Here is a 115,343-nt window from a genome sequence, read left to right as displayed (position 1 = left end):
CAGGATGAAGGACCAGCCGTTCGGCAGCGTCCGGTCGAGGGTGTCGGAGAAGGCGCCCTGGGTGTTCTCGCCGATCCGCGTGGGTGCGGGCGTACGTCCCATGAGGGCCTGGGTGAACGTCTCGCCCGCGCTCACGGTGAGCCGCCCGGTCAGCACCGCCACCGGCCCCGAATACACCGGGCGATCGCCGTGCGGCCGGACCCGGATCCGCCGGCCGGGGGTGAACTGCCCGGGATCGTCCGGGTCGTTGCGGGCGTGCTTGGTGTACGCGATGTAAGGGCGGTCGGTCAGCCGGGAGGCGAGCCGGACGCCCAGCCGGTCCGAACCGCCCCCGTTGAAGCGCAGATCGATGACCAGGCCGCGCAGCCGTTCCGGTCCCTCGGTGCGCTGCTCGGTGAGGACGGAGTCGAGAGCCTTGTCGAGTTCGGCGGCGGCGCTCGCGTAGTCGCCCTTGTCGGTGAAGCCGGCGAAGCGGGTGATGCGGAGGTAGCCGATGCGGCCGGGCAGATCGGCGTAGGACAGGGCGCCCTGCGCCCAGCGGCGCTGCTCGGCTCCCACGCTCTCGGCGGTCGCTTTGTCGATCCGCGCGATGGATTCGGCGGTGGGGAACTCGGTGTCCTGCCGGTGCCCCGCGTATCGCCGGTCCTTGCCGGCGATGAGACCCGTGTGGGTGTCGTGGAGCGGCTCGATCATGTCCCGGAGGATCGCGAAGAGTTGATCGTCCGTCGTACCGGCGGTGACCCGGGGGCGGTAGCGGTCACGGACGGCGTTCCAGTCGATGCCCTTCGCCGCGAAGAAGGGGTAGTTCTCGGCGTACGTCCGCCAGAAGACGTCGAAGACGGCCCGCGGGTCGTCGGCGGGCTCGCGCTCGCATGTGCGCGGGACGCCCGGGAGGCGGTGCAGGACCCGGTCGCCCACGCTGCTCGCGATGCGGAGGCGGGCGGTGCGGCCGCCGGGCTCGGGTGTCACCGTCACGCGGTCGTAGTCCGAGTCCTCCCCGGGTGCGAACTCCGCGCCGCCGTCGGGGCCGACCGGGCCGGACCGTGTGGCGGTGAGCGCGCCCGGAAGGCAACTCCCGCGCGTGGTCTCGTAACTGCGGAGCCGGCGGCCCTCGACGGCCACGATGGTGCCGTAGCCGTCCGTACGCCAGACGCCCTGCACCGAGGCGCGGGCGGGGCGTTCGGGCGGAACCGCGTCGGCCGTGCCGGCCGTGCCGGCCGTGCCGGCCGCGCCGGCGGCTCCGCCGCAGGCGGTCGCGGCGGCGGTGGTGGCCAAGACGGTCACGGTGGCGAGAGCCAGCGCGGTGACGGTCGTACGGCGGTGGCGGCGGGCGTCGGTGGTCATGAATGTCTCCCTGGGGTGCGGGGTGCGGCGTGCGGGGTGCGGGATGCGGGGTGAACGGGCGGTCGGGTGTGGCCGGGTGTCGCCGAGGTGCGCCGTGAGGTGTGCCCCGGTGGTCCGGGGTGTGCGTCGTGAGGCCGTGCCGGAGCGTGTGGTGAGAGGCCGGGACGTGTGGTGGGAGGTGGGCGGCGGTCGGCCCGCCCGGAGCGTCGTGTTCGCGGCGGCGCCGCAGTGCCACAGCCGCTCCCGGGGTCGACACTGCCGCGAAAAGCGACAAAGAGACCGAGCCGGTCAGCAGGCCCGCCGCCGTGATGTCCACCGCGTCGCTGGCGATCAGCCGCTGTACGAATGGTTGCAGCCCGTTCGTTGCCGTGACCGAGAGCATCGTCGGGAGCGCTGCTCACCACGTCCGCGGCGAGCAGTAGGCGACCGCTGTTCCGGCGAACACCGGCCGGTGCGCGCGCATCGATGCCCGCGCGAGTGAAGCGCCCATCCTCCACAACCTCCGTGACTCTTACGGGTGTTCGGCTCTCACCGCCCTGTCCGGGCGGTGGCTCCAGCGTCGTGCCCGGGGCGCGGCCGGGGCCATGGAGTGATCACCCGGGCCGGGGTGGGGGTGTCCCCAGGGCGGGCGGCGCGGGCAGAGGCCCAGCGGTACGTGCGCGAACCGCACGCGCGCCCTACGGGACCCCCTCTCGGGTAGGGCGTCGCGCGGTGCCCTCCTAACCTCGTAAGGTCGTGTCCGTGTTGGAGGAGATGCGGATACGGTCGCTCGGGGTCATCGACGACGCCGTCGTGGAGCTGTCACCCGGCTTCACTGCGGTGACCGGTGAGACCGGCGCCGGCAAGACCATGGTCGTCACCAGCCTCGGCCTGCTCCTCGGCGGGCGAGCCGACCCCGGCCTGGTACGGATCGGGTCGAAGGCGGCAGTCGTCGAGGGGCGGATCACCCTGCCCCGGGACGCCGCGGCCGCGGTGCGCGCGGAGGAGGCGGGCGCCGAACTGGACGACGGCGCACTGCTCATCAGCCGCACGGTCTCCGCCGAGGGGAGATCCCGGGCACATCTGGGCGGGCGGTCCGTGCCGGTGGGGCTCCTCGCCGAACTCGCCGACGACCTGGTGGCCGTGCACGGCCAGACCGACCAGCAGGGGCTGCTGAAGGCGGCGCGGCAGCGGCAGGCCCTCGACCGCTATGCGGGCGAGGCCGTTGCGACGCCCCTGGAGAAGTACGGGGCCGCGTACCGGCGACTGCGGGCGGCCGCCGCCGAACTGGACGAACTGACGACGCGCGCCCGCGAGCGGGCGCAGGAGGCGGACCTGCTGCGGTTCGGCCTCGAGGAGATCGCGGCCGCGGAGCCCCGGCCCGGCGAGGACACCGAACTCGCCGCGGAGGCGGAGCGGCTCGGCCATGCCGAGGCCCTCGCCTCGGCAGCCACCGCCGCGCACCAAGGGCTCGCAGGCAACCCGGAGGACCCGGAGGGCGTGGACGCGGCCACCCTGGTCGGGGGCGCGCACCGCGCCCTGGAGACCGTACGCACCCACGATCCGGCACTGGCCGCGCTGGCCGACCGGCTCGGCGAGATCGGCATCCTGCTCTCGGACGTGGCCGGAGAGCTGGCGGGTTACGCCGACGACCTCGACGCCGACCCGCTGCGCCTGGCCGCCGTGGAGGAGCGCCGCGCCGCGCTCACGCAACTGACCCGCAAGTACGGGGAGGACATCGCCGGGGTCCTCGCCTGGTCCGAGCAGAGCGCGGCCCGGCTCGCCGAGCTGGAGGGCGACGACGACAGGATCGATGAACTCACGGCGGAGCACGACGGGCTGCGGGCCGAACTGTCCGGCCTTGCCCAGGCGTTGACGGATGCTCGGAGGGAGTCGGCGCAGCGGTTCGCCGACGCGGTCACTGCGGAACTCGCCGAGCTGGCCATGCCGCACGCGCGCGTGACCATCGACATCCGCCACACCGAGGACGCGGCCGGGATCGAGGTCGACGGGCGGACCGTCGGGTTCGGGCCGACGGGCGTCGACGAGGTCGAACTGCTCCTCGCCCCGCACCCGGGTGCGCAGCCGCGGGCCATCGCCAAGGGTGCCTCGGGCGGTGAGCTGTCGCGGGTGATGCTCGCGGTGGAGGTCGTCTTCGCCGGGTCCGAGCCTGTGCCGACCTATCTCTTCGACGAGGTGGACGCGGGCGTGGGCGGCAAGGCCGCGGTCGAGGTCGGCAGGCGTCTGGCACGGCTGGCCAAGTCCGCCCAGGTGGTGGTCGTGACGCATCTGCCGCAGGTGGCGGCGTTCGCGGACCGGCATCTGGTGGTCGAGAAGACCGACGACGGCTCGGTGACGCGCAGCGGCGTGAAGGCCATGGAGGGCGAGGACCGGGTCCGCGAACTGTCGCGCATGCTGGCGGGCCAGGAGGATTCCGAGCTGGCGCGCGCACACGCGGAGGAACTGCTCGAAGCCGCCCGCGCGGCGGCCGACCGTATGGCGGCGGACCGCCTGGCGGGGGAGGCGGCGCCGCGGTAGGGGCAGCCGCTCGGTCTCGGCCCGGCGATGGGGCGCCGCGCGTCTTGGCCTGGCGATGGGGTGCCGTGCGGCGAACGGTTCTTGACCTCACGTCAGGACCGGCGGCCCGAGGCCATGCCGTGACGGTACTGGCGGCGGCTGCAAGTGGAAGTGGCGCCCGTGCGGGATCAACTCGTCGTATGGAAGCGGCTGTTGGTGCCGACCTGCTTGCTGTCACGCAGGTGTGCGCGGTGTGTGTGCGGCGTGCGCGGACGCTCAGGGGGCCCAACGGGAGACGCTGAGGGGTATGACGCCGCGCTGCGCCCGGACGTGGGCGCCCGGCCGTTCCGCCGTACTCGCTGTGCCCGCCGTGCCCGACGCCGTTCCCGGCAGCCGGTGTTCCGTATCCGGATGCCGGGAGCGGAGCGCCCTCCGCCCACGCCCTCCACACCCGGCCGCTTCGCCGCCTCACCGCGCAACCCCCGATGCGGGACCCCCAGCCTGCGGGAATTCCTCAACCTGCCCTGCTGGAAGGGGTGATGAGGAACTAGGGTGACGGGCGATTCACCAGGTGAGGGGAGCAAGGCGATGGTGGCGGAGCCGGACGGCGGAATGCGGGGGCGGGCCGCGGCCCTGCTCGCCGCGGCTGGGGCGGCCCGTGCGGCCTACGCCGCGATGCGGCGCAAGTCCCCCGGCGGCACCGAGCTGTGGGAGCGCCGCAATCACTCCGGCCGCCTGGTCGACCTCCACGCCGGCCCCGCCGTCACCTTCGGAACAGCCCTCGCGGTCACCACCGCCCCCACCCTCCCCGTACGGGCCCGGGCCGCCGCCGCACTGGCCGTGCTCGCCGCCGGCGCTTGCGGCGCGTACGACGACATGGCGGGCCGCGGTGACCGCCGCCGCGGATTCCGGGCCCACCTCGAAGCCCTGCGCGAGGGCGAGATCACCTCGGGGACCGTCAAGCTCTTCGGGATCGGGGCCACCGGCCTTCTCGCCGGGGCACTGCTGAAACGGCGGCCCGCCGACCGCATCCTCGCCGGAGTCGTCATCGCGGGCAGCGCGCATCTGGCCAACCTCCTCGACGTACGCCCCGGCCGGGCCGCCAAGGCCGTGCTCGCCGCGGCGGCTCCCGGCCTGCTGCTCGGCGGGGCGGCCGGGGTTCTGTCCGCCGCGCCCGTCGGCGCCGTGGCCGCCGTCCTCTGCGACGACCTCGGCGAACGCACCATGCTCGGCGACACGGGAGCGCACGCCCTGGGCGCCGGGCTCGGTCTTGCGGTCGTGGCGGGCAACGGCCGTACGGGGCTGGTCCTGCACGCCGCGGCGGTCGTCGGAGCGGCGATCGTCGGCGAGGCCGTCGGAACCGGCGCTGCCTGGCGGAGGTTCGCACCACTGCGGGCCTGGGACGACCTGGGCCGCCGCCCCGAACCTGCCTCCGTCTTCTCGCGCGGCGTCACGCCCGTACGGCCCACGGGCGGGCGTGGCCGCTGACCGGCCTGCCGGGTTCGTATCCCGGTGCGCTCGCACCGGGCGCCGCGCCGCGGTGGCGAACGCACCGGCCGGGCGAACCCGGTGCCGGTCGTAGTCCGGGCAGTTCGTACGCCGGGTTGTCGTACAGGGATCGTCGTACCCCGGTCGGGTGACCGCCCCGGCGCGCGCCGGGCCGCAGTGCGCAGAATCCGCTGAGCATCCCTGCCCGCCCGGGGGCCGGTGCTGGCATGCTGGGGGCGCGCCATGCGCCACCGCCCCATCCCGTCCCACTCGTCAACCCGCCGTACCGCCCGAACCGCCTCGCGTACGACCCCGATCAGGAGCTTCACCGCGTGAGCAGCACACCGGTCCCGCCGCTGGGGCAGCCGCCCCTGCACGCGGTCCAGGTGCTGGGGCGGGGGAGTTCGGGCAGCGGGGCGCATGTGCACTCGCTGGCAGCGGGACTTGTCGCCCGGGGCGTACAGGTCTCGGTATGCGCCCCGTACGCGGCCCAGCGCGCCTACGACTTCACCGGTGCCGGGGCCCGGTTCATCCCTGCCGAGGCGCGTACGGACCCGGCCGCGCTCGCCGTGCTGCGGGCGGTCTGCGCGGACGCCGACCTCGTACACGCCCACGGGCCGCGCTCCGCAGTACGGTCCTCCCTGGCCCTCGGCTGCGCCCGCACGCCTCTGGTCGTCACCTGGCACACCGCGATCCACGCCGAGGGCGCGCGGGCCCATCTCGTACGTCTGACGGAGCGCCGGGCCGCGCGGGCCGCGACCGTTGTGCTCGGAGCGTGCTCGGAACTGGTGGAGCGCGCCAGGGAGCGCGGAGCGCGCGATGCCCGCCTCGCGCCGGTCGCCGTTCCCGCGCCCCTGCGGAAGCCCTCACCCGACGGCGCGGACGAGGCCGGCGACGACGACCGCCGGAGCACCAAGGCGCGCGCCGAACTGGGTGCGGTGGGACGGCCGTTGCTGCTAACCGTCGGCCGGCTCGAAGCCTGGCAGGGGCACGAACCGCTCCTGGACGCCGCCCGCGCGTGGCGCCGTCTGGAGCCGCAGCCGCTGCTCGTCCTGGCGGGTGAGGGCCCCGAACGCATCTGGCTGCAGCGGCGCATCGACCGGGAGGACCTGCCCGTACGGCTGCTGGGCCGCCACGAGGACGTGACCGCGCTGCTGGGCGCGGCCGATGTCGCCGTGCTGCCCAGCCGGTGGGAGGCGCGGTCCCTCTTCGCGCAGGAGGCGCTGCGCGCCGGGGTGCCGCTGGTGGCCACCGCGGTCGGTGGCGTGCCGGAACTGGTGGGGACGGCGGCCGAACTCGTCCCGTACGGTGAGCCCGCCGCGCTCGCGAACACCGTCGCACGACTGCTCGCCGACCCGCGCCGGCGCGCCGAACTGGCCCTGGCGGGACCGGAACAGGCAGCGACGTGGCCGACGGAGGACGACACCGTGGCACAGGTACTGAGCGTCTACGACGAACTCGACGCCCGCTGCCGGTCCGCCTCGCAGCGCTGACCGGGGTATGACGACCGGCCGTCAGCCTCCTCCGGCCCCCTCCGCTCCCTCCGCCGACCCGGCCCCGGAAGCGGCCGTCACGCCCCCGTCCTGGTCCTTGCCCCCGGCCGCCGCCTCTGCGTCCTGGTCCTCGTCCCCGGCCGCTTCCGTCCTGGTCCGGGCTTCCGTCCCGGTCCGCGCTCCGGGAAGTGCCGTACGCAGCAGGTCCAGCAGCGCCCGCGCCGCCGGGCCCGTGGGCCCGCTCGCCCGCCAGGCCAGGGCGATCCGGCCGCGCGGCCGCGGCTCGGTGAGCAACATGGTCCGCAGTCCGGAGGCCAATGCCGCATCCGGCGGCAGAGCCGGGACCACGGCGACGCCCAACCCCCGCGCGGCGAGCTGGGTCAGCAGTGCCGGTGAGGCCGCCTCGAAGGCGATCCGCGGCCGGAAGCCCGCCTGCGCGCACGCGTGATCGAGGACGCCGCGCAGCCCGGATCCGCGAGGGAGACTGATCAGGGGGCGGTCGCGGAGCGCCGTCAACGGAACGCTTGTACGGCCCGGTTCCTCCAGGAGCGGATCGCCGGGGGCGACGGCGGCGACCAGGGGTTCGTCGACCACGATCCGCAGTGCGATGCCCGGCGGGGGGCCCTCGTCCACCAACCCGGCCAGAGCGATGTCGAGTTCACCGCGTTGCACCGCCGTGAGCATCCGCTCCGAGGTGTCCTCGCTGAGGGCGATCTCGACGTGCGGATGGTCCCGATGGAAACCGGCCAGGACGGTGGCGATGTCGAACTCATGGGCGGCGGCGCCCGAGACGAGCCCGATCCCGACCCGGCCGCGCAGCAGCCCGGTGAACGCATCCACCGTCTCCCGTACCCCCTCGACCGCGGCGATCGCGGCCCGCGCGTACGGCAGGACGGCCTCGCCCACCTCCGTCGGGGTCACCGACCGGCCGGAGCGGTCGAGGAGCGGCTGGCCGAGTTCCCGTTCCAGCTGCCGGATCCGGGCGCTCAGGCCCGGCTGGGCCAGGTGCAGACGGGCTGCGGCACGGGTGAAGCCGGCCTCCTCCACCACAGCGACGAAGTACTGCAGTTGACGAAGCTCCATAACCGATGATGCTAGCCAGCAGAAGAACTGTCTCTTGGACTATGGCCCTCGCCGTCGACACCCTTGAGTCATGGGGAACTTGACGACATACCGCCCGTCCACGCAGGACATCAAGGCCGCAATCGTCGCGGAGCGCGGGGAGTTGGCGGACCTGCTCGACGAACTGCCGTTGGAGGCATGGGATGCGCCGAGCCTGTGCGGGGGGTGGCGGGTGCGCGAAGTCGCGGCCCACATGACCCTGGGGTTCCGGTACTCGCGTCTGGAGGTGGCGGCCCAACTCCTCAAGGCACGCGGCAGTCTGCACCGGATGACCGACCGGTGCGCCCGGCGGGACGTGGAGCGCCACTCGACGGAGCGGCTCGCCGCGTTTCTCCGCGAGAACGCGCACCACCCCTGGACGCCCCCGGTCGGTGGGCAGGCGGCGGCGCTCGGCCACGATGTCGTCCACGGCCTGGACATCACGGTCGCCCTGGACCACGCCCGCCGGATTCCCGAGGACCGCGTACGCATCCTGCTGACCACGGTCACCCCGCGCACCTGCCGGTTTTTCGGAGCCGACCTGAGAGGCGTCCAACTCCGGGCCGATGACCTGGACTGGTCCTTCGGCAGCGGACCCACCGTGTCCGGCGCCGCCCAGGACCTGCTGCTCGTCGCCTACGGCCGGAAGCTTCCGCCGGGGCGTCTGTGCGGCGAGGCGAGCGGACGCTTCGAAACGGCCACCGCCTGACGCGCACGGCCCCCGCGCTTCCGCACCCCGCGCTTCCGCACCCCGCGCTTCCGCGTTTCGCGAACCGGCCGCGCACCCCGCGCCTCGGCCCCGCGCCGCAGTGTCCATGGGCGCCGCCCTCCACCCCAGTCAGGGAGCGTGACGGCGGGCCTGCAGCGCGAGGTTGAGGGTCAGAACCGCCTGCGGGTCGTCGAGATCGGTGATCAGCAGATGCGAGATGCGGGCCAGACGGTCGTACAGGGTCTGGCGGTTGAGGTGGAGTTCGCGCGCCGTCTCCGCCTTGTTCCCCGCGTGGGCGAGATACGCCTCCAGCGTGGGAAGGAGCGGCGGGCGGGCCGTACGGTCGTGGGCGATCAGCGGGCCGATCGCCCGGTCCACGAAGGCCGCCAGATCGGGGTGGTCGCGCAGACGCCACAGCAGCAGATCGATGTCGAGGCGGCGCGCGTCGTACCACGGCCTCGGCGGCAGCCCCTGTGCGGCTGTCGCCGCCTCCGCCGCGTGCCGCAGGCCCGGGCCCGCGTTCGCCCAGTCGCCCGCGACGCCCACGACGACCGCGGGCGGCAGGACTCCGGCGCGTTCGAGCCCGGCCCGTTCGATGCCGGCGCGCAGGGCGGCGGCGACCCGGTCGGCGGCGGCGGACCGCTCGGACTCCGAGCGCAGGCCGAGCAGCAGCGGAACCCGGCCCTCCACCGGCCGTACGCCCATCAGCACCGGTAGTCCGACCGTGCTCAGCTCCTCCTGCACCGCGCGGACGAGCACCGCCCAGTCGCCGGGCGGGATGAGTTCGGCCGGCAGCCGCATGACGACCGGCAGCAACAGCCCGCCGGACGGCCGGAATCCGAGGACGCGCGCCTGGGCGGGAGCGTCCTCGGCCGCGGTACGGCCCTCGGCGAGATCGGTGAGGAAGTCGCCGCGGCCGCGCGCCGCGAGCTCGTCCTCCTGCCGGGCCTGCATCAGGACGACCGCGAGCAGCCCGGCCGTACGCTCCGCGGCGATCCGGTGCACCGGGGCGAGCGGGCGGTCGACGGGGAGGATCACCAGCCGGGCGCGTACGGCGCCGGGGCCGGGTCCGCCGCCCGGGATGTCGACCGTGACGCCGCCGGCGGGGAGTTCGGCCGAACGGCCGGAACGCTGCCGACGCATGCCGTCCCACACCTGCACCGGATCGGCGGCGGCACCATCGGGAGCCGGCCCGCCGGCGGCACCGGCCGCGTACAGCAACTGCCCGTCCGGGGTCTCCAGGAACACCGGGTTGCCCGCGAACTCCGCGAGCAGCCGCAGCACATCCGGTGCACCGCCGCCGCGCAGCAGCAGCTCCGTGCAACGCCGGTGCACCTCCTCCGCGCTGCGCAGCATCGCGTAGTGCCCGTTGACGATCTCGGTGTGGATCTCCTCGGTGACGGTCACGAACGGGACTTGGCGGTGCAGTTGTACGAGGGGCAGATCGCAGGAGCGCGCGGTGTCCACGAGGGCGGCGGGCAACTCCGTGAAGCGGCCGCCCAGCTCGACGACGAGCGCCGCGATGCCGCGCTCGGCCAGCTTGCGGATGAACGTGCGCTGGTCGGCCGGGCGCGCACCGAGCCCGAGGCCGGTGGTCAGGAGCAGCTCGCCGCCCTTGAGGAGGGAGGCGATGTCGGGCACCTCGCCCGCGTGGACCCAGCGGACCGGCCGGTCGAGGCGGTCCTCCGACGCGACGACCTCGGGGAGGCCGCGACGGAGAGCGGGCAGTTCGAGTGCCCGCCGTACCGTGATCCCGGCCTGAGCTTCCATGACGCGGACGCTACCCCGCGTGCGTGGGCCGCGCACAATCCCGGGAGGGACGGGCCGGGGCCGGCGGGCGGACGACAGGACCGGACGGGAGTGCGCGCCGCGACCCGAACCGCCCGACGGACCTCTTGCCCCTACCCGCGCCCCGGATGCCGAGCTCTTCCCGGAGCCTTCCCCCAGCCCTTCCCGGACCCGAGTCCCGTGCCCCCTCAGCCCCGGATCCCGTACTCCGCGTCCGCCGGAGTCCGTCGCCCCAGGAGCCTCCGACCCCGGACGGTGTCCGCTGGTCGGGGCATCCCGGCGGTAGCAGGTGGGGGAGAACCGCACGGCGGAGGGTCGGCTCGTATGCGACGCGCGCGGCGCACTCCGGCGACTCCGACAACGCAGCGAGGTGCCGTTTCCGAGCGCGAGCGGGACGCCCCTTCCGTCCCTTCGACGACAGACCCTAGGCCGAGGCGCGGATCACCAGCCGCGCCGGGGTGATCACCGGCGTGAGCGGCTCGCCCTCCGACGGCGCACCCTCCGACGGTGCGCCCTCCGCCTCCGACGCGGTACGGGCCGTCCCCTCCGCCGTCGGACCCCCCGTCCCTTCCGGGCCGCCGGCAGGCGCCACGCCCAGGCGCCGCAGCAGCAGGGCGGCCATCATGCGCCCCATCTCCTCGACGTCCTGGTGGACGGTGGTGAGCGGCGGCTCGGCCCAGGCCGCGGGCTCCATGTCGTCGTAGCCGACGACGGCCACGTCCTTCGGCACCTGCCGTCCCGCCGCCCGCAGGGCGCGCAGCGCGCCCGTCGCCATGAGGTCGGAGCCCGCGAACACCGCGTCCAGATCGGGGGTGTTGACCAGCAGTTCGTTCATGGCGTGCTCGCCGCCCTCCGCCGTGAAGTCACCGCGGGCCAGCAGCGCGGGGTCCGGCCGCGAGACGCCGAGGGCTTCGCAGTAGCCGTCGAGCCGGTCGGTCGCCGAGGTCTGGTCGAGGGGGCCGGTGATGACGGCGATGCGCCGACGGCCCTGGGCAAGGAGGTACTCCACGGCCTGGCGGGCCCCGCCGCGGTTGTCGTTGTCGACATAGAGCAGCCCGCTTTCGCCGTCCGCCTCCGCCCAGCCGGGACGGCCGCCGAAGACCGTGGGCAGCCCGGAGGAGGCGGCCATCGACGGCAGCGGGTCGTCGCTGTGCAGGGAGAACATCAGGGCGCCGTCGACATGGCCGCCGGAGAGATAGCGGCCGATCCGCGGGTAGTCCCGCGGGTGCTCGACGAGCAGGAGCAGGAGCTGGGTGTCGTTCGCCGACAGTTCGCGACTGATGCCGCGGAGCTGCTGGGCGAAGAAGGGGTCGGAGAACACGCGCCGCTCGGGCTCGGCGATGACCACCGCCACCGCCCCCGTACGCCGGGTGACCAGACTTCGGGCCGCGCTGTTGGGGACATAGCCGAGATCGGCCACGGAGCGTTGCACCTTCTCGCGCACCGCGTCACGTACGCCCGCACTGCCGTTGACCACACGCGACACGGTGGCGCGGGAAACCCCGGCGTGTGCGGCGACGGCTTCCAGCGTGGGGCGGGGTTCGGGCACGGTCAACTCCTTGTTCTTCGCGGAGGCTTGACGCTACCGCCTCTTGTCGGCAATGTGCTGGGTCAGGGACGTGAGAGCGCTCTCTTCCACCATGCTCTCACCTTCTCCCACGCCCATCTCCTCCCGTCCCCCCACCACGAAGAGGAGCGAGAAGAACATGCCTACCAGCAAGCACCGCGCAGACGCGCCCCCGCTGAGCCGCCGCAGGCTTCTCGGGCTCGCCGCCGGAGCCGCCGGCGGGATCGGAGCCGGCCTCGCCGTCGGATCCGCCCGCGCCTCGGATGCCCCCGCGCGAAGGGCACGCCCCGCCGCCCGCACGGGCACGCGTGCGGCCGCGGGCCTGCCGCTCACCGTCTCCAACAGGACAGGGGAATTCGCCAATACGTCGATATGGCTCTACATCGTCGGCAACGACGGGCAGCAGCAGGTCCGGGTCACCCCCGACGGCGAGCTGAAGCCCGTCGCCCTCTCCGACAACGGCTCCGACGGCTTCACCGACTACGCCATCCCGCTCGCCGGCTCCGGCGACACCACCCTCACGCTCCCGCCCCTCTCCGGCCGGATCTACGCGGCACTCGGCGACAAGTTGAAGGTCAAGGCCGTCGAGGACGGGGACGGCAAGGCCGCGCTCGCCTACCCGGCGGGCTGGGTGGAGTCCGACCCCAACCACCCCGTGCTGCACGACTGCGCCGAGTTCACTTACAACGACCGCGGCATGTTCTGCAACACCACCATGGTCGACATGTTCAGCGTCCCCATGGCCATCCACCTCACGGGGGCCAAGGACCAGACGACCGGCACCCTCAAGGACGGCGGCCGGGAAAGGATCTTCTCCGACGTCGCCGCCCAGGACGCCTTCTCCCGGCTCGTCATCGACGACCGCCGCGTGATCGCACCCGGTCACGGGCTGGACGCCGGGCTGTTCGCGGAGGACCACTTCGCGTCGTACATCGACGAGGTGTGGAACACGTACGCGTCCAAGGACCTCACCGTCACCACCAACGCCGGGACCTTCACCGGCAGGGTCAGCGGCGGAAGGCTGTCCTTCACCGGACCCGGCTCGGTGTCCTTCGGCAAGCCGTCGACGCGGGATGTGCTCTTCTGCGACGGCGCGCTGGCCGCACCGAACGACCCCGAGGGGATCGTGGGTCCCGTGGCAGCGATCCTCGGTGCCGCGTTCAACCGCACCACGCTGCACGAGCGGCTCGCCCAGCCGGCCACCGACCCCGCCGGTTTCTACGGGACGGACGCGGCCCACCACTACGCCAAGGCGATGCACGGGGCGTCGGAGGACGGCAAGGCGTACGGCTTCGCCTTCGACGACGTGGCGGGATTCGCCTCGTACATCGAGGACGGCGCCCCCGCGAGCATGACGCTCACGCTGACGCCGTTCTGAGCCGTTCCCCGGTCGCTCACCTCGCCGTCGTGACGGGAGCCGCGAAGACCGCTCCTCCCGCCACGGCGGCGGACGGCGACAGCACGCCGGACGGGCTCAGCCCCCGTACGCGCCCGAGGCCGTCAGCCGCAGCGCCGTGTCGATCAACGGCACATGGCTGAACGCCTGCGGGAAGTTCCCGACCTGGCGCTGCAGCCGCGGGTCCCACTCCTCAGCGAGCAGCCCCAGGTCGTTGCGCAGCGACAGCAGCTTCTCGAAGAGCTTCCGGGCCTCGTCCACCCGGCCGATCATGGCCAGGTCGTCCGCGAGCCAGAACGAGCAGGCGAGGAAGGCGCCTTCGTCGCCTTCCAGACCGTCCACGCCCTTCTCGTCGCCCTGCGTCGGATAGCGCAGCAGGAAGCCGTCCTCGGTGCCCAGTTCGCGCTGGATCGCCTCGATGGTGCCGATGACGCGCTTGTCGTCCGGCGGCAGGAAGCCCATCTGCGGGATGAGCAGCAGCGAGGCGTCCAGCTCCTTGGAGCCGTAGTACTGCGTGAAGGTGTTGCGCTCCTTGTCGTAACCCTTCTCGCACACCGTGCGGTGGATCTCGTCGCGCAGCTCGCGCCACCGCTCCAGCGGCCCGTCCACCTCGCCGGACTCGATGAGCTTCACCGTGCGGTCCACGGCGACCCAGGCCATGACCTTGGAGTGGACGAAGTGGCGTCGGGGGCCGCGGACCTCCCAGATGCCCTCGTCCGGCTCGTTCCAGTGATCCTCGAGGTACTTGATCAGCTTGAGCTGGAGCAGGGAGGCGTAGTCGTTGCGCGCCAGGCCGGTCATGTGGGCCAGGTGCAGGGCCTCGGTGACCTCTCCGTAGACATCGAGCTGAAGCTGTCCCGCCGCGCCGTTGCCGACCCGGACCGGCCGGGAGTTCTCGTAGCCGGGAAGCCAGTGCAGCTCGGTCTCGCCCAGCTCCCGCTCGCCCGCGATCCCGTACATGATCTGCAGGTTCTCCGGGTCCCCCGCGACCGCGCGGAGCAGCCACTCGCGCCAGGCGCGCGCCTCGTCGCGGTAGCCGGTGCGCAGCAGCGACGACAGGGTGATCGCGGCGTCGCGGAGCCAGGTGAAGCGGTAGTCCCAGTTGCGGCTGCCGCCGATGTCCTCGGGCAGCGAGGTGGTGGGCGCCGCGACGATGCCGCCGGTCGGCCCGTACGTCAGCGCCTTGAGCGTGATCAGCGAGCGGACCACCGCGTCCCGGTACGGGCCGTGGTAGGTGCACTGCTCGACCCACTCGCGCCAGAAGTCCTCGGTCGCCTCCAGCGACGCCTCGGGCTCGGGCAGCTGGGGCGGCTCCTTGTGCGAAGGCTGCCAGCTGATGGTGAAGGCGATCCGCTCGCCGGGGGAGACGGTGAAGTCCGAGAATGTGGTGAGGTCCTCGCCGCGGGTCTCGATGGGGGTGTCCAGCCAGACCGAGTCCGGGCCGGCGACCGCCACGGTCCGCCCGTCGATCTTGTGCACCCAGGGTGTGACCCAGCCGTACGAGAAGCGCATCTTCAGCGCCGACCGCATCGGCACCCGACCGCTGACGCCTTCCACGATCCGGATCAGCTGCGGTGCCCCGTCACGCGGCGGCATGAAGTCGATCACCCTCACCGTGCCGCGCGGGGTGTCCCACTCGGACTCCAGTACAAGGGAGTCGCCCTGGTAGCGGCGGCGGTCCGCGGCGGGGGGCTCGGTGCCCTCCTTGTGCGCCGGGCCGAGTCTCCAGAATCCGTGCTCGTCCGTGCCGAGCAGACCCGCAAAGATCGAATGCGAGTCGAAGCGCGGGAGGCACAGCCAGTCGGCCGTGCCGTCCCTGCAGACCAGGGCAGCGGTCTGCATGTCTCCGATGAGAGCGTAATCCTCGATACGCCCGGCCACGTGCATCTCCAGTCGAACGGCTGGGCGCCCCTCAGGGCGTCTTGCGGTCAGGGGAACTTTGACGAGCTCATGTTCCGGGGGGTGGGCGGGGGTGGTGCCGTACCGGCTCGCTCGCTGATGTGTCCGAGCAGGATACGACGCGCGGTAGTGATCTGTGCGACCGTCCCGGCAAGCTCCCTGAGCCTGTCGGGTGAGCCACCTCCGGTGCCGGTTCGGAGCCCGGTCCCGTAACGGAACCGCAGGTCCGCCCCGTAACGGAACCACGGGTCGATCCCGTACCGGAACCGCGGGTCGATCCCGCACCGCAGGATGCCGGTGCCGAACCCGACCGGGCGCCGCACCAAACCCTGCCCGGCCCCGAAAGCCGGGGCGGACTGGCCTGAAGCGGTCTCCCGCTGTCGCTGATACCCTGGTAGCCCGTGGACCGGTGGGGCCCACCCCTGGTGAAGGCACCCCCGAACCGCAGCGACGGCATCCCCTCGGAACCACTCCGGACCAGGGTACGGCCGGCCCGCACTTCACGACGCGACCACGGGAGCCCCCTCTTGGCACTGCCGCCCAAATCCATGACGACCAGGCACCTCTTCGTCACGGGGGGTGTCGCCTCATCGCTCGGCAAGGGGCTCACCGCCTCCAGCCTGGGTGCGCTGCTCAAGGCGCGGGGCCTGCGGGTCACCATGCAGAAACTGGACCCGTACCTCAACGTCGATCCTGGCACGATGAACCCGTTCCAGCACGGTGAGGTATTTGTCACCAACGACGGTGCCGAGACGGACCTGGACGTCGGGCACTACGAGCGCTTCCTCGATGTCGACCTCGACGGCTCGGCGAACGTCACCACCGGGCAGGTCTACTCGACGGTGATCGCCAAGGAGCGGCGCGGCGAGTACCTGGGCGACACCGTGCAGGTCATCCCGCACATCACCAACGAGATCAAGCACCGCATCCGCCGGATGGCGACCGACGACGTGGACGTCGTCATCACCGAGGTCGGAGGCACGGTCGGCGACATCGAGTCGCTGCCCTTCCTGGAGGCCGTGCGGCAGGTCCGCCACGAGGTGGGCCGGGACAACGTGTTCTTCGTCCATGTCTCCCTCCTCCCGTACATCGGGCCGTCCGGCGAGCTGAAGACCAAGCCGACCCAGCACTCCGTCGCTGCGCTGCGCAACATCGGTATCCAGCCGGATGCCATTGTCCTGCGCGCGGACCGGGAAGTTCCCCAGTCCATCAAGCGCAAGATCTCCCTTATGTGCGACGTCGACGAGGCCGCCGTGGTTGCCGCGATCGACGCGAAATCGATCTACGACATCCCGAAGGTGCTCCACGGCGAGGGCCTGGACGCGTACGTGGTGCGCCGGCTCGACCTGCCCTTCCGCGACGTCGACTGGACCCAGTGGGACGACCTGCTGCGCCGCGTCCACGAGCCCGAGCACGACATCACCCTGGCTCTGGTCGGCAAGTACATCGACCTGCCCGACGCCTACCTTTCGGTGACCGAGGCGCTGCGCGCGGGCGGGTTCGCCAACAACGCCCGCGTCAAGATCAAGTGGGTGACCTCGGACGACTGCCGGACGCCTGCCGGAGTCAAGCAGCAACTGGCCGACGTCGACGCGATCTGCATCCCCGGAGGCTTCGGCGAGCGCGGCGTCGACGGCAAGGTTTCGGCCATCACCTTCGCCCGCGAGAACAAGATCCCGCTGCTGGGCCTCTGCCTGGGCCTCCAGTGCATCGTCGTCGAGGCGGCGCGGAACCTGGCCGGCATCACGGACGCCAACTCCACCGAGTTCGACGCCTCCACCGCCCACCCCGTGATCTCCACCATGGCGGAGCAGCTCGACATCGTCGCGGGCGAGGGCGACATGGGCGGCACCATGCGCCTGGGCATGTACCCGGCCAAGCTGGCCGAGGGCTCCATCGTCCGCGAGGTCTACGGTGACCAGCCGTACGTGGAGGAGCGCCACCGCCACCGCTACGAGGTCAACAACGCCTACCGCGCCGAACTCGAGAAGAACGGCGTGGTCTTCTCCGGCACCTCGCCCGACAACAAGCTGGTGGAGTACGTGGAGTACCCGCGCGACGTCCACCCCTACCTCGTCGGCACCCAGGCGCACCCCGAGCTGCGCTCCCGCCCCACCCGGCCGCACCCGCTCTTCGCGGGCCTGGTGAAGGCGGCCGTCGAGCGGCAGCAGGCAGCGCGCCAGCGGAGCACAAAGGTCTGACCGATACGGTGGGCAGGGGTACGGGCCACGCACGTTCCGTACCCCCGCACCATCGTTCCCCGGGAGGTCTCCCAGCTCATGGGCCAGCACAGCGAGCGCTTGCGCGACACGGCGGAGGAGTGGCGGATCGTCGACACCGCCACCCCGTTCACCGGCAACAAGACCAGCGTCCGTACGGACCGCGTCAGCATGCCGGACGGCACGGTCGTCAATCGCGACTACCAGGTCCACCCGGGCTCGGTGGCGGCCCTCGCCCTCGACGACGCAGGCCGGGTGCTCGTGCTGCGCCAGTACCGCCACCCGGTGCGCCAGAAGCTCTGGGAGATCCCCGCGGGGCTGCTCGACGTCCCCGGCGAGAACCCGCTCCACGCGGCTCAGCGCGAGCTGTACGAGGAGGCGCACGTCAAGGCCGAGGACTGGCGGGTCCTCACCGACGTCTACACCACGCCCGGCGGCTGCGACGAGGCCGTGCGGATCTTCCTCGCCCGGAATCTGTCCGAGGCCGAGGGCGAGCGCTTCGACGTCTCCGAGGAAGAGGCGGACATGGAGCACGCCCGGGTTCCGCTCCAGGACCTCGTACGCGGGGTGCTGGCGGGCGATCTGCACAACAACTGCCTTGTCGTGGGCGTTCTCTCGCTGGCCGCGGCCCTCGCGGGGGACGGCATCGACGCGCTGCGCCCGGCCGACGCGCCGTGGCCGGCCCGTCCGTTCGAGGCGTAGCCGCTCCCCTCCGGCGAGGCCGGTCCGCGGCCCCCCCCGCGCCGGCGCCTGCCGCAGCCCCGTGCCCCGCCGCAATCCCGTGTCCGGTCGTAGTCCCTGCGCCGGCCGCGGTCCCCGTGCCCGGCCGGGCCGCCGCCGCTCGGCAGTCGCCCGGCCCGCCGGCTGCGGTCGCGATGATCCGATGCGGTGATCTTCGGGCGCCTCAACCGCCCTGCCCCGCACGGCCCGTCGCGCATTCTGAACTACGCTCGGATCCTTCCCGTCCGCAGCCGCGGCGGGCCGGTGCGCGGGCACGGGGCGGCTCTGAAGACCCCGGCCGCGCCGGGGACACCCCGCCCCGAAGGCAGGGGAAGGGAGCGTGGCCGTGGCGGACCAGGCACTGGATCCGGGCGGGCGCGCGCAGAAGTCCCGGGGCCGGACCCCCGGCGGCGGCGCTGCACGACCGGCCGCCCCAGGCTTCCGCGGCCGGATCCGCGAGCTGAAGGCGCTGCGCGAGGACATCGCCCAGGCCGGGCTCGACACCCTCTCCGGACGCAAGTCCGCCCGCGCGCGCGTGCTGCTCATCGCCGGCGGGCCGGGCTCGGGACGGACCGCGCTCGCCGAGGAGTTCGCCCGGCAGGTGGCGGACGACTATCCCGACGGTGTGCTGCGTGCCCGGCTCACCCGGCCCGGCGGACGGCCCGTCCCCACGGCCCGTACCGCCCGCGACCTCCTCGCCGCGCTCGGCACCTCCGGCGCTCCCGGCTCGGACGAGGAGGATCTCGCGGAGGCGTTGCGGGAAGCCCTGGCCGGGCGGCGGTTCGTGCTGCTGCTCGACGACGCCGGGGACCCCGAGCAGGTGCATCCGCTGATTCCCGACGAGCACGACTGCCTGGTCCTCGCCACCTCCGAGGGGCCTCTGACCGGGGTGCCGGACGTACGGCCGTGCGCGCTCGGCGGCCTCGACGCCGACGCCGCCGTCGAAGTCCTCGCCCATCACGCCGGTGGCCGGACCCGGTTCACCGTCGACCCGGTCGCCGCCCGCTCACTCGTCGAGGAGTGCGCGGGCCAGCCCGCGGCCCTGGTCCTCGCGGGCGGCTGGCTCGCCTCGCGGCCCAAGGCCTCGGTCGCCGATCTGGCCCAGCGGCTGCGCGACATGCCGCTGGGGGAGGAGCACGCCCAAGGACGTCGCGCCCTGGCCCGCGCCTTCCGCCTCGTGTACGAGGAGCTGCCCCCGCCCGCGGCCCGGATGCTGCGCCTGCTGGTGCTGGCCCCCGCGGGCTGCGTCGACGCGCACATCGCCTCCGCGCTGGCCGGGTGCTCGGTGACCGCCGCGCAGGGCACCCTCGATCTCTTCGCGGCGCAGGGGCTGCTGCGCTGCGCCGAAGGACCGCGGCACGGTCTGCCGGAGTACGGCGTACCGGGCTGTCTCGCCCCGTTCCTCCGGGCGCTGCTCCAGGACCGGGACAAGCCCTCCGAGGTGCTGCTGGCCCGCGCCCGGATGCTGGAGCGGACCGTACGGCAGCTCCAGTCCTGCCGGGCGACCGCCGAGCCCGTGGACTCGCCCGCCCGCAAGCGGCTGGCCGGGCTGCCCAAGGCGCTGCGCTTCCCCACCGAGGAAGCGGCCGCGGAGTGGCTCGACTCGCGGCTCCCGGTGCTGCTGGCCGCCGCCGTGCTCGCGGTCGAGGACGGTGAACTGGACACCCAGGCACGGCGGCTGGTCTCCGCGCTCGTACGAGCCCTGATCGCGCACCGGGGCGAGGAGGGCGCGGCCCCCGAGCTCTACCCCCTGCACGAGCTGGTGCTGGGGGTCGCCGAGCGGCGGGGCCTGAAGGTGGAGCAGGCCGCCGCGCTCCTCAATCTGGCCGATCTGGACACCGAGGCGGGCCGCGCACGCGCCGCCCTGGCCCGCTACCGGAGCGCCCTGGACGCCGCACGGGCCGCCGGGGACCCGCTGCTCACCGTGCGCGCCCTGGAGTCCCTGGGTGGCACGTACCAGGAGCTGGAGGACTGGGAGCGGGCCGCGGACTGGTACGGCCGGGCCCTGTCCGTACGGCTCGCGCGCAACGAACCGGCCGAGCAGGCGCGTCTCTACGGACGGTTGGGTGCGGTGCACTGCTACGCCGGGAGCTGGGGCGAGGCGATGCGGAACTGGCGCGCGGCGGCGGCCGGCTACCGCCGGCTGCGCGACGACCGGGGCCACGCGCGGGCGCTGGGCGAGATGGCGCGGGTGCAGGAGTACGCGGGCCGGCCCGACGAGTCGCTGCGCACCTGCGAGGACGCCTTGTCATGCGCGATGCGAGCCGGGGACCGCCGGCTCCAGGCCGCGCTGCAGATGCGCATGGCGGACACCCTGGACCGCCTCGGCGACCCGGCGGCTGCCCGGATACGGCGTGGTGCTGCAGACAGGCTGCTCAGCGACACGCCGGGAGTTGCCTGCGAAATCCGTGGCGGTCTGCCAAAAGATTAATGCTTTGAAAGGCTAGACAGCGCGACGTCCTTCAATAGACTGGTTGCGCCGCACCGCGTGGCGGTGACATCCCGTATGCAGTCGCATGCTGGGGTTTGTACACAATCCCCCATTCAAGGACCGTGATCGACGTGAAGGTCGGCATCCCCCGCGAGGTCAAGAACAACGAGTTCCGGGTGGCCATCACCCCCGCCGGCGTGCTCGAGCTCGTCCGCAATGGCCACGAGGTCTTCGTGGAGCAGGGCGCCGGCCTGGGCTCCTCCATCCCGGACGAGGAGTACGTCTCCGCCGGGGCGAACATCCTCCCGACCGCCGACGAGGTCTGGGCCACTGCCGACCTGCTGCTCAAGGTGAAGGAGCCCATCGCGGAGGAGTACCACCGCCTGCGCAAGGACCAGACGCTCTTCACCTACCTGCACCTGGCCGCCTCCCGTGCGTGCACGGACGCCCTGCTGGAGTCCGGCACCACCTCCATCGCCTACGAGACGGTGGAGACCGCGAACCGCGCGCTGCCGCTGCTCGCCCCGATGTCCGAGGTCGCGGGCCGCATCGCCCCGCAGGTCGGTGCGTACCACCTGATGCGCTCGGCCGGCGGCCGCGGTGTGCTGCCCGGCGGTGTCCCGGGCGTCGCCCCGGCCAAGGCCGTCGTCATCGGCGGCGGCGTCTCCGGCTGGGAGGCCGCGCAGATCGCCATCGGAATGGGCTTCCGCGTCACCCTGCTCGACAAGAACATCAACCGGCTGCGCGAGGCCGACAAGATCTTCGGCGCCAAGGTGCAGACGATCGTCTCCAACGCCCTGGAGCTGGAGAAGGCGGTCCTCGACGCCGACCTCGTCATCGGCGCGGTGCTCATCCCGGGTGCAAAGGCGCCGAAGCTCGTCACCAACGAGCTGGTGTCCCGGATGAAGCCGGGAAGTGTGCTTGTCGACATTGCGATCGACCAGGGCGGCTGCTTCGAGGACTCGCGTCCCACCACGCACGCCGAGCCGACCTTCCAGGTCCACAACTCCGTGTTCTACTGCGTCGCCAACATGCCGGGCGCGGTGCCCAACACCTCGACGTACGCGCTGACCAACGCGACGCTGCCGTACATCGTCGAGCTGGCCAACCGCGGCTGGGTGGAGGCGCTGCGCCGCGACGCCGCGCTCGCCAAGGGTCTCAACACCCATGACGGGCAGGTCGTCTACGGCCCCGTGGCCGAGGCGCACGGCCTGCAGTCGGTGGAGCTGAGCTCGCTCCTCGGCTGAGTTTTCGGGGAGTCACCCGACAGGGTGTCAACGCCCTTCGTCAACATCGTCAACACCGCGCATCCGGCCGGGCCTTGTCGACCAGGGTCCGGCCGCATGCGTGCCGGTGTTTCCCGTACACCCATTCAACTCGCCGCGAATGCAACCCATTAACCGGTTCGCGCAGGCGAAAAGTGAGGGCTGTCGAGGTCGTTACACCCTTGACATAAGGGCGTTCGGATGCCGACACATCATGCCGGGTCCGGTGGATTGTGTTGCTGTGAACCATCGACACGCCATAGAGTCGCCAACCGTCGGCATGGTGTCACGCTGACCTATCGATAAGTTTCCCGGCCACATCCGAGGAGGTAAGACGACTTGTGAATGAGTCGACATTTACTCCCGGAGGTGGACAACCAGGGATGGGACCTCTACGACCCGAGGGCGTGGGGGTGCCTTCAGTGCGGGGCCAGGGGCCCTTCGGGCTCGAGGCTGTCGGCTCCGTCGCTGTCAACACCCTCGCAACCCGCCAGCAGAGCACGACAGCCCACCAGAGCATGGACGGCCATCACGTGAACGCCATGGCCGGCGACAAGCGCGGGTCGGATCCCGCCACCCGGTTCGCCGACTACGACGACCTGCCCCAGGGGCACTTCTACGACCCCGACGCCGAATACGAGCCGGACCCGGAATACGCGGCGACGCTTGCACCGGACGCTGCCCGCCAGCGCCGGGAACGCATCGGCCCGACCGGGCGGCCACTTCCGTACTTCCCGATCCCGGGCCCGCTGACCGACCACGGTCCCGCGAAGATCATCGCGATGTGCAACCAGAAGGGCGGGGTCGGCAAGACGACCTCGACCATCAACCTGGGCGCGGCACTTGCGGAGTACGGACGCCGGGTGCTGCTGGTCGACTTCGACCCGCAGGGCGCCCTCTCCGTGGGCCTCGGCGTCAACCCGATGGAGCTCGACCTCACGGTCTACAACCTGCTCATGGAGCGGGGCATGTCGGCCGACGAGGTCCTCCTCAAGACGGCTGTCCCCAACATGGACTTGCTGCCCAGCAATATCGATTTGTCAGCCGCTGAAGTGCAGTTGGTCAGCGAGGTCGCCCGGGAGTCCACGCTCCAGCGGGCGTTGAAGCCGCTGATGGCCGACTACGACTACATCGTCATCGACTGCCAGCCCTCGCTCGGCCTGCTGACGGTCAACGCGCTCACCGCGGCCCACAAGGTGATCGTGCCGCTCGAGTGCGAGTTCTTCGCACTGCGCGGTGTGGCCCTGCTCACCGAGACGATCGAGAAGGTCCAGGAGCGGCTGAACCCGGAGCTCGAACTCGACGGCATCCTCGCCACGATGTACGACTCGCGCACGGTGCACAGCCGCGAGGTCCTCGCGCGCGTCGTCGAGGCCTTCGACGATCACGTCTACCACACGGTGATCGGCCGGACCGTCCGCTTCCCCGAGACCACGGTCGCGGGCGAGCCGATCACGACGTACGCCTCCAACTCCGTGGGTGCCGCCGCGTATCGCCAGCTCGCCAGGGAGGTGCTCGCCCGGTGCCACGCCGAGTGAGTCTCCCGGGGGCCGACGAACTGTTCCGCACCACCGGGGGGACCGCTCTCCAGCCGTCGTCCCCCCGGCAGCACCCCAACGGGGAAGCACCGGGGACGGCGCCGCGCGTGCCGGCCCCGGCGGGCGAGCAGGACCCGGCCGGCAAGGCGGGGCCCTCCGCCTCCAAGGCGCCCGGCGCGCCTTCGGGATCCTCCACCCGGTCCGGCACGTCAACTCCCGCGTCCGGCAAGGAAACCCCGGCCCGTGCGCCGGTGGACGGATCCTCGGCCGAGCACAGCGGGCGGGGAAGCGGCGACGAGAAGCAGGGGGACGTCCGTACGCCGCAGCAGGCCGCCGCCCGGCCCCAGTCCCGCCCGGCCCAGGAAGGGCCCGCGGCACCGCGCTCCGCGCCCGGCACGAACCCCGCCCAGCAGAACGTCGGCGCCCAGGGACGGCGCCGCTCCCGTTCGTCGGCGTCCCGCCGCCCGAGCGGCCGGGAGCGCCACGACGAGAAGATCACCGTCTATGTCTCCGCCGAGGAGCTCATGGACCTCGAACACGCGCGGCTGGTGCTGCGCGGCGAGCACGGGCTCGCCGTCGACCGCGGCCGCATCGTCCGTGAGGCCGTGGCGGTCGTCCTGGCCGACCTCGAGTCGCGCGGCGACGCGAGCATCCTGGTCCGCCGCCTCCGCGGCCGCTGAGACGCGCTGCCCGGTCTGCCGCCCCGGCATGCCCCGGAGGCCGGCCGCACAGGCCCGTCGTCCCGGCTGACCGGTCCGGCCCGTCGTCCCGGCCGATCGCGTCCGTCGCCCTGACGGATCGCCTCGGTCCGTTGCCCTGGCCGAACCTCGGTCCGTCGCCCTGGCCGATGGCCTCGGTCCGTCGTCTCGGCCGATTGTCTGGGTCCGGCGCCCTGACCGATTGCCTCGGTCCGCCGTCCTGACCGATTGTCCGGGTCCCTCGGTCCTGGCCGACTGCCCCGGCCGACCGCCGAGTTGGGCACCTCCGCTGCCTGGCCGGGTCCTCCGCCCACGACGGTCTGCCCCCTCCTCCGACGCCGCCGTTCGGTTGCCGCCGCTTCCTCCGACGTCCGGTTGCCGACGGCTGCGATCCGGGTGGGCCGCCCCGCTGCCGTGACCTCCGCCGGTCGCCGATGCCCCGGCCGACCGCTGCCGCCTGACCCCGTAGGCGGGCCGCGGGAGGTAATCTGCCGATTCCGCGGGCCGGTCTCCGGCGTCCGGCCCCGGTGACCCCGCCCCGGCTTCCGTCGGGGAACCCCAGACCCTGGACCGCAATGCCGACGAACGACGCCTCCGCCCCCCGCCCCGCCCGCCGCAGCCTGGGCCGCGGCCCGGGGACGACCACGCCGTCCCCGGCGCCCGCACCGGCCGTACCCGGGCCGGACCACGAGGCGTCCGCACCGGGGCACGAGCAGGAGCCCGGGCCCGGATACGAGCAGGAGCAGGGCTCCGCGTACGAGCCGGGCCACGGCCCCGGGTACGAGCAGGAGCAGGGCTCCGCGTACGAGCCGGGGCACGAGTCCTCCGACGGTGACCACGGCACCTCCGTTGCCGCCGGCCCCCAGCCGCCGCCTGCCGAGGAGTCGGGAGGCGCCGCGCCCGCGCCGCGCGACGGCGATCCCAGCGGCCACGGCTCGGAGGAGGGACACGAGGAGAGGCGGGTGGAGACGTCCGCCGAGCGGGACCCCTCCGCCTCCGGCGCTGCGGGTGTGACAACAGCTGCCGTCACCGCGGCACCGATCGCCGAACCACCGGCACCTGTCGCCGAACCACCGGCACCCGGTGTCCCGGAGGAGCCGGTGTCCGTACGCGGGCGAGTGCCGACGGGGGATGAGACCGGAGACGGTCTCTCCGCAGGCGAAGTGGGCGGGTACGACGAGCCCTCTGCGGATGCCGCCTCCGAGGGCGGCGAAGCGCCCGCCCGAGCCACGTACGGTGCGCTGTCCGGGGAAGCGTCCGTCCGCGGGAGCGCAGCCCTCATGCCCGGCGACGCCTCGCAGGATGGTGCCGAGCCGTTCGGCACGGCCGAAGAAGCACCGCCGGTCGCCGCGCCGGACGTCACCGGCCCCGCCACGCCGGGCGCCTCCGTCGTACCCAGGTCCGCTGCTCTCGCTGCACCCGCCGACTCACCCGGCACCGGCACCGGCACCGGCACCGGCACCGAAACCGAGGCTGTCGGCGAAGCGTCGGCGACCGAGGACGGGCAGCGCGACGACGTCGTACATCCGAGTGTCGAGGAGCGAGCCCGCACCGATGCGCCGGGCAGCACCGCCACGCGGCAGGGCACCGGCGCGCAGCCCGGCGCCGATGTGCAGCCCGGCGCCGAGGAGTTGCCCGGCGCCGGGGAGCGAACCGGCGCCGCTTCGCCGGACAGCGTCGCCGCACAGCGGGGCGGCTCCGACGCGGTGTCCGGCGGCGCAGCGCAGCACGGTGGCGATGTGCCGCACGCCGGCACGCACGCCGCCGGTGTCGGCGGTGAGGAGCCCAGTGGGCGCTTCACCGTGCGGCTGGCCAACTTCGAAGGCCCCTTCGACCTCCTCCTCCAGCTCATCTCCCGGCACAAGCTCGACGTCACCGAGGTCGCACTCTCCAAGGTCACCGACGAGTTCATGGTGCACATCCGTGCCATGGGCGCCGACTGGGACCTCGACCAGACCACCGAGTTCCTCGTCGTCGCCGCGACCCTGCTCGACCTCAAGGCCGCCCGGCTCCTGCCCGCCGCCGAGGTCGAGGACGAGGGCGACCTCGCGCTCCTGGAGGCACGCGACCTGCTGTTCGCGCGCTTGCTGCAGTACCGCGCGTACAAGGAGATCGCGGAGATCTTCAACGAGCGGCTGGCCGCCGAGGCGCAGCGCCATCCCCGTACGGTGGGCCTGGAGCCGCACCATGCCGAGCTTCTCCCCGAGGTCGTCATCAGCATCGGCCCCGAGGGCTTCGCGAAGCTCGCCGTGAAGGCGATGCAGCCGAAGGCCAAGCCGCAGGTGTACGTCGATCACATCCACGCGCCGCTGGTCAGCGTCCGCGAGCAGGCCGAGGTCATGGTGGCGCGGCTGCGGGACGTGGGCGAGACGAGCTTCCTGACGCTCATCGAGGACGCCCCCGACACGCTCACCGTCGTCGCCCGCTTCCTCGCCCTGCTCGAGCTCTACCGCGAACGTGCCGTCGTCCTGGACCAGGAGGAGGCCCTCGGGTCGCTCATGGTCCGCTGGACCGGCGGGGAGGACGGGCGGGAGCCGGTGGTCACGGACGAGTTCGACCAGGTTCCGGGCGAGCGGGCCGCCGAGAAGGAGAAAGAGAACGCATGAGCAGCGACGACGTGGCCCCCGGCACCGATGAGCCCCTCGGCACCGACGTGGCGCCCGCCATCCCCGCGCCGGCCGACCCTGACGTGCCCCACGGCATCCCCGCGCCGTCCGGCACGGACGGTCCCTCTGACGCCGATGTGGCGCTCGCCATTCCCGCGCCGACCGCCTCCGACGAGATCGCCGCCTCCGACGAGATCGCCGGCACCGACGACATCGCCGCCCCCGACGAGACCTCCGCCCCCGACGTGTCGTACGACGTGGCGTACGACACGGAAACCGCCGACGGGGCCCACGAGCCGCAGGAGCCCGGTGCGGCCGCCGCCGACCCGTCCCCCGCCGGCACCTCGGCCGTCGCCGAGCTGGACCTCAAGCCCGCCCTGGAGGCGGTCCTGATGGTCGTCGACGAGCCCGCCACCGAGGAGCACCTCGCCAAGGTGCTGGAGCGCCCCCGGCGGGCCGTCGCGGACGCCCTGCGCGAGCTGTCCGACGAGTACACGGTGCAGCGCCGTGGATTCGATCTGCGGCTCGTCGCCGGCGGCTGGCGCTTCTACACCCGGCCCGAGTACGCGGACGCCGTGGAGAGCTTCGTCCTCGACGGCCAGCAGGCCCGCCTCACCCAGGCCGCGCTGGAGACCCTGGCCGTGGTCGCGTACCGCCAGCCGGTGAGCCGTTCCCGGGTCTCGGCCGTACGCGGCGTCAACTGCGACGGCGTCATGCGCACCCTTCTCCAGCGTGGTCTGGTCGAGGAGGCGGGCACGGAACCGGAAACAGGTGCGATCCTGTACAGGACGACGAACTACTTCCTGGAGCGGATGGGCCTGCGCGGCCTCGACGAGCTCCCCGAGCTCGCCCCCTTCCTCCCGGAGGTGGACGCGGTCGAGGGTGAGTCCCAGGAAGGCGTGCCGTCGTTCGATCCGGACGCGCCGGACACCGGCGCGGACGACAGCAGGCACTCGTAGACGGATATTTGATGCGAAGCAGTGGCAGGAACAGCAGGGGCAGCAGCGGCAGCAGCGGCAGCAGTGGCAACCGGAATCCCCGGGGGGCAGGCAGCGGCCGCGACGACAAGCAGAAGCGCACGGGCCGGCCCCGTCCCGAGGAGCGCCGCCACGACGCCGGGGGCGGCCAGGGCGGAGGCAAGCCGGGCGCCGGCAAGAAGGGGGGCCCGCCTGCACAGGGGCGCGGCCGGGGCCGCGGCTCCACTCCGGCCCGACCGCGTGAGTACGAGGCCCAGATCGAGGAGCGCAACCGCGCACGCCACGACAAGCCGCAGGTCAAGCTGCCGAAGACATTCGGCGAGCAGGAGGGCGAGCGGCTGCAGAAGGTCCTCGCCCGCGCCGGCATGGGCTCCCGCCGGGCGTGCGAGGAGCTGATCGACCGGCGCCGTGTCGAGGTGAACGGCCAGGTCGTCACCGAGCAGGGCCTGCGTGTGGACCCGGAGAAGGACGAGATCAGGGTCGACGGGCTGACCGTCGCCACCCAGTCGTATCTGTTCTTCGCGCTCAACAAGCCCGCCGGGGTGGTCTCCACGATGGAGGACCCGGACGGCAGGCAGTGCCTCGGGGACTACGTCACGAACCGCGAGACGCGCCTGTTCCACGTCGGGCGTCTCGACACCGAGACCGAGGGCCTCATCCTGCTCACCAATCACGGCGAGCTGGCCCACCGCCTCACCCACCCCCGGTACGGCGTGCAGAAGACGTATCTGGCCGCCATCCAGGGGCCGATCCCGCGCGACCTCGGCAAGCAGCTGAAGAACGGCATCCCGCTCGAGGACGGGTACGCCAAGGCGGACCACTTCAAGGTCGTCGAGAACACCGGCAAGAACTACCTCGTCGAGGTGACTCTGCACGAGGGCCGCAAGCACATCGTGCGCCGCATGCTCAGTGAGGCGGGCTTCCCGGTCGACAGGCTGGTGCGGACGAGCTTCGGGCCCATCCCGCTCGGCGACCAGAAGTCGGGCTGGCTGCGGCGGCTGACCAACACCGAGGTGGGGATGCTGATGCGCGAGGTGGACCTGTAGAGTTATCGTCACCATAACGCTAAGTGCGATGAGGGGGGCGGACGTTGTGAGGCAGGCTGCCGCGGGAAGTCTGATCGGGCTGGCGCTGGGGGACGCTCTGGGATTTCCCACGGAGTTCAGCGACGTGCCGTCCATCCTCGCCTCGTGCGGCCCCTGGCGGGAGATGGACCTGCCCGAACCCGCCCTCGTCACCGACGACACCCAGATGACCCTGGCGCTGGGGCAGGGACTCCGTACGGTCCTCGACCGCGGCCCCCTCACGCCGGAGCGCATGGAACCGCCGGTGCGTGCGGAGTTCGTCACCTGGTGGCGTTCGCCGGACAACGACCGCGCGCCCGGCATGACCTGCCTCGACGCCTGCCAGAAACTCAGCCATGGCGAGCTGCCCTGGCAGGAGGCCAGCCGGGTCGGGTCCAAGGGCTGCGGGGCCAACATGCGGGTGGCACCCGTGGGTCTGCTGCCCGGCCTGTCGGCCGAGCAGCGCGCGGGCGCCGCCCAGCTCCAGTCGGCGCTCACCCACGGCCACCCCACCGCACTGGCGGCCAGCGACCTCACGGCCCACACCGTCCACTTCCTCGCCGAGGGCGGCGCCCCGGCCGAACTGCCCGCGCTGCTGCGGGAGTACGCGCACAAGCACCGTGGCACGTACCACGAGCGCTGGCTCGGCGACCTCTGGAAGCACGCCCAGGACCCTTCGCCCGTCGCGTTCATCGAGCGCGGCTGGGACGACTGCCTGGCCGTGCTCGACCGGCTGGACGAGGCACTGCGCCGCCCCGACCCGGAGGCCGACCCGTGCCTTGCCACCGGTGCGGGCTGGATCGCCGAAGAAGCCCTCGCCACCGGCCTGTTGTGCTTCCTGCTCTTCCCCGACGAGCCGGTCACCGCTCTCCGCCGGGCCGCCTGTTCCTCCGGGGACTCGGACTCGATCGCCTGCCTGGCGGGCGCGTTCGCGGGAGCCCATCACGGCCTGGACATCTGGCCGTCGCGGTGGGCCGACCGCGTCGAGTACCGCAGCGAACTTCTGTCCCTGGCCGCGATCTGGGACTTCCGGTGACGCACCCGTACGAGGCCGTAGCACCGCCCGCCGCGTCCGCGGAGCGGCTGCGCGCGGCGGGAGTGCCGCTCACCGACCTGCGCCCGGTGGTGGCGGAGCACGGCCGCGACCCGGTGTTCGCCACGGTCTCCGGGGCGCATCTCTACGGGTTCCCGTCCCGCGACTCCGACATCGACATCCGCGGCGCCCATCTGCTCCCCGTACGCGACCTCGTCGGTCTCGGCGAGGCCGAGGAGACCCGCACCCGGACCGGGGACCGTGACGGCGTGGAGACGGACGTCGTCACCCACGATCTGCGGAAGTTCGTCCGGCTGATGCTGCGTCGCAACGGCTACGTGCTGGAGCAGTTGCTGTCCCCGCTGATCGTGCACACCTCGCCCCCGCACGCCGAACTCGTCGCGCTCGCCCCCGCGGTGGTCACCACGCACCACGCCCACCACTACCGGGGGTTCGCCCGAACGCAGTGGCGCCTCCATGAGAAGACGGGCGAACTCAAGCCGCTGCTCTACACCTTCCGGGCCCTGCTGACCGGGATCCATCTCCTGCGCAGCGGAGAGACCGTGGCCCATCTGCCCACCCTCGCCGAGGAGGTGGCCGAGGCCCCGGCCGCACGCCTCACCGACGGCATCGCGGCCAAGGTGCACGCCGAGCACGCCCCGGCGGAGGAGGTGGCGGCCGGTGCCGACCGCGACGTCGACGCCCTGCACGCGGTCCTCGACGCGGAACAGGCCGCATCCCGCCTACCGGACGCCCCGGGGGCGTACGACGCGCTCGACGACCTGCTCGTGCGGGCCAGGCTTGGCCGCGGCTGACGCCCGGCGCACCCGGATCAGGAAGTCCTCGACGCGGGCGCGGTCCGGCTCGGCGGGGAGGGGAGTCGTCAAGGCCGCGGCATCGGCCTCGCCGGCCAGCGTCCGCATCCGGCGCTCGACCTCGGGCCAGGGCACCTCGCCGCGCTTGACCTCCAGGAGCCGCTCGCGCTCCGCGCCGACGTCGAGGACCAGCTCTCCGGTGGTGAGCAGGTCCCGGCAGGAGGCGAGCAGCCGCAGCAGATGCATCGCGTGCTTCCAGCGCGGCGATCCGTGCCGGTCGATATGCGCCCGGAGTTTCCGGTGCTGTCCCGTCGCGTACCGGACGAAGGTCCGGTGCACCTCCGCGGACAGGAACGCGCCCCGCAGGGCGACCAGTTCGCGGCCGGTGGCCTCCAGCCGCTCGACGAGCGGGGAGTGCAGGCACTCCAACACGTTCGGGTTGGCCCGCAGGGCCAGTTCGCAGAAGCGTTCCAGCTCCCAGGAGAACTGCTCCTCGGCCGGGCCGTCGACATGCGTGGGCGGCTTGCCGAAGCGCCAGAACAGCGGCGTGGGGGCGACGTACACCCCGCGCCGGTCCGTGTCGCTGTCCTCGGTGGCGAGACCGAACGCGCGCGAGCCCATCACGCACGCGTAGACCGTGTGGTCGCGGACGAGCGCCTCGGGCGTCAGGGGGAGCTGCGGCACGGCCGTCATCGTGTCAGACCCGAGTTCAGGACCAGAGCGCCAGCCCCGTGGCATGACCGTCCGCCTCGCGCTGGACCTCCATCATCCCGACCACCGCGGAGCGGTTGATGTGGCCGTAGACGTGCGGGAAGAGCACCCCGGGCGCGACACCGGGCGGGGCGGGGGAGGTGGCGGGCTCCCAGCGGACGGGTGCGTCGAGCAACTCCTCGTCGATGAGAAGGACCATGAGCGGGCCGACCGCCTCGCGGTAGAAGGCGTCGGCGACCGCGACGGTGGTGGCCTCGTCGGGGGAGCAGTGGACGAAGCCCTCGTCGGCGAGCGTGGCAGGGGCGTACGGGCGCTCGGGGACGGCCAGCCAGGCGTCGAGCGGGACCACGTGGAAGATCATGCGCAACACCATACGAGGTGTCAGTGTCCGTCCAGCGGTTCCACGGTGGGCTGTTCCTTCCTGGTCAGAAGCGCCGAAAGGGATGAGCCCCGCGCTCGGCCGAGAGCGGGGCCCGTGAGCCGCTGGGTTCAGAACTCTCCGGCCTTCACTGCGGAGACGAAGGCGGTCCAGGAGTCGGCGGGGAAGGCCAGCGCGGGACCCTCGGGGTCCTTGGAGTCGCGAACCGGAACCGCGTCGTACCCATCGGCCACCTCGATGCAGTTGCCGCCCGACTCATTGCTGTAGCTGCTCTTGCGCCAGGTGGCGGCGCTCAGGTCCGGCTGTTCGGCGCGCATGCGTAATGCTCCTTCATCACCGTGCGAATCAAGTCCGTTGACGCTGCAGGGCTCAGTGCGTTCGCGCCCAGGCGATCGTAGACGACGCTGTGACGTGCGACATCGTCCGGTTCCTCGCTCAGAGCCCCGGACTTGATGCCTTCGAGGTACACGACGCGGGTCCCGTCCTGGAGGGTCAGAAGCGTCATCGAGCCACTCATGGCTGCTGGGTCGACCCTGTCTCTGGGGCAGATCCGTACGGTCACGCGTTCGCTTCGGCCTACGTGGATCAGATGATCGAGCTGCTCGGCCATGACCTCATGGTTGCCCACAGCCCGATAGAGAGCCGCCTCGTCCAGGATGGTCCAGATCCAGGGTGGACTGTCGGCGCCGAGGATGGCTTGCCGGTCGAGTCGGGCCGCGACGGATTCCTCCAGGTCCCAGTCCCCATAGACCTGTCCGGCACGGAGCATCGCCCGCGCGTAGCGCTCGGTCTGGAACAGGCCGGGCACCACCTGGGTCCACTCATGGATCACGGTCGCGTTGCCCTGCAATTCCATGAAGCGCCGGGAGAAGTCCGGGTAGGGGCTGTGGGTCATGTGCGGCCACAGCTCAATGAGGGCTCCGCCGGCGTTGAGGGCTTCGTCCAACTGGTCCGTCAGCTTGGCGCCGGGCGGGTCCGTGGCCAGCTCGATCTTGGCGATTCGGGTGTGGGAGACGAACACGCGGTCGCCCAGCTCCCGTTGAGTCAGGGCAGCGGTCTCACGCAGCCTGCGGACTTTGGCCCCGAGGAGGTGAGCGACGCTGACCGACGGGTCCAACTCCTTGGACGGCAAAGCTGATTCCCCACTTTCCGGCGCCCGTATTCAAGTCGATACCCCTGGTGAGCGTACCGCTACTCGCCGATGCTCGTGAGCAGAGAGTCAACGGACGGTCACGCGGACCGGGCCGCTCGGATGCAACGAAATGGACAGCACAGTGACGTACCTCGGGCCAAGCGGGCAGGAACCGGACGGCGGCGTACGGGGCCACATCGACGTGGCGTATCAGGAGGCGGACGACGCGGTCGACCTTCTGCGGGACGCACTCAGGCGCATCGGTGTCACGTTGCCGTCCCTGGGTGTCGACGATCACCGAATCGGGGACGTGCACCTCGTCGAGCTGGGCCGCGTCCGGCCGGACATCGCCCTGAAGCTCGCCGACGTGATCGGCGGCGTGGCCCCGTGACCGAATCGCAGCCGCTGCGGGGCCAGTTGGGCCCGGTGGTCGGCGACCTGGCCAAGGACACCTCCAGTGGTCGCGTGGGGATCGTCATGGGCACCCTCGGCGGATCCATCCAGCTCCGGCCGGTCAACGGCGGCACGGAATGGGACGTGCGGCCGGACCGGGTCCGCTCCCTCACGGCACGAGAAGAGCTGAGTGCCCGTCTGGCGATCCGCAACCACGACACCGTACGGGGGTGGGGCAAGTGATCGATGTCGTGCGGGCGGTCGGCCGATACGCCGGTGTTCTGCTGATCATCCTGATCTCCGCCGCGTGCGGTGCCGTCATCGCTCTGAGCATCGCGGCCGGTCCCCGGTAGGCCCGGGGCTGCGTCCGGGGCCACGTCCGGTCGCGGGTGCGGGGGAGACCCCGACCCCGGCCGGTCCCGGCGACGCCCCATCGATGGTGCGGGCCCTACCCGGCTGTCTCGCGAAGCGGTCGCCCGGGCTGCCGGGCAGGACGGCTGACTACCCTGGTCGCAGCAGATCCGAACTGTGGCGGGACAGCACGAGGGAGCGACGACGTGGCGGTACGAGCGGTCCGTGGGGCCGTCCAGCTCGAGCGGGACGAGTCCACCCATATGCACGACCAGGTCGGCGAGCTGCTGACTGCCGTGCTGGAGCGGAACGGTCTCTCCGCCGACGACCTCATCAGCGTGTGGTTCACGGCCACGCCCGATCTGCACGCCGACTTCCCCGCGGCCGCGGCCCGCAAGATCGGCATCGTCGACGTGCCGCTCATCTGCGCCCAGGAACTCGACGTCGCCGGCGCCATGCCGCGCGTCGTCCGCGTGCTCGCGCACGTCGAGACCGGGCTCGCCAAGTCCGAGATCTCCCACGTCTACCTCGGCGCAGCCGCCGCTCTCCGCAAGGACATCGCCCAGTGAGAACCGCTCTCGTCATCGGCACCGGACTCATCGGTACCTCCGCCGCGCTCGCATTGGCCGGGCGCGGCGTCCGCGTCCATCTCATGGACCACGACCCCGCGCAGGCCCGTACGGCCGCGGCGATGGGTGCGGGCATCGATGAGGAGCCGGAGGGGCCGGTCGACCTGGCCGTGCTGGCCGTGCCGCCCGCGCACGTCGCCCGTGCCGTGGCCGATGCGCAGCAGCGCGGGCTGGCCCGTGGCTACATCGACGTGGCGAGCGTCAAGGGCGGGCCGCGCCGCGAGCTGGAGACCCTCGGCGGGGACCTGACCCTGTACCTCGGTACGCACCCCATGGCCGGGCGGGAGCGCTCGGGCCCGCTCGCCGCCACCGCGGACCTCTTCGAGGGGCGCCCCTGGGTGCTCACCCCCACCCGGGACACCGACACCGAGGTGCTCAACCTCGCGCTGGAACTCGTCGCCCTCTGCCGCGCCGTTCCGGTGGTGATGGACTCCGATGCCCACGACCGGGCCGTCGCCCTCGTCTCCCACACCCCGCAGCTGCTGTCCAGCATGGTCGCGGCCCGGCTGGAGCGTGCCGAGGAGGCGGCGGTACGGCTGTGCGGCCAGGGCATCCGGGACGTGACCCGGATCGCCGCCTCCGACCCCGCCATGTGGATCGACATCCTGTCCGCGAACCCGGGGCCCGTCGCCGACGTCCTCGCCGCCGTCGCCTCCGACCTCGACGAGACGGTCCAGGCGCTGCGCGCCCTCCAGTCCGCCGACGAGGTCAAGCGGCGGGACGGCTCGACCGGTATCGAGGACGTGCTGCGGCGCGGGAACGCGGGACGGGAACGGGTGCCGGGCAAGCACGGCGCGGCCCCGGCCACGTACGAGCTCGTCACCGTCCTCATCGGGGACCAGCCGGGCGAACTGGGCCGGATCTTCTCCGACGCCGGGCGCGCGGGCGTCAACATCGAGGACGTCCGGATCGAGCACGCCACCGGGCAGCAGTCCGGTCTGATCCAGCTCCTGGTCGAGCCCGCGGCGGCCCCGGTCCTCACCAGCGCCCTGAGGGAGCGGGGCTGGTCGATCCGGCGGTAGCGGCCGTCCTGCGGGAACGACCGGCGGGAACGTCCTGCGGGAACGACCGGCCGGGACGGAACCTGGCCGTCGTCACGGAGCGGAGCATCATGCGTACGAGGTGTGCCGCACCGTACGCGACCGCCCCGGCACCGGCCGCGGAGAGGCCGGAGGAGGGCTGCACGAGGCGGTCCCGACAGTCGGTAACCTTGTCCGAAGGCTTTGTCGCCCTGAGCAGATCCGCCCCGTGTCACAGGAGAGGTGTTCGTCACCGTGGAAACCGCCGCCAGGACCGCACCGGCATCGGTGATTGTCGCCATCGACGGCCCCGCAGGGACGGGCAAGTCGAGCACGTCCAAGGCCGTGGCGGCCAAGCTCGGCTTCGGCTACCTGGACACCGGCGCCCAGTACCGGGCGATCACCTGGTGGATGCTGGCCAACGACATCGATGTGAGCGACCCGCAGGCGATCGCCGTCGTCGTCGACAAGCCCGTCATCGAGTCCGGCACCAACCCGTCCGCCCCGACGATCACCGTCGACGGCACGGATGTCTCCGGCCCGATCCGTACGCAGTCCGTGACCTCCGCCGTCAGTGCCGTCAGCGCGGTACCCGAGGTGCGCGCCCGGATCACCGGCCTGCAGCGCGCCATCGCCGCGGCCGCCGCCCCCGGCATCGTCGTCGAGGGCCGCGACATCGGCACCACCGTCCTGCCGGATGCGGACCTGAAGATCTTCCTGACTGCCTCCGCGGAGGTCAGGGCCGCTCGCCGCAGCGGAGAGCTCAAGGGCAAAGAGGCCTCGGACCTCGTGACCACGCAGGCCGCGCTCGCCAAGCGCGACGCCGCCGACTCCAGCCGCAAGACCTCGCCGCTGGCCAAGGCGGACGACGCGGTCGAGGTGGACACCACCGAGCTCACCCTCGACCAGGTCATCGAGTGCGTCGTCACGCTCGTCGAGGAGAAGCGGAACGCGTGACCAGTTCGGACACGCTGCCCAGTGCGGGCGGCGCGGCGGCCGGCCGCCGACTGGGCATCGGCCTGATGCGCGGATTCTGGAGACCGCGCGTGCTGGGAGCCTGGCAGGTCCCGGCGACCGGCCCCCTCATCCTGGCGATCAACCACTCCCACAACATCGACGGCCCGATGGTGATGGGTACGACACCCCGGCCGGTGCACTTCCTCATCAAGAAGGAGGCGTTCACCGGTCCGCTCGCCCCGTTCCTCCGCGGTATCGGGCAGCTGGAGGTGGACCGTACGATCGCCGACAGGACCGCGATCACGCGTGCCCTCGGCGTACTGGAGCGCGGCGGCGTCCTGGGGATCTTCCCGGAAGGGACCCGGGGCGAGGGCGACTTCGCCTCGCTGCGCGCCGGACTCGCGTACTTCGCGGTGCGCTCGGGCGCGCAGATCGTGCCCGTGGCAGTGCTCGGCAGCACCGAGCGGCAGAGCCGGCTGGTCCGCGCTGTGCCGCCACTGCGCGGCCGGGTCGATGTGGTCTTCGGTGCACCGTTCGCGGTGGGGGACGGCAGCGGCAGGCGCACCCGCAAGGCCATGGACGAGGCCACGGTGCGCATACAGGAGCGGCTGACCGCGCACCTGGAAAACGCCAGGCGTTCCACCGGACGCTAGGCGAGACTTGACCTGGTGATCCGTACGGGGTCGCCACGGCTGATGGACGACGAGGAAACAGACTTCATGAACGACCAGATCCACTCCGGCGACGAGCACGGTGAGCTTGGCGACGCCGAGTACGCGGAGTTCATGGAGCTCGCCGCAGACGAGGGCTTCGACCCGTCGGAGGTCGAGGGCGACCTCGCCGCCGCGGGTCACGGTCCGCTGCCCGTACTCGCCGTCATCGGGCGCCCCAATGTCGGCAAGTCGACCTTGGTGAACCGCATCATCGGACGGCGCGAGGCCGTCGTCGAGGACAAGCCGGGCGTCACCCGCGACCGCGTGACGTACGAGGCCGAGTGGTCGGGCCGCCGCTTCAAGCTCGTCGACACCGGCGGCTGGGAGCAGGACGTCCTCGGCATCGACGCGTCCGTGGCGGCCCAGGCCGAGTTCGCGATCGAGGCGGCCGACGCCGTCGTCTTCGTGGTGGACGCACAGGTCGGCGCCACCGACACCGACGAGGCCGTGGTCAAGCTGCTGCGCCGGGCGGGCAAGCCCGTCGTGCTGTGCGCCAACAAGGTCGACGGCCCCTCCGGCGAGGCCGACGCCGCGACGCTCTGGGCCCTCGGCCTCGGCGAGCCCCACCCGGTCTCCGCCCTGCACGGCCGGGGTACGGGCGACATGCTCGACGAGGTCCTCAAGGCGCTTCCCGAGGCCCCGGCCCAGACCTTCGGCGGGGGTGTCGGAGGCCCCCGCCGGATCGCGCTCATCGGCCGCCCCAATGTCGGCAAGTCGTCTCTGCTCAACAAGGTCGCGGGCGAGGCCCGTGTGGTCGTCGACGAACTGGCCGGCACCACCCGCGACCCGGTCGACGAGATGATCGAACTGGGCGGCCGGACCTGGAAGTTCGTCGACACGGCCGGCATCCGCCGCCGTGTGCACCTCCAGGAGGGCGCGGACTACTACGCCTCACTGCGCACCGCCGCCGCCGTCGAGAAGGCGGAGCTTGCGGTCATCCTCATCGACGCGAGCGAGACCATCAGCGTCCAGGACCAGCGGATCATCACCATGGCCGTCGAGGCCGGGCGCGCGCTGGTCATCGCGTACAACAAGTGGGACAACCTGGACGAGGAGCGCCGCTACTACCTCGAGCGCGAGATCGAGACCGAGCTGGTGCAGGTCCAGTGGGCGCCGCGGGTCAACGTCTCCGCGCGCACCGGGCGCCACATGGAGAAGCTCGTACCGGCGATCGAGACCGCCCTGGCGGGATGGGAGACCCGCATCCCGACCGGGCGGCTCAACTCCTTCCTCGGCGAGCTGGTGGCGGCTCATCCGCACCCGATCCGCGGCGGCAAGCAGCCCCGCATTCTCTTCGGGACGCAGGCCGGGACCCGGCCGCCGCGTTTCGTGCTGTTCGCCTCCGGCTTCCTCGAGGCCGGCTACCGCCGCTTCATCGAGCGGCGGCTGCGCGAGGAGTTCGGCTTCGAGGGCACCCCGATCCAGATTTCCGTACGGGTGCGCGAGAAGCGGGGACGCAAGAAGTAGCGGCCGGGCGACCGGGCGGGCGGCACGGGGCGCCCGCTACGGTCGTACGTCCACGGACGGCACCGCGTCTCCTCGGACCGGGCTCGCGTCCCCGGAGACCGCGGAGTCCTCTGACAGCACGGAGTCCTCGGACACCGCGGAGTCCTGGGACCCACCGCGCGTTCGAGGCACGGCCTCACGGCACGTGCCTCATCACCGCTACACCACGCGCAGAGGACCGGCCGGACGTCAGAGCCCGTGCTTGCGGTTGTCGCGCTGCGCGGGAGGCAGAGCGGGCGGACCCGCGCGGTGCTGTCCCCGCGCGCCCGAGTCCCAGCCATCGGCGCGCTCCCACGAGCCCCGGGGCTCACGGTTGCCGAAGGGCTTGAACCCGAGGTCCTCCTCGCCGGACCGGTCGCCGGGCAGCGCCTTGAAGGAGCGGCGGTACTCGGCATACAGCGAGTCGTAGATGGGCGTGGCCGACTGGTGGCCGCTCGCCGGTCGCGCGTCGTGAGGATGACGCATGCCGGGGATGTGGCCCTGGTAGGGAATTCGGGCAGGGGGGTCATATGCGTGCACATAGGTGCCAACGACCTCCTCGCCGCTCGGATGCGGCCGCGCCCCGAAACCCCCTGATCGGCGCGGTGTGAGGGGAACGGCTGACCGGATGGAACGGTGTCTTCCGTTCGCCGGCCCGCCGTTCGCCGGCCCGCCCTCCGGGGTCCGGGTCATGTGCCCGCCAGCGGCATGACGGCGGCCACCAGCTCTCCACGGGCAGCGGCCTTGTCCAGGGCGTCGCGCAGCAGGTCCTCCCGCGGCTGCTGACCGATGGCGCCCACGGGGGCGGCGAACACCAGCACCTTGGAAGAGCGGTTCACGGCCGTACGCCAGTTCTCGGTCACCAGCATGGGCTGGTGCGCCTGCCACCACGAGACCGGCTGGCCGCCGCCGGTGCCCGGCATCAGGATGGCGTGGAGCTGGCCCATCGCCAGCAGCACGGACCAGCCGGGGAGTTGGGCGGGTACGTTCTCCACGTCGTGCACCGGCATGAAGCCCTGCTCGATGAGCAGCGGCAGGAACTCGTCGCCGGGGCCGTCCGTGCCCGGCCGCGCGATCGGCCCGGTCGGCTCGACGACCAGCGCCGGGAAGAGCTGGCCGCTCACCAGGACGAGACCACTGGTCACGCCGATGACGGCCTGCCGCGGTTCCAGGTGGAAGTCCTCCTCCTGGTGCGGTTCCAGGCTGAAGTCCTCGTCGTGGAGCGGCGCCGACCGGAAGTCGTCGGCGGTGCGCGGGGCCGGCGTCAGGCCGTCCGGGCCGTGCGGTGTGGGGACCGGCTGCGGCTGCGGTACGCCGCCGTTGTCGCCGGTGATGCTGCGGACTGCGCCCTGGAGCTGCTCCTCGGAGACCGAGACGACCTGGGAGGGGATGCAGCTCGCGTGGGCGAAGGCGAGGACCGCCGTCTCGTCCCCGACGAACAGCACGGTGCTGGTGCGCTCCTGGGCGGTGTCGCCGGGGGTGCGGCAGGAGGTGCAGTCGTAACTGCCCGGGGCGTTCTCGCCCGCGACCAGCCGGTCGGCTTCTTCGTCACCGATCTCGGCGCGTACGTCATCGCTGACGTCGAGCATGCGCGGCACTGGAGGGCTCCTCGAACTCGGGGATGGGCGCCGGAGAAGAGAACCCGGCTCATAAGAGGACAACGGGTGATCTGTGGGCGGAGTCACGCGCGCACGCCCGCGGAATCGGCGCGTTGGGCGCGGAGCGTGAGGGAGAGGCCGGAATGCATCACTCCCCGTCAATTCCTGGGGATGGGTTGATGGTTGGCGCAGGTGAGGTGAACCACACGACGTGAGGGGATGTGGCAGAAATAGCGCGATATCGAGCGATGTAGTGGGTGTCCGGAAATCGGCGATACCCGGGGTAACTCGCAACTGGCCTGGGGCGACAGGGAGTTGTTTGATTCCCGACGAGTCCGCTGCCTAGATTCTCCGGCCGTGTGCACCGAGCACCGCCCGGGAACACCCGCCACCCGCCCCCCGCACCACTGGGGGCGCACGCACCACCAGCATCACCTCCCCTCGGCGGGCGGGGTGGAACGGCACGCCGACGCCGGACGCGTACGGCAGCCGGACCATCCAGGGGGCCCCGGGTCCGTGGAGAGGGAATACATGTCCAAACGTCGTCGAGAGACAGCAGCGCTCACCGGGGCCGCCCTGATCGCAGCCCCGCTGGCACTGCTCGCCGCCGCCGGTCCGGCCGGCGCGGCGGACACCGGAGTGTGGGACCGCATCGCCGCGTGCGAGAGCGGCGGCAACTGGCACATCAACACCGGCAACGGCTACTACGGCGGCCTCCAGTTCGCCGGCACGACCTGGAGCGCGTACGGCGGCACGTCCTACGCGCCGACGGCCGACAAGGCGAGCCGTGCCCAGCAGATCGCCGTCGCCACCAAGGTTCAGGCCGCCCAGGGCTGGGGCGCCTGGCCCGTCTGCGGAGCCCGCGCCGGGGCATCGGGCGACGCACCCGCGAACTCCACCCCCGCGGCCTCGGCGCCGCGGTCCGAGATCGCGGCCGTGAAGCCCACCAAGCCCTCCCGGCCGCGTCAGGCCCCCGCCCGTACCGACGGACACACCGACCGCAGCCAGGACCGCGCCGACTACACCGTCGAGCAGGGCGACACCCTGGGCTCCGTCGCGGAGGCGCACGGCACCACCTGGCAGGCCGTCTTCGAGGCCAACCGCGCCGTGATCGGTGACGACCCGGACCTCATCCTGCCCGGGCAGCGGCTCGACCTCTGATCCGGCCCGCTCCAACTCGCCTCATCACGCCCCACCCGGTCCCCGGGGACGCGTCCCGCGGGACGGCACTCGGCCGTCCCGCGGACTGTCCCATCGTCGGCTTGTCGGATAGTCCGACCGGGTGGGGCTCGGTGCGTCCGAGGGCGCGGCTCCCCGGGATACGCCCGAGGGTCTGCTTAGCGTCTGGCGGCATGTCCCATGTTCTGATCGGCAGGTCAATGGTTCTCGCCTTCGCTGCGCTCATGGCCATGGCGCCAGGAGCGTCGGAGGCGGCGGCGCCCGCGGCCCCCAGCACGGACAAGTCACCCGGCGGCGCGGGCAGGAACGGCAAGAACGGAACGGGCGGGAAGTTCGGTACGGGCGGGACGCTCGGCAGGAGCGCTGGCGGAACGAAGAGCGTCATGGGCGTTCTCGCCGTCAGCAGCGGCAAGAGCGGCACTGCCCGCAGGAGCCGCGGCGCCGCACTCGCCACGCGGGACGGCACGGCCCGCAGGAGCGTCCGGAGCGCCAAGGACAACGACGGGAACACCGGCAGTACGGGCAGTACGGCCGTCTGGGACCGGCTCGCCCAGTGCGAGAGCAGCGGCCGCTGGCACATCAACAGCGGCAACGGCTACTTCGGCGGACTGCAGATCCACCACCGCACCTGGGTGGAGCACGGAGGCCTCGTCTTCGCCGCGCGGGCCGACCTCGCCACCAAGCAGGAACAGATCACGGTGGCCCGGTCCGTCCAAGCCAGGCAGGGCTGGAACGCCTGGCCCGTCTGCGCCAAGCGGGCCGGAGCCACGTCCCCCGTCCGGCCCGCCACGCAGGTGGACGCGGCCCGGGCGGTATCCCGGCGGATCCACGTCGTACGGGCCGGTGAGACGCTGTCGTCGATCGCCAGGCGCTATCGCGTACCCGGCGGCTGGCAGGCCCTCCACAAGGCCAACGCCCGCGTGATCGGCTCCGACCCGGACCGGCTCGTCCCCGGCACCAAGCTGCGCGTGCCCGTGGCCCGCCCGGCCAAGCGCCCCGCCGTCCGGCCCGCGGCCGTGTCACGACCGGCGCCGAAGCCCGCGGCCCGCCCGGCAGCCGCCGCTGCTCCGGTCCCGGTCCCGGTCGTGAAGCGTCCGGAGCCGGACCGTACGCCGTCCCCCGCCGCCGCCCGGGGTGCCGGTGGCGTGGTGCCGGCCGTCAGCCCCGCCGCTCGCCCCGCCGGTCCGGGCGCGCGGAAGCCGGCGACTCCTCCGGGATCTCCCCGGGCTCGGCGCTGAACACCACGGCAACGCGCCGCAGTACGTGCACCACGCTCGCCTCGGCGCGCAGGGCGGGCGGCAGGGCATGTTCGGCCACCACGACCGTCCGCCCGCCCGCGGCCACCTCGCCCAGCAGTGCGTACGTAGGGGCCCCCGTCGCCGGCGACATGCCCTGCGACGGCTCGTCGAGCAGCCGCCGCAGCAGCAGACGGGCGGGCTGCAGCAGGGCTCGCGCCGCGGCGAGCATGCGCTGCTCGCCACTGGAGAGCGTGGCCGCCCGGCGTTCCGAGAAGGGGTACCGGCGCGGGGTCGGCCACCGCCCGTCCGGGGTCCGTGCCCCGGCGGGTCGCCGGCGCCGGATTCTCCGCGAGGGTGAGGGCGGCGGGCACCCACCCGGCTGGGACGCTGGGCTCGACGGCGGCGCCGAGGTCCACCGCTGTTTCCAGCGCGAGCAGGGTGCCAGGACCGCGGCCGTCGTCTCGTACAACCAGGCGTCCTCGGCGGCGTACGCCCAGCTCATCAGCCGCGGGCTGAAGGCCGGGGGCTGCAAGGTCGTGAGCGAGGAGGTCGACTTCGCGCTGCCCAACTTCCGGGCCGTCGGTAACGGCGATGACGAACGTTCAGAACTGGTCCGGCTCCGTCGCCGAGGACTGCAAGGACTCGCCGGCCTGCCGCAACACCCTGTGGGCGACCGGCTCCAGCCGCATCCACGACGACACCGGCAACCCCGCCGTCCGGGCGTTTCGGCACGGTATGCGAGGGCACGCGGGCGGAGACCGGTTGTCCCGATGGGAGTTGGAGGGGTGGGCGGCCGCGATGTGGTTCACGGATGCCGCGGAGTCGTGCGGCGACCGGCTCACGCGCGCATGCGTCGAACGCTTCATGAACCGCGGCGAGCCCTGCACCGCGGACGGGCTGCCGCTCCCCGCGCGCTTCACCCCGACGGACAGGCCGCCCACGACGCGGCGCAACTGCCCCTCCGTCGCCCGTTGGAGTGACGATGCGCAGGAAGGGAAGGGCGGCTGGGTCACCCAAGGCGGTGACATGACGCGGAACTGCTTCGCGGTTCCCCATCTCCCGTACAGCCCGTGATGTAGCAGTGGAGACGATGAAATCTCGGCTGTGGTTCCCCAAAACAACTCTCGAATCCGTATCTCTTGTGGAACAAGACGGTGATAGAGACCAACCCTGACCATGGCGGACCGGTCTAACCCTTCGGTAGGCGGACGAGCCGGGCTGTCCGCAGGAAACATGAGATACGGGGACGGATGCACATCTCATTCCTTATCCACAACGCGTACGGCATCGGTGGGACGATCCGTACGACGTACAACCTTGCCCGCACCCTTGCCGAACAGCACGACGTGGAGATCGTCTCGGTCTTCCGTCATCGCGACGAGCCGGTCTTCGAAACCGGCCCGAAGGTGCGGCTCAGTCACCTCGTCGACATCCGCAAGGACAGCCCCGGTTACGAAGGGGACGCGCCGGAGCACCGGCGTCCCGCCCGGGTCTTCCCCAAGTCCGAGGGCCGCTACGACCAGTACAGCGAACTCACCGACCAGCGGATCGCCCACCACCTGAGAACCCTCGACGCGGATGTCCTCGTCGGCACCCGCCCCGGGCTCAATGTGCACATCGCCCGGCAGGCGCGCAGCGGCCCCGTACGGGTGGGACAGGAGCACCTGACGCTCGACAGTCACTCGGCCGACCTGCGCAGGGAGCTGCGCGGCCTCTACCCGCGGCTCGACGCGGTCACCACCGTCACCGAGGCGGACGCCGGCGCGTACCGCGGCAAGCTCCGGCTGCCCGGTGTACGGGTGGAGGCAGTCCCGAACAGCGTGCCCAAGCCCGCCGTCGAACCCACAGACGGCACCGGCAAGTGGGTCGTGGCCGCGGGGCGCCTGGCCAAGGTGAAGCGCTACGACGTGCTCATCAAGGCCTTCGCCGCCGTGGTGGAGCAGCGGCCCGACTGGCGGCTGCGGATCTACGGCGGCGGCGCCGAGAAGGACAAGCTGCGCCGGCTGATCGACGAACTCGGCCTCTACAACCATGTGTTCCTGATGGGCCCCGCCAACCCCATCGAGGCCGAGTGGGCCAAGGGCTCCATCGCCGCGGTCACCTCGAGCCTGGAGTCCTTCGGTATGACGATCGTCGAGGCCATGCGCTGCGGCCTGCCGGTCGTCTCCACCGACTGCCCGCACGGCCCCGGCGAGATCATCGACAACGGGGTGGACGGGCTGCTGGTGCCGCCGCGCAAGCCGGAGGCCGTCGCCGCCGCCCTCCTGGAACTCATCAACGACGAGCCCCTGCGGCACCGTATGGGCCAGGCGGCCCTCGACAGTTCCGCCCGCTACGACCCCTCCCGGGTCGCCGGGCGCTACGAGTCCCTCTTCTCCGACCTCGTCGAGCAGGCGGGACGCGGCAGCGCCCGAGCCCGGCTGCGCAGTTCGCTGCACCGCACGCGTGGGGCGTTGGTGGGCGGTGCGTACGCGTTCCGGGACGCCGGCCGAACCGTGCTGCGCAAGGGACGGCCCGCATGACCGCCTACGCGGGCCTCCCGACGGGGACCGGACGCAACGCCGGGAAGTGGCGCACGTCCGCGAACGGAAGCGCCTCAGGGGCGGATCCCACCACCGAGACGACGCCGGACACCCGGACGTCCCCGACCACAGAGATGCTCCGGACCAGCGAAATGCTCCAGACCCCCGTGCCGTTCGAGACCGGAACACCCGAGGAGACCCCTGCCGTGTCCGTCCCGCCGCGACGCTCCGACTGCATTGCGGACTCCGCCGGAGGGCTCACCTTCGACCTGGTGGACTGCGGTACCGCCGGTGGCGCCGACGGCAGTTGGGACGCGGCACTCGTCCTGCGCGGGCGAGGCGCGAACTCCACCTTGGACGAGGTGCGGCTCCCGCTCGTCCCGGCCGGTGACGGCCGGCTGCGCGCGGTGCTGCCGAGCACGATGGCGCTGCCCGAGGGGCGCTGGGACGCCTACGCGGAGGTGGGCGGCAGTGCCTCCGCGGCGACGCCGGGCGAGCCGGACCGGCTCCTGCCCGGCATCCTCGACCTCCGCTCCCTCGTCGACCGCAGGCCCGATACCGACCGCCCCTCGGTCGCCGTCCGGATCCCGTACGCCACCAAGCACGACAACCTCTCCATCCGGAGCTGGTTGCGTACGCCGCACGCCGAAGCGGGCGAGCTCCGCCTGTCGGACGGGGTGATGACGGTCCAGGGCCGGCTCTTCGGTGCTTCGGCAGGGACCGGCGCCCTCGCCGAGGCGCGCTCCCGCCGCCACCCCTCCGTGGTCCGTACGGTGCCCGCGTCCGTCGAGGACACGGTCCGCGACGGCGCCACCGGCCACCACTTCGCCTTCACGCTCGCCTTCAAGGAGCTGGTGGAGGCGTGGCAGGGCGGCCGCGAGCCGTGGGATCTGTGGCTGCGCCCCGCCCCGGACGAGGAGCCGGTCAGGGTCGCCCGCATCCTCGACGACGTGCCGGACAAGAAGCACATCTTCACCTACCCCGTGCAGCCGCTGACCTGCTCCGAGCACGGAACCGCCGAGGCAGGCCCGTACTACACGGCGGACAACGACCTGGCCGTCCGGGTCGCGCCCGCGGGCGAGAGCGGGGACGACGAGCCGAACTAGCCCCCGCCCGCGCCCCGCGGAATCCCCGCGCGGTGGCGGATCTCGTACGCACAGGACAGGGACCGCGGACGGTCTCTGTCCTCGATCGCGTGGACACTGAGAAGCATGTTGGAGACCTCGGCACGACTGCTCCGTCTGCTCTCCCTGCTGCAGACCCACCGCGAATGGTCGGGACAGGACCTGGCGGACCGGCTCTCGGTCACGACCCGGACCGTGCGCCGCGATGTCGACCGGCTGCGGGAGCTGGGCTACCCCGTGCACGCCAGCCCCGGAACGGGCGGCGGCTACCAGCTCGGCGCCGGCGCCGAACTGCCGCCGCTGCTCCTGGACGACGAGGAGGCCGTCGCGGTGGCGGTCGGCCTGCGGACCGTGGCGGGGGGCGGGATCGAGGGCATCGAGGAGACCTCGCTGCAGGCCCTGGCCAAGCTGGAGCAGGTGCTGCCGTCCCGCCTCCGGCGCCGCGTCGAGGCGCTGAACTCCTTCACCGTGCCGATGCTCGGCGGCCATCGCGGCCCGAAGGTCGAGGCCGGGACGCTGACCGAGCTGGTACACGCCTGCCGCGACCGTGAGCGGGTGCGCTTCGAGTACCGCGACCACGCGGGTACGGCGAGCCGCCGGATCGTCGAGCCGCACCGGCTGGTCTTCAGCGAACGCCGCTGGTATCTGGTCGCCTGGGACACGGAGCGGGAGGACTGGCGTACGTTCCGGGCCGACCGCATCGTGCTCAAGCCGCCGCACGGACCCCGCTTCGAGCCGCGCGACCCTCCCGCCGAGGACCTCGCGAGCTATGTCTCCCGCGGGGTGTCCACCGCGGCGTACGCGGCACAGGCCGTCGTCCTGCTGCACGCCCCGGCCGAGGAGGCGGCGCGCCGGATCAGCCCTGCGGCAGGGCTGATCGAGCCGGTCGACGAGCGGACCTGTCTGCTGCACACCGGGGGGCACTCGCTCGAGGTCCTGGTGTTCCACATCGTGCTCATGGGCTTCGACTTCGAGGTCCGCGAACCGGCCGAACTGGGCGTCCGCATCAGGGAGATCGCCGAGCGGCTCGGCCGGGCCCTGGACGCGGGGATTCCGGCGCGCTGACGGCACTCCTCACCGTTGCGGGGGCGGTCGCATCACTCGTCCAGTTCGACCGCTTTCCGCTCCCGCCACGGAATTTCGGGTTCGAGCGCCGCCACCTCCGGGTGGTGCAGATCGAACGCCGGTGACTCGGACCGGATACGGGGGAGGGTGACGAAGTTGTGCCGCGGCGGGGGACAGGCGGTCGCCCACTCCAGCGACCTGCCGTAGCCCCACGGGTCGTCGACCTCGACAGGGGTGCCGTACTTGGCGGTCTTCCAGACGTTGTAGAGGAAGGGCAGCGTCGACAGGCCGAGGACGAACGACCCGATCGTCGAGACGGTGTTGAGCGCGGTGAAGCCGTCGGCCGCGAGGTAGTCGGCGTACCGCCGCGGCATGCCCTCGGCGCCGAGCCAGTGCTGGACGAGGAAGGTCGTCTGGAAGCCGATGAACAGCGTCCAGAAGTGCATCTTTCCGAGCCGTTCGTCCAGTCGCTTGCCCGTGAACTTCGGCCACCAGAAGTAGAAGCCCGCGAAGGTCGCGAAGACCACCGTGCCGAAGACGGTGTAGTGGAAGTGGCCGACCACGAAGTAGGTGTCGGTGACGTGGAAGTCCAGCGGCGGTGAGGCCAGGAGCACGCCGGTGAGCCCGCCGAAGAGGAAGGTCACCAGGAAGCCGGTCGCCCACAGCATCGGCGTCTCGAACGACAGCGAGCCGCGCAGCATCGTGCCCGTCCAGTTGAAGAACTTCACGCCCGTGGGCACGGCGATCAGGAACGACAGCAGGGAGAAGAAGGGCAGCAGCACCGCGCCGGTCGCGAACATGTGGTGCGCCCAGACCACCATCGACAGCGCGGTGATCGACATCGTCGCGCCGATCAGCGTGAGGTAGCCGAAGACGGGCTTGCGGGAGAAGACGGGCAGGATCTCGGTGACGATGCCGAAGAACGGCAGAGCGATGATGTAGACCTCCGGGTGCCCGAAGAACCAGAAGAGGTGCTGCCACAGCAGCGCGCCCCCGTTCTGCGGCTGGAAGACCAGGGAGCCGAAACGCCGGTCCGCCTCCAGGCAGAGCAGCGCGGCCGCCAGCACCGGGAACGCCATCAGCACCATGATCGAGGTGAACAGGGTGTTCCAGGTGAAGATGGGCATCCGGAACATCGTCATCCCGGGCGCGCGCATCGCGATGATGGTGGTCAGGAAGTTCACCGCGCCCAGGATCGTTCCGAATCCGGCCAGCGCGAGCCCCATGATCCACAGGTCGGCGCCGACGCCCGGCGTCCGCTCCAGGCTGTTGAGCGGTGCGTAGGCCGTCCACCCGAAGTCCGGGGCGCCGTCCGGCACCAGCAGCGCGCCCAGCACCATGAGCCCGCCGAAGAGGAACAGCCAGTACGAGAGCATGTTCAGCCGCGGGAAGGCCACATCGGGCGAGCCGATCTGCAGCGGCATGATCTCGTTGGCGAACCCCGCGAAGGTCGGTGTCGCGAAGAGCAGCAGCATGATCGTGCCGTGCAGGGTGAACGCCTGGTTGAACTGCTCGCTGGACATCACCTGGAGGCCGGGGCGGGCGAGCTCGGCCCGCATCATCATCGCCATCAGCCCGCCGGCCAGGAAGAAGAGGAACGACGTGATCAGGTAGAGGTGGCCGATCTTCTTGTGGTCGGTGGTGGTCAGCCAGTCGACGACGACGTGCCCCGGCTTCCTGACCGGTGCGGGCCCGGTACTCGCCTCCGCTGTCCGGCTGCTCATCAACGCCCCCTCGTGCTCGCGCAGTACAGGCTCTCGGCCTCTCGGGCTGGTGCCCCACCGCACGTTATGACGCGTATGTCGGCTTCGGTGGGCAGCGCGCCGCAGCGTGGGCGGAGCGTCCGGCCCGGAGGGGGCCCGGCGAGGAGGTGTGCCGTACGGGCCCGTGGAGAGGCGGAGGCCGTGCCGGGGATTTCTGATTTGTCTTTGCCGGTCGGTGCCCGCCGAGTCCCCGCTCCCGGTGTTCCCGAACCGTCCGAAAACGCCGCCGAGGCGGACCTTTGAATTTGCTTGCCCGGGCCGTATGTTCGTCATTCCCGCTGGAATGGAACAGGGCGTTGGGCAGGTAATGCGCGGGAATTCTGCGGGCGTTCTCAAGGGCTCAGGAATGCCCGTACGAGTGACGGCCATCGGGTGACGCCGATGGTGCCCCCTTGTGACACAGCCGTGACGAGACATGGATCGGGTGGTGGCCCGGGTGTGGCTTCCGTCTCCCGCCGCCCCCGTCCTACGGTGGGCCTCATGAACGACACTTCGCAGCATCCGGAGCCGGTGGACGAGGACTTCGAGGCTTATGTCGGACTCTCCGCCGAGGCCGCCGAGGAGCGGGCGCGCGGCCTCGGCTGGACCACCGTCCGCAGCCTCCCGCCGGACGCGATCATCACCATGGAGTACCTGGTCGGCCGCATCAACTTCTCCGTCAAGGACGGCGAGGTCGTCCGCTGCTGGAAGGGCTGACGGCAGACACGGCGAAGGCCCCGGCGCTCGAGCAGGAGCGCCGGGGCCCTTCTCTGCGCGGAGCAGGGTGTGCGTACCGGCCCCGCGGTCCTCGGGAGGGATGCCCGCGTTCCGCGTCCCTCGCCTGCGGGCGTCAGCCCCCGGAGCGTCCGCGCTGGGGCGCGGGACCCATGCCTGCCGTGCGCGGCGTGCGGTCCAGATGCGGCGGCCTGCGGCTGCCCGTCGGCGTGACGGGGGTGCGCTCGGACCGTACGGTGTGCGGCCGCGGCGGGTGGTGGAGCCGGGTGTCGGCGTTCCGGGCGGCGCGCTGGGCCACCAGCGCCGGCGGGGTGGCCGCGGCCGGTGCGACCGGGACGGGGACCAGCCGGCGACGCCGGCCGAGCCGGGCCTTGGCGGCGATGATCCACGCGTCGGCCCTGGCGATCACCGGCTCGAACCAGGGCAGGGCCAGCAGGACGAGCAGCCCCGCGGCCCAGCCGAGCAGCACATCGCTGACCCAGTGGGTGCCGAGGTAGACGGTCGTGGCACCAACGCCCAGCGCGAAGACGGCGGCCACGACGGACAGCACGCGGCGGGCCCGCGGGGTGGTGGCGAGGTAGGCGAGAATGCCCCAGGTCACCACGGCGTTGGCGGTGTGACCCGAGGGAAATATATCCCCGCCGGCGAACATCTCGGCCGAGCCGACCGTCGTCGCGTAGTGCGGGCCGAGCCGGCCGAGACCGTACTTCACGGCGCCGACCGTGATGTTGAGCAGGAGCAGGCCGACGCCGAGTGCCAGCAGCGGACGCATGGTCCGCTGCCGCCACGACCGCCAGCCGAGCCATGCGGCCACGAGCACCGCGGTGGGGCCGCGCTGGCCCATCACGACGAAGTAGTCCAGGAAGGCGTGGAGGTCCGGCCACTGCTTGTACGGCCGGAAGAGCATGACCTGCCAGTCCAGGCGAACGAGGTGGTCGCTCACGAAAACGGCGGCGACGTTCGCCAGGTAGAACAACACCGCGGCACCGAACAGCACCATGCGGTGTCGGCTCATCCGCGGGACATCGCGGTTGCTTGGTCGCTCCGGCTCCTGCTCCAGCCGGGCGAAGATTCGCTCGGTACGCACTCAATCGACGTTACAGGGGGTGAGCGGTGCCCCCGAACGAACCAGGGGGTTCGTGATGACGATGTGATGTGGCAGAAGCCCTCTTCAGCGCCTTTTCCGAGCCCTGCGGACAAAACACGAGTGACGGTGTGGTGAATTTCTCAGAACTATTGGCGCTACCCGCCTTTGTGTCACCCGTCGTGTTTACCCGACCGTGGCCCGGAATTCTCCGCCGCGTTCCGCGGGAGAGGCGGACCGGAAGGTTCCGTCGAGCCGCACGCCTCCGCGATCATGTGGGTGACCTGTGTGTTCCCCGCAACCGCCGTGATCGCCGGCGCTCGGGTCCCGCGATGCGGCGACATGTGGACGGTGTCACCTTTGATGACACTCCGCCCAGTCCCGTACAGCTGTGCGTGAGAGTCGCCCGAATGTGCGGGGCGAGGGTGAGGTGTCGGTGTTGACAAAGGTGAGCCTGGCCATGCTCCCTGCGACCCGATTCGCGTAGTCTGGCGGCTCACTCGCATTCGATACCGGGCTGCCGGGGCCGCAATACGCCCCTGGGGCCCGTTCGACCGCGAGGCCAGACTGGGAGGTACCTACATGTCCGGAACGACCACGGCCCGCGAACCGCGGGCGGCGGACGTTCCCCGGCATCCGCGCGGCGCGGCCGGCGGTGCCAACCGCTGGGCCGTGCTGATCGTCCTCTGCGTGAGCCTGCTGCTCGTCGCGCTGGACGCGACCGTGCTGCACGTGGCCGTCCCCGCCCTCACCGAGGACCTGCGCCCCGGCGCGATAGACCTGCTCTGGATCGTCGACGCCTATCCGCTCGTCGCCGCGTCCCTCCTCATCCTCTTCGGCACCCTCGGCGACCGCGTCGGGCGACGGCGCATCCTGCTGCTCGGCTACGGGCTCTTCGCCGTGGCCTCCGCCGTCGCCGCCTTCGCGGAGACCCCGCAGCTGCTCATCGCGGCCCGCGCCCTCCTCGGTGTGGGCGGCGCGATGATCATGCCCGCCACGCTGTCGATCCTCCGCCAGGTCTTTCCCGACCGGCGCGAGCGCGCGCTGGCCATCGGCATCTGGAGCGCCGTCGCCGCGGTCGGCGCGGCCATCGGCCCGCTGCTCGGCGGCTTCCTGCTGGAGCACTTCTGGTGGGGCTCGGTCTTCCTGATCAACATCCCGCTGATGGCGATCATCCTGCCCATCGGCCGCTGGCTGCTGCCCGAGTCCACCGGCGACCGCAACGGCCCCTGGGACGTCCTCGGTGCCCTGCTCGCCGCCTTCGGACTCTTCGGCGTGGTCCTCGGCGTGAAGCGGGCGGGCGGCGGCGAGGCCGTGCTCCACCCGCTCACCCTCGGCCCCCTGCTGGTGGGCGCCGCGCTGCTCGTGCTGTTCGTCCGGCGTCAGCGCCGCCGCGAGCACCCGCTCCTGGACCTGCGGATGTTCTCCCGGCCCGCCTTCGGGACGTCCGTCGGGTGCATCGTCCTCGCGATGCTGGCGCTCGTGGGGCTGCAGCTCATCGCCACCCAGTACCTCCAGCTCGTCCTCGGGCTCTCCCCGCTCGAGACCGGACTGCGCATGGTGCCGCTGACCGTCGCCGCGATGGCGGCCGGGCTCCTCGGCTCGCGCATGCTCCAGCGCTTCGGTCCCCGCGTCATGGTCGCCCTCGGCTTCACGCTCACCGCGGCCGCCGTGCTATCGGTGACCTTGATGGGCCAGGAGGACAATCCCGCGCTTCTGACCACCGCCTTCGTACTCCTGGGCTTCGGCCTGGAGACCACGCTCTTCGGTGCGTACGAGTCGATGCTGAGCGAGGCCCCTGCGGAACAGGCCGGTGGAGCGGCCGCGGTCGGCGAGACCTCGTACCAGCTCGGCGCGGGCATCGGGATCGCGCTGCTCGGCAGCATCATGAACGCCTCCTACACCCCCGGCGTCTCCTCCGTGCCCGGCGTCCCGTCGTCGGCGAGCGGCGCGGCCGGGCACTCGCTGGGCGAGGCGTACGAGGTGGCGACGCGCCTCGGCGGCCCGGCCGGGGCCGCCCTGCGTACGGCCGCCCGCGACGCCTTCGTCCAGGGCTTGCACGTCACACTCATCGCGAGCGCCGTCCTGCTGCTGCTCGGCGCGGTCGCCGCGCTGCGGCTGCCGCGGGCCATGGAGTGCGACGAGCCCGAGGCCCGTAGGGACGCTCCGTCAGCGGATGCGGCGGAGACGGACGCGGCGGGATCCGCGGACCGCTCCGGCGAGCCCTCGGGCCGGCCGCACCTCCCGACCGACGCCGTCCCCCGGCAGGCCGACTCCCGCGACCGCGAGCGGGACGGCCGGAACCGTCGCCGCGACCGCAAGGGCGGCACAGGCAAGTCGGACAGCCGCGAGGCCCGCGCCCGCGAGCGGGTCGGCGCCGAATCGTCCCGCTGAGAGCCCGGCCCCCCGGCCCCCCGGCCCCCGGCCGCAACGAGCGATCCGCGCCCGACCACGTACGAGCCGTCCGCGCCCGACCACATACGAGCCGTCCGCATCCGTCCACGATCGAGCCATCGGCGCCCGACCACGTACGAGCCGTCGGCGCCCTGCCGCCATGAGCCTCCGTGCCCGCCGGCGCCCCGCCCGCACGGCCTCCGGCAGGCCGCCTGCAATGGCGTCCTCTGGACGTAGGGGCACGCTCAGCCGTAGCGTCGGCTCCGCCGCAATTGATCTCTCCCAGGCACGCTGGGAGGTGCCCCGGGAGGACCCATGTCCGCGCCGCAGTTCGATCCCCACGACCCGTTGGGTCTCGACGACCTGCTCGGCGCGGAGGATCTCGCCGTGCGCGACACCGTACGGAAGTGGGCGGCCGACCGCGTCCTGCCGCACGTCGCCGAGTGGTACGAGCGCGGTGAGCTCCCCGGCATCCGCGAACTCGCCCGCGAGCTCGGCTCGATCGGCGCGCTCGGCATGTCCCTCGACGGCTACGGCTGCGCGGGTGCCACCGCCGTCCAATACGGCCTCGCCTGCCTGGAGTTGGAGGCCGCCGACTCCGGGATCCGCTCCCTGGTCTCCGTCCAGGGCTCCCTGGCCATGTACGCGATCCACCGCTACGGCTCCGAGGAGCAGAAGCAGACCTGGCTGCCGAGGATGGCCGCCGGAGAGGTCATCGGCTGCTTCGGGCTGACCGAGCCCGACATCGGCTCCGACCCCGGCCACATGCGCACCCACGCCAGGCGCGACGGATCCGACTGGGTGCTGACGGGCCGCAAGATGTGGATCACCAACGGCTCGGTGGCAGGCGTCGCCGTCGTCTGGGCCCGCACCGACGACGGCATCCGCGGCTTCGTCGTCCCCACCGACGCCCCCGGCTTCTCGGCGCCAGAGATCAAGCACAAGTGGTCGCTGCGCGCCTCGGTCACCAGCGAGCTGGTGCTGGATGACGTACGGCTGCCGGAGGACGCCGCCCTGCCCGGGGTCACCGGGCTGCGCGGCCCGCTGAGCTGCCTGAACCATGCCCGCTACGGGATCGTGTGGGGCGCCATGGGCGCGGCTCGCAGCTGCTTCGAGACAGCCCTCGAATACGCCGGTACGCGCGAGCAGTTCGGGAAGCCCATCGGCGGATTCCAGCTCACACAGGCCAAGCTCGCCGACATGGCGGTCGAGCTGCACAAGGGCATCCTGCTGGCGCACCATCTGGGGCGCCGGATGGACGCGGGGACGCTCGGTCCCGTACAGGTCAGCTTCGGCAAGCTCAACAACGTGCGGGAGGCGATCGACATCTGCCGCACGGCCCGTACGATCCTGGGCGCCAACGGGATCTCCCTGGAGTACCCCGTGATGCGGCACGCGACGAATCTGGAATCGGTGCTGACCTACGAGGGCACGGTCGAGATGCACCAACTCGTGCTGGGCAAGGCGCTCACCGGGATCGATGCCTTCGCGTGAGCCCGTGGTAGGGCCACGCCGGCGGTCCGGGAGAGGGGCGCGGTGAGCGGCCCTGCCGTCAGCTCTGGTTGAAGAAGCCGTCCGTGGAACGGCCGGCTTCACCGCTGACCACGTGGTAGTCGGCGGGGGTGAGCAGGAACACCCTGGTGGCGATCCGCTCGATGGCGCCGCGCAGGCCGAAGGTCAGCCCGGCGGCGAAGTCCACCACGCGCTTGGCGTCGGTGGGCTCCATGGCCGTGAGGTTCACGATCACCGGGACACCGTCCCGGAAGAGCTCGCCGATGCCGCGCGCGTCACGGAAGCTGTCCGGGGTCACCGTGGCGATCCGCCGGCCCTCCTCCTGCGCGGACTCGGCGGCCACCCGCACGCGTGGGTCGGTCACCCAGGCGTCCCGTGGCTGCTGCTGCTCGGATTCCTCGCCGTACTCGTCGTCGTAGTAGCGGTCGTCATCGTGGTCGTCGACGAGGCCCAGCCAGGCACTCGCCTTGCGCACAGATCCCATGGACGCCTCCTCTCACACGCGGTCTGTTGCGTCCGCCTCTCTATGGTCGTCCATGATGCGGATGTTGCGCCAAGCGGATACCGCTCGAAAATGGGTTTCGTGACGGTACTGGTGCAGAACGAATGTCGGAACATCAGTGTTCCTGCTGCGTACGGCTACTGACGGAGCACCAGCTCCGGCCTGCGGTCCCGGATTCCGTCCGGGCGGAGCCCAGCCGGATGGGTGACGCGGGGGTCGTACGGGTGACGCAGGACGGTCGGTACGATGCCCGTCCGTTCAGCACCAGGTGGTACAGGGGGGAACGTTGTTCGGAATAGTGAGGCCGTGCCGGCACCGGCTGCCCGAAGGGCTCCACGCCGAGTGGATGGCCCATCTGTGCGGTCTGTGCCTCGCGTTGCGCGGCGCCCATGGCCAGTTCGCCCGGGTCGCCACCAACTACGACGGGCTGATCGTGTCCGTGCTCACCGAGGCGCAGTGGGGGCGTTCCGGCGCATGGCGGCGCACCGCGGGGCCCTGCCCGCTGCGCGGTATGCGCACCGCCTCGGTCGCCCAGGGCGAGGGCGCGCGACTGGCGGCCGCCGTATCGCTCGTGCTGGCCTCCGCGAAGGTGCGCGACCACGTCCACGACGGGGACGGGCTGCTGGCGCGGCGCCCGGTGGCCGTGGCCGCGCGGCGCGTGGCCGCCACATGGGACCTGGCCGGTGCCGCCACCGGGAGCGAACTCGGCTTCGACACCGCCGTCCTGCTCGACGCGGTCGACCGGCAGGCCCGCATCGAGGCGGCGGCGGGGGCCGGGACGCCGCTGCTCGCGGTCACCGAGCCCACGGAGACCGCGACCGCGGCGGCTTTCGCGCACACGGCTCTCCTGGCCGGGCGGCCGGGCAACGTCGCGCCGCTGGAGGAGGCGGGGCGGCTGTTCGGCAGGCTGGCCCATCTGCTGGACGCCGTGGAGGACCTGTCGCGTGACGCGGCGTCAGGTGCGTGGAACCCCGTCGCCGCGACCGGGACGGACCTCGCGGAGGTACGGCGGCTGTGCGACGACGCCGTGCGTGGCGTACGCCTCGCCCTGCGGGACGCCGAGTTCGCCGAGGACCGGCTCGCGCACACCCTCCTCGTGCACGAACTGCCGCGCTCGGTCGACCGGGTCTTCGGGACGACGGGCTGCGCGCATCAGCGATACGGGCCGCCGCCCCAGGGCGGGTACGGGCAGGGCGGCGGACCGACGTCGTACGGCCCGGGGGACCCGTATGGACCGCAGCATCCCTACGGCGGGGGCGGGCCGGGCGGTCCGGAAAGTCCGGGCGGACCTGGCGGACCTGGCGGGCCCGGCGGAATGCCGCCCGGCTTCCCGCAGGGACCGCACAAGCCGCAGCGGCGCGGGTTCTGGGCCGGGTGCGGGATGGCCGTGGTGCTGTGCTGCACGTGCCAGGTCTGCTGCGCCGCCGAGTACGAGGGGCCCTGGTCGCGGAAGAAGCGCGAGGGCTGCTGCCAGTCGTGCGACTGCGGCGGATGCGGGAACTGCGACGGCTGCGGGTGCTGCTGCCCCTGCGACGGCTGCTGACCTCCCCTTCCTCCGGCCAGGTGCGCCCGGCCCCCTGACCCGGCGGCAGACCGGACCGTATGAGTCGCCCCGGCCGTCCGGCCCGCGTCCGGCCGCTCATTACCTCCGGCAGGCCGGTGGCGGCGTTCACGACACGGGCGGAGCAGGGGCCTTCATCCGGACGGACGCAGCGCGCGGATTCATCCTGGAGCCCCCGCCGCATACCCGCCCGTACCCGCGAATTCGCGGGCGGCGTCGTGCAACTGATGCCGTGCCACCGCGCGGACCCGGGCCGGTCGGGCCGCCCGTTCGCCGTGCGACCGCAGGAGGCTTCCCGCACCTGTGTGCAAGGGTCGGCACCATGAGCGATGACGACGCGGAGGTGTGGTGGCGGGCGTGGCCCGTCCGCCTCGCCGAGCCGTTCCCGGCGTACCGCGGGCCGTCGTTCCTCACCGGCGACACCGGCGACACCGGCGACACCGGCGACACCGTCAGCGGTCACGGGCTTCCGCCCGGCGGGTGCATGCGGTTCGAGCGCGGTACCGCCAGTCCCGATCCGGACATCTCCCGGTGCCGGCCCGGCCGGGCGGCTTCCGTCCAAGGGCCGGAAGGCACCCGCCGGGTGTTCGCCGGGGCCGTGGCCACGGCGTACGCCCCGCGCCCGCTCATGCCGGAGGGCTTCCGGCCGTACGGCATGAGCTGTGCGGTCCCGGCCCCCGGACCCGGCGGACGAGGGAACCGGCTCGGCGGACGAGGGCGCGGATCGCGCCCCGGTGAGGAGGCGGTCATCGCCGTTGAAGCGGTGGCCGGGTCCGCGGTTCCAGCGCGGACCGTCGTCGCACAGGACTCCCCCCGGCCCGAGGCCGGGGGAGCGAAGGGCGGAGGCCGCGGCTTCCGGTTCCCTTTTCCACGGCTTGGAGAGCAGGCCGCAGACACCCCGGTGACCTCGGCTTTCGCGCGTAGGGCAGCTGTGCCGTGCGCCGTCGCCGGGCACCTCGCCCATCCGTCTCCGCCGCCCGGCGCCGTGCTTGCGAGTGCCGACGCGGCGGGAGAGCGGAACCGACCGGCGCCGGTGATGCGCCGGAGCCCCGGCCGGGAGGCGGCGAAAGCCCCGGCGGCATGTGGCCGCCGGGGCTTTCGCTGTGCTCACATCCCGTCCGAAAGGCGCCCTTGCGGCTCCAGGCCCGGCCGCCGAATATCCCCACAGCGCACTTGTCAGGAACACGTCGTGTTCGGGATCCGGTGCGACTCCGCACCGACGTGTACCCCGACTGCGCCTCACGGGCCTGCCCACCCAAGCGGACCCCTGATTCCCCTCTGGAGGAAGAAGTGAGGATCAAGCGCATGAACCCCCACAACGGACGCGCGAGACGTAACCGGCTGATCGCCCTGGCGTCCGGGCTCGTCGCGGTCACGGCTCTCGCCGCTCCGGCCGCCAACGCCGAGCCCCCCGCCCCCAGCTACAGCGAGCGGCAGCTCGCCGATGCGGGCGAGGCTGTTCTCGCCGCCGACGTGGCGGGCACCGCCTGGCACGTCGACGCCGAGACGAACTCGCTCGTCCTCACCGCCGACAGCACGGTCTCGCAGGCCGAGATCAACCGCATCAGGCAGCAGGCCGGGACGAATTCCGGGGCCATCCGGATCGAACGCACCCCGGGCAAGATCAGCAAGCTGCTCTCCGGCGGCGACGCCATCTACGCGACGAGCTGGCGCTGCTCGGCCGGATTCAATGTGCGCAGCGGCAGCACGTACTACCTGCTCACCGCCGGGCACTGCACCGACGGCGCGGGCAATTGGTACACCAACTCCTCCCGCACCACCCTCATCGGCCCGACCGCCGGCTCGAGCTTCCCCGGCAACGACTACGGCCTGGTCCGCTACAGCAACCCGGCGGTCAGCCACCCCGGCACCGTCGGCAGCGTGGACATCACCAGCGCCGCCAACGCCACGCTCGGGATGTCCGTCACGCGGCGCGGCTCCACCACCGGTACCCACAGCGGTACGGTCACCGGCCTGAACGCCACGGTCAACTACGGCGGCGGCGACATCGTCTCGGGCCTGATCCGTACCAATGTGTGCGCCGAGCCCGGTGACAGCGGCGGCCCGCTCTACTCCGGCAGCCGGGGCATCGGCCTCACCTCCGGCGGCAGCGGCAACTGCACCACCGGTGGCACCACCTTCTTCCAGCCGGTCACCGAGGCGCTGAGCGCTTACGGCGTGAGCATCTACTGAGCCTTGAGTACGCTCACTCACTGATCACTCGTTGATCTTTCGCGGCGGCCGGAGGGCATCCTCCGGCCGCTGCCCCCTTTCCGGGCCCTCCCGCCCCGATCGGGGCGGGATTATCGTGGAGAACAGGCCCCCATTCAGGGTCAGAGCGCCCATACGGGACATCGCTCGCGATGACGGACGGCAGGCAGGTGGCCGTGATGGTCGAGGAACTCGTCACAGCGGGGGTAGCCGCACTCTCGTGCGGCGCGGTCTACGCGCTGGCCGCGGCACGGGTGATCAAGCAGTACGAGCGCGGGGTGGTGCTGCGTCTCGGACGGCTGATGCCGCAGGTGCGTCAGCCGGGATTCACCATGATCGTTCCCATGGTGGACCGGCTCCACAAGGTGAACATGCAGATCATCACGATGCCCGTGCCCGGCCAGGAAGGCATTACCCGGGACAATGTGACGGTTCGCGTGGACGCCGTCGTCTACTTCAAGGTCGTGGACGCCCCCGACGCGATCGTCCAGGTCGAGGACTACCGGTTCGCCGTCTCGCAGATGGCCCAGACCTCCCTGCGCTCGATCATCGGCAAGAGCGAGCTCGACGATCTGCTCTCCAACCGCGAGAAGCTGAACCAGGGCCTGGAGCTGATGATCGACAGCCCGGCCCTGGGGTGGGGCGTGACCGTCGACCGGGTGGAGATCAAGGATGTCTCGCTGCCGGAGACGATGAAGCGCTCGATGGCCCGGCAGGCGGAGGCCGACCGTGAGCGGCGCGCTCGCGTGATCAACGCCGACGCCGAGCTGCAGGCGTCGAAGAAGCTGGCCGAGGCCGCGGCGCAGATGGCCGATACGCCCTCGGCGCTCCAGCTCCGGCTGCTGCAGACCGTGATGGCGGTGGCCGCGGAGAAGAACTCGACGCTCGTGCTGCCCATTCCGGTGGAGTTGCTGCGCTTCCTGGAGCGCGGCCACGAGGGCCCACAGCATCCGTCGGTGCAGGCGTCGTCGAATTCACGAACGCAATCGGACCGGTCGGGCGAACCGGTGACCGGTGGGGAGCCGGACCCGGAGGCGGTGTCCGGGGGAGAGGAGCCCCGGCGAGAGGTGTCCGGAACTCCGGCCTCCGCTCCGGAGGTTCCCGAGATCGCGGAGCGGCCGGAATCCTCCCCGGCCGCCGAGGCGTCTTCCGGGCAGGGCCGTGGCGAGCATCCGAACGGCCACTCCTCCTCGGAATCCGGAAGCGGAACGGCGATTACCGGACAGGCGTGACGCGGTCCGGCCCGCACCACTCTTCGTACGCTGCACGGCCATCGGCGGTACAGCGCTGAGTTGAGACGCGTCTCCGCAGGTGCGCGCCCTGGGTGAGGCGGCGCCGTGAATCTTTCGCACATACGACCGGAACACAGTCTTGTGTGTCACACAGGGGCGTCGGATACTCGACGCCACTCATCGTGAATTGGCATGGACGCGACTTGCGAGGCGATGGGCTCGATCGCCGGTCGCGTCCTTTCATGCAAGGCGCCACCCAGCAGCACCACATCGCTCAGTACGTCAGCACCAGGCTGCACCACCACGGTCACCACATCCGAGGTACCGACACCCTCCGGGCCGATGCTCCCCACAGCAGGCCCAACCCCCCCACGGGAGGCTCGACTTGAAGCACCGACGCATACCCAAGCGCCGCACCGCCATCGCAGGAGCGTCAGCGGCGGCCGTCGTTGCCACCGTGTTCGCGCTGTCCAGCGCGAACGCCGCACCCACGACCAGTATTGACAGCCTGACGGCCACGGCCGCCGGGAGACTCGCCTCCACGCTCGGCTCCGATCTGGGAGCCGACGGCGCCGGTTCGTACTACGACGCCGACGCCAAGAAGCTCGTGGTCAACGTCGTGAACGAGGCCGCGGCGAAGAAGGTCCGCGCCGAGGGCGCCGAGGCGAAGCTGGTGAAACACACGCTGGCCAAGCTCAACTCCGTCCAGGACACCCTGACAAAGAAGGACATGAAGGGCACCGCCCGCGCGGTGGACGTCAGGACGAACCAGGTGATCGTCACGGCCGACAGCACCGTCAAGGGTGCCGAACTGGCGAAGCTGAAGAAGCAGGTCGCGGCTCAGGACGGCAAGGCGGTACTGAAGCGCTCCAAGGGCACGTTCACCACCAGGATCGCCGGTGGTGACGCCATCTGGGGCTCCGGTGGGCGCTGCTCGCTGGGCTTCAACGTCACCGTGAACGGCGAGCCGGCCTTCCTGACGGCCGGTCACTGCACCGAGGCGATCTCGAGCTGGTCCGACTCCCAGGGCGGCGGAGAGATCGCGACCACCACGGACGGCAGCTTCCCCGACAACGACTACGGTCTCGCGACGTACACCAGCGACGTGGACCACCCCAGTGAGGTGAACCTCTACAACGGATCCACGCAGGCCATCACCCAGGCCGGCGACGCCACCGTGGGCCAGCAGGTGCAGCGCAGCGGCAGCACCACGCAGCTCCACGAGGGCGAGGTCACAGCGGTCGACGCCTCCGTCACATACCCGGAGGGCACGGTCAACGGTCTGATCCAGACGACCGTCTGCGCCGAGCCGGGCGACAGCGGTGGCTCGCTCTTCGCGGGTGACACAGCGCTCGGTCTGACCTCCGGCGGCAGCGGTAACTGCTCGTCCGGCGGCGAGACCTTCTTCCAGCCGGTCCCCGAGGCTCTCGAGGTCTTCGGGGCTCAGATCGGCTGACCACCGGTCGGCCGGCGTGACAGCGCCGGCCGACCTGACGGCCGGGGATACGGCCGTCCCGCAGGCCCCCGGACACCCCCACAGTGTCCGGGGGCCGCGGTGTGCCGTCCCGCGGTCCGCGTCGTCAGGAGCCTGGACACGGCTGCTGCCTCAGAACGAGTAGACCGAGCCTTCCTGCATCGCCCCGTTCATCTCGCAGCTGTTGGCGAAGGTCTGGGACCAGGAGACCCGCTTGCCCTGCCACACGCCGTCCGCCGTGACGACGACCGGGTCCCAGATCTTCGTACACATCGGGCCGGGGCCCTCGTGGACGGTCAGCGACGCGAACTCCCCGCCCACGGAGCGCAGTTCGGCGCAGGCCGCGGCAGCGGCCGGGTGCGTGCCACCGGCCTTGGGGAAGCAGTTCAGCAGAACCGCGCGCTGCACCGTGGACGTCGCGGCGTCGTTCCCCTTGCCGACCGTGAGCACCATGGCCGACGGGGCGTAGAGCGAGTTCGCCTCAGCGGGCGCGGCCTGGGCCGCCCCGGTGGTGCCCGCCAGCAGACCGACGGTCAGAGCGGAGACCGCCCCCAACGCCCGCACGGTGTAACGCATGTTGACTCCCTTGGTGTTCGCAGGTGCAGATGCCGGACGGGAGTCTTGCTCATGCGAACGGTGAACGCACGTCCATCGGTCACTTTCGGTCGCAGTGTCCGAACTGACAGTGCCCGAATGCTCATTCGGGCAGTTCGGAGGCGGTGTGAAGGGTGTGGAGAGCGCGTCCATAATGTGGACATGTTTGCCTGGTTCAAGTAAAAACGCCAACTTGACCTGCGCAAACGCAACATGGATTCCCTGCCCGGTCGACGCAGCTCGACCGGAAACCGCCGTCGTTCACCGGCGTGTCGCGGTTTCCCCGGGGGTGCGGGGCGGTGCGGCGCCGTTTCGGACGCCTCATCAGGCGTTTTCGTCGGCAGGCAATGTGTGACCGCAATCGATCAGAATCGGGCTCAGTCGCACCCGTTCGTGTTCGCCTTTTTCCCCAAGGGGACGGCTCGAACCATGTTCGCGCGTCCTTTTCCCGGGTCATGTGCCTCCGTGAACACCGGTACGACATAGGCGGGTTGGGGCCCGGCGCGCGCCGCACCTCCGGGCTCACCCCCGCAGGTGCAGATGCCGCCTCCCGCCACGGACTGCCGCGAGCCCCAGAGTGGCCAGGGTCCCGCCCACCGCCCAGGCGGAGACGACGAGCAGTGGACCCGTCATCGCGTTGCCGCCGAAATAGGCGATCGAGCGGACCGACCAGGTCGCCGCCCCCGGCGGCAGCGCCGGCCCGATGGTGCGCCAGAAGTCCGGCAGCAGCGGATACGGGTATGGGCCGCCCGCGCTGGGGTTGCCCACGATGACGATGATCAGGATGGCGAGCCCGATGCCCGCCGTTCCCGCGAGTCCCTGGAGCGCGAGGGTCAGCGCCCCGATGGCGAAGACCAGCAGGGCGCCCAGGCCCCAGAGCCCTGCGGTGCTGCCCGGCAGGGCGTCGAGGAGGGGGGCCGCGATGAGCGCGCCGCCGAGGCCTCCGAGGATCGCGTACACGGCGAGGACGGCGAGCCGGATCACCGCCCGGTGCAGATTCGCGGGCCGGGCGCCCGCGCTGACCGCCAGGGCCGCGGCGCACAGATAGCCGCCCACGCACCAGCCGACGACCAGGTAGAACGAGGTCAGTCCGCGGCCGTCCCCCGCGTGGACCGGCGCGACGTCCTCGATACGCAACTCGCGCTGCTGCGCCCGTTCCGCCCGCGCGACGACCTCCTCGACGGCCTGCGCGAGCGCGGAGCCGGCGCCGGTGGCGACGAGCAGGGTGTCGGTGGTGCCCTGCGGGTCGATCACGAGTGCCCCGTCGACCTCCCGTTCCCGGATGCGCCGGCGGGCGTCGGCCTCGTCGCTCGCCTCCGCCGTCACCTCCAGTGGTTCGCCGGGCAGCGATCCCAGCCGTTCGGCCGCCGTGTCCCGGGCCTGTTCGGGGGCGGCGACGGCGAACGGGATGCGGTGCGGCGACGGGTCGTGGAAGGCGCCGACGTAGGACGTGATGAAGGCGAGCTGCAGCAACAGCACCCCGACGATCAGCAGGGCGGCCCGGCCCGAGATCGCGGCCCGGACCTCGTCGAGGAAGGTGGTGCGGGGCCGGGGTCCGCCGGAGTCGCCGCCGGGGGGCGGGGCGTCGCCGGGGCGGGCGGTGCCGCCGTCGCCGGTGGTTGCCATGCGCCGCTCCTCGCCTCTCGCCGCACGCGCAGGAAGGGGGGGTTCGTTTCCGGTGCGGATCCGTTCTCCCACGGTGCGCGGGGCGACTTCCCGCCGCAGGCGGCGAAAGGCTGATCAGGTGAGCGGACGCGGGGGTGGAGAGGGGAGGGGGCCCGAACATCGAGTCGTACGGTTGTTCGAAACTTGGTCTATGGTGGAGGAGGGGCGAAAGGTTTTGGCCAGGGGGTGGGCGAGCGGCAGGAGGTGCGGATGCCCGGGTTCACGCATCTGCACACCGTCTCGGGGTTCTCCATGCGGTACGGCGCCGCGCACCCGGAGGCGCTGGCCGAGCGCGCCGCCGAGCGCGGCATGGACGCCGTCGCGCTGACGGACCGGGACACCCTCGCCGGGACGGTCCGGTTCGCCAAGGCATGCGCGCGGGCCGGGGTCCGTCCGCTGTTCGGCACCGGCCTGGCCATCGGCGAACACCCGAGGGAGAACCGCGAACGCGCCCCGCGCAGGCGTACACCCGTGCGCGGCGGGGCGTTCATCGACGAGTCCGCGCCCCGTACGGTCTTCCTCGCACGCGACGGCGCCACCGGCTGGGCCGCCCTGTGCCGCCTGATCTCCGCCGCCCACACGGACACCGGAGCCGGCCGGCCGGTCCTGTCCTGGACCGACCTGGAGACGTCCGCCGACAGCGGGCTGACCGTGCTGCTCGGCCCCGACTCCGAGATCGGCCGGGCGCTGGCCGCCGGCCGCCCCGATCGCGCCGCCCGGCTCCTCGCACCCTGGCGGGACCTCCACGGCGACGCGCTCCGGCTGGAGGTCGTCCACCACGGCCGCGCGGGCACCGGCCCCGGCTCGCTCCGGCTCGCCGCCCGCACCCTCGGCTTCGCCGCCGAGCAGGGCGTACGAGCTGTGCTGAGCAACGCCGTCCGCTATACCGACCGGGGGCACGGCCCGGTTGCCGACGTGCTGGACTCCGCCCGCCGCCTCGTCCCCGTCGACCCGCGAAAACCGGACACCCTCGACACCGGTGAACGCTGGCTCAAGGACCCGCGGGACATGGGCCGCCTCGCCGAGCGGATCGCCGAGGCCGCGGGGTTCCGCCGCGACGCCGCGCACCGCCTTCTGGAGGAGACGCAGGCCACCGCGGCCGAGTGCCGCGTCGACCCCGAGGACGACCTCGGGCTCGGCAGCGTGCACTTCCCCGAGCCGCACCTGGTCGGCGCGGAGCGGCGCACCGCCGACCGCACCCTGCGCTCCCGCTGCGCCGCCGCCATGGTGCTCCGCGGCCACGACCGGAACCTGGAGCGCTGGGAGCGGCTGCAGCGGGAGCTGGACATCATCGCGTTCCACGGCTTCGCCTCGTACTTCCTCACCGTCGCCCAAGTCGTCGACGACACACGCGAGTTGGGCATCCGGGTCACCGCCCGCGGCTCCGGCGCCGGATCCCTGGTCAACCATCTGCTCGGCATCGCGCACGCCGACCCCGTGGAGCACGGCCTGCTGATGGAGCGCTTCCTGTCCAAGGACCGGCGGGTGCTGCCCGACATCGACATCGACGTGGAGTCGGCGCGCCGGCTGGAGGTCTACCGCGCGATCTTCGACCGCTTCGGGGCGGAGCGGGTCGCCACCGTCTCCATGCCCGAGACCTACCGCGTACGCCACGCCATCCGCGACGTGGGCGCGGCCCTCGGCATGGACCCGGCCGAAACCGACCGCCTCGCCAAGGCGTTCCCGCATATCCGCGCCCGCGACGCGCGCGCCGCACTCGCCGAACTGCCCGAGCTGCGCGGGATCGCCGCCGAGCAGGACCGTTTCGGCGACGGCCGGCTGTGGGAACTGGTCGAGGCGCTCGACGCGCTGCCCCGCGGCATCGCCATGCACCCCTGCGGAGTGCTGCTGTCCGATGCCTCGCTGCACGCCCGTACCCCCGTCGTCGCGAGCAGCGGGGAGAACTTCCCGATGTCGCAGTTCGACAAGGACGACGTCGAGGACCTCGGCCTGCTCAAACTGGACGTCCTCGGTGTGCGGATGCAGTCCGCGATGGCGCATGCCGTGGCCGAGATCGAACGGGCCTCGGGGGAGCGGGTCGACCTCGACGACCCGGCGCACGTACCGATGGGCGACCCCGCGACGTACGACCTGATCCGGTCCACCGAGACCCTCGGCTGCTTCCAGATCGAGTCGCCCGGCCAGCGCGATCTGATCGGGCGGCTGCAGCCGGGCACCTTCCACGACCTCGTCGTCGACATCTCGCTCTTCCGGCCGGGCCCGGTCGCGGCCGACATGGTCCGGCCCTTCATCGAGCGGCGGCACGGACGCACGCCGCCGCACTATCCGCACGATGACCTGGAAGGGGTGCTGAGCGAGACCTACGGCGTCGTGGTCTTCCATGAGCAGATCATCGAGATCCTGCGCATCATGACCGGCTGCTGGCGGGGGCGCGCGGACGAGGCGCGCCGCGCGCTGTCGGACCCGGAGCGGCAGGGGCGGGTGCGGGCCTGGTTCTTCGAGGAGGCGGGCCGGCGGGGTTACGGGCGTGAGGTGCTGGAGCGCACCTGGGAGATCGTCGAGGCGTTCGGCAGCTACGGCTTCTGCAAGGCGCACGCCGTCGCCTTCGCCGTGCCGACCTACCAGTCGGCCTGGCTGAAGGCCCACCACCCCGCCGCCTTCTACACGGGGCTGCTCACCCACGACCCCGGGATGTACCCGAAGCGGCTGCTGCTCGCGGACGCCCGGCGGCGCGGTGTGCCGATCCTTCCGCTGGATGTGAACCGGTCGGGCTCGGTCTATCGAATCGAACTGGTGTCCGATGGTGAAGCCGCGTCAGGGGGCAAGTGGGGCATCCGTCTTGCGCTCTCCGATGTGCACGGCATCAGCGAGGCCGAGACCGAGCGCATCGCTGACGGACAGCCGTACACCTCGCTCCAGGACCTGTGGCGGCGCGCCCGGCCCGGACGCCCGGTCGCCGAACGGCTCGCCCAGATCGGCGCGTTGGACGCGTACGGGGACAACCGCCGCGACCTGCTGCTGCACATCGCGGAACTGCACCGGCAGCACCGGGCGGCCGGGCGTACGGGCGGGGCGCACACCGGGCAACTTCCGCTGGACGCGGAGGCGCGCGCCGGCGCCGAACCGCTGGGGCTGCCGGACCTCGACGACTCCGAGCGCCTCGGCGCCGAGCTGAACGTGCTCGGCATGGACGCCTCCCGCCATCTCATGGGCGACCACCGGGAGTTCCTGGAGGAACTGGGCGCGATCCCGGCGCGGCGGCTGGCGGCCGCACGGCACGGCGAGGTCGTGCTCGTCGCCGGAGCCAAGGCGGCCACGCAGACCCCGCCGATCCGCTCCGGCCGCCGGGTCATCTTCACCACCCTCGACGACGGTACGGGCCTGGTCGACCTGGCCTTCTTCGACGACAGCCACGCCGCCTGCGCGCACACGGTCTTCCACTCCTGGCTGCTGCTCGTCCGCGGCACGGTCCAGCGACGCGGGCCGCGCAGCCTCAGCGTGGTGGGTGCGGCGGCCTGGAATCTGGCCGAACTCGCCGAACTGCGCCGCGAGGGCGGTCTGGAGGCGGTCGCCGCCCGGCTGGCGGAGGAGGGCGGGGGCGGCGGAACGGAGGCGGATCCGGGGGCCGCTGATCCGGGAAGCGCGGGGCCCGCCGGTCGTGACGGGGACGGAGGGACCGGACGGAGCGGGGGATCCGGCGACGGCGCGGATGCCGCGGACGGTGCGAACGATTCGGACGACGCGGATGGTTCGGACGACGCGGATGGTTCGGGCGATGGCGACGGTGCGAACGGCCGCCGCATCCACATGCCCACCGGCTACGCCATGCACCCCTGGGCGGACCTCCGCCCCGCGGGCGAGGGCTCCGCCACCCCGCGCAAGCTGTGGCACTCCAGCCCCGGGAGCGCGGGCCGATGACCGCCCGTGCCACCCGGACGAGGACGCCGGCGGCTCCGGACCGCGGCCCGGGCCCGGAGCCGTCCGCCCGCGAGTCGTCCGCCCGCGAGCCGTCCGCTCATGAGTCGTCCGCCCGCGAGTCGTCCGCTCATGAGCCGTACGCACGGGATCCGCGCACCCCGGAGTCGTACGCCCGCGAGCCGCGTGGTCCGCGTGCCTCCCGGCCGCGGACCGCCGTCCGCCTCGCGACCGCCACCGAACCGGCCCGGAACTCCGGCCCGGTGAGGGCGCTCGCGGACGGCCGGGCCACGGACCGCGCCGCTGCAGATGTCACCGACCCCGCCATCAGGGACCCCGCCGTCACAGACACCGACCGTGCCACCGCAGACCCCGCCGCCGTACGCCCCGCCGCCGAACCGCCCCCACCGCAGGGGCGGACGGCGGCCGTACCCACGCACGTGCTGTACGTGCGGTTCCGCCGCGCAGGGACGGACGGGGCCGCGCCGGGGGAGGAGGCGTACGAGGGGCTGCTCGCGCTGCTCGCCGGGTTCAGCCCTGTCGTCGAGGCGCTGCCGCCCGACGCCGCGCTCATCGATGTCCGCGGCGCCCGGCGGTACTTCGGGCGCGACGCGACGGGCATCGCCGCGCTCGTACGGGTCCGTGCGCTGGCCCGCTACGGCGTCGACTGCACCATCGGCGTCGCCGCCAACCCGCTGCTGGCCCGCATGGCGGCCCACGACCCCGCGCCCACCGCCGCCCCGGTCAGGACCGTCCCCGACGACCCGGACGCGGTGGCGGCCTTCCTCGCGCGCAAGCCCGCCACCGCGCTCCATGGCGTCGGCCAGGCGACCGCCCGCGCCCTGTGCGCGTATGGCCTGGACAGCGTCGAGCGGATCGCGGCCGCCCCGCCCGCCACCTTGCAGCGCATCCTCGGCGCGGCCACCGGGCGGCGTGTCCACGAGCGGGCGCGCGGCATCGACCCGACCCCTGTCGTCCCCAACGCCCTGGCCCGTTCCCTCGGTGCGGAACACCGCTTCGACTGCGACGAGTTGGACCCGGAGCGGCGGCGGCGCGCGCTGCTCACGCTGGCGCACGACCTGGGGATCCGATTGCGTACGGACGGGCAGGTCGCCCGGGGGCTCACGCTCACCGTCCGTTACGCCGACCGCTCCACGACCACCCGTACCCGCGCGCTGCCCGAACCGACCGCCCACGGCCCGGCGCTGACCGCCGCCGCGTACGCGCTGCACGACGCCCTCGCCCTGCAGCGGGCCCGGGTGCGCGCCGTGTTGCTGCGGGCCGAGAACCTGGCGGACGCGGAAGTCGCGGCCCGGCAGCTCACGTTCGACCCCGCCGACGAGAAGTCCCGCCGCGTCGAGGCCGTGGCCGACCGGGCGCGTGCCCGGTTCGGTGTCTCGGCGGTCCGTCCCGCCTCAGCTCTGGCCAAGGATTGGGACGCGGCGTGAAGGCCATGTGTCGGATTCTTTACCGCCATATGACTGGTCAGTGGTCCTACTCGCTCGTAACTTGAACTGAGAACAGCTCTCTTGTGATCCGGATCACAGGGTGACGGTTACCCAACCCGTCCCACCCCCGCGAGGAGATCACATGAAGCTGCCCTGGAAGCGAGCGCTGAAGCTTCTTCCTGCCCTCCTGCTGACGGCCGGTCTGACCGCGATCCCCGTCCAGGCCACCGCCACACCCGCTGCCCCTGCCGCTCCCGCCGCTTCCGCCGCGAAGTCCAGCGGCTGGAACGACTTCTCCTGCAAGCCGTCCGAGGCGCATCCCCGCCCCGTCGTCCTCGTGCACGGTACGTTCGGCAACTCCATCGACAACTGGCTCGGCCTCGCTCCTTATCTCACCGCACGTGGCTACTGCGTCTTCTCCCTCGACTACGGCCAACTGCCCGGCGTGCCCTTCTTCCACGGCCTCGGCCCCATCGAGAAGTCGGCCGGCCAGCTCGCGGACTACGTCGACCGCGTCCTGGCCGCGACCGGAGCCGCGAAGGTCGACATGGTGGGACACAGCCAGGGCGGCATGATGCCCCGGCACTACCTCAAGTTCCTGGGCGGGGCGTCGAAGGTGAACGCCCTGATCGGCCTGGCGCCGGACAACCACGGAACCGACCTGCACGGGCTCACCGAACTCCTGAAGCACTTCCCGGGAGCCGAGGACGTGATCAGTGAGAACACCCCCGGCCTCGCCGACCAGCTCGTCGGCTCGGACTTCCTCACCAAGCTCAACGAGGGCGGCGACACCGTTCCCGGCGTGCGGTACACCGTCATCGCGACCAGGTACGACGAGGTCGTCACCCCGTACCGGTCGCAGTTCCTGTCGGGGCCGAACGTCCGCAACGTGCTGCTCCAGGACCTCTGTCCGCTGAACATCTCGGAGCACGTGGCGATCGGGCTCCTGGACCGCATGGCCTTCCACGAGGCCGCCAACGCCCTCGACCCGGCCAACGCCAAGCCCACGACCTGCTGGTCGATCGGCTGACCCACGGCGCAGGACGGGACCGTACGACAGGACCGCACGACAGGACCGTACGACAGAGCCGCACGACAGAGCCGTACGACAAGGCGCCGCCGCCCTCCCGGACGAGCAGGGCGGCGGCGCCGTGCACCCGTACGGCATGTGACCTGCACGCCGTACGGAGACGGGAGTCCCGGAAGGGGACGGGACTCAGCCGCGGTGGCGGGCGCCGACGGTGGCCGTGGCCCTGCGGCGCCGAGCGGCCATGATCAGCAGACCGGAGCCGAGCGCGGCCACGGCGGCGCCGCCGACCGCGAGCGGCGTGGTACTGCTGTCGCCGCCGGTCTGCGCGAGGCGCTCCTCGCCGCCGCTCTCGCTGTTCGGCGCGGGCGCGTTGGCCCCGGCGGCCTCGCGCTCTCCGCCGTCACCCTGCCCGTCGACGGACTGCTCGGCCGGAGCGGCCTTCACCTCGGCGCCCTTGTCGGCACCGGAGCCGTGGCCGTCGTGGCCAACGCCGCCGTGGCCGTCGTGGTCCACGGTCGACTTCCCGGCCCCTTCGTCGATCTGGCCGTCGGTCGGCGCGCTCGCCCCGGGAGCCGTGGCGGACCCGCCGCCCCCGCCGAACACCACGTCGGAGCAGGTGTAGAACGCCTCCGGGCTGTCCGAGCGCTGCCACACGCTGTAGATCAGATGGCGACCCGACTTGGGGGGCACCGTGCCGTTGAAGACGTAACTGCCGTTCTGCAGCTTCGGGTCCGTCACCTTGGCGAACGGCCTGGCCTCCAGGTCCGACCACTTCAGCGGCTTCTTCGGGTTGTAGCCGTCCTTGGTGATGTACAGCTCGAACGAGCCCTTGTGCGGGGCGGTGGCCTTGTACCGGAAGGTGTGGTCGCCCGCGGACATCTTGCTCGACGGCCAGTCGGCGCGCGGCAGGTCCAGGCCCTTGTACTTGTCCCGGCCCGCGCTGCACAGCTTGCCGTCCGGGACGATCTCGTTGTGCCGTCCGGCGGCGTTCGCGATGTTGACCTCGTTCCAGTCGTAGAACGCCTGGGTGCCGCTCGCCGCGACGGCGGCCTTGCACGCGGCCGACTTCGGGTTCTCGGGGCCCTCGGTGAAACAGGCCGACACCCGGCTGACCGGGTCGGTCATCGAGCCGTGTGCCACGGCAGGGGCGGCCGTGAGCGCGGAGAACAGCAGCGGAGCCGCGCCGAGTACGGCGATTCCGGCGGCCTTGCGACGAGCGGTCATCGTGGGGGTCTCCTCAAACGGTTCGTGCGGTACGGCGCTCAGGGTTCTGGGCGAGGTCCGGCCGAGGGGCGGGACGAGACCGAGGGCACGGCCCCCATGACGGCACCCGAGGCGTGTCCCGCCCGTCACGGCGCTCAGCACGCTAGCCCCGCTGAACGGTGAGATCCCCTGCTGGGACGGGCCGGAGGCGATCCTTATGGTGGGGTTAAGGCGGCTCTAAGCGATGGCTAGGGGAGGGCGGAGCCCGCGCGTCAACGGCCTGCGGTGACGGGCTCGTTCGCCTCACCCCTGGTGGTTCCCCCGGACGAGGTGAAGCGCCGGGGCAGCCCCCCTCGGCTGCCCCGGCCCTCCCGTGCGGGGGCGCCGGTCACCTCTTGAGCTCGGCCAGGTCACCCGGGTACAGGTACGTGTCCGGGGGGACCTTCGTGCCATGGGCCCACGCGTCGAAGAAGCCCTTCAGGTCCTTCCCCGACACCTCGGCGGCCAGCCTCTCGAACTGCAGCCAGGAGGCGTTGGAGTAGGCGTTGTCGCGGGTCCAGCGCTTCAGTATCGCGAAGAAGTCCCGGTCGCCGACGGTACGCCGTAGCGCATGCATCATCAGCGAGCCCTTGTCGTACAGCGCCGAGTCCAACTCCTTGCCCTTGCCTGCGTCGTAGATCCTGGTCGACCAGTACTCCGGCTCGTCCTTGACGTCCTCCACCGTGAATGCGTAGAAGCCCTTGTCTACTGAGGTGCAGGACGAGAATCGCCGGAAGATGTCAGGAAGTTGTCAGATATCCATAGCCGTCCCGTTCGGCAGGCCGCCGCATCGCCGTCACACCGTCAAAGGAAAGGGAAGGGACGGGAAAGGCCCGGAGGGGAGGAGCACGGAAGAGGAGCGGGCCGGCGACGTGGCAAGGTGTCCTTCATGAGCGGAGCCCGCCCCCCTACCTCGTCCGCCGCGCTGCGGCTCATCGAGGCCGTCGCCGACCCCGGCACCTGGCAGAGCTGGGACCGGCCCGTGGAGATCACCACGGAGGATCCGGACTACCGGGCCGACCTCGAGCGCGCCCGCGAGCGCACCGGCCTCGACGAATCGGTCATCACCGGCGAGGGCCGGATCCGCGGGCGCCGGGTCGCGGTCGTCGCCTGCGAATTCGGCTTCCTGGCCGGGTCGATCGGTATCGACGCGGGCGAGCGGCTCGTCCGGGCCGTGGAGCGCGCCACCGCGGAACGCCTGCCCATCCTCGCCGCGCCCGCCTCCGGCGGCACGCGGATGCAGGAGGGCACGGTCGCGTTCGTGCAGATGGTGAAGGTCACCGCGGCCATCACCGATCACAAGGCGGCGGGCCTGCCCTACCTGGTCTACCTCCGGCACCCGACCACCGGCGGAGTCCTCGCCTCCTGGGGATCCCTCGGTCATGTCACCGCGGCCGAACCCGCCGCGCTCATCGGCTTCCTGGGCCCCCGCGTCCACGAGGCCCTCTACGGCGAGGAGTTCCCGCCGGGCGTCCAGACCGCCGAGAACCTGATGGCCAACGGCCTGGTGGACGCAGTCCTTCCGGCCGATCAGCTCGCCGGGATAGCGGCCCGGGCACTGGGGGTCCTGTCCGGCGACGACGCGGGCACAGCGCCCGGAGGGAACGGCGTCGCGCCTTCCGCGGACACGGGTGCACCGTCCGCCGGGGAGTCCATCCGGCGTTCGCGGCGCGGTGACCGGCCGGGCGTACGGGCGTTGCTGAAGGTCGCCGGCCGTGACGTCACGCCGCTCAGCGGTACCGGGGCGGGCGAGCACGACCCCGGACTGCTGCTCGCCCTCGCCCGTATCGGCGGCACGTCCTGTGTGGTCCTCGGCCACGACCGGCGCGGCGACGCCGCTCCTCCGCTCGGGCCCGCCGGTCTGCGCGAGGCACGGCGCGGCATGCGGATCGCCGCCGAACTGGACCTGCCGCTGCTCACCGTCGTCGACACGGCGGGTGCCGCGCTCTCCCGCGAGGCCGAGGAGGGCGGACTGGCCGGGGAGATCGCCCGCTGCCTCGCCGACCTCGTGACGCTGCCCGCGCCGACGTTGTGCCTGCTGCTCGGCCAGGGGGCGGGCGGCGGCGCGCTGGCGCTGCTGCCCGCGGACCGTGTGATCGCGACCCGGCACGCATGGCTATCCCCGCTGCCTCCCGAGGGCGCGTCCGCGATCCTGTACCGGACGACGGAGCGGGCCTACGAGGTCGCGGGCCGCCAGGGCGTACGGTCCTCCGATCTCCTCGCCCACGGCATCGTCGACCGTGTCATCGAGGAGACGGACGGCGACGGCGAGGGCGACGCGGCCGACCGCGCGGGCGCGTTCCTGACCCACCTCGGCGACCTGCTCGGTGCCGAACTCGCCGCTCTGCGCGACGAGCCGCCCGCGCTGCGGCTCGCCACCCGCAGGCGGCGGCACCGCGCACTGGGGACGGCGGGCCGGTGACGGACGACGGCATCCGTGCCGCGACCCCGGCAGACGCCTCTGCCGTACGGGCCGTCACCGAGGCCGCGTATCACCCGTACGTCGAGAGGATCGGCGTCCGGCCCGCCCCCATGGACGCCGATGTGGGGGCCGACATCGCGGCGGGGCGGGTGTTCGTGACGGGCGACCCCGTCGTGGGCGTCCTTGTGCTCGTGCCCCATGGGGACCATCTGCTGCTGGAGAGTGTCGCCGTCCGTCCGGACGCGCACGGACGCGGCATCGGCGGGCGCCTGCTGGACTTCGCCGAGAGCTTCGCGCGCGAGCACGGTCTTCCCGAAGTGCGGCTCTGCACCCATGTGTTGATGACCGAGAACCAGCGGATCTACGGGCGTCGCGGGTACGAGGAGACGGCGCGCGGGCGGCCCGACCGCCACCACAGGATCCACTACAGCAAGCGGGTGTGAGGGCGCCGTGCCCCGTACCGGAGCGCAGCAGCCACCGCCGCGCGGTTGTCAGTGGCGGGTGCGACGATCCCGGGGTGAACGATGACAGCGAACTGCATGCGGTGACGGGGACGGCTGCCTACTGGGACGGGGCCGCCGACGGGTTCGACGACGAGCCGGACCATGGGCTGCGCGACCCCGATGTGCGCGCCGCCTGGGCGGGGCGGCTGGCCCAGTGGCTGCCGGGCGAGCCGTCCGACATCCTCGACCTCGGCTGCGGCACCGGCAGTCTTTCCCTGCTCGCGGCAGGTGAGGGCCACCGGGTCACTGCGGTCGACCTCTCACCCGCGATGGCGGCCCGCGCGCGGGAGAAACTCGCGGGCACCGGGGCATGCGTCCTGGTCGGCGACGCTTCGGAACCGCCCGTGGGGGAGCGGCGGTTCGACGTCGTGCTCGCGCGCCATGTGCTGTGGATGATGGACGACCCGGCGGCCGTGCTGCGCCGCTGGGCCGCGCTGCTGCGGCCGGGCGGACGGCTCGTGCTGATCGAGGGGTTCTGGGGGACGACCGAACCGGTCGGCATCCGGTCCGCCGAACTCGCCGCGTTCGTGGCCCCGTTGGCGGACCGGTTCGGCACCGAACTGCTCTCCGGCGACCCCGCCCTGTGGGGCCGGCAGGTCGAGGACGAGCGCTACGCGATGGTGGTGCACCCGGCACCCACAGGCTCCGCGCCCGCGCAACGCGCACGCGCCACAGCCTCACATGACGAGACGTCAGGTTCGCGTATCGCACCGCTCCGCCCCGGCGGGCCGCGGCCCAGCCGCCACACCGAGGTCGTGGACGTCCACCTCATCCTGCGCCGCGGCGGCGAGGTGCTGCTCGCCCGGAGAGCCAACACCGGTTACGCGGACGGGCTGTTGCACGCCCCTTCCGGTCACGCCGAGGACGGCGAGGACGTGCTGCAGGCCATGATCCGCGAGGCGCGCGAGGAGACCGGACTCGATCTGGAGCCCGGCGACATGCGGGTGGCGCTGGTGATGCAGCACCGTGCGCCGGAGGACAGCGCGCGGCCCCGTATGGGCTGGTTCTTCGAGGTGCAGTACGGAGCGGGCGGCGAACCCGTCAACCGCGAACCCGGCAAGTGCTCGCAGCTCGACTGGTTCCCGCTGGACGCGCTGCCGGACGACATGGTCGCGTACTGCAGAGCCGGGCTCGACGCCTACCGGGCGGGCCATCGCTTCGTCCTGCACTGGCACCGCCCCGGCGACTCGATCGCCTACGACCCGCGCCTCCCGGACCGCGCCGTCGCACTCGCGTCCACCGCGCGGCCGGTCGTACCGCTGCTCGACACCCCCTGCATTCCGGCCACGGAGGGATAGCGGCGTCCCCGGCACTCGTGTCGCCGATCCGGTGACGGGCTTCGCCTTTTCGTGTGCCCCGCCGCGCTCGCACTCCTCGCGTCCCACACAATGAGTGCGACAAAGAGCAGCACAGACGTTCACCCCGCCCGAGCCGGAGTGCGGCACCGCCGTTGGCGTGCCCGGCCCCGACTCCGTCCCGAGGAGCCCCGTGAGCCTGAAGGTCACCGTCATCAGCGACGCCGCCGACGCACCGTACGAGCAGGTCCGGGCGCAGATCGCCGGCCAGGCGCGCTCGGGGGCGCTCCCGGTCGGCTACCGGCTTCCGACGGTCCGCGGCCTGGCCGAGCAGCTCGGCCTCGCGGCGAACACTGTGGCCAAGGCGTACCGCGCGCTGGAGTCGGACGGTGTGATCGAGACGCGTGGCCGGAACGGGACGTTCATCGCGCCGGCGGGGGAGGCGGCCGAGCGCGAGGCCGCCTCGGCTGCTTCGTCCTACGCCCAGCGAGTCCAGCGCCTCGGCCTGGACCACGCCTCCGCGCGCGCGGCGGTCGACGAAGCACTCCGCGCCACATACGGCACATGAGCCGTGTCCGGAGTGGCGTCCGCGGACCGAGCACCTGAGACGCGCGGCCGGGTGCCGTCGGGGACGCGCGGCCGGCCGGAGCCCCGCTTGCCGAAGAATGCTGCAGGATACGGGCGTTGGAAGAACCACCGCCCGAGCGGTGGCAACTCGCCTTCGACACGCGGGCCTACCATTTCCCGGCACCGCTACCGTCCCTGCTGTCCGGCTCCGGCTCCGGCTCCGGCTCCGGCTCCGCACGTAACGGGTCGGTCGGTCCTCAGGGCGCCGCCTCAGAACAGAGTGTCGGCAAGAAGGTCGACCTGGCCGATGTCCGAGGACCAGCAGTAGAGCATGACCTCGTCGGCACCGATGCCGATGAAGTCATCGACCGCATCGCGGATCCCCTCCGGTGTGGTGAGCAGGCCGTTTGCCACATGGTCCGCGCGTCCACTGAATTCGTAGTAGTCGCGAAGGTTGTGCCGGGCCTGCTCCACGGTGCTCTCCGGGCCGAGGGCGACGTTCACCTGGGCGACCAGGCGCGGTCGGCCAGGACGTTCGTACTTCCCCCAGACCGCCTCGACGTCGCGGAACAGGCCGGCCATGAACCGCGGCGGCAGCGCGGCGCCCAGGAAACCGTCGCCGAACCGGCCGACCCGCTCGATCGCCGCCGGGGCGAAGCCGCCGAACAGCACCTCGGGCCCGCCGGGCGTCGCGGGCACCGGACCGATGGGCCCGACCTCTTCTCCGTACGGCTGGCCCGACCAGGTTCGGCGCAGCAGGGTCATCTGCTCGTCGAGTCGGCGGCCCCGGCGGTGCATGTCGATGCCCGCGGCCAGGCAGTCGTCCTCGCGACCGCCGACGCCGATACCGAGCGTGAAACGGCCGCCCGACATGCGGTCGAGGGTCGCGGTCTGCTTGGCGAGCATCGCGGTGTTGTGGACGGGCGCGATCAGCACCTCGGTCTGGACACGGATACGGGACGTGGCACCGGCGAGAGCCGCGAGGGTGATGAGGGGCTCGGGATTGTCGAAGACGAGCCGGTCGAGCAGGCCGAGCGTGCTGAAGGGGCCCGTATCGGCGCGCCGGGCCCAGCTCAGCAGCAGGGCGGGGGCGTCGATGGGAAGGCCGAGACCGATCTTCATGGGGTGAATCCTCCGGAGGGCAGCCGAAAACAGATGCCGCCCCTCCGTGGCTCCGCGCAGCTGTGCGCGGGCTTGCTCCCGTTCTGCGGCGCAGGTTCCGGAGAGCGTGATCTTCAGAGTGCGGTGACCGTAACGCGGCCGACCGAGTGTGAGCAACGCCTTTCCGGCGAGACTCGTGCACTGCCCGATGGTCGTACGACCGAGTCCGCGTTCACTCGACTCATCGGGCAGTGCCTCCGGGCAGTGCCTAGAGGTACAGCCCGGCGTCCTGGTCCGACGGCTGGTGCGGGACCGACGCCGGGCCGGTGCCGCGGCGCAGCGCGAACAGCTCGGCCAGCGTCGCGCCGTCACGTCCGATCGACTCCGTGCCGTCGCCGCTCCCGCCGAGCCAGTCGAGCGCCTCGAGCCGGGTCAGCCGCCCCACCTCGATACGGGCCAGGCAGCGCCCGGGCCGTACGACGGCGGGATGGAGCCGCTCCAGGTCCTCGTTGGTGGTGACGCCCACCAGGACGTTGCGCCCCTGACCCAGCAGGCCGTCCGTGAGGTTGAGCAGCCGTGAAAGGGCCTGCCCCGCAGTGTGCTTGGCCTCGCCGCGGATCAGCTCGTCGCAGTCCTCGAGCAGCAGCAGCCGCCACCGGCCCTTCGACGAGCCGTCGTCCTCGCCGATCGCGATGTCCATGAGATAGCCGACGTCGCTGAACAGCCGCTCCGGGTCGAGCACGCAGTCGACCTGGCACCACTCGCGCCACGACCGCGCCAGCGTCCTGAGCGCTGAGGTCTTGCCGGTGCCGGGCGGTCCGTGCAGGAGGAGGAGCCGGCCCGCGATGTCGTCCGGGGTCACCTCCATCAGCCGGCCCATCGCCTCGGCCACCGGGGCCGTGTAGTTGGGCCGGATCTCCTCCCATGTCCCGGCCGAGATCTGACGGGTCGTACGGTGCGGGCCGCGCCGCGGCGACACGTACCAGAACCCCATCTGCACGTTCTCCGGCTGTGGCTCCGGCTCGTCCTCCGCGCCGTCCACGCAGCGGTCCAGCACCTTCTCGGCGAGATCGTCGTCGACCGCCGTGACCGTCACGTCCGCGCCGCGGCTCCACCGCGACACCAGCACCGTCCAGCCTTCGCCCTCCGCGAGGAGCGCGCTGCGGTCGTCGTCGCGCGCCGAGCGCAGCACCGCGGCACCCGGCGGCAGCAGCGTCATGCCCGACTTCACCCGGTCGATGGAGGAGCTGCGGGAGTAGGGCTGCTCGCCGGTCGCGAACCGGCCCAGGAACAGCGCGTCCACGACGTCGGACGGCGAATCGCTGTCGTCCATCGTCAGCCGGATCGGCAGGGTGTGGGCGGAAGCGGACCCGCCGCGCAGGGCGGGAGCGTCACTGGGGAGTGTTCCGCCGGGGCCGTCCCCTTCCGCCGCGGCCCGGTCCGTCACCGCGCCGTCCATGACCGCGCCTTCGCATTCGGGGAGGGCGTCGTCGGGGAGAACGGTGTCGGGCAGCGTCTGCAGAGCGTGCGAGGTGTCGGGAGCACGGTCGGGGGTGCTGTCGGGAGCGGGCAGGATCTGCCTCCTGTCGAGGTCGTACGGCCGGTGGGCACACATGGTGCACATGATCCGGCACGAAACGGACCTGCGCACCAGGTTTCCCGGCGCCTGCCCCGCAGTTCCCCCGAGGAACCGACCGCCACCCGTGGTAGCTTTCGTATACGAGCTGTATGCGACATCTGGGGGTTCCCGTGCAGTCCGGTCGTGAGAAGGCGTACACGTACCTCAAAGAGGTCGTGCTGGCCGACCCGGAGATGCAGGGCCGGTTCCTCACCGAGCAGGAGATCGCCGACCGGATCGGCGTCTCCCGCACCCCGATCCGCGAAGCGCTGCTGCTCCTCGCGGCGGAGGACCTCATCCAGCTCGTGCCCAAGCGCGGCGCCCACATCGCCCCGCTCTCCGGCCGGGAGATCACCGAGCTGATGGAGCTGCGCGGGATCGTCGAGCGTTACGCGGCGGAGCAGGCGATCGGCAACGGCGAGGTGCCTGCCCGGGCCCTCACCGAGATCCTGGAGCGCCAGAGCGCGCTCACCGGTCCGGGCGAGGGCCGGGAGTTCATCGCGGCCGACCACCTCTTCCACGCCACCCTGGTCTCGAGCGTGGGGAACGCCCTCCTCGATCGGCACTACGACGGGTTGCGCAGCCGCCAGATCCGCGTCGGTGTCGCGGCGCTCCACAACCAGCCGGGGCGCCAGGACGTGGTGCTGGCCGAACACCGGGCGATCCTCGACGCGTTGGTCGCGGGTGACCCCGGCACCGCGCGCGCCGCCATCACCAACCACCTCGACAGCACCCTGCGCGTCCTGCTGGCGGGTTAGCGGGCCTGCCGGGCGCCGCCGGGCCCGGCGATGGCGAGCTCCTCGACGGCGTCGAGGAGGCGGGCGGACAGGAGGGGCGGTTCGCGGCGTAGCGGGCGGCCGCGGGGTCGAACGACAGGGTGCGGGACGTGGTCATCCGGCCATCGTCGGCGATCGCCAATCAACTGCCGCCCACGGAAGTCCAGTTCGGCCGAACCTCGCGCGCAGCCCATCGCTTCCCCAGGCGCCCGCTACGGGCCCGGCACGCCCTACGGCCGGTCCGCCCTTTCCGGGGTGGCGAGGGCCTCGCGGCCCAGCCTCCGGTTCGCCAGCACCGAGACCTTGCGCCGGACCGCGCCGACCTCCTCCGTGTCCACGTCCGCGATGAGCATCCCGGGGCCGGACTCCAACTGCCCGCGTACCGTGCCGTCAGGACCGACGACCGTGCTGTATCCGATCCCCGTCGGTGCCGCCTTCCGCGACCGGCCCTCCTCCCCGGTGGGCACGGGCTCCGCCTGGTCCACGGCCGCGACCCAGAGTGTGGCGTCCAACGCCCGTGCGCGGACGAGGAGTTCCCACTGCTCCCGCTTGCCCGGCCCCGCGCCCCACGAGGCGGGGAGCAGCGACAGCAGCGCCCCGGCGTCGGCGTGTGCCCGGAAGAGTTCGGGGAAGCGCACGTCGTAGCAGGTGGCCAGGCCGACCCGGACGCCCTCGACGTCGATGGTCACCACCGCCGACCCCGGCGCCACGGTGTCCGACTCGGCGAAGCCGAAAGCGTCGTAGAGGTGGATCTTGTCGTAGGCGGCTTCGACTCCGGGGCCGGTGGCCAGCAGGGTGTTGGTCACGCGGCCGTCCGGGGAGGGGGTGAACATGCCCGCCACGACGACGATCCCGGCGTCCTTCGCGATCGCGCGGACCTCGTTCGCCCAGAGGCCGTCGAGCGGTTCGGCCACGGGTCCCAGCGGGATGCCGAAGCAGGCCATCGTCGCTTCGGGGAAGACCACGAGTTGGGCGCCGGACTCCGCGGCCAGATGCGCCTCCTCGCGCACCGTGGCGAGGTTGCGTTCGGGCCGCGGTTCCGCGGTGATCTGGCTGAGCGCGATGCGCATGACGCTTCCGCCCTTTCTGTTCACGGCTGTCGGGGAGTTACGGACTCGCTGGGGCGCACGCCGGCGTGCCCGGCACGCCTACGACGGGACCTTGGTGGCACGGCGCTGCCCGGCCTCCCGCTCCAGTTCCTCGTCCTCGGCCGGGTTCCCGTCGCGGCCCAGGCGGATCCCGATGACGGTGAGCACCGCGGTGAGCGCGATGTATACGGCGAGGGGCACCCAGGAGTCGTACGTGCTGAGCAGCAGCGTGAACAGCACGGGTGCGACGGCGCCGCCGATCAGGCCTGCCAGGGTGTAGGCGAGCGAGGATCCGGTGTAGCGGAGCCGGGGGGTGAACTGCTCGGCGATGAAGGCCGCCTGGGGCCCGTACATCAGCGAGTGGATCGCCAGCGCCCCGACGACGCCGAGAGTCAGCAGCAGCCAGCTCGTGCCATCGACGAGCGCGAAGAACAGGAACGGCCAGAGGGCGGCGGCGACCGCGGAACAGCCGTACACCAGACGGCGGTTGACCCGGTCGGAGAGCGCTCCGGCCAGCGGGATGAGGACGATCTGCAGCGCGGACCCGATGAGCACGGCGCTGAGCGCGGACGCGCGGGACATGCCCAGCTCGCCGGTGGCGTACGTGAGGACGAACACCGTGAACATCGCGTACAGCACATCGGGTGCCACACGGCTGAGGATCGCCGCGCTCAGTGCCCGCGGCTGGGTGGTGAAGACATCGCGGACCGGCGCCTGGGGGCGGTCCTCGGTGGCCTGGATGGCCTTGAAGACCGGCGTCTCCTCCAGCTTGACGCGGATCCACAGGCCGAAGACCACCAGGAGTCCGGAGAGCAGGAACGCCACGCGCCAGCCCCAGGAGAGGAACTCGTCCTCGGTGAGCAGCGCGCCGAGCGCGGCGAGGACGCCGTTGGCGAGAAGGTTTCCCGCGGGCGGCCCGACCTGGGCGGCCGACGCGTAGAAGCCCCGGCGGCGCGGGTCGGCGAACTCGCTGGAGAGCAGCACGGCTCCGCCCCACTCGCCGCCGACCCCGACGCCCTGGGCGAAGCGCAGCAGCACCAGGCCGATGGGGGCGGCGACGCCCACGGTGGCGTACGTCGGCAGGACGCCGATCAGCAGCGTCGCGACGCCGATGAGGACGAGGGTGGCGATGAGCACCCGCTTGCGGCCGATCACATCGCCGAGGCGGCCGAAGACGAATCCGCCGAGCGGTCGTGAGACATAGCCCACGGCGTAGGTGGAGAACGCCAGGAGGGTGCCGGTGAGCGGGTCGCTCGAGGGGAAGAAGAGGTCGCCGAAGACCAGGGCCGCGGCGGCCGAGTAGACCGCGAAGTCGTACCACTCCAGAGAGGTCCCGGTGAGGCTCGCGAAGAAGGCGCGGCGGGCCGCCCGGGGGTCGGCGGTCCGGTCGGCGGGCCGGCCGGCGGGGGACTTCCGCGGCCGGGGGTCTGTGCTGTGCATGGTGGCCATTCCTTGCCGGGGCGCGTTCAAGTATTGGCATACTTGCTGTATACCAGTCGTATGCGCAATCCCCTGGGCGGGAATTTCGGCGCTGAGAAAAACGGCGAATACGGAGAAAAGTGAACGTATCTCCGTCCGCTGTCCGTGGTCTGGAGGGCCGATGAACAAGCTGATCTTTGAACTGCCCGACGGCTCCACCCGGAGCGTGAACGTCGTGCAGGTGCTGAACGCGGGCTACGCCGGGCGCAGCCAGGAGGACGTCGCGGCCCATGTCGCCGAGCTGGCCGAACTAGGGGTGCCGGCCCCGTCCACCACCCCCGCCCTCTACCCGGTGTCGCCGTACCTCGCCCAGCAGACGGGCCGGGTCAGCGTCCAGCACGGTCGTACCTCGGGCGAGGCCGAGTGGGCGCTGGTCGTCGCGGAGGACGGCGAGCTGCTGCTCACCGCGGCCTGCGACCACACCGACCGCGACCTGGAGGTGCACGGCGTGGCCTGGAGCAAGAACGCCGGGCCCGATGTGCTCTCCACCCGGGCCTGGCGGCTGGATGACGTGCAGTCGCGCCTCGACGCGCTCACGCTTCGCGCGTGGGTCGCGCGGCAGGGGGAGGAGCGGGAGATCCAGACCGGCACCGCGGCCGAGCTGCTGCCGCCCGGCTACTGGGTCGAGCTGCTCCGTGAGCGCGGCGATCTGGTGCCCGGCACGGTGCTGATGTCCGGCACGATCCCGATGGCCGAGGGCGTCGACCAGTTCGGGGACGGTTGGCGGGTGGAACTGGGCGATCCGGCGACCGGGGACACGATCCACCTCGCCTACGACGTGGTGCCGATGGCCGAACCGATCGGCTGAGCCGGGGCCCCGCACGCTCAGCGCGGCCCGCGAGTTGGGCCGGGGTCCGCGAGTTGGGCGGGGGCCCGCGAGTTGAGCCGGGGTCCGCGAGTTGGGCCGAGGTCCGGGTGCTGAGCCGGGGTCCGCGAGTTGGGCCGGGGTCCGGGTGCTGAGACGGGGTCCGCGAGTTGGGCGGGGTCCGCGTGCTGAGCCGGGGCGCGGCGGCCACTCCGCCCGCGGGCGGACTCCCGTTCCGCCCGCCCGTACACGACCCCGCCGTGGACCGTCGATCGCCGGTCCACGGCGGGGTGTTGCGCGTACGAGGGGGGCTACGCGCTCCGCACGTCCGCGCTACGCGCTCCGTACCTCTGCGTTACGTGCCGGGACAGGTCACTCCACGACCTTCAGCAGCTTGTTGGGCGAGCCGCTGCCGGGGTCGGTCACGACGTCCGGGGTGGCGCCGTCGCTCAGGGCCTGGGCGACCTCGGCGGGCGTGGCGCTCGTGTGCCCCGCGAGATAGACCGCCGCCGCGCCCGCGACGTGCGGACTGGCCATCGATGTACCCGAGATGGTGTTGGTGGCGTCGTCCGCCGTGTTCCACGCACCGGTGATGTCCGAGCCCGGTGCGAAGATGTCCAGCCGCGCACCGAAGTTTGAGAAGTACGAGCGGCCGTCCGCGTTGGTCGTCGAGCCGACCGTGATGGCCTCGGGCACCCGCGCGGGGGAGTAGCCCTCGGCGTCGGCGCTCCAATTGCCCGCAGCCACCGCATAGGTGACGCCGCTGGCGACGGAGTTCTTGACGGCGGTGTCCAGTGCCTCGTCGGCGCCACCGCCGAGCGACATGTTGGCCACCGACGGGCCGCTGTGGTTCTGCGTCACCCAGTCGATGCCCGCGACGACGCCCGCCGTGGTGCCCGAGCCCTGGTCGTTGAGCACGCGCACCGCGACGACCTTCGCGCTCTTGGCCACACCGTGCGCGGTGCCCGCTGCGGTCGAGGCGACGTGCGTGCCGTGGCCGTGCCCGTCCTGCGCGGTGTTGTCGTTGTCCACGGCGTCGTAGCCGTCGGCCGCCCGGCCGCCGAAGTCGGAGTGGCTGATGCGGACGCCGGTGTCGATGACGTACACCGTCGTGCCGCTGCCCGCGCTGTCGGGGTAGGTGTACTTCTGGTCGAGCGGCAGAGCCGCCTGGTCGATGCGGTCGAGTCCCCAGGACGGCGGGTTGTCCTGGGTGGCCTCGATGCCGACTCTCTTGTCCTGGTAGACCTTGTCCACTGCCGGGTCGGCGGCGAGCCGCCGCGCCTCGGCCGCGTCGAGCCGGACCGCGTAGCCGTTGAGCGCGGCCCGGTATGTGCGCTGCACGGTGCCGCCGTACGCGGCGACCAGCTTCTTGCCCTGGGCGGACGCGGACGTGAGTCCGCTGCCCTGCTTCAGCGTGACGATGTAACTGCCCTTGACGGCGTCGGTGGCGCCGGCGCCGACGATCGTGCCGCCCGCGGGGGCGGCGTCGGCGGGAAGCGCGGTGAGAGCGCCGAGGAGCGCGGCTGCGGCCGCTACCGTGATCGCTGTGGTGACCCTGCCCGAGGTGGTACGCATCACTGCCATCGCGAGGGATTCCTCCTCATGAGTGGCGCGCGATGGTGCTGCGCGCATGTGGGGGGAGCGCACGGGGAGTTCGTGCGCATGGGGCCCGAACGTGGGTGTCGGCCGGGGCCCTTCTGAAGAGTCCACGCTCGCCCTCGAAGGAACAAGAGTTCTGACGTGATGTCATATGCACGTCAAAATCTCACCTGTTACGCATGGGCGCCCCTTGCCAGTTTTGACATGGACGCTTCCCGTCCTGGATGGCCGCTGCTACGACAGATGTGGCAGAGATCCTGCTAAGGGAGGTTCCATGAAACTGTCCCGATGTGCGGCAGTGATGTCCGCAACCCTTCTCACCGCAGCGCTCGCCCTGACCGGGGCGGGCGCCGCTCATGCGACCCAACAGGCCGCAGCACCCCACTACGTGGCCCTCGGCGACTCCTACTCCTCCGGGGTCGGAGCCGGGAGCTACGACAGCGGGAGCGGCAACTGCAAGCGCAGCACCAAGTCGTATCCCGCCCTGTGGGCCGCCGCCCATTCACCCGCGTCGTTCAGCTTCACCGCCTGCTCGGGGGCTCGTACGGGTGATGTTCTCGCCGGTCAGCTCGGCCCCCTCAACTCCTCCACCGGCCTGGTCTCCCTCTCCATCGGCGGCAACGACGCCGGCTTCGTCGACGTCATGACCACCTGCGTCCTCAACTCCGAGAGCACCTGCCTGCAGCGCGTGCAGGAGGCGCGCTCCTACGTCGCCACCACCCTGCCGGGCAAGCTCGACGAGGTGTACACGGCCATCGCGAGCCGGGCCCCCGACGCCCATGTCGTCGTCCTCGGTTACCCCCGCCTCTACAAGCTGGGCGGCTCCTGCATCGCCGGGCTCAGCGAGAAGGAACGCGCCGCTCTCAACGCCGCGTCCGACGACATCAACGCCACGACCGCCAAGCGCGCCGCCGACCACGGCTTCACCTTCGGCGACGTGAGCACCACCTTCACCGGGCACGAGATCTGCTCGAGCGACTCCTGGATCCACAGCGTGACCTGGCCGATCGAGAACTCCTACCACCCGAAGGCCGCGGGGCAGTCCGGCGGTTACCTTCCCGTCTTCGCATCGGCGGCCTGACCGGACCGCCCCGCTCGGGTACGGCCAGCAAGTCCCGCAGCCCCGTAAAGCCCGCAGCCCCGCCGGGCCCGCAAGGCCCGCAGTCCCGGCAAGGCTCGAAGTCCCCTACGTCCGCGGAAGCGCGGAGACCGCGAGGAGGAGGCCCCGTCCGCCGGGGCCTCCTCTCCCTGGTCACAGGGGAGTTCGGGGCTCTCGGGGAAACGTCACATTGTACGCTGGGTGCCCCGCAGAGCATCGGAGGACCGCGATGGGCGCCCTGCAGCAGCGCAACCCGATCGCCGCTCATGAGCGGCTCCGCGATCAGGTCGCCCATGCCCTGCGTGCTGCCCTCATCGCCGGTGAACTCCGGCCCGGAACCGTCTACTCGGCCCCCGGCCTGGCCGCCGACTTCGGTGTCTCGGCCACTCCGGTGCGGGAGGCGATGCTCGACCTCGCCCGCGAGGGTCTGGTCGAGCCGGTGCGGAACAAGGGTTTCCGCATCACCGAGGTGAGCGAGCGCGACCTCGACCAGTACGCCGAGATCCGCGCGCTGATCGAGGTCCCGATGGCCGGCAGGGTCGCCAGGACCGCCACCCGCGAGCAGCTGGAGGAACTCCGGCCGGTTGCCCGGGAGATCGTCGACGCCGCGCGCAAGCACGACCTCATCGGCTATCTGGAGGCCGACCGGCGCTTCCACCTCACCCTGCTCGGGCTGACCGGCAACAGCCGCCTGGTCGATGTGGTCGGCGATCTGCGCAAGCGCTCCCGCCTCTACGGTCTCAACCTCCTCGACGAGCGGGACGAGTTGGTGCCCTCGGCCGAGGAGCATCTGGAGCTGCTCGAACTGATGCTGGTCGGCGACGCCGAGGGGGCCGAAGCCTGCATGGCACGCCACCTCGGCCATGTCCGCTCGCTCTGGGCCCGGGCCCGCGACGAACCCGTGGAGCCGCGCCCGCGGCTGCGGTTGGGTCCGCCCGCGACCGCGCGCTGACTCCTCCACAACTCCCCTCCGTCCCGCGCGAGATGCTGACGGTGTCCCGTCGGCCTGCCGGACACCGCCCGTTGCGCCGTCCGTAACTCGTCCCTGTCGTACGGCAGTTCGTGAGCAGTGTTGTCTGAAGCCTTGTCAGTGCAATTTCACATTACTATGTTACGGGTCACATCTCGGGGCGGAGAGAGCCCAGCACGCCCCGCCAACTCCCCACACTCCCCAGGAGATTCAGGTGTCGCATCCGCGCATGCCACGCAGAATCCTGCTGGCCACAACCCTCGTCACCACCCTCGCCACGAGCCTTGCGCTTCCGGCGGCACATGCGGCGCAGACCGCACACGCTGCCCGGACCGCACAGCCCGGCACCCCGCAGGCTCAGCCGAAGACCGGCCCTCAGGCCCCGGACCGGACCGGCCCTCAGGCCCCGGACCGGACCGGTTCTCAGACCCCGGCCCGGAGCACACCCGCCGTCAACGGCCGTGCCGGAGCACCGGCCACCAACCCCTTCGACGAGGCCGAGCGCCTCGCCGAGGCCCCCAAGACCACCGACCGTCCCGCACCCGCCCCCGGCGGTATCACCGAGAAGGGCCGCATCCCCGGCCCGCGGACACCGAAGAGCTCCGCACCGCAGTCCGCGCCCGCCGTCGCCCCCTGCACCCTCGACGGCATCACCGGCCTCGGTCCCGAACAGCTCGCCGACTTCCTCGCCGACCCGGCCGTCACCGCCGACGGCTGTCTGCGCGACCTCATCTGGACCTGGGACGCCCGGCTCGCTCCGGTGATGTCAGACGCCCACGTCCAGGCCGTCTCCCGCCGCATCTCCGCGCTGGCTCCCGCCCATGACGGGAAGAACGGCAGCCATCTGTACGAGATGTTCACGTACCTGCACGCGGTGGCCTACCACGACTTCTCGCGCGACGAGATCGACATCACCGACCCGCCCACCGTCGACGCCATGCGCGAGGCAGTGCAGGCCTTCGGGACCGCCGCCCGCACATTCAACGTCACCCGTACCAACGCCGACACCCTGCGCGAGGCTCTCTACGCGGCCAGTTCGCCCGGGCTGCGCCAGCACCAACTCGGCCTGATCAAAAGGGTGCTGGCCACCATGGACAGCTACCACACCGGCACCAACCGCGACCGGGCGTGGGCCGGTGCCGCGCTCGCCGGGCTCTCCGTCAACTACCTGGGCGTCTACCCGGGCAACGACGACACCGCCTTCCACGCCGCCGTCGCGGCCGACGCCTCGTACCGCGGCGCCTTCAAGGCCTTCGCCGGCTACACCCACCTCAAGGGGACGGACAACGCGTGGGTGGTGCGCGACGCGCTCGGTGAGTACGGGCGCTTCGGCGAGGTCGAGGCCCTCCGGGACGGCATCGTCCGCGACCTCGGCCCCCTGCTGGCCGCGGCCGTGCGCAACTTCGGCGAAGGCAGCGAGCCCTGGGCGAAGGTCGTCTCCTGGCTGATCGTCTTCGAGGCCTGCAAGCCGTACAGCGTGTGCAAGGAGGACATCGAGAAGCGGATCTTCCCGCACACCTATGTCTACGACGGCGGTGCCATCAAGGTCCGCACCGCCCTCGACCGGGCCACCGTCGACCAGTTGTACTACGCGAGCAAGCAGGTCAGGGCACAGTTCCATCGCGTCGTAGGGACCCGGGAACCGCTGGCAGGCGACACCAACACCACCCTCACGATCGTGCTGTACGCCTCACGCGCCGACTACGAGATCTACCAGCCGATGCTCACCGGGCTGAGCACCGACAACGGCGGCATGTACATCGAGCGCGGCGCGACGTTCTACACCTATCAGCGGCGCGTCCCCGAGGACTCCAGCCTCACCCTGGAGGAGTTGTTCCGCCACGAGTACGTGCACTATCTCAACGGCCGCTTCGCCGTGCCCGGTTACTTCGGCGAGGGCCCCTGGTACACCGGTGACCGGACCACCGCCATGGACGAGGGCACCGCCGAGTTCTTCGACGGCTCCACCCGCGACGACGGGATAGCCGTCCGCAAGTCGCTGGTCCGCAGCATCATCGAGGACACCGCGGGCGGTGGCCCCCGCATGACCGTCGACCAGCTCCTGCACGCCACCTACGACGGGGACGGCTTCCGCTTCTACGCGTACGCGGGGACCTTCTACGAGTTCCTGTGGCGCGAACACCCCACGCTGCTGCAGGAGATGTACCGCCATCTGCGCGCCGACGACCCGACCGCCTTCGACGCCTGGCGCGACCGCCTCGGACGCGACACCGCTCTGCAGCAGGGCTACGACGCCTTCCTCGACGAGCACATACCCAAGGTGGACGACCTCTTCGTGCCCGACACGAAGTACGTCCCGAACGACTCGCTGCGCTTCGCCCGCGCCGACGAGGTCCGCTCCGCGTTCGCCGCCGCCACCCAGAACACCCCCGTCTGCAAGGACGAGGGAGCCGCCGACAAGCCCCGCTTCACCTGTACGGGCAGGATCACGGCCAACCTCTCCGACTCCGGGGACCCGAGCAAGGTCTTCCGGGACATGTCCGAAACCGTCGACTACTTCATCCTCGACCGTACCGACACGGCCGGAACCAACTTCGATGACATGAACTGTTCCTTCGGCCCGGTTGAGATCTGGACCACAGGCCGGTCCGGCAGCTCGGACTACAGCTGCGAGGGGCCGCTGCGCCGCTGAGCCCGCACGCGGCCGGTGCTCCCCGCACCCCGCGAACGGGGCCCGGCCCCACAGCGGCCGGGCCCCGCTCCACAGGGCATGATCGGCTCCACGGCGAACTGGTCGTTCCCGTACCGCGGTTCGGGCCGGAATCGTCAACACCCTTGCCGGGAAGGTGAATCCGTGCGCTGTGGATGCGCGGGTGACGTGACGGGACGGTAGGGTTAATCTGCCCGGGCCGGGTGCCCTCGTTTGGGTGGGGAGTCTCATGGAACAGATAGCAATGCACAGCAGGGCTCGTGTACCTGCGATCAAATGCGGAACCGGCGCGTCCAGCAGGCGCCTGGACCGCCATCTCGCCGTGCTGTCCGGCCCTGCCGTGCCGCAGCGCGAGGCGGAGGAAGCGACCCTGCTGATGCGCGAGATAGCGTCGCACGACGTGCAGCGCTCCCGGACGAGCAGAAGCGCGCGGGTGAAGCTCTTCGCACCGTTGCGCAGGCTGCGCCGCTCGCTCTTCGGCAATCACTGACGCCTTTCGCTCCCCACCCAGGCCGCCGGCCGCCGTTCCCGTCGGCCTGGGTCCTCCGGTGGTCGCCCGGGTGCGTCAGGCGACCACCCCGTCCCGGCGCAGCGCGCCGACCTGGACGTCCGTCACTCCCAGGGCGCGCAGCAGCGCGTCGGTGTGCTCCCCCAGTCCCGGTACGTCACCGGCCCGGTGCTCCTCACCCCCCGGCAGCGTGATCGGCGGCACCAGCGTCTTCAGCGGTCCGGCCGGTGAGCCGGTCTCCTGCCACCGGTTCCGGGCGGCGAGCTGCGGATGGCCGGCCAGTTCCGCCACTCCGTTCAGCCGGGCGCAGGCGATGCCCGCCCGCTCCAGCCGTGCGATCGCCTCCTCCGCGGTCAGCCGGGCCAGCGCCTCCCCGACCGCCGCATCCGTCTCCGTACGGTTGCGGGTGCGGGCCACATTGGTCGCGAAGTCCGGGTGCACCGCCAACTCCGGCCGCTCCAGCACCTGCTGGGCGAGCCTGCCCCACTCCCGGTCGTTCTGGACCGACAGCAGCACCAGCGGGCCGTCGGCCGTCGGATAGGCGTCGTACGGGGCGATGACGGCGTGCGCCACGCCTGTACGCGCGGGCGGCCGGCCCCCGTACATCCCGAAGTACAGCGGGTGCCCCATCCATTCGGCGAGCGCGTCGAACATCGACACCTCGACCGGGCCGCCGCGGCCCGTGGTCCCGCGCCGCAGCAGCGCCGCGAGCACCCCCGAGAACGCGTACATCGCCGCGGCGATGTCGGCCGCCGGGATGCCCGCCTTGACCGGCTGCTCCGGGGTGCCGGTCACCGAGACGAGACCGGCCTCGCACTGCACGAGCATGTCGTAGGCCCGTTTGTGCGCGTAGGGGCCGTCCGGGCCGTAGCCGGAGACGTCGACGGCGATGAGCTTCGGGTGGAGGGCGCAGAGCGCGGCCGCGTCCAGTCCGAGCCGGGCTGCCGCGCCCTGGGCGAGGTTCTGCACGAAGACATCGGCGCCGGCGATGAGTTGCCGGAGGATCTCCAGCCCGCGTTCGTCCTTGAGGTCGAGCGCGATGGACTCCTTGCCGCGGTTGGCCCAGACGAAGTGCGAGGCGAGTCCGTGCACGGAGGTGTCGTAGGCCCGCGCGAAGTCGCCGCCGTCCGGCCGTTCCACCTTGATCACCCTGGCTCCCAGATCGGCGAGCTGCCGGGTGGCGAACGGGGCGGAGACGGCCTGCTCGACGGCGACGACGGTGATCCCGTCCAGCGGGAGCGGCTGGGGCGCGGTGTTGTCCATGACAGGTGTCCTATCGCTTCGGACACCCCGCTCGCCACGGGCCCCCCGTCCGGCGCGGCGGCCGGGAGCGGCACGGCGGCCGTCAGAGCAGCGCGAACTGGCCGTTCGGGCCTTCCTCGTGGTGGTCCAGCACCGACGCCGGACGGTGGGCCGCGGCGGGTGCCGGGAGGACGCCCGCGCGGCGGAGGTCCACGGCTGTGAGACGCGGGCCGTCGGCCATACGGGCGGCCAGCGCGGCGCGCTCCGGCCGCAGTTCGTCGATCATGGACAGCACCGTGATCAGCTCCAGCAGCTCGGAGGTCCACTCCTGCGGCCACGCCGCGGGCCGTACGGCGTCCAGCCCGCCGGGCGTCCCCGTGGCGGTCCGCACCTCGAACCACCGCTCCAGCACCCGTACGCCGCCCGCGTGGAACTCCCAAGCGGCCGCCGGTACGGGGGAGATGCGGCCCGAACCGAGGTGGAGCGCCCCCTCTTCCGGGTCGTGGCTCAGCGTGCCGGCCAGGGTGCGCTGGTCGGTCGGGACCGCTGCCCGGACGTACGGCCGTCTGCCGCCCGGGAGTTTGGGCCGCTCACCCGGCGCCGCCGCGCACCGTGCGCCGTAGGTGTGCAGCCACAGCAGGCGGCGGCCCAGAGCGACACCGGTACGCCATGTCTCCGGGGAGGCCGTCAGAGGGACGGCGACACCCTCCGGACGGCGGCCGGAGACTGCGGCCACCCACGCGAGGACGTCCTCGGCCGTGACGGGGAGGCCGAGCAGGTCGGCGAGGTGGTCGAGCAGACCGGGTGCCAGGTTGGGTTCACGCCCGCCCGGGCGCCGGTGGAGCGGGCGGATGCGGCCGGGGCGGCCCGCGGGCGAGCGCCCGTCGGGCAGGACCGCGGAGAAGACCAGCGCCGGGCCCGTGTCGTGCGGCACATGGCCGGGCTCCACGGCGAACGTCTGGTGCTCGTCCGCGACCCGCCACAGTTCGGGCCGGGCCATGTCGATCAGCCGGTGGTCGGGGATCAACCACTGCCGGTCGAACGGCCCGTGCAGGACCCGGACCGGCTCGGGGCAGGGGCCGCTCTCCCCGGCGATGGGCGCGGTCGGGGCGGTATGGCCCGGGAGTTGGGGCACGGCGACGTGCACCGTACGGGCACGGGAGGGCTGGAACAGGGCCTGGCGCGCGGCCGGGTCCGGCGCGCGCAGCAGGGCGTTCCAGCGGGCCTTGAGGGAGGCGGGGTCGGGCGCGAGGGGCCAGACCCGCCCGGTGCGCAGCGGTGCGACCGACCACGGCATGAGGTCCGCGAGCAGGGGCGCGTCGTGCGGCGGCGTGACGTCATGGGCCGGTGCGGCGCCGTGAGCGGATGCGGCACTGCGGGCCGGCGGGGTGTCCCGGGACGAGGGGGCCTCGTGGGTCGCCGGGGTGTCGCGGGACGAGAGGGCATCGGGGGACGGGACGGTGTCGCGGGGAGTGGCGGCGTCGTGGGAAGCGGCGGTGTCGTGGGCCGGTTCGACGCCCGGGGACGGCATGACGTCCCCACCAGCGTCCCGCTCCGCCATACGCGGTCGTCCTCCCCGATGGCGGCCGAACCGGCCGCCGCCTCGCCCCGTCGCGTCGTCCCGCATCGTACCCGCGGCTCCCGTCCCGTAGTCGGGCCCGAGGCCCGGGACCGATCCCGCCGATCGGTGTGCCCGAGTCGTGCCCGAGTGAAGCCGGAAACGGATCAAGCGGCGTGCGTCACGGTCCCGGACCGCAGAGGTGGGCCACACTGAGGGAAAGCCGAAGAAATCAGGAGCTTGACGTGGCACGTTACGAGGACGCCCACCGCAGCAGTCTGCGCGACCCCGACGCATTCTGGCTCCGGGCCGCGGAGGCGATCGACTGGGACCGGTCGCCGACACGGGCGCTGGATGCCACACGGCCGCCCTTCTACCGCTGGTTCGCCGACGGACGGCTCAACACCTGCCACAACGCGCTGGACCGGCACATTGCCGCGGGCCACGGCGACCGTACGGCCCTGATCCACGACTCGGCCTACACGGGGGAGCGGCGCTCGTTCTCGTACGCCGAACTGCGCGACGAGGTGGCCCGGTTCGCCGGGGCGCTGCGCGGTCTGGGCGTGGGCGCGGGGGACCGCGTCGTCATCTACCTGCCGATGGTGCCCCAGGCCGTCGTCGCGATGCTCGCCTGCGCGCGGCTGGGGGCGGTGCACTCCGTGGTCTTCGGCGGATTCGCGCCCAAGGAGCTGGCGGCGCGCATCGACGATGCCCGGCCCAAGGTCGTCCTCTCCGCGTCCTGCGGGATCGAGCCGGGCCGCATCGTCGAGTACAAGCCCATCGTCGACGAGGCCCTGCGGCTGTCCGCGCACCGGCCGGACGCCGTCGTCGTCCTGCAGCGCGAACAGGCCCGCGCCGACCTCCGCAAGGACACGGCGGGCCCGCAGGAGCTCGACTGGGACGAGCTGATGGCGGGCGCCCAGCCGGCCGACTGCGTTCCCGTGGCGGCGACCGACCCGCTCTACGTCCTCTACACCTCCGGAACGACCGGGCGCCCCAAGGGAGTTGTACGCGACAACGGCGGTCATGCCGTCGCCCTGGCCTGGTCGATGTCCGCGATCTACGACATCGGTCCGGGGGACGTGTGGTGGACGGCCTCGGACGTCGGCTGGGTCGTCGGCCACTCGTACATCGTCTACGCGCCCCTGCTGGTCGGCGCGACCACCGTGCTCTACGAGGGCAAGCCCGTCGGCACCCCGGACGCCGGCGCGTTCTGGCGGGTGATCGCCGAGCACGGGGTGAAGGCGCTGTTCACCGCCCCGACCGCCCTGCGGGCCGTGAAGAAGGTCGACCCCGGGGCCGGGCTTCTGGCCGGTCACGACCTGAGCGGATTCCGCACCCTCTTCCTCGCGGGCGAGCGGCTCGACCCCGAGACCTACCAGTGGGCCACGGACACGCTCGGTGTTCCGGTCGTCGACCACTGGTGGCAGACCGAGACCGGCTGGCCGGTGGCCGCCAACCTCCGTGGCCTGGAGCCGATGCCGATCAAGCCCGGTTCCCCGACGGTCCCCGTCCCCGGCTACGACATCCGCATCCTCGACGAGACGGGCGCGGAGACGGAGCCCGGCCGTGAGGGTGCCATCTGCATCAAACTGCCGCTGCCGCCCGGCACGTTGCCCACGCTCTGGGGCGACGACCAGCGCTATGTCGACTCCTACCTCTCGCGCTTCGAGGGCTACTACCTGAGCGGGGACGGGGGATACGTCGATGAGGACGGCTATCTGTTCGTCATGGGGCGCATGGACGACGTGATCAACGTGGCCGGGCACCGGCTCTCCACGGGTTCCATGGAGGCCGTGCTCGCCGCCCACCCCGCCGTCGCCGAATGCGCCGTGATCGGCGTGGAGGACACGCTGAAGGGCCAGGTGCCGCGCGGTCTGGTCGTGCTCAAGTCCGGGGTCGACACCGAACCGGGGCAATTGCGCGACGAACTCGTCGCGGCCGTCCGGTCCGAGATCGGCCCGGTCGCGGCCTTCAAGGACGTCGACATCGTGGCCGGTCTGCCCAAGACCCGCTCGGGGAAGATCCTTCGGAAGTCCATGCGGTCCATCGCCGAGGGTCGCGAGGAGCCGGTGCCCTCGACGATCGAGGACGCCTCCGTGCTGGACGCCCTGCGGCCGGTGCTGCGCCCCGGACCCCGCTGAGGAGCCCGTGCGGCTCCCGGGCTTCCGGCTCCCGGGCCCTGGGCCCTGGGCCCTGGGCCCTGGGCCCCGGGCCCCGGGTCACGCGTCGAGCGTCAGGCGTCACGCGTCAGGCGTCAGGCGTCAGGCGTCAGGCGTCAGGCGTCAGGCGTCACGCGTCGAGCGTCACGCGTCGAGCGTGACCGTGAAGGAGAAGGCGTCGCCCCGGTAGTGGATACGGGCGACGTCGACGACGCGCCCCTCGTCGTCGTACGTCACACCCGTGTAGTGCAGGATCGGGCTGAGCAGCGGCACGCCCAGCAGGCGCGCCGTCTCCGGGTCGGCCAGCCGCGCCTCGACCGTGTCGGTGATGCGGCTGATCGTCACGCCCACCACGTCGCGCAGCACCTTGGTCATCGGCCAGCGGGTCAGATCGTCGAGGTCGATGCGCTCGGCGAGCTCGGGAAGCACCATGTTCTCGGCCCAGTTGGTCGGCTCGCCGCTGCTGCCGTCGCAGCGCAGCCGCCGGTACCGCATCACCTCCCGCGCGCCCGGGAAGTGCTCGGCCAGCTCCGCCGGCACGGGCGCCCGCCCGTGGTCGAGCACGGTCGCGGACTCGCCCGACTGCTGGGCCACGATGGCATCCACCGAGCCCAGCAGCCGTACGGGAGCGCCGGGGCGGGCGGCGGGCTCGATGAACGTGCCGCGCCGCCGGTGCCGGCTGATCAGCCCTTCCGCCTCCAGCTCCTTGAGCGCCTGGCGCATGGTCAGCACGCTCACGCCGTAGTGCTCCGCGAGGCTGCCCTCGGTGGGCAGTCGCAGCGGCGCGTCCGGGCGGCGCCCCAGTATCGAGGCGCGCAGGGACTGCGAGACCTGATACCACAGCGGCAGCTTGCGGTTCAGGACCAGCGAGTCGGGGGCGAAGGCGGTCACGGTGGCTCCGCTGCTTTCGGGCGGCCCGCTACGGGCGGAAGTTCCGCTGCAGACCCTGCCACACGTCGTCGTAGCCCTGTTGGAGATGGCCGGCCGACAGCGCTTGCCCGGTGGCCGTCACCGGCCACCGGGTCTCGAACATGAACGCCAGGCCGTCGTCGATCTTCTGCGGCTTCAGCTCGGCGGCGCTCGCCTTGTCGAACGTCTCCCGGTCGGGCCCGTGCGCGGACATCATGTTGTGCAGCGAGCCGCCGCCCGGGACGAAGCCCTCGGCCTTGGCGTCGTAGGCGCCCTCGATCAGGCCCATGTACTCGCTCATCACATTGCGGTGGAAGTACGGGGGCCGGAAGGTGTCCTCACCGACCAGCCAGCGCGGCGCGAAGACCACGAAGTCCACGCCCGCCAGGCCCGGGGTGTCGGAGGGCGAGGTCAGCACGGTGAAGATCGACGGGTCCGGGTGGTCGTAGCTGATGGTGCCCATCACATTGAAGCGGCGCAGGTCGTAGACGTACGGCAGATGGTTTCCGTGCCAGGCGACGACGTCGAGCGGCGAGTGGTCGTACGTCGCCGACCAGAGGTTGCCGCAGAACTTGTTGATCACCTCGACCGGGCCCTCGGTGTCCTCGTACGCGGCGGTGGGCGCGAGGAAGTCGCGGGCGTTGGCCAGGCCGTTGGCGCCGATGGGCCCGAGGTCGGGGAGCGTGAAGGGCTGTCCGTAGTTCTCGCAGACATAGCCGCGGGCGGCCGGTTCGCCCTCACCCGCCGCGTCGAGCAGTTCGACGCGGAAGCGGACGCCGCGCGGGATCAGCGCGATCCTGCCGGGCTCGACGCTCAGCATCCCGAGCTCGGTGCGCAGCAGCAGCCCGCCGCGCTCCGGGACGATCAGCAGTTCGCCGTCGGCGTCGGAGAAGACCCGGTCGGTCATGGAGCGGTTCGCGGCGTAGAGGTGGACGGCCATGCCGGTGCGCTGCGTCACGTCGCCGTTGCCGCCGAGGGTCCACAGCCCCTCGACGAAGTCGGTGGGGGCGTCCGGCTCGGGCAGCGGGTTCCAGCGCAGCCGGTTGGGGTCGGGCACCGTCTCCTCGAACGGGCCGGAGCGCACCGCGCCGTTGTCGATACGGCTGAACCGGGGGTGAGCGGCGGAGGGTCGGATGCGGTAGAGCCAGGAGCGGCGGTTGTGGTGGCGCGGCTCGGTGAACGCACTGCCGCTGAGCTGCTCCGCGTACAGCCCGAGGGGGGCGCGCTGGGGTGAGTTGCGGCCCGTGGGCAGGGCCCCGGGAATCGCCTCGGAGCTGTGCTCATTACCGAATCCCGAGAGGTATGCCAGCCCTTCGGCCGTCTTCCTCGCCTGCTCGCCGCCCGTGCCGCTCATTGCGTGCTCCCGCCGCTCAACGATTCCTATGTCAGACCATAGGAATCACCGCATGGGTGCGTCAACGAGGCCTCGCGGCATGATGGGGCCGTGCACCCGTCGACAGAGCAGCAGCCCGGCCCGCAATTGCGGCGCATGCCCGTCCAGCGGCGCAGCGCCGACCGCCTCGCCCGCATCCTCGACGCCTGCGCCGACGTGCTGGACGAGACCGGCTACGAGGACCTCAGTACGCGGGCCGTCGCCGTGCGGGCCGGCGTGCCGATCGGATCCGTCTACCGTTTCTTCAGCAATAAGCGCGCCATGGCCGATGCGCTCGCGCATCGCAATCTGGACGTCTACATCGCCCGCGTCGCGGACGCGGTGGACGCCGCGGGGACGGTGGACTGGCGGCGCGCGATGGACATCGTCCTCGATGTCTATGTCGGCATGAAGAAGGACATGCCGGGCTTCGCGCTGCTCGACTTCAGCGTGCCCGCCCCGGCCGACCGCCCGCCGGGCGGCGCCAACCCCCTGGTCGCGGAACGGCTGTGCGCGCTCCTGGCCGAGCCCCTCGGCCGCAGCACGGACGACGCCGACCTGATGCGGGTGTTCGTGGTGTGCGTGGAGGCGTCCGACGCGCTCCTGCAACTGGCGTTCCGCAACGAGCCCTCGGGTGATCCGGTGATCATCGCCGAGACCAAGGAGCTGCTGCGCGCCTACCTCGCGCGCGTCCTCGACTGATCCGGCAGGGCCGGACCGCTCGCCGGAGGGGCGGGTGCCGGTATCCCGTCAGTGCCCCGTCGCCATCCCGCCCGTACCCCGTCGTCGGCTCGACTGACAAGGATGCCAACCGGTCGGTATGGTCATGGCGATGCCGTCGACCCCGCCGTAGCCAGCCGCCGCAGTCCCACCGGGAGGGACCATGTCCGACACCGCCGGCCGTACCGCCCTGCGCATCTGCCCGCTCTGCGAGGCCACGTGCGGTCTCACGCTGACGATCGACGGCGAGGGCCGGGTCACCGGCGCCCGCGGCGACCGGGACGATGTCTTCAGTGCCGGCTTCATCTGCCCGAAAGGTGCCGCTTTCGGGGAACTCGACGGCGACCCGGACCGGCTCACCCGGCCCCTTGTGCGCCGCGGAGGGCGCCTGGAGGAGACGAGTTGGGAGGAGGCGTTCGACGCGGTGGCCGCGGGGCTGCGGCCGCTGATCGAGCGCGACGGGCCGGATGCGGTGGCGGTCGTCCTCGGCAACCCCAATGTCCACACCATGGCCGGGGCCCTCTATCCGCCGCTGCTGCTGGGCGCGCTGCGCACCCGGAACCTCTACACCGCCAGCACCGTCGACCAGATGCCCAAGCATGTTTCCAGCGGGCTGCTCTTCGGCGACGCCTTCGCCATCCCCGTACCGGACCTCGACCGTACGGATCACTTGCTGCTGATCGGCGCCAACCCGCTCGACTCCAACGGCAGTCTGTGCACCGCCCCCGACTTCCCGGGCCGGCTCAAGGCGCTGCGCCGCCGCGGCGGCACGCTCACCGTCATCGATCCGCGCCGCACCCGTACGGCCGAACTCGCCGACAGGCACGTGGCCGTGCGTCCCGGCACGGACGCCCTCCTCCTCGCCGCCCTCGTTCAGGTCCTCTTCGCCGAAGGCCTGGTCGACCTCGGCGCGCTGGAGGAGTGCGTGGAGGGGGTGGAGGACGTCCGCGCCCTGGTGGACGAGTTCACGCCCGAGGCCGTCGCGGAGGCGTGCGATGTGACGGTGGAGGAGATCCGTACGATCGCCCGCGAGCTGGCCGCCGCCCCGGCCGCCGCCGTCTACGGCCGCGTCGGCAGCTCCACCGTCGAGTTCGGCACGCTCGCCAACTGGCTGGTGGATGTGGTCAATACGCTCACCGGCAACCTCGACCGGCCCGGCGGAGCGATGTTCCCGCTCGCCGCCACCGCCCGCGCACCCCGGCCCTCCGCCGGGGGAGCCCGGCCCGGCAAGGGCTTCGCGCTCGGCCGGTGGCACAGCCGGGTCGGCGGGCACCCGGAGGCCAAGGGCGAGTTCCCGCTGGCCGCGCTGGCCGAGGAGATCGACACCCTCGGGGACGGCTGCGTCCGGGCCGTGATCTCCGTGGCGGCCAACCCCGTGCTCTCCGCGCCCGACGGGGACCGTCTCGACCGGGCCCTGGGCGGCGTCGACTTCATGGTCAGCGTGGACCCGTACCTGAACGAGACGTCACGCCACGCCCATGTCGTGCTGCCCCCGCCCCGCCCCTCGCAGGCGGCGCACCACGACTTCGCCTTCAACAACTTCGCCGTCCGCAACCAGGCCCGCTACACGCGCGAGGCGGTCCCGCTCCCCGACGGCCGTCCCGACGAGTGCGAGATCCTGGCCCGTCTGGTGCTGTGCGTGAGCGGTCTGCACGGTTCCGCCGGGCCCGCCGACGTCGACGCCATGGCCGTCGACACCGCCCTCAACAAGGCCGTCGCCGACCCGCACTCGCCCGTCCACGGCAGGGACCCGGGGGAGCTGGCCGCCCGGCTGACCGGCCGCACCGGAGCCGAGCGGCGGCTCGACCTCATGCTGCGCCTCGGGCCGTACGGGGACGGCTTCGGCGGTGCGGGAGTGCCGCACGCCGGAAGCCAGGGGAGGGGCGGCCTGAGTCTGGAGAAGCTGCTCGCCCACCGGCACGGCATCGACCTCGGCGCGCTGAACCCCCGTATCCAGGAGGTGCTCAGGACCCGCAGCGGCAAGGTCGAGCTGTGCCCCGCACCCATCGCCGCCGATGTGCCCCGGCTCCGGGCCGCGCTGTCGGAGCGGCCGGCGGGGCTGCTGCTCGTGGGCCGCCGCCATCTGCGGTCCAACAACAGCTGGATGCACAACGTCCCCGCCCTCAGGGGCGGAAGCAACCGCTGCACGCTCCAGATGCACCCCGACGACGCGGCCCGGCTGGGCCTCGCCGACGGCGAGGCGGCGCGTGTGAAGGGGGACGGCGGTGAACTGCTCGTCCCGGTCGAGGTGACCGACGCCGTACGGGCCGGGGTGGTGAGCCTGCCGCACGGCTGGGGGCACGACCGACCGGGGACGCGCCTCGCGGTCGCGGCCGAGGACGCCGGGGTGAACGTCAACCAGCTCCTGGACGGCACGCGGCTCGATCCCCTGTCGGGCACGGCGGTGCTCAACGGGTTCCCTGTGCAGGTGGCTTCGGCGGGGTGAGGTCCGCCGGAACGACCCCGGCCGCGAGCAGGAGAAGGCGGCCGGGGAGGCCCGGGTGGGCGGCACGATGTCAACGTACGGCTTTGACCTGGCCTTTTGCGCTTATTGCTCACGCCTTCGGGTCTTGCTGGGCCTGAATTCGGCCCCCTACGGTCGTCCGGACCGCCGAACCCCACGGTGGAGATCACGGGCGAACGATAGGTGTCCACATGCTGACAATCCTCGGATTCGTCATGATCGCCGCCTTCCTGGCGCTGATCATGGCCAAGAAGATGTCCCCGATGGCTGCGCTGGTGCTCATCCCCGCGCTGTTCTGCGTCCTGGTCGGCCAGGGCGCCCGGCTCGGCGACTATGTGCTCAAGGGCATCGGTGATCTGGCGCCCACGGCGGCCATGCTGATGTTCGCCATCGTGTACTTCGGCGTGATGATCGACGTGGGTCTCTTCGACCCGATCGTCCGGGTCATCCTGCGGTTCTGCAAAGCCGATCCGATGCGCGTCGTGGTCGGCACCGCCCTCCTCGCCGCGATCGTCTCGCTCGACGGCGACGGTTCGACGACGTTCATGATCACCGTCTCCGCCCTGCTGCCCCTCTACAAGCGGCTGAAGATGAGCCTCGTCGTGATGACCGGGGTGGCCGCCACGGCCAACGGCGTGATGAACACCGTTCCCTGGGGCGGCCCGACCGCGCGTGCCGCCACCGCGCTCAAGCTGGACGCGGGCGACATCTTCGTCCCGATGATCCCCGCCCTCGCCGTCGGTCTGCTCTTCGTCTTCGGACTCGCCTACGTCCTCGGGCTGCGCGAGCGCAGGCGGCTCGGGCTGCTCACCCTCGACGAGGACCGCGAGCCCGGTGCCGTCACCGCGGCCGGAACCGGCGAACGTACCGCGGATTCCGAGCAGGTCCTGATCGGCGCCGGTGCGGGCGCCGCGTCCCTCGCCGGTGCGGGCGGGGGCTCGGGGAACCGGCCGAAGAAGAGCCTCGGCGGCCCGGGTTCGAGCTCGGGCTCGGGCTCCGGTGTCGACGAGGACGGCGAGGAGAGCCGGGGCGGAGCCGAGGACGGCGAGGACGGCGCCCACGACTCGGCGGTCCTCGACCCGAACCGCCCCACGCTGCGGCCCAGGCTCTACTGGTTCAACGCGGCGCTCACCGCCGCGCTCATCACCCTGCTGGTGCTGCAGACGCTGCCGATCCCGGTGCTCTTCCTGCTGGGCGCGGCCATCGCGCTGACGGTCAACTTCCCCCACATGCCCGACCAGAAGGCCCGTATCGCCGCACACGCCGACAACGTCCTCAATGTCTCCGGCATGGTCTTCGCTGCCGCGGTCTTCACCGGCGTCCTCACCGGCACGGGCATGGTCGAGCACATGGCGCGGGCGGTCGTCGACGCGATCCCCGAGGGCATGGGCCCCCACATGGGCCTTGTCACGGGCGTATTGAGCATCCCGTTCACGTACTTCATGTCGAACGACGGCTTCTACTTCGGCATCGTGCCGATCCTCGCGGAGGCCGGTGCCGCGCACGGGGTCGCGCCGGTCGAGATCGCCCGCGCCTCGCTCATCGGCCAGGCCCTGCACATGTCGAGCCCGCTCGTCCCGGCCGTCTACGTGCTCGTCGGCATGGCCGGGGTCGAGTTCGGCGACCACACCAGGTTTACGGTGAAGTGGGCCGCGCTCACCTCACTGGTGGTGCTCGCGGCGGCACTCCTCTTCGGCATCATCTGACCGAACGGCGGCACAGGTGACCGAACAGCCGCACAGGACAGTCATCGGAACGACCGGAAACACACGACCGTGACGTATGCAGGGCCCGGCAGGGGCTGGCTCATCCGCCTGGTCATCGCCTTCGCCTTCGCGCAAGGGGCGGTGTCCATGGCGCGACCCGCCGTCTCCTACCGGGCCCTCGCCCTGGGAGCCGACGCCCGGGCCGTCGGCGTCATCGCGGCCGTGTACGCCCTGTTGCCGCTGTTCGCCGCGGTGCCCCTCGGGCGCCGTACGGATCACGGCCGGTGCGCGCCGCTGCTGCCCGTCGGCGTCGCCCTCATCGCCGCCGGATGTGCGCTGAGCGGACTGGCCACCTCTCTCGCGGCGATGGCCGCGTGGAGCGGGGTGATGGGGCTGGGCCACCTGGCGTTCGTGATCGGCGCGCAGAGCATCGTGGCCCGGCAGAGCGCCCCCGCCGAACAGGACCGCAACTTCGGCCACTTCACGATCGGCGCCTCCCTCGGACAGCTCGTCGGCCCCGTCGCGGCGGGGCTGCTGGTCTCCGGCCACGACGGGGCGATGGCCCGTACGAGCGCCACGGCCCTGCTCGTCTCGGCCGCCGTCGCCGCCTTCTCCTGCACGGCGCTCCGGCGCATCGAGCGGCGCGACGCCCTGCCCCTACGGGCGGCGGCCGCAGACACGGTACGGGTGCCGGTCCACCGGATCCTGCGCACCCGGGGCGTCCCGGCCGGGATGTTCACCAGCCTCGCCGTGCTGTCGGCCACCGACATCCTCACCGCGTACCTCCCGGTCGTCGGCGAGCACCGCGGCATCGCACCCGCCACGATCGGACTGCTGCTGAGCCTGCGGGCCGCCGCGACCATCGCCTGCCGGCTCGTGATGACCCCCATGATCCGGCTGCTGGGCCGTACGGCGCTGCTGGTCCTGAGCTGTCTGGCCGCGGCGCTGCTGTGCGCGGGCATCGCTGTGCCACTGCCCGCCTGGGCGCTCGGCGTGCTGCTTGCGGCGCTGGGTTTCTGTCTGGGCGTGGGGCAGCCGCTGTCGATGACCACCGTGGTGCAGGCGGCGCCGGAGGCGGCCCGCTCCACCGCTCTCGCGTTGCGGCTGACGGGCAACCGCCTCGGCCAGGTCGCCGCGCCCGCAACCGCCGGGCTGGTGGCGGGAGTTGCGGGGACGGCCGCGCCGTTCGGCATGCTCGGGGTCCTGCTCCTCGCCGCGGCGGGCACGGCGGCCCGGCCGCTGCGCCGGCCCGGGCCCGGGAGAGCGGGGGGTACGGCGAACGCGGAGAGGACGGCCGGCGCGGAGGGTGCGGAGGGTGCCGGGGACACAACCGGCGCGGACGCACCGGAGTCCCGGTGCTCGGAGCACCCGAGCGGGGAGGGAGCCGCGTGCGAGACGCGGTTCGCCACTCCGGAGGAGGCCCGGGGCCGGGTCGCGGAAAAGGACCGGGCCGCGGAAAAGGACCGGGCCGCGGGAGACGGCCGGGCCGCGGGAGACGGCCGAGGCGTGGATGAGGGCCGGGGCGCCGCTACAGAATCGCGATGGGGTTGACCGGCGAACCCGTGCCCCCCGGCAGCCGCAGCGGAGCGACGACGCAGAGGAACGACCAGCGCCGCTCCGCCTCGCACAACGGCACGAGATCCTCGAACTGCAGATAGTCCAGCAGGTGCACACCCAGCGCGTGCACGGCCAGCACGTGCACGGGGTACCCCACATCCGCGACCAGACCCGGCGCCACGTCGCTGTTGCTGTCGCTGCCCAGTACGGCCACCCGGCGCTCGGCCACGAACTCCGCGGCGCCGGGATGCAGTCCGGCACGGGTGCCGGCCCACGGCCCCAGCTCGTTGCGCCGCCTGCGGTGTCCGGTCCGCACCAGCAGGATGTCGCCCCGCCCGACCCGTACACCCTGGGCCTCCTCGGCGGCGGCGAGTTCACCCGCGGTCACATGGTCGCCCGGCTCCAGCCAGGGGACGCCCCGCAGCCGCGGAATGTCGAGCAGGACGCCACGCCCCGCGATGCCGTCGCGCGCCGTCTCGACCGTGAGCTGTTCGGCGCCGGCCTCGGTGACGGTGGCCGCGGGCACACCGCCGTGCAGCGTGCCGCCGTAGATGACATGGCAGAGGGCGTCGAGATGGCTGTCCGCGTCGCCGTGCACGTTCATCGCGAAACGGTCCCGCGCGAAGGCCGGGCCGGGACCGGTGTCCTGCGCGGCCCATGCGGTCATCTCGTGGCGGCCGGGGTCGGGGTCGTCGGGCTCCGGCCGGGTCTCCACGGGCGCGGCGAGGGTGACGGTGCGCCCGGCCCGTACCTCGGCGGCCGCGGCCAGCACCTCTCCGGGGCCGATGTACGTCAGGGCGCCGCGCGGCCCGTCCGCCCCCTGCCGGGCCGCCCGCTCGCGAAGGTCAGCGAACAGTGCGTCGAACCCGGCCGCGCTCGCGCCGGCGGGCCCGTCGGCAGGCGTCGCGTGAGCGGTCATCGCGGGTCCGGTCTCGCGTGAGCAGCAGTCATGGCGGTTTCAGCGTCGCACGGAGCCGCGGCGGGCGCTCGGCCGCGTGAACGGGGGCCGCGACACCGGGCTGGGCCGGGACACCCGGGGTGGGTCGAGACTCCGGGGCGGGCGGGGCCACCGGGGCGGGCCGGGCGTCTCGGGAAGGGTCTCGGCTTCCTCGCGCCCGCCCGTACGCGGACGGGTCCGCCCCGTTGGTGCCGCCCGGGTGCGGCCTGGTGGTGCGGCCGGCGCGATTCCCCGTGATGCCGTCGGGGTCCGGCCCGATGGTGCGCCGGGGCCGACCCTCGTGATGCAGCCGGGGTCCGCCCCGTTGGTGCCGCCCGGATGCGGCCTGTGATGCCGCCGGGCCCGACCCCGGGATGCCGTTCGGGTCCGTCGCCGTGGGGCCGCCGGGTCCGGCCCCCGTGTGGCCGACCGGGACTGCCTCCGAACAGCCGCCCCAGCCTGCTGTCCTCCGCGGCGCCGCGCGGGTCCCGGCACGGCATGCGAGTCTGGTTCTGTGCCCCGGCGGTCATGGGGGGTGGTGACCTGATGCCCGGCGGGATCCGCCTGCCTCGTCTGCGCGGCCCGGTTCTGCCGTCGTTCCGACGTGCGCTTCGGATCACGATCGCGGCCAGCGTCGCGTTCTCGCTCTGCCGTCACGCCATCGGCAACGACGTCATGGCGATCTACGCGATCTTCGGCGTGATCGCTCTCGGTGCCCTCTCACAGGTACCCGGGCCGCCCCTGCACCGCGCGCGGACCCTGCTCGTGGCCCTTCCCGCCGCCTATGCGCTCGTCACCGCGGGAACGCTGCTGGCAGGGAGCACGTGGGCCGCGGCGGCCGGGATGTTCGCCGTCGGTTTCCTCGTCACGTTCTCCGGCGTGGGAGGACCGCGCTTCCTGGGTGTGACCGCAGGGCTGCAGCTCTTCTACATGCTGGCCTGCTTCCCGCCGTACGAGCCCGGAACGCTGGACGCCCGCCTGGTCGGCGTCACCGTCGGTGTCGGGCTGCTCATCGCGGCCGAGTTGCTGCTCTGGCCGGATCCGGCGCCGATCCCGTACGAACGGCGCCTCGCGGAGGCAGCGGGGACGGTCGCGGCGTACGCGGATCTGGTGGCGGGACAGCTCGCCGGGATGTCCGCCGCGAAGGACGAGGGGCGCGGCTCGCCTGCGGCGCCCGGCCCGGACAAGGAGGTTCATGGCCGGGAGACGGAGGGGCCACCACCCCCGCACCAACGGCCGGACAGCCCGCAGGAACAAGGCCCGCAGGAACAAGGCCCGCAGAAGCAAGGACAAGAAGCTCCGCAGGAACCGGACGGTCTGCCCGGGCTGAAAGGGGCGGAGGCCGCTGCGCGCCGTTGTACGGAGGCGATCCGGCCCTCGCGCCTGCCGCTGTCCGAGCGGCCGGTGTCGCCCAGCGCCAAGGACCGGGCGCTGAGCCAGGCGGGCGCGGCCATCCGGTTCGTCTTCGAGCAGGTGCAGGGGATCGCGGCGGTGGAGGCCGCGCGGCCGGTGCCGTTCCCCGAAGCCGCAGGGCTGCTGCGCGACGCGGCCCGGACCACCCGCGGGGCGGGACGCGCCCTCGCCCGCCGAGGTGCCATGCCGCCGGATCTCGATCATTTGGTGGCGTGCATCAACGTGTTCCAGACGGCCCGTTCCGCGCGTGACCACGAGGAGGCGACCGCCTCGCTCCCGGCGCGTACAGAGACGTCTTCCGCGACGCATGCCCATGCCGACCCCGGCCCTGTCGACGCCGCCCCCGCGGCATCCGCCCCTGTCGAATCCGGTCCCACCGAATCCGCCTCCCCCGAATCCGCTCACGATGACACCGGCCCCGCCCGGCCTGGTCCTGCCGACCCCGGTCCTGCCGAGCACCGGGCCGACGGCACGGACGTCCCGGTCGCCGGCACGAACACCGAGCGGCTCCGCCGCGGTGCGATGGCCCTCCAGGCCGCCGAAGGCGTGCGCTTCCTCGCCACGGGCGTACGGATCGCCGTCGGCGCGCCTGTGCCGTCCGACCCCACGCCGCGAGGGGAGCGGCCGGGCCCGTTCTGGTTCGCGTACGCCCCCGGGCACGCCCTGTGGTGGCGGCGCATCCGGGCCAGTCTCACCCCGCGCTCGGTGTCCTTCCAGAACGCGGTACGCGTCGCGGTCGCCCTTGCCCTGGCCCGGTTGATCGCCGGGCAGCTCGACCTGGCCCACGGGTTCTGGGTCCTGCTCGCCACCCTGAGCCTGATGCGGACCTCCGCGGCCGACACCCGGACCAATCTGGGTCCGGCCTTCACCGGCACCCTCGCCGGCGCGGTGGCCAGCGGACTCATCCTGTACGTCGTCGGCGACAACCCGACGTTCTACGAGGCGGCGATGCCGGCCGCCCTGCTGATCGCCTTCACACTCGGCCCGGTCCTCGGCCTCGCCTGGATGCAGGGCCTGTTCACGCTGGCGGTCGCCACGATCTTCACGCAACTGGCCACCGCCAACTGGCAGCTCGCCGAGGCGCGGTTCATCGACATCGTGACCGGTGGAGTGGTCGGCGCCGTCATCGGGCTGCTCGCCTGGCCCCGGGGCGGCGCGGGCGAGTTGAGACGCGCGGCGTCGGCCTTCCTGCCCGCGGCCGCCACCGCCGCCCGCGAGACCGTGGCCGTGCTCACCGGCACCGGACACCCCGAGGGGGCGCTGCCGCGGGCACGGCATGCGATGTTCCTCGCCGACGCGGCCTATGCGCAGTACCAGTCGGAGCGCCCCGACCCGCGTATGCACACGGTGGACTGGCAGACGGCGATGGTCGCCGGCTACCGCATGGTGTGGGGCGGCCAGTCGCTGCTGCTGACCTGCCCGCCCGGCTGCCTCGCGCCATGGCCGCGCTCGGCCACGGAACTCCAGGAAGCGGCGGACAGTCTGAGCTCGGCGTACGACGATCTGGCCGACCGTCTCCGCACCGGCACGGCGCCGGACGGACACGGCGCTGGCCGGGACGTGCGGGAGAGAACGCAGGAAGGTGCCCACTCGGGCACGGAACTGCCAGGCATGGTCGTCCCGCTGGCCGATCCATGGCATGACATCGCTGCCGGGATTCCGTCCGCGCAGGGGCGGTTGTTCGCCGCGGACATCGAGGTCTGGCTCACTGCACTCGTTCTCGACCTCGACCGGATCGAGTCGCCGCGCGACAACAACGGCACCGCCCGTCCGCCCCATCCATGACGCGACGCTCCGACGCCCGAGTGTGGTTCGTCGGCGTGATCGTCCCCCCTTGTCCCGTGGTCCGATCCGGGCCGGTCGTTGCCGATCTGCCGCGTGAAGCCGAGCATGGCAGGGGGCACTGACAATCGAGGCGGCGTGACGGGACCCACGCGCCCCGCCCTGGCGGCAAAAAACTACCGCCGCTAGTTTGGGCTCGTGCGGAGATCCGCACGGCGTGCCCGGAAGGCCCGCCGGAGCCGTACCGAGAACTCGGCGCGGAGAACGCCCGACAGTGCGGGAGGATGCGATGAAGGCCCACGACGGCATGTACATCGACGGGGACTGGCGGCCGTCCGCCGGGACCACCGCGATCGAGGTGGTGAACCCTGCCGACGAGCAGGTCATCGCCCAGGTGCCGGCCGGGACCGCCCAGGACGTCGACTCCGCTGTGGCCGCCGCCCGCGCCGCGTTCCCCGGCTGGGCGGCCACCCCGCCGGCCGAGCGGGCCGCGCGCCTGACCGCCCTGCGCGACGCGCTCGCCTCCCGCCGCGACGAGATCGCCGAGACCGTGACCGCCGAACTCGGTTCGCCCATCGGCTTCTCGCAGAAGGTGCATGCCGATCTGCCGATCGCCGTCGCGGGCAGCTACGCCGAACTGGCCGCCTCGTACGCCTTCGAGGAGAAGGTGGGCAATTCCACCGTTCTGCATGAGCCGGTCGGCGTCGTCGGCGCGATCACCCCCTGGAACTACCCGCTCCACCAGATCGTCGCCAAGGTGGCGCCCGCCCTCGCCGCGGGCTGCACCGTGGTCCTCAAGCCCGCCGAGGACACCCCGCTGGTCGCCCAGCTCTTCGCGGAAGCCGCACACGAAGCGGGCCTGCCCGCCGGGGTGTTCAACCTCGTCACGGGCCTCGGCCCGGTGGCGGGGCAGGCCCTCGCCGAGCACGACGGCGTGGATCTGGTCTCCTTCACCGGCTCCACCGCCGTCGGCCGGCGGATCGGCGCGGTCGCGGGCGGCGCGGTCAAGAGGGTCGCCCTCGAACTCGGCGGCAAGTCCGCCAATGTGATCCTCCCGGGTGCCGACCTGATCCGGGCGGTCAAGGTCGGTGTGGCCAACGTCTTCGCCAACTCCGGCCAGACCTGCAGTGCGTGGACCCGCATGCTGGTGGACGCCGCCCGGTACGACGAGGCGGTCGCACTCGCGCAGCAGGCGGCGGCCAAGTACGTCCCCGGCGACCCGGGCGCGGCCGAGAGCCGTCTCGGTCCGGTCGTCAGTGCCAAGCAGCGCGACCGCGTCCGCGGCTACATCGAGCGCGGCACGGCGGAGGGCGCGCGTGTCGTCGCGGGCGGCCCGGACGCCCCCGACGGCCGCGAACGGGGCTACTGGATCCGCCCGACGGTCTTCGCCGACGTCACCCCCGAGATGACCATCGCGCAGGAGGAGATCTTCGGCCCCGTCATCACGATCCTGAAGTACGAGGACGAGGACGACGCCGTGAGGATCGCCAACGGGACGGTGTACGGGCTCGCGGGCGCGGTCTGGTCGGAGGACGAGGACGAGGCGGTGGCGTTCGCCCGGCGTCTGGACACCGGCCAGGTCGACATCAACGGGGGCCGCTTCAACCCCCTTGCCCCGTTCGGCGGTTACAAGCAGTCGGGTGTGGGCCGCGAACTGGGCGCCCACGGCCTGACCGAGTACCTCCAGACGAAGTCGCTCCAGTTCTGATCACGGCCGGCAGTGCGCCCGGCGCCACCGACATCCGCCGGCCGACCCGGGAGGCGTCCGCCGACCCGATGAACACCCGTATCCCGAGGGAGAATCCGTGATCCGCGCCGCCGTTCTGCCCGCTGTCAACGCGACGCTGGAGCTGCGGGAGATCGATCTCCCGCAGCCCGGCCCCGGCCAGGTGCGGGTACGACTCGCCGCGGCCGGGGTGTGCCACTCGGACCTGTCGCTGTCCAACGGCACCCTGCGCCAGCCCGTCCCCGCCGTCCTCGGCCACGAGGGCGCGGGCACCGTCACCGCCGTGGGTGACGGCGTCACCTCGCACGCCCCCGGTGACCGGGTGGTTCTCAACTGGGCGCCCTCCTGCGGCGCTTGCCACTACTGCGGGCTGGGCGAGCCATGGCTGTGCGCCAACGCCATGGCGGGGGCCGCCGTTCCGTACGCCCGTACCGCGGACGGCCAGGATCTCTATCCCGGCCTGAGCAGCGCGGTCTTCGCCGAGGAGACCGTGGTCTCCGCGCACGCCGCACTGCCCGTGCCGGACGGCGTGCCGCTCACGGACGCCGCCCTGCTCGGCTGCGCCGTCCTCACCGGATACGGCGCGATCCATCACGCGGCGCGGGTACGCGAGGGCGAGTCCGTCGCGGTGTTCGGCGTCGGCGGGGTCGGGCTGGCCGTGATCCAGGCGGCCCGGATCGCGGGAGCCGGGCATGTCGTGGCCGTCGATGTGGCCCCCGGCAAGGAGGAGTTGGCGCGCAAGTCGGGCGCGACGGAGTTCCTGGTCTCCGCCCCGGACACGGCCAAGCGGATCCGCAAGCTGACGGGCGGGCACGGTGCCGATGTCGCCGTCGAGTGCGTGGGCCGTGCCGCGACCATCCGCGCGGCCTGGGACTCGACCCGCCGCGGAGGCCGCACCACGGTGGTCGGCATCGGTGGCAAGGAGGAGCAGGTCTCCTTCTCGGCCCTGGAGATCTTCCACTTCGGCCGCACCCTCTCCGGCTGCGTCTACGGCAACTGCGACCCGGCCAGGGACCTTCCGGTGCTCGCCGAGCACATCCGCGCCGGACGTCTGGACCTGGCGGGCATGGTCACCGACCGGATCGGCCTGGACGGCATCCCGGCGGCCTTCGACGCGATGCTCGCGGGCCGCGGCGGCCGCGCGCTGGTGATCTTCTGACCCTCCTCCCCGGAGCGGCGCAGGGCGCTCGGGCCGGGGTGGTCAGCTCACGCGCATCTGCTCGTACTGCAGCGCCAGTCCGTCCACCAGGGCCGTGAGGCCCGTCTCGAACGCGCCCTCGTCCACCTGCTGCTGATGGTCCGCCAGCAGGTGGGCCTGGCCCAAGTGCGGGTAGTCGGCCGGGTCGTAGGCGGTCGCGTCGTCGACGAAGCCGCGGGCGAAGGAGCCGAGTGCCGAGCCCGCGACGAAGTAGCGCATCAGGGCGCCGATCCTCGTCGCCTGCGCGGGCGGCCAGCCCGCGCCCACCATGGCGCCGAAGACGGCATCCGCCATCCGCAGTCCGGCGGGCCGGCGGCCGGGGCCGCGGGCGAGGAACGGCACGATGTTGGGGTGCGCGGCCAGGGCCGCCCGGTACGAGCGCGCCCACGTCAGCAGCGCCGTACGCCAGTCCACCCCGGCTCCGGCTCCGTCCCCGGACGCCGCGTCGAACATCGACAGATCGACCTGGCCGACGACCGTGTCCGCGACGGCGTCCAGAATCTCGTCCTTGCCCTTGACGTGGTTGTAGAGCGACGGGCCGCTCACCCCGAGCTCCGCGGCCAGCCGCCGTGTCGACACCGCGTCCAGCCCTTCCGCGTCGATCAGCGCCAGGGCTGTGTCCACGATCCGGTCGCGGCTGAGCAGGGGCTTGCGGGGGCGGGCCATGCGGCACATAGTAGAGGCCGCCCACCAGAAACTAGCACTGCTAATTTACGAGGGTGCCCGCGGAATCCATGGCCCCCGAGATCCGTGAAAGGTGCGCGCCGTGAACCTTGAGCTGTCCGAGGAGCAGGACGCCGTCCGCCGGCTCGCCCGGGACTTCACCGACCGCGAGATCGTCCCGAACGCGGTGGCCTGGGACCGGGCCGAGAGCGTCGACCGCGGCGTCGTGAAGAAGCTCGGCGACCTCGGCTTCCTGGGGCTGACCGTTCCCGAGGAGTTCGGCGGCTCCGGCGGGGACCACCTCAGCTATGTCCTGGTCACCGAGGAGCTCGGGCGCGGAGACTCCGCGGTGCGCGGGATCCTCTCCGTCTCGCTCGGTCTGGTCGCCAAATCGATCGCGACCTGGGGGACCGGTGAGCAGCGGAGCGAGTGGCTGCCGAAGCTCTGCTCCGGTGAGGCCGTCGGCTGCTTCGGTCTCACCGAGCCCGGCACCGGCTCCGACGCCGCGCACCTCACCACCCGCGCGGTCCGCGACGGCGGCGACTGGGTCATCGACGGCACCAAGATGTTCATCACCAACGGCACTTGGGCGGACGTCGTCCTGCTCTTCGCTCGTACGGGCGAGGAACCCGGGCACCGGGGTATCAGCGCCTTCCTCGTCCCCGCGGACACCCCCGGCCTCACCCGCCGCGAGATCCACGGCAAGCTCGGGCTGCGCGGTCAGGCCACCGCCGAGCTGGTGCTCGAAGGCGTCCGGGTACCCGGCTCCGCCATGATCGCCCCCGAGGGCAAGGGCTTCTCCGTCGCCATGTCGGCGCTCGCCAAGGGCCGGATGTCGGTCGCGGCGGGTTGCGTCGGCCTCGCGCAGGCATGCCTGGACGCGGCCGTGCGGTATGCGGGGGAGCGCGAGCAGTTCGGCCGTCCGATCGCCCAGCATCAGCTCGTCCAGGAGCTGATATCGGACATCGCGGTGGACGTCGACGCCGCCCGGCTGCTGACCTGGCGCGTCGCGGACCACATCGAGCGCGGGCTGCCGTACGCCACCGAGTCCTCGGTCGCCAAGCTCTACGCCAGCGAGGCCGCGGTGCGCTGCGCCAACAACGCTCTCCAGGTGTTCGGCGGATACGGCTACATCGACGAGTACCCCGCGGGCAAGCTGCTCAGGGACGCCCGGGTGATGACCCTGTACGAGGGCACCAGCCAGATCCACAAGCTGCTGATCGGGCGGGCGTTGACCGGCGCGTCCGCGTTCTGACCCCTCGCGCCTGCCGCCCCGCCCCGTGCCTTGTGCGCCCGCCGACGGCCCCGCTCGCGGACGTCCGAGGGCCCGCCGGTGCGCCTACCGCCCCCTAAGCGCTTGCTCAGGTTCGGAGGTATGGTGTTCGTCCTGCCGGCGGAGGGCCCGCCGGGTGGAGGAACGGGGCGTGCGTGCGATGGGCACCGAGGCGGAGAGGGCGGCCGGGGAGCGGGCCGAGCAGTGGGAGGACATCGCTCCCGACGCGGCCAGGCGGCTGGTGATCGCGGCCGTCGAGGCCTTCGCCGAGCGCGGCTACCACGCGACGACCACCCGCGACATCGCGGGCCGCGCGGGCATGAGCCCGGCCGCCCTCTACATCCACTACAAGACCAAGGAAGAGCTGCTCTACCAGATCAGCAGCGTCGGCCACCGCCTCTCGCTGCGCATCATGGCGGACGCGGCGGCCGGCAGCGGTACCCCCGCCGAACGCCTCGGCACCGCCGTACGGTCCTTCGTCCGCTGGCACGCCGAGCGCCACACCACCGCCCGCGTGGTCCAGTACGAGCTGGGTGCGCTGGGGGAGGAGCACTACGCCGAGATCGTCGGGCTGCGCCGTGAAGTCGACGCCGCGGTGCGGTCGATCATCCAGGATGGCGTCGACGCGGGCGACTTCGACGTCCCGGACATCCCCGGCACGTCGCTCGCCGTGCTGTCGCTGTGCATCGACGTGGCCCGCTGGTTCAACCCGGAGGGCCGGCGTACGCCCGACGACGTCGGGAAGCTGTACGCCGACCTCGTCCTGCGCATGGTCGGATCGGCCCCGAAGGGCTGACCGGCGCGCCCGCTGTCGGCGCCACAGCGGACCTACAGGTAGAAGCGGCTGACCGTCTCCGCGACGCACACCGGCTTCTCCGAGCCCTCCCGTTCCACCGTCACGTTCGTCGTGAGCTGCACGCCGCCCTCGACCTCCGTGATGCCGACGATTCCGGCCGTGGCGCGCACCCGCGAGCCGACCGGCACCGTAGAGGGGAAACGGACCTTGTTCGAGCCGTAGTTGACGCCCATCCGCACGCCGTCGACCCGCATGAGCTGCGGTACGAGCGCGGGGAGCAGCGACAGTGTGAGGTATCCGTGGGCGATGGTGGTGCCGAACGGTCCGGCCGCGGCCTTCTCCGGGTCGATATGGATCCACTGGTGGTCACCGGTGGCGTCCGCGAACAGGTCGATCCGCTTCTGGTCGATCTCCAGCCAGTCGCTGAAGCCGAGCTGCTCGCCCACCGCCGACCGCAGTTCGTCGAGCGATGAGAAGACCCGGGGTTCCGCCATCTCCATGCCTCCAGTGGACGCCGTACGTACTAAGCGGTTGCTCAGTAGTCCAGCATGGTTCCGGGGAGGGCTTCTGTCAACGCGTCGCCGACGTAGGGTTGGGAGCTGTGCCGCAGATTCCCCACTCCGTGTCCGAGCTCACCGTCGGCCAGCTCTCCGCGCGCAGCGGGGCGGCGGTGTCCGCGCTGCACTTCTACGAGAACAAGGGCCTGATCAGCAGCAGGCGCACCTCCGGCAACCAGCGCCGCTACACCCGCGACACCCTGCGCCGGGTCGCCTTCATCCGCGCGGCACAGCGCGTCGGCATCCCGCTCGCCACGATCCGCGGTGCGCTCGCCGAACTGCCCGACGAGCGCACCCCGACCCGCGAGGACTGGGCGCGGCTCTCCGAGGCCTGGCGCTCCGAACTCGATCAGCGCATCCAGCAGCTCAACCGGCTGCGCGACCATCTCACCGACTGCATCGGCTGCGGCTGTCTGTCGCTCGACAAGTGCGTGCTGTCCAACCCCGACGACCGTCTCGGCGAGGGCGCCGACGGGTCCCGGCTGATGGTGGAGCGCACGAGCTGAACGGCCGGTACCGCGCCGGGTCCGGGGAACCCGGACTCGCCGCGGCCCGCCAACCCGGCCGCGGCGCACGGACCGTCACCAGACGGAAGGCCGCCGCCCCGTCCAGGGGCGGGCCTCCTCCAGTTCGGCGGAGAGCGAGAGCAGCGTCGTCTCCTCGCCGTAGCGGCCGCCGAACATGACCCCGATCGGCAGCTCTTCGTCCGTCCAGTGGAGCGGGAGGCTGACCGCCGGCTGGCCGGTGGCGTTGTAGAGCGGGGTGAAGGGCGTGAACGCGGCGAGGCCGGCGAACTCGGCCCCGGGGTCCTCATCGTTGCGCAACTGGCCCACCATGGCCGGGGGTTGGGCCAGCGTCGGGGTGAGGATCACGTCGTAGCCCTCCCCGGGGGCGAGCAGGGCGTCCGCGACCATCCGCCCGAGCATGCGGAACGCGTACAGCGCTTCGGCGAAACCCGGCCCCGAGACCTCGTGGCCGCGCTCGCGCAGATGACGGGTGAGAGGCTGCAACAGGCCGTCGGTGCCGGGCGGGACCGGCCGGGTGAGGGCCATGACGTCCCACACGGTCGTGAAGGCGCGTCCCACGCTGCCGTCCATGGGCAGCGCCAACTCCTCGACGTGATGGCCGAGTTCGCGGAGCAGCTCCGCGGCGGACAGGGCTGCCGCACGGCAGTCGGGGTGGAGCTCCACGCCGGGTACGGGCGGGGTGAGCAGCAAGGCAACGCGCAGTCGCCCGGCGGGACGGCGGAGGGCCGCCGCGAGGAAGGTATCGCCCGCGGGCAGGGAGGGCGCACAGTACGGGTCGCCCGACATCGGACCGGCCAGCGTGTCGAGCAGAGCCGCCGCGTCCGCGACCGTACGGG

General features: G+C 72.3%; 91 protein-coding genes and 1 pseudogene (2 of these 92 cut by a window edge). 60 read left to right on the top strand and 32 right to left on the bottom strand.

What is annotated here, in order from left to right; translation table 11 throughout:
* Window positions 1–1,344: the 5' portion of a S41 family peptidase gene (locus ACGFNH_RS08305; RefSeq protein ID WP_393652206.1), read on the bottom strand. Its footprint begins 162 nt before the window's first position; 1,344 of the gene's 1,506 nt are visible here — the first part of the coding sequence; it begins with the start codon at window positions 1,342–1,344; the stop codon falls past the left edge of the window.
* A gap of 753 nt (window positions 1,345–2,097) precedes the next feature.
* On the opposite strand from ACGFNH_RS08305, the gene recN reads away from it, so the two are divergent.
* The 3 genes from recN to ACGFNH_RS08290 all read left to right on the top strand — a co-directional run bounded on the left by recN (window position 2,098) and on the right by ACGFNH_RS08290 (window position 6,821).
* Entirely contained in the window at window positions 2,098–3,861 is a 1,764-nt protein-coding gene (gene recN, locus ACGFNH_RS08300; RefSeq protein WP_393652265.1) for a DNA repair protein RecN, read from the top strand.
* Window positions 3,862–4,428: 567 nt separating this feature from the next.
* Window positions 4,429–5,328 carry a hypothetical protein gene (locus ACGFNH_RS08295; RefSeq protein ID WP_393652264.1) on the top strand — a complete coding sequence of 300 codons (900 nt, stop codon included), beginning with the start codon at window positions 4,429–4,431 and terminating at the stop codon, window positions 5,326–5,328.
* 332 nt (window positions 5,329–5,660) lie between these two features.
* A complete protein-coding gene (locus tag ACGFNH_RS08290; RefSeq protein ID WP_393652205.1) occupies window positions 5,661–6,821 on the top strand; it encodes a glycosyltransferase family 4 protein in 1,161 nt (386 codons plus the stop codon).
* A gap of 21 nt (window positions 6,822–6,842) precedes the next feature.
* On the opposite strand, the gene ACGFNH_RS08285 is transcribed toward ACGFNH_RS08290, so the two are convergent.
* Window positions 6,843–7,904, bottom strand: a complete 1,062-nt coding sequence (locus ACGFNH_RS08285) for a LysR family transcriptional regulator (RefSeq protein ID WP_393652204.1) — start codon at window positions 7,902–7,904, stop codon at window positions 6,843–6,845.
* 70 nt (window positions 7,905–7,974) lie between these two features.
* Here ACGFNH_RS08285 and ACGFNH_RS08280 point away from each other — a divergent pair, with 70 nt between their 5' ends.
* Window positions 7,975–8,631 (top strand): maleylpyruvate isomerase family mycothiol-dependent enzyme, encoded by a 657-nt coding sequence (locus ACGFNH_RS08280; RefSeq protein ID WP_393652203.1) that lies wholly within the window; start codon window positions 7,975–7,977, stop codon window positions 8,629–8,631.
* Window positions 8,632–8,760: 129 nt separating this feature from the next.
* Here ACGFNH_RS08280 and ACGFNH_RS08275 read toward each other — a convergent pair whose 3' ends face one another.
* The gene (locus ACGFNH_RS08275) at window positions 8,761–10,401 is read right to left on the bottom strand and encodes a PucR family transcriptional regulator (protein ID WP_393652202.1); all 1,641 of its coding nucleotides are present in this window, start codon (window positions 10,399–10,401) and stop codon (window positions 8,761–8,763) included.
* 442 nt (window positions 10,402–10,843) lie between these two features.
* Window positions 10,844–11,974: a LacI family DNA-binding transcriptional regulator gene (locus tag ACGFNH_RS08270; RefSeq protein WP_393652201.1), complete on the bottom strand. Its 1,131-nt coding sequence runs from the start codon at window positions 11,972–11,974 to the stop codon at window positions 10,844–10,846.
* Window positions 11,975–12,125: 151 nt separating this feature from the next.
* On the opposite strand from ACGFNH_RS08270, the gene ACGFNH_RS08265 reads away from it, so the two are divergent.
* A complete protein-coding gene (locus ACGFNH_RS08265) occupies window positions 12,126–13,364 on the top strand; it encodes a beta-1,3-glucanase family protein (protein ID WP_393652200.1) in 1,239 nt (412 codons plus the stop codon).
* Between the two features lie 96 nt (window positions 13,365–13,460).
* On the opposite strand, the gene ACGFNH_RS08260 is transcribed toward ACGFNH_RS08265, so the two are convergent.
* Window positions 13,461–15,269 (bottom strand): glycoside hydrolase family 15 protein, encoded by a 1,809-nt coding sequence (locus ACGFNH_RS08260; RefSeq protein ID WP_393652199.1) that lies wholly within the window; start codon window positions 15,267–15,269, stop codon window positions 13,461–13,463.
* Window positions 15,270–15,829: 560 nt separating this feature from the next.
* Here ACGFNH_RS08260 and ACGFNH_RS08255 point away from each other — a divergent pair.
* From ACGFNH_RS08255 to ACGFNH_RS08205, 11 genes are all read left to right on the top strand, one after another.
* The gene (locus tag ACGFNH_RS08255; RefSeq protein ID WP_393652198.1) at window positions 15,830–17,482 is read left to right on the top strand and encodes a CTP synthase; all 1,653 of its coding nucleotides are present in this window, start codon (window positions 15,830–15,832) and stop codon (window positions 17,480–17,482) included.
* A gap of 78 nt (window positions 17,483–17,560) precedes the next feature.
* Window positions 17,561–18,202 (top strand): NUDIX domain-containing protein, encoded by a 642-nt coding sequence (locus ACGFNH_RS08250; protein ID WP_393652197.1) that lies wholly within the window; start codon window positions 17,561–17,563, stop codon window positions 18,200–18,202.
* A 364-nt stretch (window positions 18,203–18,566) separates the two neighbouring features.
* Window positions 18,567–20,651 carry a tetratricopeptide repeat protein gene (locus tag ACGFNH_RS08245; protein WP_393652196.1) on the top strand — a complete coding sequence of 695 codons (2,085 nt, stop codon included), beginning with the start codon at window positions 18,567–18,569 and terminating at the stop codon, window positions 20,649–20,651.
* A 131-nt stretch (window positions 20,652–20,782) separates the two neighbouring features.
* A complete protein-coding gene (gene ald, locus ACGFNH_RS08240; protein WP_393652263.1) occupies window positions 20,783–21,898 on the top strand; it encodes an alanine dehydrogenase in 1,116 nt (371 codons plus the stop codon).
* Between the two features lie 401 nt (window positions 21,899–22,299).
* Entirely contained in the window at window positions 22,300–23,454 is a 1,155-nt protein-coding gene (locus tag ACGFNH_RS08235) for a ParA family protein (protein ID WP_393652195.1), read from the top strand.
* Complete coding sequence (locus tag ACGFNH_RS08230) at window positions 23,439–24,134, top strand: hypothetical protein (protein ID WP_393652194.1); 696 nt, start codon at window positions 23,439–23,441, stop codon at window positions 24,132–24,134. The genes ACGFNH_RS08235 and ACGFNH_RS08230 overlap by 16 nt, the downstream gene beginning before the upstream one ends.
* A 593-nt stretch (window positions 24,135–24,727) precedes the next feature.
* Window positions 24,728–26,758 (top strand): segregation/condensation protein A, encoded by a 2,031-nt coding sequence (locus ACGFNH_RS08225; protein ID WP_393652193.1) that lies wholly within the window; start codon window positions 24,728–24,730, stop codon window positions 26,756–26,758.
* Window positions 26,759–27,117: 359 nt separating this feature from the next.
* Window positions 27,118–27,717 carry an SMC-Scp complex subunit ScpB gene (gene scpB / locus ACGFNH_RS08220; protein ID WP_393652262.1) on the top strand — a complete coding sequence of 200 codons (600 nt, stop codon included), beginning with the start codon at window positions 27,118–27,120 and terminating at the stop codon, window positions 27,715–27,717.
* Window positions 27,718–27,728: 11 nt separating this feature from the next.
* Window positions 27,729–28,781, top strand: coding sequence for a pseudouridine synthase (locus ACGFNH_RS08215; RefSeq protein ID WP_393652192.1), 1,053 nt, complete (start codon window positions 27,729–27,731; stop codon window positions 28,779–28,781).
* 28 nt (window positions 28,782–28,809) lie between these two features.
* Complete coding sequence (locus ACGFNH_RS08210; RefSeq protein WP_393652191.1) at window positions 28,810–29,835, top strand: ADP-ribosylglycohydrolase family protein; 1,026 nt, start codon at window positions 28,810–28,812, stop codon at window positions 29,833–29,835.
* A 47-nt stretch (window positions 29,836–29,882) separates the two neighbouring features.
* On the top strand, window positions 29,883–30,647 hold the full coding sequence (locus ACGFNH_RS08205) for a DNA polymerase beta superfamily protein (RefSeq protein ID WP_393652261.1): 765 nt from the start codon (window positions 29,883–29,885) through the stop codon (window positions 30,645–30,647).
* Here the strand turns inward: ACGFNH_RS08205 and ACGFNH_RS08200 are convergent.
* The 4 genes from ACGFNH_RS08200 to ACGFNH_RS08185 all read right to left on the bottom strand — a co-directional run bounded on the left by ACGFNH_RS08200 (window position 30,576) and on the right by ACGFNH_RS08185 (window position 32,869).
* Window positions 30,576–31,316: a DNA polymerase beta superfamily protein gene (locus ACGFNH_RS08200; RefSeq protein WP_393652260.1), complete on the bottom strand. Its 741-nt coding sequence runs from the start codon at window positions 31,314–31,316 to the stop codon at window positions 30,576–30,578. The two genes, ACGFNH_RS08205 and ACGFNH_RS08200, sit on opposite strands and share 72 nt — an antisense overlap.
* A gap of 40 nt (window positions 31,317–31,356) precedes the next feature.
* On the bottom strand, window positions 31,357–31,719 hold the full coding sequence (locus ACGFNH_RS08195) for a DUF952 domain-containing protein (RefSeq protein WP_393652190.1): 363 nt from the start codon (window positions 31,717–31,719) through the stop codon (window positions 31,357–31,359).
* 128 nt (window positions 31,720–31,847) lie between these two features.
* Window positions 31,848–32,054 (bottom strand): DUF397 domain-containing protein, encoded by a 207-nt coding sequence (locus tag ACGFNH_RS08190; RefSeq protein ID WP_393652189.1) that lies wholly within the window; start codon window positions 32,052–32,054, stop codon window positions 31,848–31,850.
* Window positions 32,030–32,869: a Scr1 family TA system antitoxin-like transcriptional regulator gene (locus tag ACGFNH_RS08185; protein ID WP_393652188.1), complete on the bottom strand. Its 840-nt coding sequence runs from the start codon at window positions 32,867–32,869 to the stop codon at window positions 32,030–32,032. The genes ACGFNH_RS08190 and ACGFNH_RS08185 overlap by 25 nt, the downstream gene beginning before the upstream one ends.
* Window positions 32,870–32,999: 130 nt before the next feature.
* Here ACGFNH_RS08185 and ACGFNH_RS08180 point away from each other — a divergent pair, with 130 nt between their 5' ends.
* The 7 genes from ACGFNH_RS08180 (at window position 33,000) to der (ending at window position 38,398) form a co-directional block, all read left to right on the top strand.
* Entirely contained in the window at window positions 33,000–33,260 is a 261-nt protein-coding gene (locus ACGFNH_RS08180; protein WP_393652187.1) for a hypothetical protein, read from the top strand.
* Window positions 33,257–33,505, top strand: coding sequence for a hypothetical protein (locus ACGFNH_RS08175; RefSeq protein WP_393652186.1), 249 nt, complete (start codon window positions 33,257–33,259; stop codon window positions 33,503–33,505). The genes ACGFNH_RS08180 and ACGFNH_RS08175 overlap by 4 nt, the downstream gene beginning before the upstream one ends.
* Before the next feature lie 314 nt (window positions 33,506–33,819).
* Window positions 33,820–34,182, top strand: coding sequence for a chorismate mutase (gene aroH, locus ACGFNH_RS08170; RefSeq protein ID WP_393652185.1), 363 nt, complete (start codon window positions 33,820–33,822; stop codon window positions 34,180–34,182).
* Window positions 34,179–35,264, top strand: coding sequence for a prephenate dehydrogenase (locus tag ACGFNH_RS08165; protein ID WP_393652184.1), 1,086 nt, complete (start codon window positions 34,179–34,181; stop codon window positions 35,262–35,264). Before aroH ends, ACGFNH_RS08165 begins: the two co-directional genes overlap by 4 nt.
* A gap of 240 nt (window positions 35,265–35,504) precedes the next feature.
* Entirely contained in the window at window positions 35,505–36,218 is a 714-nt protein-coding gene (gene cmk, locus ACGFNH_RS08160) for a (d)CMP kinase (protein ID WP_393652183.1), read from the top strand.
* A 65-nt stretch (window positions 36,219–36,283) separates the two neighbouring features.
* Entirely contained in the window at window positions 36,284–36,871 is a 588-nt protein-coding gene (locus ACGFNH_RS08155; RefSeq protein ID WP_393652259.1) for a lysophospholipid acyltransferase family protein, read from the top strand.
* 66 nt (window positions 36,872–36,937) lie between these two features.
* Window positions 36,938–38,398 carry a ribosome biogenesis GTPase Der gene (gene der, locus ACGFNH_RS08150; RefSeq protein ID WP_393652182.1) on the top strand — a complete coding sequence of 487 codons (1,461 nt, stop codon included), beginning with the start codon at window positions 36,938–36,940 and terminating at the stop codon, window positions 38,396–38,398.
* A gap of 228 nt (window positions 38,399–38,626) precedes the next feature.
* On the opposite strand, the gene ACGFNH_RS08145 is transcribed toward der, so the two are convergent.
* Both ACGFNH_RS08145 and ACGFNH_RS08140 read right to left on the bottom strand, forming a co-directional pair.
* Window positions 38,627–38,902 carry a hypothetical protein gene (locus tag ACGFNH_RS08145; RefSeq protein WP_393652181.1) on the bottom strand — a complete coding sequence of 92 codons (276 nt, stop codon included), beginning with the start codon at window positions 38,900–38,902 and terminating at the stop codon, window positions 38,627–38,629.
* Window positions 38,903–39,105: 203 nt separating this feature from the next.
* Window positions 39,106–40,014, bottom strand: a complete 909-nt coding sequence (locus ACGFNH_RS08140; RefSeq protein WP_393652180.1) for a hypothetical protein — start codon at window positions 40,012–40,014, stop codon at window positions 39,106–39,108.
* A 531-nt stretch (window positions 40,015–40,545) separates the two neighbouring features.
* Here ACGFNH_RS08140 and ACGFNH_RS08135 point away from each other — a divergent pair.
* Window positions 40,546–41,175, top strand: a complete 630-nt coding sequence (locus ACGFNH_RS08135) for a transglycosylase family protein (protein ID WP_393652179.1) — start codon at window positions 40,546–40,548, stop codon at window positions 41,173–41,175.
* Between the two features lie 191 nt (window positions 41,176–41,366).
* Window positions 41,367–42,431, top strand: coding sequence for a transglycosylase family protein (locus tag ACGFNH_RS08130; RefSeq protein WP_393652178.1), 1,065 nt, complete (start codon window positions 41,367–41,369; stop codon window positions 42,429–42,431).
* Here the strand turns inward: ACGFNH_RS08130 and ACGFNH_RS08125 are convergent.
* Window positions 42,352–42,660, bottom strand: a complete 309-nt coding sequence (locus ACGFNH_RS08125) for a hypothetical protein (protein ID WP_393652177.1) — start codon at window positions 42,658–42,660, stop codon at window positions 42,352–42,354. The two genes, ACGFNH_RS08130 and ACGFNH_RS08125, sit on opposite strands and share 80 nt — an antisense overlap.
* A gap of 145 nt (window positions 42,661–42,805) precedes the next feature.
* Here ACGFNH_RS08125 and ACGFNH_RS08120 point away from each other — a divergent pair.
* From ACGFNH_RS08120 to ACGFNH_RS08105, 4 genes and pseudogenes are all read left to right on the top strand, one after another.
* A pseudogene (locus ACGFNH_RS08120) lies at window positions 42,806–43,505 on the top strand (amino acid ABC transporter substrate-binding protein); the annotation flags it as partial.
* 176 nt (window positions 43,506–43,681) lie between these two features.
* Entirely contained in the window at window positions 43,682–44,953 is a 1,272-nt protein-coding gene (locus ACGFNH_RS08115; protein ID WP_393652176.1) for a glycosyltransferase family 4 protein, read from the top strand.
* Complete coding sequence (locus tag ACGFNH_RS08110; RefSeq protein WP_393652175.1) at window positions 44,950–46,059, top strand: hypothetical protein; 1,110 nt, start codon at window positions 44,950–44,952, stop codon at window positions 46,057–46,059. The genes ACGFNH_RS08115 and ACGFNH_RS08110 overlap by 4 nt, the downstream gene beginning before the upstream one ends.
* 105 nt (window positions 46,060–46,164) lie before the next feature.
* The gene (locus tag ACGFNH_RS08105) at window positions 46,165–47,142 is read left to right on the top strand and encodes a helix-turn-helix transcriptional regulator (protein WP_393652174.1); all 978 of its coding nucleotides are present in this window, start codon (window positions 46,165–46,167) and stop codon (window positions 47,140–47,142) included.
* Between the two features lie 32 nt (window positions 47,143–47,174).
* On the opposite strand, the gene ctaD is transcribed toward ACGFNH_RS08105, so the two are convergent.
* Window positions 47,175–48,866: a cytochrome c oxidase subunit I gene (gene ctaD / locus ACGFNH_RS08100; protein WP_393652173.1), complete on the bottom strand. Its 1,692-nt coding sequence runs from the start codon at window positions 48,864–48,866 to the stop codon at window positions 47,175–47,177.
* Window positions 48,867–49,385: 519 nt separating this feature from the next.
* On the opposite strand from ctaD, the gene ACGFNH_RS08095 reads away from it, so the two are divergent.
* Window positions 49,386–49,601, top strand: coding sequence for a proteinase inhibitor I78 (locus tag ACGFNH_RS08095; RefSeq protein WP_393652172.1), 216 nt, complete (start codon window positions 49,386–49,388; stop codon window positions 49,599–49,601).
* 133 nt (window positions 49,602–49,734) lie between these two features.
* Here ACGFNH_RS08095 and ACGFNH_RS08090 read toward each other — a convergent pair whose 3' ends face one another.
* Entirely contained in the window at window positions 49,735–50,706 is a 972-nt protein-coding gene (locus ACGFNH_RS08090; protein ID WP_393652171.1) for a phosphatase PAP2 family protein, read from the bottom strand.
* 579 nt (window positions 50,707–51,285) lie between these two features.
* Here ACGFNH_RS08090 and ACGFNH_RS08085 point away from each other — a divergent pair.
* On the top strand, window positions 51,286–53,097 hold the full coding sequence (locus ACGFNH_RS08085) for an MFS transporter (protein ID WP_393652170.1): 1,812 nt from the start codon (window positions 51,286–51,288) through the stop codon (window positions 53,095–53,097).
* Between the two features lie 315 nt (window positions 53,098–53,412).
* Entirely contained in the window at window positions 53,413–54,591 is a 1,179-nt protein-coding gene (locus ACGFNH_RS08080) for an acyl-CoA dehydrogenase family protein (protein ID WP_393652169.1), read from the top strand.
* A gap of 58 nt (window positions 54,592–54,649) precedes the next feature.
* Here the strand turns inward: ACGFNH_RS08080 and ACGFNH_RS08075 are convergent, their stop codons facing one another.
* Window positions 54,650–55,093, bottom strand: a complete 444-nt coding sequence (locus ACGFNH_RS08075) for a cell division protein SepF (protein ID WP_393652168.1) — start codon at window positions 55,091–55,093, stop codon at window positions 54,650–54,652.
* Window positions 55,094–55,397: 304 nt separating this feature from the next.
* Here ACGFNH_RS08075 and ACGFNH_RS08070 point away from each other — a divergent pair, with 304 nt between their 5' ends.
* From ACGFNH_RS08070 to ACGFNH_RS08055, 4 genes are all read left to right on the top strand, one after another.
* Window positions 55,398–56,654 (top strand): DUF5685 family protein, encoded by a 1,257-nt coding sequence (locus tag ACGFNH_RS08070; RefSeq protein ID WP_393652167.1) that lies wholly within the window; start codon window positions 55,398–55,400, stop codon window positions 56,652–56,654.
* Between the two features lie 1,308 nt (window positions 56,655–57,962).
* Window positions 57,963–58,865, top strand: coding sequence for a S1 family peptidase (locus ACGFNH_RS08065; protein WP_393652166.1), 903 nt, complete (start codon window positions 57,963–57,965; stop codon window positions 58,863–58,865).
* Between the two features lie 197 nt (window positions 58,866–59,062).
* Window positions 59,063–60,115, top strand: a complete 1,053-nt coding sequence (locus tag ACGFNH_RS08060) for a slipin family protein (RefSeq protein ID WP_393652258.1) — start codon at window positions 59,063–59,065, stop codon at window positions 60,113–60,115.
* Between the two features lie 385 nt (window positions 60,116–60,500).
* On the top strand, window positions 60,501–61,571 hold the full coding sequence (locus tag ACGFNH_RS08055; protein WP_393652165.1) for a S1 family peptidase: 1,071 nt from the start codon (window positions 60,501–60,503) through the stop codon (window positions 61,569–61,571).
* 150 nt (window positions 61,572–61,721) lie between these two features.
* On the opposite strand, the gene ACGFNH_RS08050 is transcribed toward ACGFNH_RS08055, so the two are convergent.
* Window positions 61,722–62,165: a subtilase-type protease inhibitor gene (locus ACGFNH_RS08050; RefSeq protein ID WP_393652164.1), complete on the bottom strand. Its 444-nt coding sequence runs from the start codon at window positions 62,163–62,165 to the stop codon at window positions 61,722–61,724.
* A gap of 540 nt (window positions 62,166–62,705) precedes the next feature.
* Window positions 62,706–63,809, bottom strand: coding sequence for a DUF3533 domain-containing protein (locus tag ACGFNH_RS08045; RefSeq protein ID WP_393652163.1), 1,104 nt, complete (start codon window positions 63,807–63,809; stop codon window positions 62,706–62,708).
* Between the two features lie 249 nt (window positions 63,810–64,058).
* On the opposite strand from ACGFNH_RS08045, the gene ACGFNH_RS08040 reads away from it, so the two are divergent.
* From ACGFNH_RS08040 to ACGFNH_RS08030, 3 genes are all read left to right on the top strand, one after another.
* The gene (locus tag ACGFNH_RS08040) at window positions 64,059–67,727 is read left to right on the top strand and encodes a DNA polymerase III subunit alpha (protein WP_393652162.1); all 3,669 of its coding nucleotides are present in this window, start codon (window positions 64,059–64,061) and stop codon (window positions 67,725–67,727) included.
* Window positions 67,728–68,164: 437 nt separating this feature from the next.
* Entirely contained in the window at window positions 68,165–69,172 is a 1,008-nt protein-coding gene (locus tag ACGFNH_RS08035; RefSeq protein WP_393652257.1) for a helix-hairpin-helix domain-containing protein, read from the top strand.
* Between the two features lie 142 nt (window positions 69,173–69,314).
* Window positions 69,315–70,202: an esterase/lipase family protein gene (locus tag ACGFNH_RS08030; RefSeq protein WP_393652161.1), complete on the top strand. Its 888-nt coding sequence runs from the start codon at window positions 69,315–69,317 to the stop codon at window positions 70,200–70,202.
* Window positions 70,203–70,388: 186 nt separating this feature from the next.
* Here ACGFNH_RS08030 and ACGFNH_RS08025 read toward each other — a convergent pair whose 3' ends face one another.
* Both ACGFNH_RS08025 and ACGFNH_RS08020 read right to left on the bottom strand, forming a co-directional pair.
* On the bottom strand, window positions 70,389–71,426 hold the full coding sequence (locus ACGFNH_RS08025; RefSeq protein ID WP_393652160.1) for a lytic polysaccharide monooxygenase: 1,038 nt from the start codon (window positions 71,424–71,426) through the stop codon (window positions 70,389–70,391).
* Window positions 71,427–71,793: 367 nt separating this feature from the next.
* The gene (locus ACGFNH_RS08020; RefSeq protein WP_393652159.1) at window positions 71,794–72,126 is read right to left on the bottom strand and encodes a M1 family aminopeptidase; all 333 of its coding nucleotides are present in this window, start codon (window positions 72,124–72,126) and stop codon (window positions 71,794–71,796) included.
* A gap of 207 nt (window positions 72,127–72,333) precedes the next feature.
* Here ACGFNH_RS08020 and ACGFNH_RS08015 point away from each other — a divergent pair, with 207 nt between their 5' ends.
* The 4 genes from ACGFNH_RS08015 (at window position 72,334) to ACGFNH_RS08000 (ending at window position 76,232) form a co-directional block, all read left to right on the top strand.
* Entirely contained in the window at window positions 72,334–73,866 is a 1,533-nt protein-coding gene (locus ACGFNH_RS08015) for a carboxyl transferase domain-containing protein (RefSeq protein ID WP_393652158.1), read from the top strand.
* Entirely contained in the window at window positions 73,863–74,309 is a 447-nt protein-coding gene (locus tag ACGFNH_RS08010) for a GNAT family N-acetyltransferase (RefSeq protein ID WP_393652157.1), read from the top strand. The genes ACGFNH_RS08015 and ACGFNH_RS08010 overlap by 4 nt, the downstream gene beginning before the upstream one ends.
* Before the next feature lie 74 nt (window positions 74,310–74,383).
* A complete protein-coding gene (locus ACGFNH_RS08005) occupies window positions 74,384–75,667 on the top strand; it encodes a methyltransferase domain-containing protein (protein WP_393652156.1) in 1,284 nt (427 codons plus the stop codon).
* A gap of 190 nt (window positions 75,668–75,857) precedes the next feature.
* A complete protein-coding gene (locus tag ACGFNH_RS08000) occupies window positions 75,858–76,232 on the top strand; it encodes a GntR family transcriptional regulator (protein ID WP_393652155.1) in 375 nt (124 codons plus the stop codon).
* Between the two features lie 269 nt (window positions 76,233–76,501).
* On the opposite strand, the gene ACGFNH_RS07995 is transcribed toward ACGFNH_RS08000, so the two are convergent.
* Window positions 76,502–77,353, bottom strand: a complete 852-nt coding sequence (locus ACGFNH_RS07995; protein WP_393652154.1) for an LLM class flavin-dependent oxidoreductase — start codon at window positions 77,351–77,353, stop codon at window positions 76,502–76,504.
* A gap of 247 nt (window positions 77,354–77,600) precedes the next feature.
* Window positions 77,601–78,791, bottom strand: a complete 1,191-nt coding sequence (locus ACGFNH_RS07990; RefSeq protein WP_393652256.1) for a DUF5925 domain-containing protein — start codon at window positions 78,789–78,791, stop codon at window positions 77,601–77,603.
* Between the two features lie 269 nt (window positions 78,792–79,060).
* Here ACGFNH_RS07990 and ACGFNH_RS07985 point away from each other — a divergent pair, with 269 nt between their 5' ends.
* A complete protein-coding gene (locus ACGFNH_RS07985) occupies window positions 79,061–79,708 on the top strand; it encodes a GntR family transcriptional regulator (RefSeq protein ID WP_393652153.1) in 648 nt (215 codons plus the stop codon).
* Window positions 79,709–79,956: 248 nt separating this feature from the next.
* On the opposite strand, the gene ACGFNH_RS07980 is transcribed toward ACGFNH_RS07985, so the two are convergent.
* Entirely contained in the window at window positions 79,957–80,796 is an 840-nt protein-coding gene (locus tag ACGFNH_RS07980; RefSeq protein WP_393652152.1) for a carbon-nitrogen hydrolase family protein, read from the bottom strand.
* A gap of 78 nt (window positions 80,797–80,874) precedes the next feature.
* Complete coding sequence (locus tag ACGFNH_RS07975) at window positions 80,875–82,254, bottom strand: MFS transporter (protein WP_393652151.1); 1,380 nt, start codon at window positions 82,252–82,254, stop codon at window positions 80,875–80,877.
* Between the two features lie 160 nt (window positions 82,255–82,414).
* Between ACGFNH_RS07975 and ACGFNH_RS07970 the strand changes: the two genes are divergently transcribed.
* Window positions 82,415–83,101, top strand: coding sequence for a DUF2848 domain-containing protein (locus ACGFNH_RS07970; protein ID WP_393652150.1), 687 nt, complete (start codon window positions 82,415–82,417; stop codon window positions 83,099–83,101).
* Window positions 83,102–83,470: 369 nt separating this feature from the next.
* Here the strand turns inward: ACGFNH_RS07970 and ACGFNH_RS07965 are convergent, their stop codons facing one another.
* A complete protein-coding gene (locus tag ACGFNH_RS07965) occupies window positions 83,471–84,682 on the bottom strand; it encodes a S8 family peptidase (RefSeq protein WP_393652149.1) in 1,212 nt (403 codons plus the stop codon).
* Window positions 84,683–84,971: 289 nt separating this feature from the next.
* On the opposite strand from ACGFNH_RS07965, the gene ACGFNH_RS07960 reads away from it, so the two are divergent.
* The 4 genes from ACGFNH_RS07960 to ACGFNH_RS07945 all read left to right on the top strand — a co-directional run bounded on the left by ACGFNH_RS07960 (window position 84,972) and on the right by ACGFNH_RS07945 (window position 89,927).
* Window positions 84,972–85,778, top strand: coding sequence for an SGNH/GDSL hydrolase family protein (locus ACGFNH_RS07960; protein ID WP_393652148.1), 807 nt, complete (start codon window positions 84,972–84,974; stop codon window positions 85,776–85,778).
* A gap of 247 nt (window positions 85,779–86,025) precedes the next feature.
* Window positions 86,026–86,748: a GntR family transcriptional regulator gene (locus ACGFNH_RS07955; RefSeq protein WP_393652147.1), complete on the top strand. Its 723-nt coding sequence runs from the start codon at window positions 86,026–86,028 to the stop codon at window positions 86,746–86,748.
* A 247-nt stretch (window positions 86,749–86,995) separates the two neighbouring features.
* Window positions 86,996–89,419 carry a collagenase gene (locus ACGFNH_RS07950; protein ID WP_393652146.1) on the top strand — a complete coding sequence of 808 codons (2,424 nt, stop codon included), beginning with the start codon at window positions 86,996–86,998 and terminating at the stop codon, window positions 89,417–89,419.
* A 247-nt stretch (window positions 89,420–89,666) separates the two neighbouring features.
* Complete coding sequence (locus ACGFNH_RS07945; RefSeq protein WP_393652145.1) at window positions 89,667–89,927, top strand: hypothetical protein; 261 nt, start codon at window positions 89,667–89,669, stop codon at window positions 89,925–89,927.
* Window positions 89,928–90,002: 75 nt separating this feature from the next.
* On the opposite strand, the gene ACGFNH_RS07940 is transcribed toward ACGFNH_RS07945, so the two are convergent.
* Both ACGFNH_RS07940 and ACGFNH_RS07935 read right to left on the bottom strand, forming a co-directional pair.
* The gene (locus ACGFNH_RS07940; protein ID WP_393652144.1) at window positions 90,003–91,208 is read right to left on the bottom strand and encodes a CaiB/BaiF CoA transferase family protein; all 1,206 of its coding nucleotides are present in this window, start codon (window positions 91,206–91,208) and stop codon (window positions 90,003–90,005) included.
* Window positions 91,209–91,290: 82 nt separating this feature from the next.
* Window positions 91,291–92,484, bottom strand: a complete 1,194-nt coding sequence (locus ACGFNH_RS07935; protein WP_393652255.1) for a type ISP restriction/modification enzyme — start codon at window positions 92,482–92,484, stop codon at window positions 91,291–91,293.
* 473 nt (window positions 92,485–92,957) lie between these two features.
* Between ACGFNH_RS07935 and ACGFNH_RS07930 the strand changes: the two genes are divergently transcribed.
* Complete coding sequence (locus tag ACGFNH_RS07930) at window positions 92,958–94,889, top strand: propionyl-CoA synthetase (RefSeq protein WP_393652254.1); 1,932 nt, start codon at window positions 92,958–92,960, stop codon at window positions 94,887–94,889.
* A gap of 162 nt (window positions 94,890–95,051) precedes the next feature.
* On the opposite strand, the gene ACGFNH_RS07925 is transcribed toward ACGFNH_RS07930, so the two are convergent.
* The gene (locus ACGFNH_RS07925) at window positions 95,052–95,798 is read right to left on the bottom strand and encodes a GntR family transcriptional regulator (protein ID WP_393652143.1); all 747 of its coding nucleotides are present in this window, start codon (window positions 95,796–95,798) and stop codon (window positions 95,052–95,054) included.
* 28 nt (window positions 95,799–95,826) lie between these two features.
* A complete protein-coding gene (hmgA, locus tag ACGFNH_RS07920; protein ID WP_393652142.1) occupies window positions 95,827–97,170 on the bottom strand; it encodes a homogentisate 1,2-dioxygenase in 1,344 nt (447 codons plus the stop codon).
* Window positions 97,171–97,305: 135 nt separating this feature from the next.
* Between hmgA and ACGFNH_RS07915 the strand changes: the two genes are divergently transcribed.
* The 4 genes from ACGFNH_RS07915 to ACGFNH_RS07900 all read left to right on the top strand — a co-directional run bounded on the left by ACGFNH_RS07915 (window position 97,306) and on the right by ACGFNH_RS07900 (window position 103,629).
* Entirely contained in the window at window positions 97,306–97,890 is a 585-nt protein-coding gene (locus ACGFNH_RS07915; protein WP_393652253.1) for a TetR/AcrR family transcriptional regulator, read from the top strand.
* A gap of 181 nt (window positions 97,891–98,071) precedes the next feature.
* On the top strand, window positions 98,072–100,354 hold the full coding sequence (locus tag ACGFNH_RS07910) for a molybdopterin oxidoreductase family protein (protein WP_393652141.1): 2,283 nt from the start codon (window positions 98,072–98,074) through the stop codon (window positions 100,352–100,354).
* Window positions 100,355–100,563: 209 nt separating this feature from the next.
* Window positions 100,564–102,078: a CitMHS family transporter gene (locus ACGFNH_RS07905; protein ID WP_393652140.1), complete on the top strand. Its 1,515-nt coding sequence runs from the start codon at window positions 100,564–100,566 to the stop codon at window positions 102,076–102,078.
* A 69-nt stretch (window positions 102,079–102,147) separates the two neighbouring features.
* Complete coding sequence (locus tag ACGFNH_RS07900; RefSeq protein ID WP_393652139.1) at window positions 102,148–103,629, top strand: MFS transporter; 1,482 nt, start codon at window positions 102,148–102,150, stop codon at window positions 103,627–103,629.
* Here the strand turns inward: ACGFNH_RS07900 and ACGFNH_RS07895 are convergent.
* Entirely contained in the window at window positions 103,607–104,554 is a 948-nt protein-coding gene (locus tag ACGFNH_RS07895) for a cyclase family protein (RefSeq protein ID WP_393652138.1), read from the bottom strand. The genes ACGFNH_RS07900 and ACGFNH_RS07895 overlap by 23 nt on opposite strands.
* Window positions 104,555–105,118: 564 nt before the next feature.
* Here ACGFNH_RS07895 and ACGFNH_RS07890 point away from each other — a divergent pair.
* The 3 genes from ACGFNH_RS07890 (at window position 105,119) to ACGFNH_RS07880 (ending at window position 110,652) form a co-directional block, all read left to right on the top strand.
* Window positions 105,119–107,770, top strand: coding sequence for an FUSC family protein (locus tag ACGFNH_RS07890; RefSeq protein WP_393652137.1), 2,652 nt, complete (start codon window positions 105,119–105,121; stop codon window positions 107,768–107,770).
* 286 nt (window positions 107,771–108,056) lie between these two features.
* Window positions 108,057–109,475, top strand: a complete 1,419-nt coding sequence (locus ACGFNH_RS07885; protein WP_393652136.1) for an aldehyde dehydrogenase family protein — start codon at window positions 108,057–108,059, stop codon at window positions 109,473–109,475.
* Window positions 109,476–109,572: 97 nt separating this feature from the next.
* Entirely contained in the window at window positions 109,573–110,652 is a 1,080-nt protein-coding gene (locus ACGFNH_RS07880) for a Zn-dependent alcohol dehydrogenase (RefSeq protein WP_393652135.1), read from the top strand.
* A gap of 42 nt (window positions 110,653–110,694) precedes the next feature.
* Here ACGFNH_RS07880 and ACGFNH_RS07875 read toward each other — a convergent pair whose 3' ends face one another.
* Window positions 110,695–111,357: a TetR/AcrR family transcriptional regulator gene (locus tag ACGFNH_RS07875; RefSeq protein ID WP_393652134.1), complete on the bottom strand. Its 663-nt coding sequence runs from the start codon at window positions 111,355–111,357 to the stop codon at window positions 110,695–110,697.
* A 100-nt stretch (window positions 111,358–111,457) separates the two neighbouring features.
* Between ACGFNH_RS07875 and ACGFNH_RS07870 the strand changes: the two genes are divergently transcribed.
* Window positions 111,458–112,609 (top strand): acyl-CoA dehydrogenase family protein, encoded by a 1,152-nt coding sequence (locus ACGFNH_RS07870; protein ID WP_393652133.1) that lies wholly within the window; start codon window positions 111,458–111,460, stop codon window positions 112,607–112,609.
* 178 nt (window positions 112,610–112,787) lie between these two features.
* Entirely contained in the window at window positions 112,788–113,423 is a 636-nt protein-coding gene (locus ACGFNH_RS07865) for a TetR/AcrR family transcriptional regulator (RefSeq protein WP_393652252.1), read from the top strand.
* Window positions 113,424–113,455: 32 nt separating this feature from the next.
* Here the strand turns inward: ACGFNH_RS07865 and ACGFNH_RS07860 are convergent, their stop codons facing one another.
* Window positions 113,456–113,917, bottom strand: coding sequence for a MaoC family dehydratase (locus ACGFNH_RS07860; protein WP_393652251.1), 462 nt, complete (start codon window positions 113,915–113,917; stop codon window positions 113,456–113,458).
* A 107-nt stretch (window positions 113,918–114,024) separates the two neighbouring features.
* On the opposite strand from ACGFNH_RS07860, the gene soxR reads away from it, so the two are divergent.
* Window positions 114,025–114,486 carry a redox-sensitive transcriptional activator SoxR gene (gene soxR / locus ACGFNH_RS07855; protein WP_393652132.1) on the top strand — a complete coding sequence of 154 codons (462 nt, stop codon included), beginning with the start codon at window positions 114,025–114,027 and terminating at the stop codon, window positions 114,484–114,486.
* Window positions 114,487–114,561: 75 nt separating this feature from the next.
* Here soxR and ACGFNH_RS07850 read toward each other — a convergent pair whose 3' ends face one another.
* Window positions 114,562–115,343 carry the 3' portion of an amidase gene (locus ACGFNH_RS07850; protein WP_393652131.1) on the bottom strand. 664 nt of this gene lie beyond the right edge of the window, so only the last 782 of its 1,446 coding nucleotides appear in the window; the start codon falls outside the window, past its right edge; the stop codon is at window positions 114,562–114,564.

Source organism: Streptomyces sp. NPDC048639 (genome assembly GCF_043199075.1).
Taxonomy (GTDB): domain Bacteria; phylum Actinomycetota; class Actinomycetes; order Streptomycetales; family Streptomycetaceae; genus Streptomyces.
This window is presented reverse-complemented; position numbering and strand designations above follow the sequence as displayed.

Excerpts from the sequence above, each read along its gene's own strand:
- recN (WP_393652265.1), top strand. The coding sequence starts at position 2,098 with ATGCGGATACGGTCGCTCGGGGTCATCGACGACGCCGTCGTGGAGCTG.
- ACGFNH_RS08295 (WP_393652264.1), top strand. The coding sequence starts at position 4,429 with ATGGTGGCGGAGCCGGACGGCGGAATGCGGGGGCGGGCCGCGGCCCTG.
- ACGFNH_RS08285 (WP_393652204.1), bottom strand. The coding sequence starts at position 7,904 with ATGGAGCTTCGTCAACTGCAGTACTTCGTCGCTGTGGTGGAGGAGGCC.
- ACGFNH_RS08280 (WP_393652203.1), top strand. The coding sequence starts at position 7,975 with ATGGGGAACTTGACGACATACCGCCCGTCCACGCAGGACATCAAGGCC.
- ACGFNH_RS08275 (WP_393652202.1), bottom strand. The coding sequence starts at position 10,401 with ATGGAAGCTCAGGCCGGGATCACGGTACGGCGGGCACTCGAACTGCCC.
- ACGFNH_RS08265 (WP_393652200.1), top strand. The coding sequence starts at position 12,126 with ATGCCTACCAGCAAGCACCGCGCAGACGCGCCCCCGCTGAGCCGCCGC.
- ACGFNH_RS08260 (WP_393652199.1), bottom strand. The coding sequence starts at position 15,269 with ATGCACGTGGCCGGGCGTATCGAGGATTACGCTCTCATCGGAGACATG.
- ACGFNH_RS08255 (WP_393652198.1), top strand. The coding sequence starts at position 15,830 with ATGACGACCAGGCACCTCTTCGTCACGGGGGGTGTCGCCTCATCGCTC.
- ACGFNH_RS08250 (WP_393652197.1), top strand. The coding sequence starts at position 17,561 with ATGGGCCAGCACAGCGAGCGCTTGCGCGACACGGCGGAGGAGTGGCGG.
- ACGFNH_RS08235 (WP_393652195.1), top strand. The coding sequence starts at position 22,300 with ATGGGACCTCTACGACCCGAGGGCGTGGGGGTGCCTTCAGTGCGGGGC.
- ACGFNH_RS08225 (WP_393652193.1), top strand. The coding sequence starts at position 24,728 with ATGCCGACGAACGACGCCTCCGCCCCCCGCCCCGCCCGCCGCAGCCTG.
- ACGFNH_RS08215 (WP_393652192.1), top strand. The coding sequence starts at position 27,729 with ATGCGAAGCAGTGGCAGGAACAGCAGGGGCAGCAGCGGCAGCAGCGGC.
- ACGFNH_RS08210 (WP_393652191.1), top strand. The coding sequence starts at position 28,810 with ATGAGGGGGGCGGACGTTGTGAGGCAGGCTGCCGCGGGAAGTCTGATC.
- ACGFNH_RS08195 (WP_393652190.1), bottom strand. The coding sequence starts at position 31,719 with ATGATCTTCCACGTGGTCCCGCTCGACGCCTGGCTGGCCGTCCCCGAG.
- ACGFNH_RS08190 (WP_393652189.1), bottom strand. The coding sequence starts at position 32,054 with ATGCGCGCCGAACAGCCGGACCTGAGCGCCGCCACCTGGCGCAAGAGC.
- ACGFNH_RS08180 (WP_393652187.1), top strand. The coding sequence starts at position 33,000 with ATGGACAGCACAGTGACGTACCTCGGGCCAAGCGGGCAGGAACCGGAC.
- ACGFNH_RS08155 (WP_393652259.1), top strand. The coding sequence starts at position 36,284 with ATGCGCGGATTCTGGAGACCGCGCGTGCTGGGAGCCTGGCAGGTCCCG.
- der (WP_393652182.1), top strand. The coding sequence starts at position 36,938 with ATGAACGACCAGATCCACTCCGGCGACGAGCACGGTGAGCTTGGCGAC.
- ACGFNH_RS08145 (WP_393652181.1), bottom strand. The coding sequence starts at position 38,902 with ATGCGTCATCCTCACGACGCGCGACCGGCGAGCGGCCACCAGTCGGCC.
- ACGFNH_RS08135 (WP_393652179.1), top strand. The coding sequence starts at position 40,546 with ATGTCCAAACGTCGTCGAGAGACAGCAGCGCTCACCGGGGCCGCCCTG.
- ACGFNH_RS08130 (WP_393652178.1), top strand. The coding sequence starts at position 41,367 with ATGTCCCATGTTCTGATCGGCAGGTCAATGGTTCTCGCCTTCGCTGCG.
- ACGFNH_RS08125 (WP_393652177.1), bottom strand. The coding sequence starts at position 42,660 with ATGCTCGCCGCGGCGCGAGCCCTGCTGCAGCCCGCCCGTCTGCTGCTG.
- ACGFNH_RS08115 (WP_393652176.1), top strand. The coding sequence starts at position 43,682 with ATGCACATCTCATTCCTTATCCACAACGCGTACGGCATCGGTGGGACG.
- ACGFNH_RS08110 (WP_393652175.1), top strand. The coding sequence starts at position 44,950 with ATGACCGCCTACGCGGGCCTCCCGACGGGGACCGGACGCAACGCCGGG.
- ACGFNH_RS08105 (WP_393652174.1), top strand. The coding sequence starts at position 46,165 with ATGTTGGAGACCTCGGCACGACTGCTCCGTCTGCTCTCCCTGCTGCAG.
- ctaD (WP_393652173.1), bottom strand. The coding sequence starts at position 48,866 with ATGAGCAGCCGGACAGCGGAGGCGAGTACCGGGCCCGCACCGGTCAGG.
- ACGFNH_RS08095 (WP_393652172.1), top strand. The coding sequence starts at position 49,386 with ATGAACGACACTTCGCAGCATCCGGAGCCGGTGGACGAGGACTTCGAG.
- ACGFNH_RS08085 (WP_393652170.1), top strand. The coding sequence starts at position 51,286 with ATGTCCGGAACGACCACGGCCCGCGAACCGCGGGCGGCGGACGTTCCC.
- ACGFNH_RS08080 (WP_393652169.1), top strand. The coding sequence starts at position 53,413 with ATGTCCGCGCCGCAGTTCGATCCCCACGACCCGTTGGGTCTCGACGAC.
- ACGFNH_RS08075 (WP_393652168.1), bottom strand. The coding sequence starts at position 55,093 with ATGGGATCTGTGCGCAAGGCGAGTGCCTGGCTGGGCCTCGTCGACGAC.
- ACGFNH_RS08060 (WP_393652258.1), top strand. The coding sequence starts at position 59,063 with ATGGTCGAGGAACTCGTCACAGCGGGGGTAGCCGCACTCTCGTGCGGC.
- ACGFNH_RS08050 (WP_393652164.1), bottom strand. The coding sequence starts at position 62,165 with ATGCGTTACACCGTGCGGGCGTTGGGGGCGGTCTCCGCTCTGACCGTC.
- ACGFNH_RS08045 (WP_393652163.1), bottom strand. The coding sequence starts at position 63,809 with ATGGCAACCACCGGCGACGGCGGCACCGCCCGCCCCGGCGACGCCCCG.
- ACGFNH_RS08040 (WP_393652162.1), top strand. The coding sequence starts at position 64,059 with ATGCCCGGGTTCACGCATCTGCACACCGTCTCGGGGTTCTCCATGCGG.
- ACGFNH_RS08030 (WP_393652161.1), top strand. The coding sequence starts at position 69,315 with ATGAAGCTGCCCTGGAAGCGAGCGCTGAAGCTTCTTCCTGCCCTCCTG.
- ACGFNH_RS08025 (WP_393652160.1), bottom strand. The coding sequence starts at position 71,426 with ATGACCGCTCGTCGCAAGGCCGCCGGAATCGCCGTACTCGGCGCGGCT.
- ACGFNH_RS08015 (WP_393652158.1), top strand. The coding sequence starts at position 72,334 with ATGAGCGGAGCCCGCCCCCCTACCTCGTCCGCCGCGCTGCGGCTCATC.
- ACGFNH_RS07995 (WP_393652154.1), bottom strand. The coding sequence starts at position 77,353 with ATGAAGATCGGTCTCGGCCTTCCCATCGACGCCCCCGCCCTGCTGCTG.
- ACGFNH_RS07990 (WP_393652256.1), bottom strand. The coding sequence starts at position 78,791 with ATGGACGGCGCGGTGACGGACCGGGCCGCGGCGGAAGGGGACGGCCCC.
- ACGFNH_RS07985 (WP_393652153.1), top strand. The coding sequence starts at position 79,061 with ATGCGACATCTGGGGGTTCCCGTGCAGTCCGGTCGTGAGAAGGCGTAC.
- ACGFNH_RS07980 (WP_393652152.1), bottom strand. The coding sequence starts at position 80,796 with ATGCGCATCGCGCTCAGCCAGATCACCGCGGAACCGCGGCCCGAACGC.
- ACGFNH_RS07975 (WP_393652151.1), bottom strand. The coding sequence starts at position 82,254 with ATGCACAGCACAGACCCCCGGCCGCGGAAGTCCCCCGCCGGCCGGCCC.
- ACGFNH_RS07970 (WP_393652150.1), top strand. The coding sequence starts at position 82,415 with ATGAACAAGCTGATCTTTGAACTGCCCGACGGCTCCACCCGGAGCGTG.
- ACGFNH_RS07965 (WP_393652149.1), bottom strand. The coding sequence starts at position 84,682 with ATGGCAGTGATGCGTACCACCTCGGGCAGGGTCACCACAGCGATCACG.
- ACGFNH_RS07960 (WP_393652148.1), top strand. The coding sequence starts at position 84,972 with ATGAAACTGTCCCGATGTGCGGCAGTGATGTCCGCAACCCTTCTCACC.
- ACGFNH_RS07955 (WP_393652147.1), top strand. The coding sequence starts at position 86,026 with ATGGGCGCCCTGCAGCAGCGCAACCCGATCGCCGCTCATGAGCGGCTC.
- ACGFNH_RS07950 (WP_393652146.1), top strand. The coding sequence starts at position 86,996 with ATGCCACGCAGAATCCTGCTGGCCACAACCCTCGTCACCACCCTCGCC.
- ACGFNH_RS07945 (WP_393652145.1), top strand. The coding sequence starts at position 89,667 with ATGGAACAGATAGCAATGCACAGCAGGGCTCGTGTACCTGCGATCAAA.
- ACGFNH_RS07940 (WP_393652144.1), bottom strand. The coding sequence starts at position 91,208 with ATGGACAACACCGCGCCCCAGCCGCTCCCGCTGGACGGGATCACCGTC.
- ACGFNH_RS07935 (WP_393652255.1), bottom strand. The coding sequence starts at position 92,484 with ATGCCGTGGTCGGTCGCACCGCTGCGCACCGGGCGGGTCTGGCCCCTC.
- hmgA (WP_393652142.1), bottom strand. The coding sequence starts at position 97,170 with ATGAGCGGCACGGGCGGCGAGCAGGCGAGGAAGACGGCCGAAGGGCTG.
- ACGFNH_RS07915 (WP_393652253.1), top strand. The coding sequence starts at position 97,306 with ATGCCCGTCCAGCGGCGCAGCGCCGACCGCCTCGCCCGCATCCTCGAC.
- ACGFNH_RS07910 (WP_393652141.1), top strand. The coding sequence starts at position 98,072 with ATGTCCGACACCGCCGGCCGTACCGCCCTGCGCATCTGCCCGCTCTGC.
- ACGFNH_RS07905 (WP_393652140.1), top strand. The coding sequence starts at position 100,564 with ATGCTGACAATCCTCGGATTCGTCATGATCGCCGCCTTCCTGGCGCTG.
- ACGFNH_RS07895 (WP_393652138.1), bottom strand. The coding sequence starts at position 104,554 with ATGACCGCTCACGCGACGCCTGCCGACGGGCCCGCCGGCGCGAGCGCG.
- ACGFNH_RS07890 (WP_393652137.1), top strand. The coding sequence starts at position 105,119 with ATGCCCGGCGGGATCCGCCTGCCTCGTCTGCGCGGCCCGGTTCTGCCG.
- ACGFNH_RS07885 (WP_393652136.1), top strand. The coding sequence starts at position 108,057 with ATGAAGGCCCACGACGGCATGTACATCGACGGGGACTGGCGGCCGTCC.
- ACGFNH_RS07875 (WP_393652134.1), bottom strand. The coding sequence starts at position 111,357 with ATGGCCCGCCCCCGCAAGCCCCTGCTCAGCCGCGACCGGATCGTGGAC.
- ACGFNH_RS07865 (WP_393652252.1), top strand. The coding sequence starts at position 112,788 with ATGGGCACCGAGGCGGAGAGGGCGGCCGGGGAGCGGGCCGAGCAGTGG.
- ACGFNH_RS07860 (WP_393652251.1), bottom strand. The coding sequence starts at position 113,917 with ATGGCGGAACCCCGGGTCTTCTCATCGCTCGACGAACTGCGGTCGGCG.